Below are 115,343 nucleotides of genomic sequence, written 5' to 3'. Positions count from 1 at the left end.
CGCGGCAATGATCTTCGGCTCTCGCCCCAGGTCAGTACCGATATTGGTCAGCGATTCACTTAGCATGATGCTCAGATCGGTCAGGGTTGGATCACCGGCATGGAAGGCATCGGAAGCTGAGCCGTACAGTTCCTGGGAGATAAAACCCATATCCGGTGTACCGCGCGCTTCGAGCATGCGAATGACCATGCGGTATTCCTTGCACATGCGCCGCATGATCTGCCCGACCGGATTAAAGGTGCCTAGTTGGCGGGTGATATCCCGTTCTATTTCCTGAAATACCTGGCGCATCACGCCAGGGTCGAAACCCAGGGGACGCTGGGCGTAATAGTCAGGACCGACGTCTGGCAGGCTTTTGCAGCGCTTGCGAAAGAATTCTTCACGCAGGCTGTCGTCCCACTTGATCGCATCCAGAATTCGAATCGGCGACTGCGCCTCGACAATGCGGTCAGACAGACTGCGGATGACCAATTGGTACTGTTCGCTCTGTTTTACCGTCATATTTTTCCTGCTGCTGGTGGTATCGGTGAGGCTTTGCGCCTTGCTTCGACATTATTGTGATCTGTGCTGCAGTGCAACGCTTGGTGATCTTCGGTCTTGTGCAGCGCTTGGTTATCTACGATGCAGTGCAACGCTCGGCCGGGCAACCCCCAGGCTGGACACGCTACGAGCCGTCCATGGGGCTCATCAATGGCCATCCCTGGCCATTGACGGTCCAGCCTGGGGTTGCCCGGCACCGCGGTAGAGAATGAGCACTTCCGAACGAAAGTCAAAACCGGACTGTACGAACCGTTCCCTGTCCCGGTTCCACTTCCGCTTCCACTCCAGATTCGCCGGAAACCTGATCGACGCACCCTCTGCGAAAGGCGAGGTTGGCCAGCCCCGGTGTCGGTCCGTCGATGGCCAGGGATGGCCATCGCCGAGCCCCATGGACGGCTTGTAGCGTGTCCGTCACCGGGGCTGGCCAACCTCGCACTCACCCCAGAACAACCCGATCAGGTTTCCCTGCACATACCTAAAAACTAACCCTGAGCCTCAGGCCGCATATGCGGAAACAGAATCACATCCCGAATCGAAGGCGCATCCGTCAGCAGCATTACCAATCTATCAATACCAATACCCTCACCCGCCGTCGGCGGCATACCGTACTCCAGGGCGCGGACGAAATCGGCGTCATAGTGCATGGCCTCATCGTCGCCCGCATCCTTGTCCGCCACCTGGGCATGGAAGCGCTCGGCCTGGTCTTCGGCGTCGTTAAGCTCCGAATAGGCGTTGGCAATCTCGCGGCCGCCAATAAACAGCTCGAAGCGATCGGTCACGCTCGGGTCATCATCGCTGCGACGCGCCAGCGGGGATACCTCGAACGGATAGCGGGTGATAAAGGTCGGCTGCTCCAGCAGATGCTCAACCCGCTCTTCGAAGATCATGACCTGCAACTTGCCCAGCCCCTCGAAACCTTTCACATCGGCACCGGCTTTCTTGGCAATCGCGCGGGCTGCGTCCAGATCCTGCAGGTCCACAGCACTGACATCAGGGCAGAATTTGAGAATCGAATCGAATACCGACAAACGCGCAAAGGGTTCGCCGAAGTGGAAGACCTTGCCCTGGTAAGGCACATCGGTGCTGCCCAGCACATCCATGGCCAGCTCGCGGAACAGCTCCTCGGTCAGGTCCATGTTGTCTTCGTAATCAGCGTAGGCCTGGTAGAACTCGAGCATGGTGAACTCAGGGTTGTGCCGGGTTGAAACGCCTTCGTTACGGAAGTTGCGGTTGATCTCGAACACCCGTTCGAACCCGCCGACGACCAGGCGCTTGAGATACAGCTCCGGCGCGATCCGCAGAAACATCGGCAGATCCAGCGCGTTGTGGTGCGTCTCGAACGGCTTGGCCGCGGCGCCACCGGGAATGGTTTGCAGCATCGGTGTTTCCACTTCCAGGAAGTTGCGCTCGGCAAGAAACTTGCGGATATGCGCAATCACCCGCGAGCGCACCAGGAAGGTGTCGCGAGTGTCTTCGTTGACAATCAGATCGACATAACGCTGACGATAGCGCTGCTCGGTATCGGTCAGGCCGTGGTGCTTGTCCGGCAGCGGACGCAGGGATTTGGTCAGCAGTTGCACGGAGGTCATGCTGACATACAGATCGCCTTTGCCGGAACGCGCCATGACGCCTTCAGCAGCAATGATATCGCCCATATCCCAATGCTTGATCGCCTCCAGCGTCTCGGCCGGCAGCGTCTTGCGATCAACGTAGACCTGAATGCGCCCCGTCATGTCCTGGATCACCATGAAGGCGCCACGATTGAGCATGATACGCCCGGCGACTTTGACCGGAATCAACGTCTCGGCCAGCTCTTCCTTGGTCTTGTCGGCGTAGGTCTTCTGCAGATCACCAGCATAGCTGTCGCGACGGAAGCGGTTCGGGAAGGCGTTACCCTTGGCACGCTCGGCCGCGAGTTTTTCCTTGCGCAGGGAAATCAGGCGGTTTTCTTCCTCGGGGAGGGCTTGCTGGTCATTCTGCTGATCGGTCATGTCGGGTATTTCCAGGGGTTGCAATTCAATTCAAAGGAAGTTGATAAGCCAGGGACGCTGCGGCTGAAACGGGCCTTACAGGCCCTGTTTCAGACTCGCTTCGATAAACTCGTCCAGATCGCCATCCAGCACCGCGTTGCAGTTGCTGTTCTCGATATTGGTGCGCAAGTCCTTGATCCGCGATTGGTCTAGCACATAGGAGCGGATCTGATGGCCCCAGCCAATATCGGATTTGGTATCTTCCAGCGCCTGCGCTGCCGCGTTGCGCTTCATCATCTCCTGCTCATAGAGCTTGGCACGCAACATCTTCATCGCGGTATCACGGTTGCCATGCTGGGAACGCTGGCTCTGACAGCTGACCACGGTGTTGGTCGGTACGTGGGTGATACGCACGGCCGAGTCGGTGGTGTTGACGTGCTGACCACCAGCGCCCTGGGAGCGGTAGGTATCCACGCGCAGATCCGCCGGATTGATATCGATTTCGATATCGTCATCAATCTCTGGCGAAACGAATACAGCAGAGAATGAGGTATGCCGGCGATTGCCGGAATCGTAGGGGCTCTTGCGTACCAGGCGATGCACGCCGATTTCCGTGCGCAGCCAGCCAAAGGCGTACTCGCCTTTGATAAAGACCGTTGCGCTCTTGATGCCCGCCACTTCACCGGCAGAGAGCTCGACGATTTCGGTTTCGAAGCCGCGCTGGTCGCACCAACGCAGATACATGCGCAGCAGCATATTGGCCCAGTCCTGGGCTTCGGTGCCGCCGGAACCGGCCTGGATATCCAGGTAGCAGTTGTTCGGGTCCATCTCGCCGCTGAACATGCGGCGAAATTCGAGCTTTTCCAGGCTCGCCTGCAGGCGGGCGAGTTCGGTGACGATGTCCGCGACCGCAGATTCATCTTCCTCTTCGGCAGCCATTTCCAGCAGTTCACCGGCGTCTGCCAGGCCCGAGCTCATTTCATCCAGAGTCTCAACGATCTGCGCCAGTTGCGCGCGCTCCTTGCCCAGCGCCTGTGCGCGCTCGGGATCGTTCCATACGGAGGGGTCTTCGAGCTCGCGCTCAACTTCAGTCAGACGATCATGTTTGTGATCGTAGTCAAAGATACCCCCGAATGGTCTCGGAGCGGCCACGCAGGTCTTTGATGGTATTCAGAATCGGATTGATTTCCATGGTGACAAATCCCGTCAGGAAAAAGCCGCCATTGTAGCGGATTTACTGCCTTCGGTGCAGTACTACCGTACCGAAGACAGTGAACCCTGCGCACTACCTAGCGCGGTAACACGCGGATAAACACGATGGTACCTATGCCCCAGCAGGCGTTCAGAATGAAGCCAATCACGAAGCGGCCTGGCAACTGGGCCATATCAAAGCCCATGCCCTTGAGCGGGAACACCACCAACAGCGCCACCAGCGTCAGCACAATACCGCCAAACAAGGCGGCCTTGAGCCAGATCAGGCCGGTACCGATGCGATCCAGCAAAGCGATCATGACCAGCGCCCAAAGCCCGCCGAAAAACGCCCCGGAAATAACCGAGGGCACACCCAACGGTTTGGTAGCTGCCAGATTGAACGGCGCAAAAGGCACTACTCCGGCGGCATGGAGAAGCCCCAGAGCAACCTGATGAAAACAGAACACCGCGAGAAATCCCGCGACAAACACCCATATCCAACGCTGCATGCTCACACCTCGTTATTATTGTGATTTTGGCTATTCATTACCCCGACTGCTGGCAGGGAGCTTGGCTTATTTCCCTGCGCAACGTCTCAAATATAGCAGGGATCAGCGCGCTCGATGCTGGCTTACTGTTGCAAGGCTTGATGCAGATCACAGCGCCTCAGCAACCGGCTTCTATACTGGATCGAACCCGTTAACTACGAAGATGCCGGAGCCTTGACGTGAGCCAGCTACTACCCGACCAAAGCACCCTTGACGCTCACGCTGAGCAGTGCCCGGAGTTTGCCCGCTGGCGCGAAGACCTGGGCGTTATAACTCACGCGGCAATCACGCAAGCGTCGGTATACAGGCTTGCCCATCAGTTGGTTCAGAGCGGCCAGCAACCGGATGTGGCAGCGGTTTATCAACTGATGATCGCGCTGGACCAGATCACCAACGCCGGTATGTGGCTGGTGGTGCATATGACCTATGCCAAACGTTGCCATGTCGACGGCCGCAAACTGGCCGCAGAGGACTTCAAATCCCGTCCTGAAGGCCACACCGGCGGCGCACTGAATATGGTCCCCGCCTACGCCAGCTACCTGGCACTGAACAGCCTGACCGGGCACACGCGCAGCTGGTTGATGGGTCAAGGCCACTGTGTCGCGGCCATCGATGCGCTCAATGTGCTGGTCGGCAACCTGCTTCCGGAGCAAGCCCAGCGCTATGCAGGCGGTTCTGGACTGGATCAGTTGCTGAAAGATTTTTACAGCTACGCACAGCTTCCTGATGGCCGTCCCGCCGCTCCGCTCGGCAGTCACGTAAACCCCTACACCGCTGGCGGCATTATCGAGGGCGGTTACCTGGGTTTTGCCGAGCTGCAATATGCACATATGCCGCTGCCAGGTGAAACTCTGGTTGCCTTCCTGTCCGATGGTGCTGCCGAGGAACAGCGAGGCAGTGACTGGATACCCCGCTGGTGGCGGGCTGAAGATTGCGGCACGGCTTTGCCGGTGATGATCGCCAATGGCCGACGCATCGAACAACGCACTGAACTGGGTACGGAGAAAGGACTGGATGGCTTTGCCGCACACCTCAAGGCTTGCGGCTTTGATCCGATCCGTTTTGACGGCCGCGATCCGGCCGCTTTTGTCTGCACGCTGATGGAAATGGAGCGACGTCTGGAGCACAGGGTTGGCGAGTATCGCAGCGGCATTCTGCGTTACCCATTACCGATTCCCTATGCGATTGCCGAAACCACCAAGGGGTTCGGGTTCTACGGTGCCGGGTTAAACGCCGCGCATAACCTGCCGCTACCGAGCAATCCGCGGCATGATGCCACCTCGCGCGAATTGTTTAATCAGTGTGCAACTCAGCTGTGGATTGATCCGCAGAGCCTCAGCCATGCGCGCAAGCAGTTACACAATCATGCGCAGACTGCGCGGCCGTTGGAGCGCGATCACCCTCTGGCCACCCGAAATCCGCCGCATCCTGTGATTCCGCTGGTGGAGTGGAGCAACCAGACGCTGTCACCGATGCAGGCGGTGGATCGCTTTTTTGTTGCCTTGGTCGAGGCCAATCCCGACCTGCGCGCCAGGGTCGGCAACCCCGACGAGCTGGCGAGTAATCGTCTCGGCGGCGTGCTGGAGGCATTGAAGCATCGGGTCTGTGATCCGGAAAGTGCACTGGAGGCAGTTGACGGCCGGATCATTACCGCACTGAACGAAGAAGCCGTCGTCTCTGCCTGCCTGGGCAACAAGAGCGGCTTGAACCTGGTCGCCAGCTACGAAGCCTTTTGCGTAAAGATGCTCGGGGCCATACGTCAGGAGCTGATTTTTGCCCGGCATCAGCGCGCTGTAGGGCGCCCGGCAAAATGGCTCGGGTTTCCCGTGATCGCGACGTCGCATACCTGGGAGAACGGCAAGAACGAGCAATCCCACCAGGACACCACCTTCTGCGAAGCTCTACTCGGCGAGATGCATGACGGCATGCGCGTTCTTTTCCCCGCTGACTACAACAGCACGCTGGCATTGCTGCCCGGCGTGTACCAGGCTCGAGGCCAGATCAGCTGCATGGTGATTGCCAAGCGCGACTGCCCCGCCAGGATGGACCCGGCCCAGGCGCGTCTTCTGGCTGCGCAGGGCGCCATCATCTTGGCCGAGCACCGCGGGGCGACCGAGCCACTGTTGCTGATCGCCAACGGCGGCTATCAACTCGGGGAAATGCTCCGCGCCAGCCAGCGCCTGACTGCCCATAATCAAAGCTGGCGGCTGGTCTACCTGCAGGAGCCTGGCCGCTTCAGCGTGCAGCGCGACAGCCTGGAGGGCCAGTGGGCCGCGCCAGCAGAGCTACACGAACAGTTGTTTCCTGCGGCGCTAAAGCATCGCGTTCTACTCTCGCATATGCGTCCCGAGATACTGCGCGGGCATTTGCATAACCTGCTGCCGTCAGCTCCGCACAGCCGGGTTCTGGGCTATATCAATCAGGGCGGCACTCTGGATGAGGCCGGAATGCTGTTCGCCAATCGTTGCAGCTGGGCCCATGTACTGGTCGCCGCAGCTGACGTACTAGGCGCCAACCCGCAGGTGTGGATGGATGAACACGAATGGTCAGCGGTAAATGGCCAGGGTAATCCCGCATTGCTGCGCTAGAAGCTTAATGTAGCAGCGCCGGTGCAGCACTGTGGAGATCGAAATCCGGGTCCAGCATGCTGTCGAGCAGGGGTTTGGTTAAACCGGCTGGTTGCGGGCGGCCGAACCAGTAGCCCTGAACAAACTGACAGCCCTCGGTATGCAGAAACTCCATCTGCTCGGGGGTTTCGATACCTTCGGCAATGATATCCATACGCAGGCCACGCCCCAGGCCGATGATCGCCCGGCTGATAGCCTTGAGGCGTTCATCCCCGGCGGCTTTGGTGATAAAGCTTTTATCCACCTTGATGATATGCAGCGGGTACCGGTGCAAATAACCTAGCGACGAGAAACCCGTGCCGAAATCGTCCAGGGCAATGCGTACCCCGCTATTTTCCAGCTCGCGCAGCGTCGCCAGGGTTTCCGGACCGTCCTGCATCAACAGGCTCTCGGTGATTTCCAGCACCAGGCTGGTCGCCGGAAAACCTGTTTCAGCCAGCACCCGTGCGACCACATCGGCAAAACCGCTTTCCTGCAACTGGCGGCTGGAGAGATTGACCGAGCAGCGTAGTTTCTTGTGACCATTGGCATGCCAGAGCAACACCTGGCGGCAGGCTTCACGCAACACCCATTCACCCACTTCGACGATCGCCCCGGTTTCTTCCAGCACCGAAATAAATTCATCCGGCGGCACCAACCGATCACCCCGTCGCCAGCGCAGCAGCGCCTCGACGCCCACCACCCTGGAACGCGAAGCTGCCACTTCTACGATCGGCTGGTAATAAATTTCAAACTGGTTGCGGCTTAACGCATCGTTCAATGCATTTTCCATTTCCAGGCGATGGTGCGCATCGCGTTGCAGCGCATCACTGTACAGCGCCATCTGCGCCTTGCCGGATGCCTTCGCCAGGTCCAGCGCCAGATCCGCCTCACGCAAGGCATCCTGCTCCCGATCATGCCCCTTTAGCCCTGCGACGCCGATACTGGCGCTGAGTGTCAGGCGCCGATTGCTGACCATGATCGGTTGATGCAGCGCATTCATGATGTGTTTGGCGACCATCTCGGCATCGCTGGCCACAGCCATATCGTCCAACAGCACGACAAACTCATCACCGCCGAATCGGCACAGGTGATCGCCTGGTCGCAGGCAGCGCTCAATGCGATTGGCCACCTGGATCAGAACCAGATCGCCGGTGTGATGCCCCAGGCTGTCGTTGATCAGCTTAAACCTGTCCAGATCGATAAACAGCACCGCCGCATGCCGAGCTCCGGGCCTCGACTGACGCTGCGAGGCCTGTAGCAAAAGCTCGTTCATACTCTGCCGATTGGGCAGACCGGTGAGTGGGTCGTGCAGAGAAGAATGAACCAGCTCGCGCTCTGCCGCTTTGCGCTGACTGATATCGGTCTGTGAGCCGGCCAATAGGCGCTGGCCATGAGCATCAACGCACAACAGCCCGCGAATCAACACCCATACCAGTTCACCGTTACGCTTGCGCAACTGACATTCCAAATGTAAGTGAGGGTCATCACCGGACAAATGCCGTTGCACTGCAGTATTGAACGCATCGCGGTGGCTGAGCGGCATCAGCGCCAGCCAGTCGCCGAAACTGCACGGCGCGGCGTCAATATCCAACTCCAGCATGCATAGCCAGCGCTCGGAGACCTGCATGCGATCGTCGTCTACCTGCCACTCCCAAAGCCCGTCATTTGCTCCCAAGACCGCCCGGGCGTATCGGGCCTCACTGTCTTCCAGGGCCATCTGGCCGGCCGCCGCGTGGGTATCTACTGCCAGGCTCATATCGAAAAACACGGCTTTGAGCAGGCATCCGTATAATCGTTGAGCAATATCCGGCCGGGCCGCCCAATGATCGCTGAGCGCGGCGTGCATGTATTGGAGGTAGAAGTGATAAGCCGCCAGACAGGTTCTGGATTCCAGCTGGTCACGTTCGTGGCCGAGATTGGATAACACGCGCAGACGGATGTGCTGCATATCATAAGGTCCGCGCAACAATTGCCGACAATAGCGCAACCGCTGATACGGCAATGGGGTGAACAGACCCGGATACTCGGACGTAGAAGACAACTCGGAAAACTGACGAAGGTGCTGATGCAGTGCTTCGGCGCAAGCCAGATGCAGCTCTTCGATAACGGCAGCATGCCCGGACAGGTGCGCCAGGTGGTCGTCTTCAAGGGCAAGAATCTGCATCCGCTGCCGTATGCCGGCTGGATTGAGTCCCAGGTGCGTCTGCATTTCCTGCAACTGCTTTTTAAGATCCAGCAATACCCTGACTCCCCTCAGTCAAGCGCCGAATCGGCTCTGTCCCTGACCATCTTTCATCCAGAATGCGCGATGCCTCTCCATCAATAACGCCCATCCATCAATAGCGCTGCGCCCACTGCCGGTTTATACGAAGCTCACCCCTAAACGCAATGTGACGCAGTTAACGCTTTTGATCTGCTCAACATAAAACGCTATTTTATCCGGTTGCGTCAATCCCCCCTATGCGCGACGTATGCGTTTTTCCAGTTCCAGAATCAGCAACACCATTACCCCCGCCAGCGGCGCGATCATAAGTGCCGATGCGCTCAGTGATGCGGTCATAAACAGCCCCTGCATAAAGCTCGTATAGGTGAACAACCACTGCAGGAGCACTATGAGTACAATCACAATCCACACCGCGGGCGTACCCAAGATGCCGCGCAGCGTCAGAGAGGCGCTGTCCAGATAGCGTACGGAGAACAGATAAAAAACCTCCATGGCTACCAGCGTGTTAACCGCCAGCGTGCGAGCTGCGGCTTCGCCCAGCCCAGCCTGCAAGGCCCACTGGAAGCTGGCAAATATACCGCCGAGAAACAGCATTGAAACCAGTACTATGCGCCATACCAGAAAGGCATTCAGAAGGCTCTCGCCACTACGCCGGGGCGGTTTGTGCATCACGTCCGGTTCGGCCGGTTCGAACGCCAGGCCCATGGCCAGAACGACCGACCCAACCATATTGACCCAGAGGATCTGCAATGCGGTAATTGGCAGGGCCAGGCCCAGCAACAATGCGACGATCAGACTGGATGCCTCGCCGCCATTGATCGGCAACAGAAAGCTGATGGCTTTTTTAAGGTTGGTATAAACCGTGCGACCTTCGCTCACCGCAGCGGCCAGCGTGGCGAAGTTGTCATCCAGCAGAACGATGTCGGACGCCTCCCGAGCCGCGGCAGAACCTTTCCGGCCCATCGCGATGCCGACGTCAGCTCGTTTCAACGCTGGCGCATCATTGACCCCATCACCGGTCATGGCGACGACGCCGTGGGCCGACTGCAGTGCTTGGACCAGACGGAGCTTGTGCTCGGGACTGGTTCGCGCGAACACATCCACGCGCTGCGCCAGCGTCAGCAGTTGGTCGTCATCCAGTTTGTCGATATCCTGCCCAGTCGCGACCTCCCTGGTGTTGCGCAGACCCAGCCGTTCGGCGATTGCCCTAGCCGTGAGTGCATGATCGCCGGTAATCATCTTGACCTGAATGCCTGCCTGATGGCATTCGGCGATGGCTTCCATAGCCTCCTGTCTGGGTGGGTCCAGCAGGCCGACTACGCCTATCAGTTGCAGTTGGTCGCCCATCTGCTCCACGTTTAAAGTGCTGCTCGCCTCAGCCGGTGTGGCACCAGCCAGCGCCAACACGCGCAATCCCTGCGCTGCCAATAGATCAATGCATTGTTGCCAGCGCTCGCGATCCAGCGGCACGGAAGCGCCCTGGCTGTCGAGCACTGAGCCGCACAGCGCCATCACCTGTTCCGGCGCGCCCTTGAGCAGGATGCGTGCATGCCCATGGTGGTCGTGATTAAGCGTGGCCATGTAGCGCAGTGCAGCATCAAAGGGCACTTCATCTTGCCTTGGCCATTGCGCCAGGTAGCTGCTGGCCTCAAGGCCCGCCTTCGCGGCCAAAACCAGCAGCGCGCCTTCCATCGGATCGCCGAGCACCTTGGTATGCTCACTGCTATGGTCCAGACGTGCGTCATTGCACAAGAGCGCGGCCTGGGCGACATCCCGCAGCAGCGCGGCAGGTGGCTCGCCGGATGTGGCGTCGCCAATACGGCCTTCAGCCGCGTAGCCTTCGCCGCTGATCGGATAGATCTGAGCATCCAGTACCAACGCGGCGACCATCATTTCGTTGCGCGTCAGCGTGCCGGTCTTGTCCGAGCAGATCACCGATACCGCGCCCAGGGTTTCAATGACCGGCATGCGCCTGACCACCGCCTTGCGGTTGGCCATCCGCTGTACCCCGATGGCCAAAGTAATCGTCAGAATCGCCGGTAAACCCTCAGGTATCGCCGATACCGTCAGCGCCACGACAGCCATAAACAACTCAGGGATCGGACGGTCACCAAACTGCCAGCCGGCCAGGAATACTAGCGCCCCGGCCAGCACGATGATCAATGATAGGAAGCGGGCAAACCGGTTCATCTGCAACGTCAACGGTGTTTGCAACACAGTGACGGTTTCAAGTAGCCCCGATATACGCCCGATTTCACTACGCTCACCGGTAGCTACAACCACGCCCCGGCCAGTACCCGCACTCACCAGGGTGCCCGAATAGGCCAGGCAAAATCGGTCCCCCAGCGCCGCATCCGCCGCCTGCGGATCCAGACGTTTTTCTACCGGCACCGATTCACCGGTCAGCATCGATTCGTCGACCATCAGACCATGCAGCTGATCCAGCCGCACATCTGCTGCAATTCGGTCACCCGGCTCCAGCAGAAGAATATCGCCCGGCACCAGTTCGCTGGCATCGATATGTTTGCGCTCACCCTCACGCAGCACCATCGCCCTTGGCGCGAGCAAATGCCGAATCGCGACCAGTGCCTGCTCTGCTCGACCTTCCTGAACGAAGCCGATGACTCCCTGAAACAGGACGACGGCGAAAATGACACCTGAATCCAGCCAGTGTCCCAGCATCGCCGTGACCAGCACGGCCACCATCAACACATAGATCAGTACATTGTTGAACTGGGCCAGCAGCCTCACCCACATCGGTCGCGACTTGCTGCCGGTTAATACATTGGCCCCGTACTCTTTCAGGCGCAGGCTGACTTGTTCGGCATTCAGCCCATCCACCGGGACCTCCAGCGCCAGGCGCACCTGCTCGGCGGTCTGTGCATGCCAGTGTGCTGGCTGCGTCCGTTGCTCAGTCATGTTCAATCCTTGGTAATCGAAGAAATGCGTCAGAAGTACCGCGTTATGACTGGGCGATACGAGTGCCAGCCTGACCTTCAAGCATAGCCAGCGCGTCCTGCAAACGGCCAATAGCACTAAAGCCACCGGAGTCGGCGAAATCGCACGCCGCTTTTACCTTTGGCCCCATGGACCCCGCGGGCATGACCAGCTGTCGCGCCTGGATAACGCTGAGATGCGTTAGTGGCCTGGCGAAGGGTTTACCAAAATCGTCGTACACAGCATCGACATCGGTCAGCATCAGCAAGGCGTCAGCACCCAATTGAGCAGCCAGCAAGGCACTTGAGGCGTCCTTGTCGATCACCGCTTCCACCCCCATCAAGCTGCCGTTTTCCAGGCGCACTACCGGTATACCGCCACCGCCGGCGCAGATGATGACGACGCCGCGCTCCAACAGCAGTTTCAGTACCCGCAGATCAGGGATTTCCACCGGCCGGGGGGATGGCACCACGCGGCGCCAGTGCGGGCCATCTGCGGCAATATGCCAACCCGCCGCGGCGGCCCGGGCTTCAGCTTCAGCTCGGGTATACACCGGGCCGACAAATTTATCCGGTTTGAGAAAGGCCGGATCCGCAGGGTCGACCAATACCTGGGTCAGCAGGGTCGCGACCGGACGATCGTGCTCCAGCGCGTTTTCCAACTCCTGCTCGATGATGTAGCCGATCATCCCCTCGGTCTGCGCGCCCAGTACATCCAGCGGGAAGGATTCCTCGGCGTTGTAGGCAGCGCCTTGTAAAGCCAGCAAACCCACCTGAGGTCCATTGCCATGGGTGATCACCAGGCTGTGCCCGGCCCGTACCAGGGCTGCCAGCGACTGCGCAGCAATCTGCACATTGTTGCGCTGCGCTTCGGCCGTCAACGGCTGGCCACGCATCAACAGCGCATTGCCCCCTAAGGCCGCGACTACCAGCATCTCAGGCCCCCAGGGTGGCGACCAGCACCGCCTTGATGGTGTGCAAACGGTTCTCCGCCTGATCAAAAACGATAGAGGCAGGACTTTCAAATACTTCGTCGGTCACTTCCATCGCATCAATCCCGAACTGCGCCTGAATATCTTTGCCCACGACCGTCTCGGTATTATGAAATGCGGGCAAACAGTGCATAAACTTCACCCGCGGATTACCGGACTTCTCCATCAAAGCCGTATTGACCTGATAAGGCATCAATAACTCAATACGTTCGGCCCATTTTTCCTTGGGCTCACCCATCGACACCCATACATCTGTATAGATGAAATCAGCGCCCTTTACCGCCTCGTCGATCTGCTCGGTAATCACGATACGCGCGCCGGTTTCCTGGGCGATCGCGTGCGCCTCATCCTTGATCGCCTGCGCCGGCCAACAGGCGCGTGGCGCGCAGAGACGCACGTCCATGCCCATCTTGGCGCCACCGATCAGCAAGCTGTCGCCCATATTGTTTGCCGCATCGCCAATAAACACGAAGGCCACTTCATGCAGCGGCTTCTCTACATGCTCCTGCATGGTCAGAAAGTCCGCGAGTATCTGTGTTGGGTGAAATTCGTTGGTCAGGCCGTTATATACCGGCACGCCAGCATACTCAGCCAGCTCTTCGACAATGCTCTGGCCAAAGCCGCGATACTCAATGGCATCATAGATTCGGCCCAGAACCCGCGCCGTATCCTTGACCGACTCCTTGTGGCCGATATGCGTGCCGGTCGGCCCTAGATAGGTGACTCTGGCGCCCTGGTCATAAGCCGCGACCTCAAAGCCTACCCGGGTGCGGGTCGAGTCCTTTTCGAAAATCAGCGCAATATCCTTGCCGCGCAGCTGGGGCACTTCGGTACCGGCATATTTGGCGGTTTTCAGATCAGCAGAGAGCTTGAGCAAAAAGCTGATTTCCTGCGGTGTAAAGTCGCGCAGGGTGAGGAAGTGCCGGTTTTTCAGATTGAAAGCCATGGTCGTTGTCCTGTCAGATTAAACCGCGTCGCGAATGGTCGGGCAGCTCATGCAATGGCCGCCACCGCGGCCACGCCCCAGCTCGGCACCGGGTATTGCCAACACTTCGATGCCCGCCGCCTGTAGTGCAGCATTGGTATCATCATTGCGGTCATAGCCAATCACTACCCCCGGGCTCAAAGCCAGCACGTTATTGCCATCATTCCACTGCTCGCGCTCACGCTCGGCCGCGTTATTGCCCCCGGTCGGCACCAACACCAGTGACGAATAGCCCAGCACCTCGGCCACCACGTCGAACAACGGACGTGGATCCTGATGAAAGCTCAAATGCTTGCCACCCTGACCTGGACGCAAGTCGTAGCAGACCACTTCATCTGCGACTTCCTTGAAGGTGGTGACGATGTTGCCGCCACACAAAGTGAACACCGTATCCAGGTGCATCGCCGCACGGGACTTGGGAAGCTGGCAGGCAATTACTCGTTGCGCTACGCCCTGCGTGAACAACGCGTCCGCCAGTTGGCCGATGGCCTGGGGTGAAGAGCGCTCACCCATACCCACCAGCACCGTGCCGTTGCCCACCGGCATGATGTCGCCGCCTTCCAGCGTCGCCAGACCGTGCTCCCTGCTCGGGTCTCCCCAGAGCACCGACACCTTGCCAGCGAAGGCCGGATGAAACTGATACACCGCCGCCATCAGCAGTGTTTCTGGTCGCCGTGCTGGCCAGTACATGGGGTTCAGCGTGACCCCGCCGTAGATCCAGGCACTGTTATCGCGGGTAAACAACATGTTCGGCAGAGGCGGCAGAATAAAGCCGAAACGGCCCAGGTGACTGCCGAACAAGCCCACCGGGTCAAAGGGCAAGTCACCCACCTCAAGGCCGCCAATTAGATATTGCGCCAAGGTCGCGCCCGGCAATTCATCCATCCACTGACGTAGATCGGAGAGCATGCCCAGACCGATATCGTTGCGGGTGATGCGCAGATCCAGTAGCCACTTTCGGGCTGCGGGAATATCCATAGTCTCGGCCAGCAGATCGTTGACATCCAATACGTCTATGCCACGAGCGCGCATCAGACTGGTAAAAACATCATGATCCTTCTGCGCCTGCTTGACCCAGAATACGTCGTCGAACAGCAAGGCGTCGCAGTTGGATGGAGTCAGACGCCGGTGAGCCAGGCCCGGTCGGCATACGATGACCTGACGCAGAACACCGGTTTCGGAATGAACACCCAAGGTGGCGTTAGACATACATGATTCCTTTTATGCTGGGTGTGCGCGCCTTCAAAGGAACACGCCAATGCTGAGAATCAGGGAAACGAACAGGGTGAGGATCAACAGCAAGGGCCAGATGAATACCAGCCAGCGATCGTAGGAAACGCGACCTATCGCCAGCCCGCCAATGACTACGGCGAAGGTCGGGTTGATCAGATTGACGAGTCCGTTAGCTGCCTGGTAAGCGGTCACCACCAGATCACGTCCCACGCTGGCAAAGTCGCCCAGCGGTGCAAGGATCGGCATGGACAGCACCGCCAGACCTGAAGACGATGGCACGAACAGACTCATGCCCGCCTCGATCCAGAACATCACATGAATGAACGCCAGTTGCGGCAAGCCACCGAGGGAACTCTCCGCACTGTGCAAGATAGTGTCGGCAATCATGCCCTGCTCCATGATCACCACAATCCCGCGCGCCAGCCCGACTACCAACGCCACGCCGAGCAGATCGCGGGCGCCGTCGACAAAGCTGCCGGTCAACTGTTTTTCACCCAGCCTGGCGAGGATGCCGATGACAATTGCTGAACCAAGAAACAGCGCTCCCATGCTGGCCATCCACCAACCCTGGGAAGACACGCCCCAGATCATCACGATAAAAGTCAGAGCAAAGATCACCAGCGCCAGCATCTGGGTGCGGGTCAGGCGCGTATCCTTGAAATCGTCCTCATGGCCCTGCAAAAACACCTGCCGATGGGCTTCGCGCTGCTTGGCCACGACCGAACGGCTGGGGTCAGCCTGTACGCGTTTGGCATAGCGCATGACATAGGCCGCGCAGATGATCAGCCCCCCGACCAGCATCACCAAGCGCAGCATCAGGCCGTCGGTAAAAGGAATATCCGCCGCATTGGCGGCGATGACGGTAGCGAACGGGTTGATGGTCGAGCCAATCACGCCGATTCCGGCACCAATCAGGATGATCGCCACACCGGTGACGGCGTCATATCCGGCAGCGATCATCACCGGAATCAGAATCGCGTAAAACGCCAGCGTCTCCTCGGCCATCCCGTAAGTCGTGCCGCCCAGCGCAAACAGTGTCATCAGGATAGGTATCATCCAGATTTCATGACCCTTGAGGTGACGCATGGCGCTGCGGATGCCGGTATCGATCGCCCCGGTTGCATTCATAACGCCGAGAAAACCGCCGAGGAACAGCACGAACAGGGCAACGTCAATGGCATTGGCGGCGTAGCTGTCGGGATCGTAAAAGCCCGCAGTGGGCGCCAACATGACATCAACAAACCCCTGCGGGTTGGCTTCCACTTGCTGATAGGTGCCAGGCACCGCCACTTCGCGGCCGACGCTGTCGTTCATCACCCGCTCGTACTTGCCCGCAGGAATAACCCAGGTCAGCGCAGCGACGAAGATGATCAGCAAAAACAAAATGGTGTACGCCGTAGGAAAGCGGCTAGCCAGATCCTTGTGCTGATTCTTCAGAGACTTTTCCGGTGCATTCATTTTGCGCTTCTCATTGTTGTCGCAGGTAGGCGTTGACTGCGGCAATAAGCGATCTAAGCCCAGTCTCAGCCAGCAGCCTGCGCTATGTGGAGCGGGAAGCAGATGACATAGATCAAAGTTTGTTCAGTTGGGAGGGGTTTGATAGCTGGAGAGGCAAGTCGCGGGTCAGGTAATCAGGTGCAGACAAGGGTCAGGGCTGAGCCGCGGTGAGCAAGACCAGATTGCCAGGCAGCGCGGGAGCGACTGCCCCGGCTCTGGGAATAAAAGCCGCGCCGAGTTAATCGCTAGGGTATCAGCAAACTGGCGAGCTTTTCGGCAATCATCAGCGTAGGCGAGCAGGTATTGCCCGAGGTAATGCTCGGCATGATCGACGCATCCGCCACGCGAATACCGCTCAGACCGTGCACCCGCAGCTGCTCATCCACCACCGCGTCCGGTCCCTGCCCCATAGCGCAGGTACCGACCGGATGAAAGATGGTAGTGCCGATCTGCGCAGCAGCCTGGGCCAGATCCGCTTCGCTGGTGAGTGTTGCGCCGGGTAGATACTCCTCGGGCTGGTATTGCGCCAACGCCGGCGAAGCCGCTATGCGCCGGGTCAGCCGGATCGCATCCGCTGCTACGGCCAGATCCTCTGGATGACTCAGATAGTTCGGCTGGATCAATGGCGGCTGCTTGGGATCAGCGCTGGCGATCTGTACTCGGCCCCGGCTTTTGGGTCGCAGGTTGCACACCGATGCGGTAAACGCCGGAAAGGCGTGCAAGGGCTCACCGAAACGCTCCAATGACAGGGGCTGGACGTGGTACTCCAGGTTAGCAGAGGGCTGGTCAGGATCAGATTTGGCAAACGCGCCGAGTTGACTCGGTGCCATCGCCAGCGGGCCGGAACGGTCCAATGCATAACGCCAGGCCATGCGCGCTTTGCCCATCAGTGTGGAGGCCATCTGGTTCAGCGTTTCGACACCGCTGACCCGATAAATTAAGCGCAACTGCAGATGATCCTGCAGGTTCTCACCTACTCCCGGGAGCTCATGCCGCACCGGCACCCCATGGGATTCCAGCAGTTCACGCGGGCCGATGCCCGAGCGCTGCAGCAGTGCTGGCGAGCCTATGGCTCCGGCGCACAGAATCACCTCCCGGCGCGCGGCAATATCCATTACTTCGCCCTGGTAACGCAGACACACGCCAGTCACGCTGTGCTCCTGCAGATTCAACGTCAGTACCTCGGCACCGGTCAGGACGGTTAGATTGGGACGCTTGCGAATGGGTGCGAGGAAAGCTTTGGACGCATTCCAGCGCACACCGCGCTTCTGATTGACCTGAAAGTAGCTGCAGCCCTCGTTATCACCGGTATTGAAATCCTCGACCGTGGGGATGCCTGCCTGCGCCGCCGCCTGGCGAAAATCGTCCAGCAGCGGCCAATGCAGGCGCTGGCTTTCCACCCGCCATTCACCCTGATGACCGTGATACTCACTGGCACCACCATGGTGATTTTCCGATTTGATAAATAACGGCAGCACATCCTTCCAGGCCCAGCCGTGGTTGCCCGCTGCAGCCCAGGCATCGTAATCGCTGGCCTGGCCGCGCATATAGATCATGCCGTTGATCGAAGAACTGCCGCCCAGCACCTTGCCCCGCGGATAGCCCAGCGAGCGCCCATTGAGACCAGGTTCGGGTTCGGTTTTATAGCACCAGTCAGTGCGCGGGTTGCCAATACAGAACAGGTAGCCAACTGGAATATGAATCCACAGATGATTGTCGCGCCCGCCGGCTTCCAGCAGCAGCACGCTGACTGCTGGATCAGCCGATAACCGATTGGCCAGCAGGCAGCCAGCCGGACCAGCACCGACGATAATGTAGTCATATTCGGATAGCAGCTTGGGCATGCATCGTTTCTCTTGTTGTTTGAGTCGATGGTGCCATATCAATTGCCAGGACGACAGGCGATATGCGCGCTGGGCACGCGAACAGAAGGCTTATTGCGCTTGCAAATGCTTGACCATCAATTGCAGCGTCTGACGGCCGCGGAACTCGTTGATATCCAAGGTATAGGCAAGCAATACCCGCTCTACGGTCGGATTGGGCCAGACCTTTGGATCAATATTAAACGCAATGGCATCCAGCACATCCGGGCTACCGGGCAATTGCAGGACCATTTTCAGATGCCGCTCGCCGACCAGCCGCTGCTGGATCAGATGGAACTCGCCATGGAATCCTGGCTCGGGAAAATGCTGGCCCCAGGGCCCGGCTTCACGCAGTTGGCCGGCCAGCTCCAGATTGAATTCGGACTGCACCAACTCGCCATCCGAGAGCAAACGCCCGGTCAGATCATCAGCATTCAACTGGCGCCGGACTTCAGCATCGAAGGCCGCCTTGAAAGGCTCAAAATGCGTAGCGGGCAAAGACAGTCCTGCAGCCATGGCATGGCCACCGAACTTGCTGATCAAGCCCGGCTGCCGCGCCGCCACCGCGTCCAGCGCATCGCGTATATGCAGGCCCGCTACCGAGCGCGCGGAGCCTTTGATGTCACCATTGCCGGCATCGGCAAAGGCGATCACCGGGCGGTGGTATTTGTCCTTGAGACGCGAGGCAAGAATACCGATTACACCCTGGTGCCATTCGGCGTCGAACAGGCACAGGCCAAAGGGTAGATCGCCCTCCTGCATATCCATCGCCGCCAGGGTCGTTAATGCCTGCTGCTGCATGTCGCGCTCGATGGATTTACGGTCGCGATTGAGGCTGTCCAGCTCGCGCGCAATATCACGCGCCAGATCTTCGTTGTCGGTCAGCAGGCATTCGATGCCCAGACTCATGTCATCCAGGCGCCCGGCCGCATTCAACCGCGGCCCCACGATAAAGCCCAGGTCGGTCGACACCAGCCGCTGGGCCGGCCGACCAGCCACTTCCAGCAGGGCGCGAATGCCTGGGCGGCAGCGGCCCGCGCGAATGCGCGCCAGGCCCTGATGAACAAGAATACGATTATTGGCATCCAGCGGCACCACGTCAGCGACGGTACCCAGCGCGACCAGATCCAGTAACTCGCCGAGGTTGGGCTCTGGCCGCTGCGTGGTAAACCAACCTTTCTCGCGTAACGCCGCGCGCAGCGCCAACATCACGTAAAAAATCACCCCAACGCCCGCGACCGCCTTGCTCGGGAACTGGCAGCCAGGCTGGCTGGGATTGACGATGGCGTCGGCGGCGGGCAACTGGTCGGCGGGCAGATGGTGATCGGTCACCACCACCCTGAGGCCAGCGGCTTTGGCAGCGGCCACGCCTTCAATGCTGGAGATACCGTTATCCACGGTGACCAGGACCTGGGGAGCGCGTGTCAGCGCCACTTCGACAATTTCCGGAGTCAGGCCATAGCCATATTCGAATCGGTTGGGTACCAGATAATCCACGGCAGCGGCGCCCAAGGCGCGCAGCGCCAGCACCGCAACACTGCTGGCGGTAGCCCCATCGCAATCGAAATCACCCACGACCAGAATGGATTCGCGCTTTTCCAGGGCTTCAATCAATACGGCGACGGCTTCGGGCATGCCCTTGAACAGCTCAAACGGCAGCAGCGCCTGCAGCCGCTTGTCCAGCTCAGCCGCGGAGCTGACTCCGCGCGCGGCATACAGACGGGTCAACAGCGGCGGCACGTCGCCCAGCGCGGGTAATGTGGACGGGACGGGGCGGGATTCAATACGCATCAGCAGCTCAACGCTCGCCCATTAACCATTCCAGCGGCAACTCTTGCTGCACGTCGGCGTCGCTGACATAGATCACCCCATCGGTAATCATCACCCCCCAGTCGATACTGCGCGGCAATGCCTCGGCCAGCGCGTCCAGGGGTTCCTGTGGCAGGGCCGCGATATGCAGATTCTTCAACCCGGCGACCGCCGGCAACACCCGGCTAGCCCAGACCCGAGTATTGCCGTAGGCCAGTAACGAGACGCGTTCGGCGCGACGCGAACACCAGATCAGCCGGTCAGAATCTGGCTGGCCAACTTCGATCCAGTGCTCGATGCGGTCGTCCAGACTTTTGTGCCAAAGCGCAGGCTCGTCTACATCCGACAGGCCGCGACCAAAGGCCAGACGTTCCTGATACCACAGGGCGTAGGCCAGCACGCGGCTGATCATGCGTTGCCCGGTTTCCGAGGGATGGCGGGCGACGGTCATGCGCAGACTCTCATAGATACCGCGGTCGGTATCGGTGAGATTGAGATGCACCTTGTAGGGCGTTGCTTGCTGGGCCATGGGTATTGTCGTCCTGATACTGAGTGGCCGCAGTGTAACGCAAAAAGCCCTGGTTAACGGTCAGCTCTTGCTGCGCTTCTTGTCTCTTTCGAGCACTAGCGGCACCACATGTAAAATGAACAGAGAGAGAATTGTTGCCAACACGGCCGTCGCCTCGTGGCCTAATCCTACCGAAACGCCCATGGCCGCGGTGAGCCAGATACCAGCGGCTGTCGTCAGCCCCTTGACCTCGGTCAGGTTGTCGCTTTTGAGAATGGTACCCGCACAGAGAAAGCCTACGCCTGCCACTACGCCCTGAATCACCCGACTCATGGCATCGTCCATGGCACCGGCCTGATCCGGCGACATGACAAAAAGCGCCGCCCCCAACGAAACCAGCATATGGGTACGAATACCGGCTGCATGACCTTGGCTTTCGCGCTCATAGCCCAAAAGCCCGCCGAGAAATGCCGCGAGCACAAGCCGAAGCGTGACGCGGGTGGCTTGCTCTATATCGGACAAATCGGAGAATTCGCTAGTGAGGGTTGCGAGTATCACCTCCCATGTGGACATACCGCTGCTCCAGGTCGATTATTATTCTGTTTCGATCAACGGAGCATAAAAGGTTTTACGTACAGGTCAATGGCGAATAAAAAACACCCGTTGATCCGAAGATCAACGGGTGAAAGGGGAGAGAAACAAAGCATAAATAACCAGATCAGGCGGGAATAGCCTTGGCCTTTTCTTCTCGAGCCCATACGCGGTGATTGGCAATAGCGGCAAAGAAGTCGCCAATCACAGCGGCAGTATCTGCGCCCTTGAGCAAACCTTCATCCGGCTGCAACGAGAGCTTGTCTGCCAGATCGGCCGCTTTGCCACACAGGGCGATGGCCTTCAAGTGCTTATAGGCTTCGAGCAGATAATGCAGCGCTACGCCATTACCCTCAAACGCCTTGAGCATAGCTTCATCGCCTGGAACAAAAACGGCATCGAAGGCAATCGAAGGCAAACCTTCCATGGACCCATCGGGCTCCAGCATACTGCCTTCAGCGGTTTTTACTGGCGCTGCAGAAGGTGCAATCAATTTCGCCATGGCACCCTCCTTCTTGAGCGCTGCCATCATTGCATCGATATCAGCACCTTTGACCCCAGGCGCTATCAGAATCGCGACCTTGCGTGACTTGATATTGCCCGCGAGCAGATTCATCTGGCTCAACGCCGGTGACTGCTTGATGTTGGTTTTTGGCTTTTGGGATTTTCCGTCATTGGCTTTCACCGCCGGCATCGTTGGAGCAGAAGGTGGTTTAACGCCGATATTGGCCGCCACTTCTGTAGCCAGTTGCATATCGATATTGGCCAGGATCTCGTTGACCTCGCGCTCGCGAATGAACATACGGTCAACCTTGCCCAGCTCGAAACTGTAGGCAGCGATAATATGGGCCTTCTCTGGCGCACTCATGCTGTTCCAGAACAGGGTAGCCTGGGAGAAATGATCGCCAAAGGATTCGCTACGCTTACGAATCTTGGTCGCAGAGATCGCTTCTGGGTAGCTTTCAAAACCGCCACCGCTGGGTCCAGGAGGGGTTTCCTTGGGCCAGCCGCCGTCAATTGAATTGGGCTCGTAGGACGCTCGCCCCTTATTGATCGTCTGACGATGCAGCGCATCACGCTGATTGTTGTGGAACGGGCAAACCGGCCGATTGATCGGCAACTCGTTAAAGTTGGGGCCGCCCAGACGCAACAGCTGGGTATCGGTATAGGAAAACAAGCGGCCCTGCAGCAGCGGATCATTACTGAAATCGATGCCTGGCACGATATGCCCAATATGAAAGGCGGCCTGCTCGGTTTCGGCAAAATAGTTATCCGGGTTACGGTTCAGCGTCATCTTGCCGACGATCTTAACCGGCACCAGCTCTTCAGGAATGATCTTGGTCGGATCAAGCAGATCGAAATCAAACTTGTGCTCGTCTTCCTCAGGTACCACCTGCAAGCCCAGTTCCCATTCCGGATAATCGCCGTTCTCGATATCTTCCCAAAGATTCCTGCGGTTGAAATCCGGGTCTTTACCCGCCAGCTTTTGCGCCTCGTCCCATACCAGCGAAAAGACACCTGACACGGGGCGCCAATGGAACTTGACGAACACCGATTTCCCTTCAGCGTTGATCATGCGGAAGGTATGTACGCCGAAACCTTGCATCGCCCGGTATTGCACCGGAATTGCGCGGTCTGACATGGTCCATAGCACCATGTGCGCTGACTCTGGCGTCAGCGAGACGAAGTCCCAAAAGGTATCGTGAGCAGATTGGCCAGTAGGGATTTCGTTATGCGGCTCAGGTTTCACCGCATGCACGAAGTCTGGAAACTTGATCGCGTCCTGAATGAAGAACACCGGCATATTGTTACCTACCAGATCGAAGTTGCCTTCATCGGTATAAAGCTTGACCGCAAACCCGCGTACATCGCGAACGGTATCTGCTGAACCCCTGGGGCCCTGAACGGTGGAAAAGCGCACGAATACGGGCGTTTTCTTCGCCGGATCATTCAGAAAGTCAGCCTTGGTCAGATCACTGAGTGGCTCATACACCTGGAAATAGCCATGGGCTGCGGCGCCACGAGCGTGCACTACCCTCTCGGGAATCCGCTCATGGTCAAAATGCGTGATTTTCTCGCGCATGATGAAGTCTTCCAACAAAGACGGCCCGCGCTCGCCGGCTTTCAAGGTGTTTTGATTATCGGCAATCCGGGTGCCGGTGTTGGTCGTCAGCGCTTCGCCGGTAGCATCCTCACGGGCAACCTCTAGCTGCTCGATTTTCTTGCTGCTGTTCTGGCGATCTGACGCGTCGATGCCCGCCAGTTCGCTCTGCTTCTGCTTGCTTATCATTTTCATTTCCTCAGTAGGCCTGAATTATGTGAGCGATAGCCTGGGCAGATGGTTCTAACTATTTTTTTGTTTAACTATTTTTCAATCGAAGAATTACGCGCGAAAGCGCAGAAAAGAGCATAAAAAAGATGAACCAGCACAGATGAGATCAGTCTGAAAAAGGAGGCAATCCTGACAACGACAGGTAGGTGACTTATGCCACGTGGAAGCAAGGACAAATATACCGAGAAGCAGAAAGATAAAGCTGAGCAAATTGAGCGCAGCTATGAGCGCAAAGGTGTACCGGAAAACGAAGCTGAAGCGCGTGCGTGGGCTACGGTGAACAAGCAGTCCGGAGGCGGTAATCGTCAAGGCGGATCGGGGAAGAAAAAGTCGGCCGAGGCAAAGCAGGAATCACGCAGCAGTTCGGCCAAGCGCGCAGCGGCGAGTAGAAAGGGCGTACCACGAGCAGACTCTCTGGAGCGCGAAACCAAGGACGAGCTGATGAAAAAGGCCCGCTCACGCAATATTTCCGGGCGTTCGACGATGCGCAAACAGGAATTGATCGAGGCTCTTAAGAAGGCGTCGTGACCCATCACAAACAAGGTGAAACTATCATGCTCAAAGATTTGATGAATGTATCCAAGAACCATAATTTAACTACCCGTGACCAGCTAATGTCATTTGGTGGCGGGCTGATGTTATTACGCAAAGGCATCAGCCGACCGGGTGTCATCGGTGCAATTAGCCTCGTGCTGGGCGCGGCCGCCATTTATCGAGGCGCGAAAGCTTACCGTGCTCACAAGAATGCGCAGCGTTTCAACGAACCACCGATGCTGACTACTCGCGCTGCGCCATCGGCAACAGCTGGCAAACCAACCGAAAGTTCGGCAATTTTGAGCGAGCCGCGTCCAGCCAAGGACTACGTCGAATAACGCTTACAAGCCAGTTTCTCAGGCTTCTTGTACGCCCGTAGCGCCCACAGCGCTACCGGGCGGAGAGCCCAATAGAATAGACTGAGCGCACCATTTTTTGATGGAGTGCTCATGAGCAACAAACCCCTCTCTGGCCTTAAAGTCATCGAACTCGGCACGCTGATCGCCGGCCCGTTCGCTGCGCGAATCTGCGCCGAATTCGGCGCAGAGGTGATCAAGATCGAGTCTCCCGACGGCGGCGACCCGCTGCGCAAATGGCGCAAATTGTATGAAGGCACCTCTCTGTGGTGGTTTGTTCAAGCGCGCAACAAGCGCTCCCTGACGCTCAACCTCAAGCACACGGATGGCCTGAGAATTCTCAAGGAACTGCTCGCAGACGCTGACATCCTGATCGAGAACTTTCGCCCCGGGACCCTGGAAAAACTCGGGCTGGGCTGGGACGTTCTGCATGAACTCAATCCGAAACTGATCATGGTGCGCTTGTCCGGTTTTGGTCAAACCGGCCCGCTGAAGAATCAGCCAGGGTTTGGCGCAGTCGGTGAGTCTGTCGGCGGCTTGCGTTATATCACCGGCTTCGAGGACCGCCCGCCGGTGCGCACCGGTATCTCCATCGGTGATTCGATCGCCGCGCTATGGGGCGTGATTGGCGCCCTGATGGCGTTGCGGCACCGTGAAGTGGGGAATGGCCCAGGCCAGGTAGTCGACGTAGCGCTATATGAGGCCGTCTTCGCAATGATGGAAAGCATGGTGCCGGAGTTCGACGTGATGGGCTTCGTACGTGAACGTAGTGGCAATATCATGCCGGGGATTACGCCCTCCTCCATCCATACCTGCGCGGACGGCAAGGCTGTGCAGATTGGCGCCAATGGCGACGCCATCTTTCAACGGCTGATGCGCACCATGGGGCATGCAGAGCTGGCCGAAGACCCCGAACTGGCTGACAACGCGGGCCGTGATGCCCGGCGTGATGAAATTTATGCACTGATTGATGCCTGGACGGGAACAATAACTCAGGAGCAGGTGCTCGCCGCGCTCAGCCAGGCAGATGTACCTGCGAGCCGAATTTATTCGGTCGCCGACATGTTTACTGATCCGCAGTTTCTCGCAAGGGATATGTTTATCACCGGGCAATTACCCGATGGCAAGGAATTCAAGATGCCTGGCATCGTGCCCAAACTGTCTGCCTCACCCGGATCAACTGAATGGACGGGGCCTGCGTTGGGAGAGCATACCGATGAGCTGCTGACGCAATTGGGATATAACACTGAGGAGCTGACGCGCTTGCGGGCAGAGGGCGCGATCTGACAAGGGTGCCGAAGAATTGATTTGACACAAGTACGAGGGGCAATTAGAAGCACAGCTTACTTCAAAGGTAGGCTTGCATAGTTGCTGGAACGCTAAGCAGGTAACGTCGCGAAGCCACGACGTACCGCCCGTCTCATATGTCGCCGGGCGGGCAATGCCCGCCGAGACAATAGCTTACCGGAAGCCGAGAAACGAAAGAATGGCTAGAACGATAACAACGGCACCAACTATATAAACGATATTGTTCATCAGGTTTCCTCCTGTGGATGAAATCACCGCATTCCTGTTACAAATTGCGGCCTCAGTCGTAAGACAGCCTAATCTGCAAAAGATTAGATTTTATGTGTGAATTTATTAAAATAATCCGCACAAAAAAGTATATAGATCGCGCTATTAGCCAAAATCCTGCTTTTCCATCCACGGAATAATTCGCTCAAACGCCCTCTCGATATTCCCCAGCGAAGTGGAGTAGCTGAGGCGAATGGCATTGCTACAACTGTTGCCGAAGGTCTCCCCCGGAATGGTACACACGCCAGTTTCCTTGAGCAGGCGCAGCGCCACGTTAGTCCCATTCACACCTTCCGGCAGAGCGGGAAACAGATAGAAGGCCCCCTCCGGTTTATAACCGGTCAAATGCGGTGTCTGCTCGACCAACTCGACCAGCCGGTCGCGTCGCTTGGTGTATTCCACCAACATGTTCTGAATAAAATCGTTGCTGCCATGCAGCGCGGCCACCCCGGCCCACTGGCAAGGTGTATTGGCCACGGTAGTAGTGAACATGTGGTAACGCCGCAACCGCTTGATCGCCGCCTGACTGGCGATGATCCAGCCAATACGCATGCCGGCCATACTGTAGGTTTTGGAAAAGCTGCTGACGACCATCAGGTTATCCATATCCGTGCCGCAGGATAATGCAGAAGGATATTCCTTACCGTCATAAATGAGGTGGTCATAAACCTCATCGCTGATCACCTGAATACCGCGATAGGCAGCTTCCTGGAGTATCGCCTCGATGGTTTCCCGAGGGTACACCGTGCCCGTCGGATTACTTGGCGAGTTGAGCACAATGGCATGGGTATTGGGCTGGATGGCGTCGATCACTTCCTGCGGATCAAGCTGGTGATTTTTCTCCGCGCGGGTAGTGATCTCGGTGATCTCGCCGCCGTTCATGCGGATCATCGGCGCATACAGCATGAACGCCGGATCCGGCACAATAAAATGCCGCCCGGGCGCGGATACTGCAGTCAATGCCAGGTAGATCGCCTCGGTGGCTCCGGTGGTAATCATGATGTTGTCTGCGGTCAGTTTGCGCTGGGAGCGACCGCTGTAATACACCGCCAGCGATTCCAGCAGCTCAGGCAAACCGGCATCCATGGTGTAGCCGGTCTGGCCAGCGCGCAACGCTTCGATAGTGGCGTTGACCACATTGTCCGGGGCGGGCAGATCCGGCTGGCCGATGGACAGGTGAATCACATCCTGCATGCTCGCCGCCATGTTGACCATCTTGCGGATGCCCGGCACCGGTATGGCCATCATCGCCGGGTTCCAGATCGGATCTTCCGATTCGTACAGATCGATATCCAACGTGCTCAATGACATAAGTTACCTTCCTCAGGATGTGAACAGCGGTGGGCGGCGGTCTGTGAGCGGGGCGGCCTGCTGGTAGGCGTAGCCGGCCTGGAGAACCAGGGCGTCGTTGAAACGCGCACCAACCAGTTGCAGGCTGATGGGCAATCCGGCCTGATCAAAGCCGCAGGGAACCGATAGCCCTGGCTGACCGGTCATGTTGAAAGGGTAGGTAAAGGGCGTCCAGGTTGGCCAGCGCGTGCTGGGCCAATCCTCGGGGACCTCACGTCCGGTTTTGAATGCGGTAATCGGAATGCTCGGCGTCAGGAGCAGATCGTATTTCTGATGGAAGTTGGCCATGCGCTCGCGCAAAGCCATGGACTCATTCACTGCCCCCATATATTCAAGCATGCTCAGCCGTGCGGCTTTCTCCGAGACCTTGACCAGTTCGGGATCCATCAACGCACGCTTCTTCGGACCCAGATCGCGCATGGCATTCGCAGCGCCGCCGTAAAACAGATGACCAAACGCCGCCAGCGGATCACTAAAGCCTGGGTCTACGCGCACCACTTCAGCGCCCAGACTTTCGAACACTCTGGCCGCCTCGGCGACCGCCGCGTCCACTTCAGGATTGACGTCGACGTAACCCAGATTCGGGCTATAGGCGATCTTCAAGCCCTTAACGCCCTTCTTCAGATTGGCGAGATAATCAATGCCGCGCCGGGGTACGGCGTTGGTGTCGCGATGATCAGCTTCGGTCAGCACATTCATCATCAGCGCTGCATCTTCCACCGTCCAGGTCATGGGACCTGCGTGGGCCAGCGTGCCGAAGGGGCTGGCGGGCCAATGGGGAATTTCACCAAAGGACGGCTTGAGGCCGACGATGCCACAGAATGCAGCCGGAATGCGGATCGAACCACCCGCATCGGTGCCTAGCGCCAGCGGCGCCATGCCCAATGCGACGGCCACCCCGCTCCCACCGCTGGAACCACCGGCGGTCTTGTCCGGATTCCAGGGGTTGTTGGTGACGCCATCCACCGGATTGTCGGTAACACCCTTCCAGCCCAGCTCCGGGGTGGTGGTCTTGCCGATGGGCACATACCCGTGGCGGGCCAGGGCAGCGGTAGCCGGCGCCGATTTGTTCAGCGTAGTGGCTGGATCCACCGTGTGCGAGCCGCGCAGCGTTGGCCACATGGGCGTGAGAAAAACATCCTTGACCGCCACCGGCACGCCGTCGACCAGCCCGTGGGCTTCGCCGCGCTGATAGCGTTGCTCGGACTCCGCTGCGAGACTCAGCGTGGTATCACGATCAACCAGGCAGAACCCGTTAGTGTGGCTATCCACCCGCTCAATCTGATCGAGCATGGCGCTGGCCACCTCGACTGGCGACAGGTCCTTGTCACGATAATGCTCGAGCAGTTCAACAGCGGTCATCTTGAGGATGTCTTGGGACATGGCTTTCTCCTGTCTTGCTATTGATGCCGAGCACAAGCTCGACAATCCCGACGGTCGTCGAACACGACCGGCCAGCGACAAGGTGATGAAAAATTATTTCTTCACCTGATTGAATAGGGCCTGGCCTTGTTGCCAGCCCCTGAAGTTAGCGACGAACTGCTCGCCGAGCGCGGTTTGCCAGCCGATAAAGTCACCCGCCATATGCGCGGACATCATCACGTTGGGTTGCTCCCACAACGGATGATCTTCAGGCACAGGCTCCTGCTCAAATACATCCAATGCTGCGCCTGCCAGGTGTCCACTCTGCAACGACGCCAGCAAGGCCTCGGTCTGTACGATGGGGCCGCGGCCGACATTGATCAAACGTGCACCTGACTTCATCGCGGCAAAGGCGCGATCATCGAACAGACCCTGGGTGTCCTCGGTCAGCGGCGCGGTGATCACCACATAGTCAGCCACGCTGAGGCAGTCGAACAGGCAATCATTGCCCAACACCACATCAAAATTGACGTCTTCGCGGGCGCGCCGGGCAATACCGGTCACTTGCATGCCCACCGCCTTGAGCAAACGCGCCACCTCACCGCCAATCGATCCAGCGCCGACAATCAGTGCACGGCGCTGGTCGATCATTTCGGTGTCACGATGCTGCCAGCGATGCTCGCGCTGCAGCGCCAGATTACCCATGGTGTCCTTGGCAAACAGCAAGACTGCGCCGAGCACATACTCAGCAATACCTCGATCGAAGATGCCTTTGGCATTGGTGATCGGAATATCGCTTTCGGCCAACGCCGGAAACAGCAGTGCATCCACGCCAGCGCTGGTAGCGTGGACCCATTTAACTTTCGGCTCGGCTGGCCAGCAGCGTTCGAGCAGGCCGGTGCGAAAATCGGTTACCACCAGCACATCGGCGTGCGGCAGCGCTTCGCGCAGATCGGCCTCGGCACTGACGGTCTGCACTTCGACCTCGCCCGGCAGGCCGCCCAGCCCTGCGAGTTCGCTTTCGCCGGGCGCTACCAGCACCAAGACTCGTGTCATGCTGCCACCTTCTGCAACGCCCGACTCAAGCGGGACATGGCATCGTTGATCTCCGCTTCATTGACCACCAGCGGAGGGAGAAAGCGCACTGTCTGCCCATCGATACCGCACCGCAGCAGCAACAGGCCTTCGGCTTCACAGGCCGCAGTGATCTTCGCCGCCATGTCCGGCAGCGGCCGGGTAGGCGACTCGGCTATCTCCATGCCCAGCATCAAACCTTTCCCACGGATATCGGCAATCCACGGGTAATCGCGTTGCAGGGATAGCAGTTGACCTAGCATCTGCTGACCGCGGACAGCGGCGTTCTCAACCAGTTGCTCCTGCTCGATTACATCCAGGGTTGCCAGTGCCGCTGCACAGGCCACAGCATTGGCGCCGTAAGTGCCGCCCTGGGAACCCGGCATACCCTTGGCCATCAGCTCAGCCGAAGCGCCTATGGCCGACAGCGGAAAGCCGCTGGCCAGGCCCTTGGCGGTGACCACCACATCGGGTTGCACGCCAAAATGCTCCAGGCTCCAGAATTTACCGCTACGACCGTAGCCGGCCTGCACTTCATCGGCGATCAGCAGGATGCCATGCTTCTGGCAACGCTCGGCTAGCCCGCGCATGAAGGATGCATTGGCCGGATAGTAGCCATACTCACCCTGCACCGGCTCAATCAGCAGCGCAGCGGTATCGCTGGGTGCGGATTGGGTCTTGAGAATATGATCGAGTTCGTTAAGACAGAATTCGGTGGTCTGCTCTTCGCTCCAACCGTAACGCCAGGCATGGGGGAAAGGCGCCACCACGACGCCAGCCATCAATGGGTGAAAGCCGGTGCGTACTTTGGTGCCCGAGGTCGTCAGTGACGCTGCACCCAGGGTGCGACCATGAAAGCCTCCGTTGAAGACGACAATATTGGCACGACCGGTCGCGTGCCGAGCCAGACGCATGGCGGTCTCGACTGCTTCGGAGCCGGAGTTGCTGAATGCCACCGAGTCGATGCCTTCGGGCATCCGCCCGGCCAATCGATCACTCAGTTGCAACATAGGTTCGTGGCTGACGGTGGTGTACTGGGCGTGTATCACCTTGCCCGCTTGCTCCTGCGCTGCCGCAACCACACGCGGATGGCAGTGGCCCGTGCTGGTGACGCCGATGCCAGAGGTAAAATCCAGATAGGCCTTGCCCTCGACATCAAACAGCCAACTGCCTTTGCCATGATCCACACAGACACGGCTGGCTTGCTTCAAAAGCGGAGATAGATGGTGGCTCATACAAGCAACTCCCATACTGTTGGGCGGGCTCTGCGTCCCGCAGGTGACTCGGCTGGAGGCAAGCTCCAGCGCGCTTAAGGGATATTCCAGCTTCGCCAGACTAACAACCGGCCGGCGCCGCGGAACATACAACGTTAGTCCACAAGGACCCTTTCGTCGGGCTAGGCCCGCAAGTGCTCAACTATTCCCGCTGTCACTTCGCTGCAGGTTCTCACCTGCCCTTCACTGGCGACCAGGTCTGCGGCGACCGCAGCGCGGAGGCGCTCTGCCGATGCTGAATGACCCAGGTAAGTCAGCATCATCGCCGTGGTCAACAACATGGCTGCCGGATTGGCCTTGCCCTGGCCGGCAATATCCGGGGCGCTGCCATGGGTCGGCTCAAACAAAGCCGGCGCCTCACGACTGTCAGGGTTGATATTGCACGAAGGCGCCAGCCCCAGGCCGCCCGACAGCATCGCGGCCAAATCAGTCAGGATGTCTCCATGCAAGTTGCTCGCCACCACCACATCAAACTCCCAGGGGCACTGTACGAACTTCATGCAGGCGGCATCTACCAGCTCATGGCGCAGACCTATTTCGGGAAACTCCCTGGCCACCTCGGCAAATACCTCGGTGTAGAGTTCACCCCAGGCCGGCTGGGCATTGCGCTTGGTAATCAGGCATACCTGCGCCGCTGCCTGACCTTTCTCCGAGCAGTAGAACGAGCGCGCGTCGCCGTGCTCCCGAAGCCGCAGACGTGCTGCGCGGAAGGCATGCCGGATCAGCCGCTCGGTGCCCCGCCGGGTAAAGACTTCCAGTTGGGTTGCCACTTCATGGGGCGTGCCCTGACCCAGGCGGCCACCCTGGTTGACGTACTCGCCTTCGCTGTTCTCACGTATCACCAGCATGTCGATATCCGCGGCGCGCGGGTCTGCCAGGTAACGTGGCGCCCCTGGCAACAAACGCGCCGGGCGCTCGCAAGCCCAGAGATCCAAGCCCTTGCGAAAGCTCAACAATGGCGCCAGCGAGATGCCATCGGGCAAACAATATCGATCAGGATCACTTAGCGGACCGGGATCTCCCAGGGCGCCAAGCAAGAGCGCGTCATACTGGCGCACCTGATCCATCGCATCCTCCGGCATCATCCGGCCATGCTGCTGGTGCCAGGCCGTGCTGGGCCAGTCCAGCACCTCCCAACTCAGCGGCAGGTCATCCTGATCGCGCAGGAACCGCAACACCTTTTCTGCCTCGGCCATCACCTCAAGGCCAATCCCATCACCCGGCATCAGCGCAATAGTCGCCTGTTTGTTCGGCTCACCCATGGGTTATTCAGCTCCCATGCACAGATATTTCAGCTCGGTATATTCGTCCAGACCATGGCGCGAACCTTCCCGACCCAGGCCTGATGCCTTCACCCCGCCAAAGGGCGCAGTGGGATTGGAGACAGCACCTTCGTTGACGCCGATGATGCCGGCCTCCAGCGCATCTGCCACACGCCATACTCGGTGGATATCGCGGCTGTAAAAATACGCAGCCAGACCATAGGGAGTGTCGTTGGCGATCTTCAGCGCCTGTTCTTCAGTATCGAACTTGATCACGGCAGCCAGCGGACCGAATGTTTCATCCGCACAGACTTCCATATCTGCGGTGACATCGGTGATCAGCACCGGGTTCACGTAATTGCCCTGCTTACCGTCGGGGGCAGGGCCGGCCACGTGACGGGCGCCCTTGTCGATGGCATCCTCGTAGTGACGTTTGACCTTCTCAACCGCAGCATGATTGATCAGCGCCGATTGAGTGACGCCCTGTTCAAAGCCATCGCCGACCTTGAGTTTGCCCATCGCTTCGGCCAAGCGTGAAATGAACCTGTCGTGAATGCCCGACTGCACCAGAAACCGGTTGGCGCAGACACAGGTTTGGCCGGTGTTGCGAAACTTGCAGATCATCGCACCTTCAACCGCACGCTCCACGTCGGCGTCGTCAAATACAATGAAGGGCGCATTGCCACCCAACTCCAGAGATACCTTCTGGATGTGCTGGGCGCATTGGGCCATCAGCTTGCTGCCAACCTCGGTCGAGCCAGTAAAGCTCAGTTTGCGCACCACAGCGCTGCCAGTAAGCGTCTCGCCGATCATGCTCGACTTACCGGTGACCACATTGAATACGCCAGCGGGAATACCCGCCTCGTCAGCCAGTTCGGCCAGCGCCAGCGCCGTATAAGGCGTTGCGTTAGCGGGTTTGACGATCATCGAGCAGCCTGCCGCCAGCGCAGCGCCAGCCTTGCGGGTGATCATTGCCGCAGGGAAATTCCAGGGAGTAATCGCGGCAGTCACGCCAATCGGCTGACGGGTTACCACGATATGCTGCCCAGGCTTGGCGCCGGGAATCGTTTCGCCATAGACCCGGCGCGCCTCTTCGGCAAACCAGCGAATGAAGGAGGCGGCATAATCCACCTCGCCGCGGGATTCCACCAACGGTTTACCCTGCTCCAGGGTCATCAGCGTGGCTATATCTTCCTTGTGTTCCAGCATCAGGTCGTACCAGCGCATCAACAGGTCGGCGCGTTCCTGTGCCGTCTTCTTGCGCCAGACTTGAAAGCCTCGCTCCGCGGCGTCTATTGCGCCAAGAATTTCCTGCTCACTCAACGAGGGGACAGTGCCGAACACCTCGCCGTCCGCGGGATTATCAACGTCTACGGTACTGCCGTTGTCGGCGTCCACCCACTCGCCATTGACATAACATTGCTGACGAAACAGACGCTGGGTTTTCAATCGAGACAGGGACATTCGTCCTCCTATTCGTTTGCATGAGCGGAAATTCCCGTCATTTTCAAGGTAGGCGCCTTTGCCGTCCGATGCAAACAAGACTGAACAAGGCCCGATAGGTCGTGGAGATCTTGCGACCATTGCATAGAAACTGACCCGGTTTTCACTGCTGAGTTCGTAATTCCACTACACTGCTGAAAGGCTGGCGGTTAACTCTGGCCACCCCTCCCCCTTTCCAATGGAGCCTTCATGGCCAAACCCAATTACACCTTCGAAAAGCGTCAGCGCGAGCTGAAGAAAAGCAAGCAACAGGAAGAAAAACGCCAGGAAAAGCTTGCGCGCAAGGACTCTGGCGAACCCAGCGCACCAACAGATGAGGAAACCCCGTCATGAGTAAGGGAATGGATAGCAAGAAAGCCGCAAAGAAAAAGCCAGCTCTCAGCCTGCTGGAAAAGCGCGCGGTCAAGGCAGAGAAGGCCAAAGCGAAGAAATAGAACGTGGCTCTGTCCCGTTTCTGTGGGTAAAATCGGCGGCTTACGACAATACCTTCCGACAATTAATGGGACGGCAACATGGGTCGCGCGTATCAAAACCGCAAAGAATCAATGGCCAAAACGGCTGACGCAAAAACCAAGGTGTACAGCAAGTACGCCCGTGAGATATACGTTACCGCCAAGTCCGGCGGCGTTGACCCGACTGGTAACCTGGCGCTGCGGGGCCTGATCGAACGGGCCAAAAAGGACCAGGTTCCCGGGCATGTGATCGACAAGGCCATCGATAAAGCCAAGGGTGGTGGCGGCGAAGATTTTTCCGTTGCCCGCTACGAAGGCTTCGGCCCTGGCAATTGCATCGTTATTGTCGATTGCCTGACCGACAACCCGAATCGCACCATTTCCGATGTGCGCAATTGTTTTACCAAAACCAAATGCAAGATGGGCACGCCCGGCAGTGTCAGCCACATGTTCGACCATTGTGCGATTTTGGCGTTCAAGGCTGACGACGAAGAGGCTGTTCTGGAAGCCTTGATGATGGCCGATGTCGATGTTACCGACATCGAAAACGAAGACGGCCAGATCACTGTGTTTACCCCCAACAATGAATACTCCAAGGCCAAGCAAGCGCTGACTGACAGTTTTGGCGAGATCGATTTTATTGTTGACGAGATCCAGTTCCTGCCGCAAACCAGCACACCCATCGAAGGTGACGATGTAGCCCTGTTCGACAAGTTTATCGACATGCTTAACGAGCTGGATGACGTGCAGAATATTTATCACAACGCCGAGCTTTGAGCAGACGCGAACCGGGTTTCAGAAGGGGAATACATGATCTTTAGTGTGGTGCTCTTTGGCTTAAGCCTGCTCCTGCTGGCCGCCACCATACTGGGCAAGGTGCCGTTGCACGACTGGTGGGTACGGGCCTGCGAGTTTCCACGCGTTCAGATTCTCAGCCTTGCGCTGCTGTGTGCGGTGCTGACCTGGTTCAGCAATGGAACCTGGCAACTGCCTACCCTGCTGCTGTGCGTCGCAGTGGTTCTGGTGCAGGGCTGGCACATACTGCCGTGGACTCCTCTGTATCCCGTACAAATGCAAAAGGCGCAGCAGGGTGACGGTGATCACTGTATTACCCTGCTGATCTCCAATGTGCTGACCCCCAACCACCAGTCCGAGTCACTGATCAGCCAGATTCTGGAACATCAACCCGACGTGATACTGACGCTGGAGTCCGATGACTGGTGGCAGGAAAAGCTCGATGCGGCGCTGGAAACGGACTGGCCGAACACCGTCAAGATCCCGCAGGACAATCTCTACGGCATGCATCTTTATTCGCGCCTGCCGCTGCATGATGTCAAGGTCAAACGGCTAATCCAGGATGATATTCCGTCAATTCACGGACGCTTCGAATTGAAGAACGGCAAGAAGATCCGCTTCCACGCTGTTCATCCACGGCCGCCCGCGCCGAACGAGAGCGAGTCGACGCTATGGCGCGACGCTGAGCTGCTGCTGGTCTCCAGGCAGATAGCGGAACACGACGGCCCTACCCTGTTGTTTGGCGACCTGAATGACGTTGCCTGGTCGCGCACCACACGCATGTTCTGTCGGGTTAGCGGCATGCTCGATCTGCGGCGCGGCCGTGGCATGTACAGTACCTTCAATGCCGACCACTGGTTTTTACGCTGGCCGCTGGATCATATATTCACCAGTGAGCATTTCACCTTGGGCGGGATGCAGCGTCTCAAGCACATTGGCTCGGATCACTTCCCGATAATCGCTACCCTCTGTTACCGACCCTCCCGCGCGGACGAAAATGACCAACCCGAGCGTGAAGAGGGTGACAAGGAATACGCCCGGGATACCATCCAGGAAGCCAAGGCCAACCCCGAAGAACGGGATGACTAGCCGCGCAAGTCGTCCAGCCAGGTACCCACGCGAGCGGCATCCTGTTCGTGCGGGTCATCCCGCCAGGGTTCTCTCAATGCCGCGTCATACCACTCGCGCATCGGCTCCAGCATCAACAGACGTGCCACATATTCCATCGCCGTAACGGAAAGCTGCAGATTGTAGGTCTGCAGGCGAAAAGCCACCGGCGCGAAAAAAGCATCCACGGCGGTAAAGTTTTTACCCGCCAGAAAATGCCCACCAAAACGGCCTATGCCTTCGCACCAGAGCTCATCCAGGCGCGTTAGTTCGGCCTGCAACGCTGGCGCGACCTCATGCAGCTGAATGCGTAAACCGCAGTTCATCGTGCAGATATTGCGCAACTGAGTGAACCCCGAATGCATTTCCGCCGCCGCGCAGCGCGCCCAGGTGCGCGCTGTCAGCTCTTCCGGCCAGACGCCGGAACGGGTTTCAGCCAGATACTCGACAATCGCCAGCGAATCCCATACGCGGGCTTCGCCGTCCACCAGGCAGGGCACCTTGGCGCTGGGGGAAAAGGCGCGATATGACGCTGCGGTATCAGCTCCGGAAAAGGGCATCAGCCGCTCGGTGAAGGGTATCTCCAGTTGCCGCATCAATACCCAGGGGCGCAGCGACCAGGAGGAGTAATTCTTGTTGGCGATAAAGAGTTCAGTAGTCAATTGAATACACCTCGTTTGCAAGCGGCCCCGGATGGCGGATGAATAATATAACGCCAGATCACAGAATCTGTGCAAGCCACTGATTAGCCCCTCTTAAGCAAGCGTTAATACAACCCGCTTAATCTCTAGCCATCACCCAGCTATGTCTGCCGGGCACACGAGGCATCAAATACATGAAAACGCCAACTCGTTACCACGGCCTCAGCATCGCATTGCACTGGCTGATGCTGATCCTGATTGCAGCTGTCTTCGCTTGCATGGAGCTCAAAGGCAATTTTCCAAAGGGCAGCGGGATCCGCGAGGGCCTCAAGCTGTGGCACTTCGGATTGGGCATCAGCATCCTGATGCTGGTATGTGTTCGACTGCTTACCCGCATGCTGACAACGAGCCCCGCAGACCCCAACAACATGGCACCACAATGGCAAAAGCTGGCCGCTACCGGAATGCACTTGGCACTCTATGCATGGATGATCGCGATGCCGTTGCTGGGTTGGCTGATACTCAGTGCAGAGGGCAAACATGTAGCGCTTTTGGGATACCCCCTGCCCTGGCTGATGCAACCTAGTGAGACCTGGACCGAGAGATTTGAACAGGCGCATGAATGGGGTGCACTTGCCGGATATTGGATGATCGGTCTCCATGCCGTTGCCGGCGTGGCCCACCACTACCTGTGGCGTGACGGTACATTGCTGCGAATGCTTCCAAGGCGAAGCAACGCGCCACCGGTCTAACGGCAAAACCCAAAACCGCTGGCATCAAAATGAAAATGGTTTTCATGCGGCTGATTGTAGTCCGGCCCCAACACCGTACCGAAATAAGCGCAGGCAGAATCATGTACGGCCTTCAAGAAGGTACTTTTTTCCGGTGCCTGGGTATTGTCCCAATCGCGCAGCACACTAACCTGGCCCCCGTCCTTCAAGCGGAACGCAGCCACATCAAAGGCATTGGCCGAAGCATGCTGACTTCGGCGGGCATTTTCACGGTTGTAGATGTTGCGACAGGCGAAACTGCCGAAATGATCGACTCTGCTGACCTCGGATTCCAGATGCGCCAACGCCAGCGGCTGCAACTGCTGGCGCTCGAACATGACCCAGGCCACCAACATCGGACAGGTCACGGTAAAGGGCGAGTTGAAGTCGAGCCCGCTGCTTCGCACCCGCACAACATTGGTCAACGGGCAGCCTTGTACAGGGGTGTAGTCTTCCAGGTCGAGATAATCTACCCACCCCTCTGGTGCCGCCGCCAGGATCGCGACACAGCTTTCCGGCGCCTGCTGCAATTGAGAGAGCTTCCAACGGGTGATCTGGGTCATTTCATGGGTGATCGACAAGGGGGCCCAAGGATTCCACTCCGGCGGCAGATACGTCCATGGCTTATACACCACGGCCGCCACCCCAAGCAGGAGCACCAATACACACTTCAGAAACCCTGCTCTGGACAAATTCAATCAACCTCTACTTGACTAAGACAACCATGCAAGTTGGAGCGACCTGGTTCGGGTCGGTTCAGCAGCGAGCCCTATGGATATATTGCCAAATAATAACGTATCGTATTTACTGATATTAATTTCCGTATTTTTGCGCTATTCAATTTAATTATCAGGTCTATTATAACTCCATCAACACAACTCAACCTCTGGAGAATCAATATGAATAGCAGCTTCATCACCCGCGCTACCCACACAAACGCCGGTTTCGCCCCGCTAGCCCTGCGTATTCCCGCCGGTATCATTTTTATCGCCCATGGCGCTCAGAAGCTGTTTGGCTGGTTCGGCGGTTATGGCCTGGAAGGCACCGGTCAGTGGATGGAGTCGATAGGGTTGGCACCTGGGTATCTTATGGCCCTCGGCGCGGGCGGTGCCGAGTTTCTCGGCGGACTGGCGCTGCTGCTGGGTTTATTAGTGCGCCCTGCCGCTGCGGTGCTGGCGCTGACCATGCTGGTGGCCATCGTTACTGTACATCTGGCCAACGGCCTGTTCATGAGTAATAACGGCTACGAATTCGCGTTGGCGCTGCTGGCCATTTCAGTATCGCTGCTGATCAGCGGTGCAGGTCGGTTGTCCCTGGATCGCGTTATCAGCCTGCGCTGAATAACCTGCCCCGCCGCATCCGCGTCGGGGCAGGCCGAGGCGGGCCGGACTCAAAGCGTTTCAAACGTCTGCACCACATAACTGCGCAGGGCATCAATCAGCGGCCCACGGTTGCTGCCTTGCAACAGCATGATCTGATAGCTCCCCAATGAGGGCAGGTCGGCTTCAGCCTCAACCATTTTCAACGGCTTTTGCACCAGACCGCGAGGGAAAGGCGCTATCGCCAGGTCGGCCAGCATGGCCGCTCGCTGACCGGTGCAATGCTCACTGATGTAAGCGATGCGATAATCAATGCCAGCGCGATCAAGTGCCGCCAATGCAACCTCCCGCCACACGCAACCCGGTCCCGCCAGCGATAATGGCAAAGGTCGGCGAGCCGAAGCCCGACCGCCTGCACATTCCGCCCATACCAGTTGCTCCGTATACACCACCTCGCCGCGGGGCACGTGGCTCCCGGAGGTGACCAACGCCAGATCCAGCTCTGCGCTATCCACCTGCGCGAGCATATCGGTGCTGCGGCCTACCACCACGTCTACCTGCACGCCCGGATAAGCGCGAGCGAAGCTACTCAATACCGCTGGCAATATGCGCGTGCCAACATCGTCAGAGGTTCCCAACCGCACATAACCGGTCAGCGCCGGACTGTAGAAACGGCTCAGGGCTTCTTCGTTGAGGGCCAGCATGCGCCGGGCAAAGCCCAATAACATTTCGCCTTCCGTCGTTACGCTCGCGCGTTTCGGTTCGCGGAGCAACAGACTGTACCCGAGCATCTCTTCCAATCGCTTGATCTGCATGCTGATGGCTGAGGGAGTCCGATGCACCTGAACTGCCGCACGAGTAAAGCTGCCGGTCTCGGCTATGGCGATAAAGCTGCGCAATACATCCAGCTCGAGAAGAGGCAGTGCTGCTAGGGGGTTATTGGTATTGGTCATGACACCCTGTTCAATAAAATTGAACAGGCATGTTATTTTAATTCGCTGGATTGAACAACATCATCGCGCGAGTCTGGTCGCCTGTTCACTCAAGGAGACCGATGAGATGAAAGCCAAAACCGAAAACCAGACCAGAAAAAGTAAAATTCCTACCCAACCGCCCCTGCATGATTTTTACATGCCGGCGATGCCGCCCACAGACCTGATAATCGCATTGGCCAAATGGCTGCGCAAACAATACCGGCGCATCCGGCAGCGGGGTCGGAGCAGCTTTAGCTGAGCGACGTTTCAGTAGGCGCAGAGGCTTCTGTGGCGGGCTCGGGATGCGCGGCAAGAAAATCGTTATTCGCGAATACCTCTGTCAGAATCGTTTGCTCCATATAACCGCGCTGCCCGGCTTTGGTCGGAAAGCGAATGACCAGATGGATCTCGTCCGACACCGGTGTTTGAATGGTTACCCGAGGGTTGACCGACGGCGTTTCCAGGCCGCGATTACGACCAATGCGCGTCATGTACTGGCGCACCGCTTCGAGATAGGGGGCACAGTGGCGATTGGCCGACTCCAGAAACGCCGCCTGGGCTGCGCGCCAATCGTCCCTGCGTTTGAACGGCACGGTGAACACGTGGAAGTCATATTCGTGGGTAAAGCTTTCGTTGATGACCGGTTCGGAAACAAACAGGGCGTTGGGGATCACCACCACTCGGCCTGAGCGCTGGTGTACGTGCTTGCCGGGCCCGACTTCAAGGATGGTGGTGGTCAGCAGGCTCTGGTCTATCACATCACCGCGAAAGTCCTTCACCTGGATGCGATCACCCAGATTGAACGACCGCGAGCCGGTCTTGATGATCGAGCCGATAACGCAGAGGATCAGTTCCTTGGTCGCGACCACAAAGGCCACGGCAATCGCGACGATCGACAATGCCAGCGTGCGCAATTCCTCGCCCCAGATCATCACCAGGCCAAGCAGCATCAACAGCAGGAAGCCGTTCCGAGAATTGACCAACCACTTGCGGCGCAGCTCAACCGAGTTGACCTTCTGACGAATAAGCCGCGACACCAGCGCACGCAGTACCAGGGTCACGACCATCAGAATCGCCGTGCTCAACAGCAGGCGGACGACAGAGTCGGAAATCACAACGCTGGCAGGCAGGGTGTCCAGCCATTCGTACATAGGTCTTTTCCGTTATTCAGATGGCAGAGTGGCAAACGGTAACTGCAAAGACGTCCACTGGCCAGCTACACCAGGTTATAAACCACCACGCCCATCATCAGCCCGGTAAAAACCAGCGCGATCAAGGCCAGCAGACCATCACGCGCAATCAAGGCAAGGCCGAAAGCAGTAAGGGCAATGCCGGCAAGATTGGCACTGAAAGGCACAAACTCCATCACCGGCATTGCCAGGGAAATGCCCAGGCAGACGACCGCGATAACTCGCACCATGGGTCCGCTGGTCAGCCTCGACAACCTTGGCCGCAGCAACTTGTCGATAAAGCCCGCGGGCTTCTTCAGCCAGGTCAGAGCCTTGTGGAGTTTATCCTTGGATACCGAACGGTTGAGCATAAAGCCCGGCAACCAGAAATTATGCCGCCCGATCAGCAACTGCACCGCAATCAGCAGCACCACCATACCGATCAGGGTGGGTACGCCCGGCAGATCGCCAATGATCGGCGCCAGCACTGTCAGTCCGCCAAGTAATAATAGCGGACCAAAGGAGCGCCGCCCTACTTCATCCATAATCGCCGACCAGGATACCCGGCCATCTTCCTCCGCCGCCTGATCTATACAATCGAACAGTTGCTGGAGATTCTGTGGGTGATCTTCATCTTCGCTCATTGCAGTCCGCTGTCGGAGGAATTTCGCTCAGGTAAAAATACTTGCGCACTCAAGTCATCGCTATGACAACGAAATAACTGGAACGTCCCGATTCAGCGTTTTCTATCCGGCCGAGCCTGTCCGGCCGAGCCTGTCCGGCTGAACCTATCCGCTCGAACCTATCCGGCGGAACCAATCAACTCGCGGACTCGCTCATCGGCACCTGGCCCCGCTACCGGCAACACATCCCAGGGTTTAAGCGGCAAACCGGCAGCCGATAACACCTCTACCCCCTGCACGGGCAACCCTGTCGCCTTTTCGATCAACAGCAAGCGCTGGCCTTTCTCATTCGGCCGCCATTTCTCGCCCCACTGCATCAAAGCTACAAGCACCGGGTAAAGATCGTGCCCCGATGGCGTTAGACGGTACTCAAAAGAGCGCCCATCACCGGTTGCCGGGACCTTTTTCAGCACGCCGGCTTCGGTCATGGTTTTCAACCGACTGCTCAGCACGCTGGTGGAAATACCCAGCTGCTTCTGCAAAGCGTCAAACGTACGCATACCGTGAAACGCATTGCGCAGGATCAACAATGCCCACCAATCGCCGATGATATCCAGGGCTTTGGTGACACTGCAGTCGTCGTGGTGTGGCGTAGCGCGCAACATGGCAACCTCACAGCAAAACGGCTCTGCCCTTGGCAGGCAGAGCCGCGGTCATCAGAGCATGGCGTTGAGACGCTGACGAATCAGCTGGTCAGCTTCGCGCATGATCCGCTCGATCAAATCCTGGCAGGTGGGGATGTCGTTGATCAGGCCAGCGACCATACCGCAGGACCAGGCGCCAATTTCCATATCGCCTTCCTTCATGATGCGCGGATAAACCCCTGCCACCTCATCAACGATATCGGAGAACTGCAGATCCTTGCCCAGGCGCTGCTCTTTCTCCATGATCCGCTCAACGGCTGCGTTGTTCAGCACGCGTTCGGTATTGCGCAGCGGACGCATGACCAGGCGGGTGTCCAGCTCTGAGGCAGCAACGATTGCCTTCTTGACGTTCTCGTGGACTGGCGCTTCCTGGGTGGCAATAAACCGCGTACCCATATTCATGCCTTCTGCGCCCAAAGCCATTGCGGCCACCAGTGAACGAGCATCGGCCATACCACCGGAAGCGACGAACGGAATCTCCAGCTCATCGGCAGCACGCGGCAGCAGAATCATGTTGGGAATATCATCTTCGCCCGGGTGCCCACCACACTCGAATCCGTCAACGGATACCGCGTCACAACCGATGGACTGGGCCTTCAGCGAATGACGTACCGAGGTGCACTTGTGAATCACCTTGATACCTGCATCTTTCAGGTACGGCATGTATTGCTCTGGGCTACGACCAGCGGTTTCGACGATCTTGACCCCACCTTCGATGATGGCTTTGATGTAGCCTGGGTAATCAGGCGAACTGACGGTGGGCAGAAAAGTCAGGTTGACTGCGAAAGGCTTGTCGGTCATATCCCGGCATCGGGCGATTTCGTTAGCCAGGTCCGCTGCGGTTTTTTGCGTCAGACCGGTAATGGTCCCCAGCCCGCCCGCGTTGGATACCGCGGCTGCCAGCTCGGCAAAACCAACATAGTGCATGCCGCCCTGGATAATCGGGTGCTGAATGCCGAACAATTCTGTTATGCGCGTTTTCACAATCAATAGCCTCTTGTGGGTGTTGATGCCCGGTACAAGACTGGGCATTTAACTTCTGAATAAGAAGCTAAATTCGTTCAGCGCAGATTGCAAGTGTTTCTTCGGTTGCGGCGATAGGCCACAACCTGCTCAGGCGCATACCATACGTAAAAAACCCCCGATTCCTTTGCAGAAGACGGGGGCCTGGATTGTATTAATAATGGTGATGTTGAAAATTAGTTTGGGGCGGCGGGGTCCGGACGGCCTACCTCTTTTTCAAGCTGCTCTTTACAGGGATGCACGTTGGCATCAGGCAGGCGCTCAAAGGACTCGTAACCTAACTGCAGTGCTTCCTGGTAATCCGCCTCGGGTATCACGAACACGCCGATACTACCGTCGGGGGCACCACATACGGCGGTGCGGGCCAGGCCATCATCGCCGCACGACGCCATCTCTACATTTATTCCTTCGTCACGCATTTGCTGCGCCATATCCGGAACGCTGGCGCCGCCCCCTTCACACTGTACGGCGCCGGTGTTGGCATATACCTGAGTGTAGGTCAGCTGCGCTGGCCCAGGCTTGGTAGTTTCACAGGCTGCCAGCAACAACACCGCGGACGACAGACAAAAACACTGCAGTATGGATTTCATAAACATCTCTTGTTTTAACACGTTGTCGAGTTCGCACGGTTGGCGGCTTAGAGTTGCACTTACTCAGCGTCTGCTGCCGCCATCTGTACCGCCGCATCACGCTGGGATTGTAGCTGAGGCAGCGTGGCTTTTGCGTACTCGCTCAATTCACCATGATTCGAAGCTTGTGCGCTTTCGAAAAGGTCGGCCAACTCACGGGCAATACCTGCCAGGTTGTCGGCATACGCCTGGTCGAAAGATTCGCCGTCGCGCAGCTGTAATACCATTGTTCTACCCTGATCAATCAGGTTGGCGTCTTCGGCGATATCCAGCTCATCAGCCTCGGCCAGGGACCGCAGTTGCTGATTGATTACCCGCTGCTGGTCAATAACCCGCTGAGCAAATTGCTGCACTTCCGCCGTACCCTGCTCCAGCGCCGCTTCGCTCATTTCGATCAGCGCATAACTCTTCGCGGACGCTTCGTTGACAAAACGCTCGGCGGGTATACCCGTCACATGGCTGGGTTCAAGATTCTCACCGGTAGGGTCGGCGCTGCCGCCCTGCCCGGTAGTACCTGGGGTACCAGTGGGCCCGGTGGTCTGAGTTCTGTCCTCGCCCATGGAACCGGTTTCCTGCGCCAATACCGTTCCGGCAGCCAAGCTGCAAGCCAGCGCAAGACACGCCGGAATCAATGGAATTTTTCGCATGTAACTCTCCTTTTTACTGATGGAATGTCGGCAAGATTACCGACGCTCCCCTCTGAAATGCACAGTAAAATGGAGTAATTGAAGGCCCGATAGTTCCGTAGTGGGGCGGTGGCGGTCACGCCCGACGCAGCAAGCGCCCCCAATGTGAGTCCGCTGAAGCCTGCCACACCTGCCGGTGCAACCAAGCCAGCGAAGGCGCATCTTTAGCCAACAGACTGCGCTCGCTAACACTCAGGGATTGCGCGCCCTCGGCCCAGCACTGCTCAGCCAACACCTGCAAACGCTGACGCCGCAAGTCGCCAGCCAGGTGACGAGCTTGAGCTCTATGCAGCGCATTAAGACGAGGGTCAATAATCGCTGTTTCAAACGCCGAGAGCTTGCCATGCGGCCGATGCTGGATGGGATTATGATTGACGTCGTGCAGCAACTGCGATCCGTTGACCTCTTCCGGAATCGTCAGCAGGCCCCAGCGCCTGAGCCTCTGCCCAGCCTGAGTCCGGCTCAAGATGACGAATACCGGCGCAGCAAATATCAGCGGGATGGCGACCGGCAAAGACCAGAGAAAGAACATCGGATCGATCCAGTAGGCGAAGGCTATCCAGCTGAGCGCCAGCAGCGTGCCAAACGCCTGGTTGATGATCGCTTCCAACCAGCCGCTCTCACCACTGCGATTCTGCCCGGCCCATTTCAATTGCACATTAAATAACGCTTCCAGTACAAAACGGCTATGCGAAAGCATGCGGATAGGCGCAAGCAAGGCGGAAATCAGCATTTCCAAAAGCATGCTCACAGGCAAGCGCAGCAAGCCGCCGAAGGAGCGCGAGCGCTCATGAGAAATCGTATCGAAGACGGCAAGAAACTTGGGAATAAACAGCAGCGAAAAGGTCACCAGGATCAGCGCCAGCGCACGCAAGGGCTCCCACTCTGGCCATACCGGATGTAACTGGTAAGGATCTGGAAAATAGTCGATCGGCCAGATGACCATCCGCGCCGCGGCAATCGTCGCCAGTATTAAAAACGCCAGCCACAAGGGTGATGCTGCATACGACATGATGCCGTTGAGAAACGCCATGCGGTGCGCCAGCTTTAGTCGCCGGCTGCGCAGCATCAACCACAGGTGCTGCAGGTTACCTTTGGCCCAGCGTTTGTCTCGGGTCAGCTCTTCAACCAGCGTCGGGGGCGACTCTTCATAACTGTGCGGCAGTTCGGGCTCCAGCCAGACCTCATGACCGGCGCGGCCAATATAAGCCGCTTCAACGAAGTCGTGGCTAAGGATCGGCCCGCGGAAAAGCCCCCACCCGGGGAGCTTGCGCAGGCCGCAATAGCGCATGAACGGCTGGGTACGCAAAATGGCATTGTGCCCCCAGAACGCCGCCTCGCCGAGCTGAAACGCCGCCAACCCGGTGGTAAACAATGGTCCATATAACTGGTTGGAAAACTGCTGCACCCGGGCAAATACCGACTGACCGTTCAGCAGGCTCGGGCTACTTTGCAGAATGCCAACTCTGGGGTGGCGCTGCATCAGCTGAACCATCATGACCAGCGCGGTGCCACTCATCAAACTGTCGGCGTCCAGTACCACCATATAGGGGTAATCCTTGCCCCAGCGGCGCAGGAAATCACCCACATTGCCGCTCTTGTAATTCTGGTTGAGCGGCCGGCGCCGGTAATACAAGCGCCGCTCCGCGCCCAGCTCGCGCGCTAGCGATGCCCAGGCGGCCTGCTCGTCGAGCCAGATATCCGCTTCGCGCGTATCGGAGAGGATATAGAAATCAAAGTGCTCGAGCTGCCCGGTGGCCTGCAGGCTAAGGTAAACCGCCTTGAGCCGACCCAGGCATTCGCCTATCTGCTCATTGTAAATAGGCATGATAATCGCGGTGCGCGCCATGGGTGTGGCCGCCAGCGTTGCGGCATCCTGCTGACGCATCAGCGAGTGCGGATCGCCGCCGGTATGTCTGATCAGATAGCCAAACACGCCGATCCAGAACCCCACGGAAATCCAACAGAACAGGATGGCGAACAGCGCGGCCATCCCCACCTCAATCCAGTTGCCGCCGTTGTAAGGTAGAACCGAGAGCATGAAATAGGTGGCGGTTGCCGTCTGCAGCAACACAGCCAGCAACAACAGGGCGCGGCGTGCATACGCAGCGCGGCGCCATGCTATTTTCCCCGTATCAGCAAGGGCAGGAGGCAGGCTGGCCTGGACCCGATGAGCAGGCGTGGCCATCAGTAGGCACCATAGCCGAGGCTACCGCGGTGAATCTCCGGCGCCTGCAGCAGTGACTTGTATCCAGGCAGCAGGAAAACCTCGGGCAGGCGCCGCATGCACTCGGCCAACAGATCCTCAGGTGCGTGCTCCAGTGCCGCCGATACCAGGAGCAATGCGCGTTGCTCTACCTCTGGTGTCAGCTCTACCCCTGCCAATCGCAGGTAATCGAGAACACGCTGCAATGCCAGTTGGCTTTGTGGCGTGCGCATCATCACTTCTGCGGACTCAGGACGCCGGTGTCACTGGGCAATTGATAAGTCCAGGTTTCGGTCAGCGGCGTGTCTTCCAGTTGCAGATACCCACGCAGCGCGAGCGACTTGTCGGTGGCGGGCCGGACAAGTATGGACAATCTCCAGCGTTCGAGTGGCTCGATATATTCAACGTAATGGCCCAACACCTCGCCCTCCTCCAGTCCAGTGACCGAGGCCACCACTGGCGCATCGGCAGCCAGTTCATCCAGCGGCCCGCCGGCGAAATCGACAATCACCCTGACGGCCCCTTCCTGGTAGCCACCCCCCACGCGGTTACCATCGCCGACATAGGTGTCCATGCTGCGTGCCAACGGCTCTTTGGCGACATGCTGATCACCATAAATGGCGCTGTAGGAAAAGTACTGGGGTTCACCCGGCGTCACGGCGGCCTGGGGACGCCAGAAGGCAACTATGTTGTCGTTGGTCTCATTCGGCGTGGGCAACTGCACCAGAACCACATCACCTTTGCCCCAATCACCCTCGGGCTTGATCCAGGCACTTGGACGCGTATCGTAGCGCGCCTCCTTGTCCATATAATGCGTGAACTCGTTGTCCCGCTGGATCAGGCCAAAACCGCGGATATTCTCGGTGGCAAAATAGTCCATGGTCAGTGAAGTGGGATTAAGCAGCGGCCGCCACAGCCACTCTTCCGAGCCACCGTTGTGGATCAGCAGACCATCGGAATCATGTACTTCCGGACGCCACTCGCCATGCGGCTTGAAGGTGTTCTGGCCGAAGTAAAACATGCTGGTCAGGGGCGCCACGCCCATCAACTGAACCTCGCTGCGGGGAAACACCACTGACTCGACCTTGAGCTCGGTCTCGTCACCGGGCGTAACCGTGAAGCGATAGGCTCCGGTCATGCTACGGGTATCCAGTAGCGCATGAAAACTGAAACTCTTGTCACCCGGCTTGGGCGTCTCCAGCCAGTATTCGGTAAAGGCAGGAAATTCCTCACCTCCCGGCAGCCCGGTGTTGAGTGCCAGACCACGGCCGGATAGACCGAAATTCGTGTCTCGGCTGACCGCTCGATAATAACTGGCACCGGCGAACACCAGAAACTGATTCTGAATGTCTTCTCCAGCTAACGGAAAGGTCAGCTTGAAGCCGGCATAGCCCAGATCGGCGGGTACCTGCTGCTCCACTTCCGTAGTCGGGTAGGTAAAGTTGGATTTGCTGAACGCCAGCGGTTTGATCTTGTCGTTTTCAACGATATTGATCGCCACTGGATGCGTGTAAAAAAGGCCTGTCGGAACCAGCATCGCTTTGAAACCGGCTCCTGAGTCTTGCCACAGACTGTTCTCCGGCTTGAAACGAATACCCTGGTATTGGTCGTAGCTCAGGTCACGCATAAAGCGCGGAATCGCCGGCGGCGCTTTATAGGGTTTCTGTGCCAACGCCTCGGCCTTGGCAATAACCCGGTCGCGCACGGACTGCTCCTCGGCAATAACCCCACAAGAGAGCATAGAGAGCAAAAGAACGCCCAGTCCAGAGGTAATAACAAGCTTCATTCAGCATTTCCTTGCAATGTTGCGGACTGTCCAGAAGTAGGATGATCCAGTCATAAAAGGCCCAGCGGGACGCAGATTGCCCGCACACACAGTATCCAGCTCACTATTGGCGTTAGTCCGCACAACTCGCCCACAGTTCCTTGCTAACCGGCGGCGAGAGCCGCGTGATAGCGCGAATATACTCCTTATTTGCAGTTTCAGCGCGAGCTGACCAACCGCGCTCTGAAACAAAAGATTCAGGATTCTTGCTCGCAGGGTGAGAATCAAGCAGGACTGGCAAGCCTATAGTTTGCGCGCTAAATTACACGACATATTCTCGAATTCGGAGCGCACATGCCAAAGCAAACCAACTGCGCCGAACTGGAGCTGGATAACCAACTCTGTTTCGCGCTCTATTCCACTTCGCTGATGATGACCAAGATCTACAAACCACTGCTGGCGGAACTGGGCCTTACCTACCCTCAGTATCTGGCCATGCTGGTATTGTGGGAGAAAGACGGCATTACCGTTGGCGCCATCAGCACGCGGCTGTTGACCGATCCGGGTTCCCTGACCCCGCTACTCAAGCGTCTGGAAACCGAAGGCTTGCTTAAACGCGTGCGTAGCAGCCGTGATGAACGCGTAGTCGAACTGTTTCTTACCGCAAAAGGCCAGGCCCTGCGCGAACGGGCTCAGGATATTCCACGCTGCATCCTTGAAGCCACTGACCAGCCGGTTGAGGCCCTGGTCGAGTTGCGGGAAACCTTGGCTCAACTGCGTACCCGGCTGCAAAAAGCGCTCTGATCCCGCATCCCCGCTAGAATTACTGATGAATTGACCCGCCCGACCAACGGCGCGTTTTTATATTGCGCACTAACTACCTTTGCGCTAACCTTATTTCAAGCGAGCTAGATCGCCTGGAAATTTGCCCACACGCAACGTTCGCTACCCACCCTGACTACGTAAGGAGAGTTCCATGTCGATTGAAAAAGTACTGTATCGCGCCTCAGCTGAAGCTACCGGAGGCCGCGAAGGCCAAGCCATATCATCCGATGGCGTATTGGACGTCGCGCTGACAACGCCCAAGGAGCTGGGCGGTAATGGCGCCAAGGGCACCAATCCTGAGCAGCTGTTCGCCGCGGGCTATTCAGCCTGTTTTCTCGGCGCTCTGAAACATGTGTCCGGTGCAGAAAAGGTCAAGCTGCCCACCGATAGCTCGATTGAAGGTATCGTTGGTATCGGTCCCCTGCCCACGGGTTTCGGCATCGAAGTCGAGCTCAAGATAAGCTTGCCTGGACTTGACCCAGCGGTCGCTCAAGACCTGGTAGACAAGGCCCATATCGTTTGCCCCTACTCCAATGCCACCCGCGGCAACATCGATGTGACCCTGACCCTGGTGTAAGACTAAGCGCATCACCCAACCCCGATAACGTTAGCGCGTTATCGGGGTTTTATTTTGTGTTCAAACTATTTTACATCCCGTCTTTTGACGTAAATTTCTGCATCAACGTTATAATCTATAGCTAGACTGATTAGCCGCGCCCTACCTATCCATGTATGATAGTTACACATATAAGCGATACAGTTCTTCCTTACCCAGCGTAGAGAAGGGCTGTAATCTCCCTTTCAACCGCTCTCCTGGAGGCTACACATGAAGAAAGATCCCACTAAAGGTTTTATCGCACTACTCGGCTGGGCACCCAATGCCGTCGAAGCAGCCGCTACCTTTGATCGCCGTTATGTGGTCGTTGCCCCCGAATGGGCGGAAGAATATTGCAAGACCCACGATATCCCCTTCGTACCCTGGAATTTCGAGCGCCTGAACGACCGGTCACTGGAAATCGCTCAGACTCTGAAAGACATGGGTGTGGATGTTGCCATCCCGCTGTTTGAAGAAACGGTTGAGTGGGCCGGCGCTATCAATTCGGTGTTGCTGGACAATCCGCGCCTGTTCGGCCAGGCCATGCTCATGCGTGACAAGTCGCTGATGAAGCGTCGTGCTCAGCTGGGTGGTATTCGCGTCGGCATATTTGAAGAAGCGCACGACCGTGAAGACGTGATCCGCTTCCTCAAGCGAGTCAACCAGACGCTGCTCAAGCTGGATGGCGATCCGAACGACCCTATTCATTTCAAGGCCTTCGACAAGGCCGGCTGCCTGGGTCACCGGGTGATACGCACGCCGGACGACGTGGACGCCATTCCGGATGACGAGTTTCCGTCATTGATGGAATCACATCTGGACGGCTGGGAATTTGCGGTTGAAGCCTGGGTCCACAACGGCAAGATCCGCTTCCTGAACATCTCTGAATATGTCCGTCTGGGCTACTCGGTGCATGTGCCTGCCTCACCCGATCTGGAGGCCTATCGCCCGCAGATCGTCAAGCAGATCGAGAAGCTGATCAAGACCTTCGATATTGAATTCGGGATGATCCATCCTGAGTACTTTGTTACCAGTGACGGAGAAATGTACTTTGGCGAAGTCGCCTACCGGCCGCCGGGCTTCAAGGTGTTCGAGCTGCTGGAGCGCGTGTACAAGGGCTTTAATGCCTATCACGCCTCGATGCTGGTATTTGATCCGAAGTCCACCGAGGAAGAAGTCAAAGCCTACTTCCCGCGCGAAGTCGAGGATGCAACCGGCTATGCCGGCTGCTTTGGGGTTTACCCGCGCCGCCGCGTGGTCAGCAAGCTGGAGATGCCCGCCGAGACCGAAGATCATCCGTACTTCGAGTCGCACGAGCTGACTACTCCGATGGAAGAAATGGTCACCAAGCGCACCGCATTTGGCACGCACTGGGGACTGCTGTACTTTGTTGGCGAAGATTCCAAAGTCATGCACGACTTGCTCAAGCGTCAGGAAGAGCTCGACTTCTACGTGTAGCACATAGGTTTCCGGACCCCTATCATGGGTCGCAACAATTTAGGGTAAGGGGAAGTGTGTGGCTAGCAGCGATGCCGAGCAACAGGTTGATGACAGCAAGTTAGTGTTGCTGCTGTCGCGGTTTGATGATGCCCTCCAGGCGCTGAACAATGCGCCCGATTTTGCCAAAATTGGCAAGCTCGACCGGGTATTCGATACAGCTCGGCGGGTTCTGTTGCATGACGGCGGCTGTGTCGGATTGGCCGCCCGTGCACAGGCTCTGGAAAGCGCCGGTGTATTCATGGGCTCGGACTGGGACAGCCCGCAAACGTTGATCCCGGCACTGACCGGTAATACCTTGCGCAGCCCGGACGCCAACACACTGGTCATTGAAGCGTTAAGCCAGTTGCGGTTATTGGCGATATCACGCGGCGATTATGTGCACCCGTCCATGAGTGCAGAGCAAGCGCATCATTTTCTTACCCAGGTACTGGCCAACAACCTCGTCCTGCTGTTCACTCCGCCCAGCGAAGCCGAACGGGAAACCCAGGGCAGGTTGGCCGCTCTTCCCCGTAACCTGCTTGAACACCTGGCCAGCTGTATCGGCTACGAATTCATCATTGATCAATTGATTGATGAGATCTGGCGCATCCAGCAGCAGCGACCGATTCAGGTCAGCTCAGTGCGTCGCATGATCACCCAGATAGCGATTTGCCAAGCCAACCCCGAGATCGATCTGGGCACCAGCGGTCAGGGTGCCGACCGACTTGTCAGCAGCCTGTTCGGACCAACGCACGCGTGCCGTGAAGATCCCGGGATCGAGATCTATCAAGAACGTCTCGAATACATGGACAACACCGCCTTGCAGAGCGAAGCCACCGGCTTTGCGCGGGCGATGCATGATACTGGCCTGGTCTCGGCTTACCACACGGTTCTGGTACGGCACTTGCTGAACGAAGGCGAACACCTGCTATCGGAAGCGCTGGGCTTGTCATCGACAGGTCGCGATTGCCTGATGTGCTACCGCGAACTAGCGCTCAGCCTGATTGACGCCAGCGTCTTCCCTGCTACACCGCAGGCTATTTACGGCCTGTCGTTGATGCTGGAGCGCGGCATCCTCTATCAATTGCCCGTGGCCCCTGCGATGTGGCGACAGCTGGGTCTACCGCTGAGCACCTACACCCGGGAACGCCTGGCTATGGCCTTTGGTGATCAGGCCACGCCCGAAGCGTTCCTGCTTGAAGGCGTGCTCTGCATGCTGGGTCTGCCGCTGGGTGTGGGTCAGGGGAACAACCCGACCTGCCAGTCGGCGCGGGCGATGTCCATGTGGGCCTACAATGATCCGGACTACCTGTTGCAGATGGTGACCTGGGCTGCCCGCGATGACGAAATCATCATGCACTTCGAGGGCCAGGCGATTTCCTCACAGGAAAGCCTGTCCGGGGTGGCCACCAGCCTGCCAATCGATCTGGACCCGGTATCGTTGATTGTTGTACCGCATCTGGATCGCATCTATGCGGAGATGGGTCGGCGCTGTATCGGCCGCGAAGGAGATCCGCACCGCTGGGTCAATCCGGAGTTTCATGGCTGGTGGGCCGGCCGCGGCTTCCGCTTGAATGTGGATGTGCCGACCGGCAAGCTGGTCGACCTGGACGGCTTTCTGCGGCACTTCTATGCCGCTTACCATCCGTTCCATAACGGTAATCAGCCCTTGATCCACCCCCAGCCCGCGGGCATCGCGGTCACCGACAGCGCAGCGCGTTTTATCGGCTGGCATGCCATCACCATCCTGCGCGTGACTCTGGATCCCAAGGATGTGATGCGCGTGTACTTCTTCAACCCGAACAACGACAGCGGTCAAAACTGGGGCGACGGCGTGACTGTCAGCACCGCTGGCCATGGCGAGCGGTTTGGTGAAGCCTCACTGCCCTTTGAGCAGTTTCTGTCGCGTCTGTATATTTTCCATTACGACCCGCTGGAGCATGGCGAAATGGCCACCGTGACCCGCGGCGAACTGGATGAAGTGATTGGCTATATCCAGCGTAGCTGGGGTGCTGACCGGTTGCCTGCGGGCGACCTGCAGGGCGAGAGCGGCCAGCAGCCAGTGTGATCAGCCGTCGGGGCTGATCCTGCGCTGCATCTGCTGGTACCAGCGGTAGCCGACCCAGCACGAAGCGACCAGATAAGGGAAGGCGCCCAGCACCCACATGATCAGTCCGGCCAGTTGCTGGTCCTCCAGCGGCCGATCTGCTCCGTACAGCGACGATTGTGCGAACGTCAGCATCGCCCCCAAAAAACCCGTATGCATCAAGGTAAACAGCAACGCGAATAGTGCCCAGTGCACATTGCGCGAGGCGCTCTTCAGTACTGCCCACCAGAACAACCCCGCCGTTACCAGAAAGAAGGCGTGTTCGATCACATGCCACCAGGGATTATCCAGCGCCAGTACGTAGAAGTAAGGGGTATGCCAGAACCAGATGACCATGCCATGCACATAGGCGGTGAGCATCGGATGCCGCGTAAAACGCAGCATCGGTTCCCAGACTAGCGCTCCCGCACGTCCACCCCCGGCAGATATCTGCGGCAGCGGACGCGACAGCACAAACAGCGGCGCGATGACCACCATGAACAACATGTGCTGGACCATGTGCCAGGCCGTGCTGGTTTCCGCCCATTCATCCAACGGACCCAGTACAGCATAAAAGCTCAGAATCATGGTTGTATGAAACGCGGCGGATTGCCAGAGCGCCGGGCGCACGCGCCAGGCACCCGTCAGATAGAGCAACCAGAATCCGGCCATGACCAGCGCGCTCAATAATGCCGCGAGCTGCTCCTGCCCGCCGCCTTCAAGCGGGCTATGCGCCCATGTGGACGATACGGGCGCCCACACCCCCGCGAGCACGGCTAAAATCGCACGCCTTAAATGCATGGGGGCAAAATCACGCCGGGAAGAGCCAGCCCAACTGCCGCCAGCCCCGAGATCAGATACACAGCAGCGGCGATCCGCGCCACAAACCGACCGGTAGCGGCGCCTTCATCGGCATTCGGCGCAGCCCGCCAACAGCGCCTGGCAGACCAGAGCAGAAAAGTGCTGACCAGCGCTGCGAGCAGCAACATGGAAGCGTTAACCCAGGTCAAGGCCCCGCGCTCCTGATCAGGCGGCGCGAACTCGCAGGCCAGCGACAAGCCACCGTACAGCGCAACAAACCACAGGCTCCAGATAACCAGTCCAAGAAATAGATGCAATGGGTGCAGCGGTGACCACGGCGACATCAGACACCTCCCCAGGCCATCGGCAACAGCACAAAGGCGGCAAAGCTCATCCAGAACACGCCCAGCGTATACATCCAGAATGGCTGCACCACCACCGGCTCGTAGGGCAGGCGCAAGGCCACGTAGCCTATGCGCACTCGTACCGCTTGCAGCACGGTGAAAATAGTCGCCAGGCCGCCATGAAACAGCAGGTAATAGAGCATTACGGTCAGCACCGCGTCATGCGCCAGCTCGCCCGGCGTCAGAGGCGCGGTCACCAGCACCCAGACCAGGCTGAGAAAATGCAGCAGCCCCAATCCGGCGGCCAGCCACAGCAAGCTTTGTAGACGCGCGTCAGTACCCTGACGCAACTGGCTTACTGCCCGGCGAAACACCAACACAGCGAGGCTCAGCAACACGCCACTGGCAAACAATGGCAACAGTGCAATGGGGCCATCTTCCGGCGCCGTCCATTGCGGCGCGGCGGTCCATAGGTAAAACCAGCCGAACAACAGCGACACGTACAAGGTGCCGTTGGCCATCAGGCTGATGACCATACCCCACAGGCCCGGTCCATCGAAGGTTCTTGAATGCAGCGGCGGATCTACCGGGTCATCGTCACGCCAGGGCGAAGCCACTGGATGAGCGCCATTGTGCCAACTCCAGCGTAGTGCAAAGAACAGCACGCCAAAGCTGGCTGCCAACGCTAGCGGATAGGCTTTTATCAACAGGCTGATACACACCACGGCGATCACCGCGGCGGTCTGCATTGGCAACCAGGAATTGGAGGGTAGATGCACAATCTCGCGAACCTTGCCGGTAATCGCATCCGAGCCAAAAATGTCCCGACGCTGATTCAGCACCTCCGGCAACCCGTGCTTGCCCGCCGCGATGGTATCCGGCAGATCAGGCTGATCCCACATGGGATGCCGCGTTGTGATATCCGGCAGGCTGGCAAAGTTGTACGCGCTGACCGGCATCGGTGTAGCCCATTCCAGCGTGTCGGCATTCCACGGATTGCGCTCGGCCTTGCGGCCGAAACGGAAATGCAGCGCGATATCGAGGATCACCACCGCCACACCGATCGCCATGACAAAGCCGCCCACCGATGACAGCAGATTCAGCCAGCCCCAACCCATTTCCGCGTCATAGGTATAAACCCGGCGCGGCATACCCAGCAGACCTGTCAGGTGCATCAGCAGGAAGGTCATGTTGAAGCCGCCAAAGAACAGCCAGAAGCCCCAGCGCCCCAGTGTGTCCGACGGCATGCGCCCGGAAATATGCGGCAGCCAATAATAAAAGCCCGCCACCAATGGAAACAGCATCCCGCCGACCAGCACGTAATGCATATGCGCGACGACGAAGTGGGTGTCATGCACCTGCCAATTGAACGGTACCAGCGCCAGCATCACCCCGGTCAGACCGCCACAGACAAACACAATCAGAAACCCCAGAATCCACAGCATGGGCAAACGGAACAGGACCTTGCCGCTCCATAATGTCGCCAGCCAGGAAAATATCTGAATCGCCGTGGGTATCGCCACCAGCATGCTGGCTACCGAAAAGAACGCCAGCGCCAGTTGCGGGATGCCCACAGTGAACATGTGATGCACCCACAGGCCGAAACTGATAAAGCCCATGACGATGATCGCCAGCACAATCCAGCGATACCCCACCAGTGGCCGCTGAGCGAACACCGGAATCAGCGTGGAGACGATCCCCGCCGCCGGCAGGAAAATGATGTACACCTCAGGGTGACCGAACAGCCAGAACAGATGCTGCCAGAGCAGCGGATCGCCGCCACCGGCTACCTCGAAGAATACCCAGCCCGCGGCGCGCTCCAGTTCCAGCAGGATGCTGCCGAGAATCAACGGCGGAAAGCCGAAAATGATCATCAGCGCCATCGCCAGAATGTACCAGCAGAAAATCGGCATCTTGTTCAGTGCTATGCCATTGGCCCGGGTACGCAGTATCGAGACCACCAGCTCGACACCGGCGGAGATAGCCGAGATCTCGACGAAGGTGATGCCTAATAGCCAGAAGTCGGACCCGGGACCCGGGGAGTAGGTAGAACTGCTGAGCGGCGTGTACATGAACCAGCCTGCGTCCGGCGCAATCTGCAGCACCAGGCTGGACATGATGATCAGGCCGCCGAACAGATAGCAGTAATAGCCAAGCGCACTGAGCCGCGGAAACACCAGATCACGGGTACCGATCATCTTCGGGATCAGGTACATGGCCGCGCCTTCCAGCACCGGAATCGCAAACAGGAACATCATCACCGTGCCGTGCATGGTGAATATCTGGTTGTACAGATCCGGGCCGATGATGTCCTGTTCCGGCAACGCTAGTTGGGTGCGTACCAGCATCGCCAGCACGCCGCCGACCAGGAAAAAAGCCAGGCCGGTAATCAGAAAACGCAGGCCTACGGTCGTGTGATTGACCGCAGACGCCGACCGCCAGCCGGGTTCGTTGCCCCATACGCGCTCAAGCTCCTCGTGGCGCGCTTGATCGGGTTGGTTTCTATGTTCAGTCATCGGCTTGCATCTCCGTCAGCCATGCCTGGTAACCATCCGGTTCGTGGGCCTCTACGGTAAATTGCATGTGCGCGTGACCGCGGCCGCAAAATTCACTGCAACTGCCGTGATAAACACCGGGGTGATCTGCTTCCAACCGCAGAATATTGGTTCTGCCCGGAAACATATCCATCTTGCCGCCCAGTCGCGGCACCCAGAACGCGTGGATAACATCGTTGCTGGTCAGGCGCAGATCCACCGGCACGCCGGCAGGGATATGCAACTGGTCCTTCAGCACAATGCCGGTATCCGGATAACTGACTTCCCACCACCACTGGTGAGCAGTGACGTCAATGCGCACCACCTCACCGTCGGCTGGCGGCAATGGCAGCATTCGCTGACCCAAGGGGATACCCACCGCCAGGATCACGACAATACTCAGAGTGGGTAGAATCAATCCGCCGCCGATCACCCAGCGATTTTGCTCACGTTGCGCCTCCCGGTCGCTGACTTCGCCGGGATCACGGCGCATGGCATGCAGCCACAGCACTATCACTGCCACCAGTACCAGGGTAAAGAACCCGAACATCCCCCACCACATCCACGCGCCCGCCTGAGCGCTTGGGCCTCCCGGCTGCAACGAGGACATCGGGCCGCTACAACCGCCGAGCAGCAAGGACGTGCCAAGCAGCGCTGCGGCTGCTAATCTTTTGCTCACACCACAACTTGCCCGACGGGCAGGCACACGGGCATAACGTCGAGGATCAAGATGGCTTCCGCTTCCATTATCAGCAAAATGTCGATTCACGGGCATCCGATACATCCGATGGTCATTCACTTTCCGGTGGCTGCCCTGCTGGGTTTGATCGGGACTGACATCGCCTATCTGCTGAGTGGCGATTTTTTCTGGGCCCGAGCCGGATTGTGGCTGGCGGGCGTGGGCGTCGTGGGCGGATGGATATCCGGCACCATCGGCTTGCTCGACCTGATTATTGTTGAGCAGATACGCCGCCTTATAACGGCCTGGTGCCATGCCATTCTGGCGGTCATGCTGCTGTCTGTCGCCACGCTCAATTGGCTCAGCCGGCTTGGCAGCCCGGATGCCCTGATCATGCCTTGGGGCCTGTATATGTCGCTGCTGGGCGGCTTGTTGATCGCCCTGGCCAGTTTTCTCGGCGGACAACTGGTTTATGACCATGCGGTGGGCGTCGCGCCGGAGAAAACCGCGAAGCGGGTAGCGCGCAATATGAAAATCCAACAGTACGATGAGCCCTGAGACGTTCATGGCCAAACCTCCAACACAGGTTTGGCCAGCACCAGCCAGATAATTCCCGCCATCAGCGCGCAGGCAGTCAACCCCAACACCAGGCACCACACCCGCAACGGCTTGCCGTTATTGGCTTCCAGGCGCAGCACCAGCATACCTAGCAAGGTATGGACGAACACCAGCCCCACCACCATCGTCAGCTTGGCAATCAGCCAAACCGTTACCGTATGGTTAACCAGAAAAACCAGACTGCCTGCCAGAATCGCCAACAAAGCGGCAGGCGTAGCTATGCGGGTGAATACAAAGCGTGCAATGGAGTCGAACGGGTTCGGTGGCTCCTTGATCGCGGAACCATTGATGGCCGGATTATTGATCTCGGCATTATCCCAGGAGGCGCCGGCAATCAGCGCCGGCAGATAGAGCAGACACGCTCCCCAGAACAACAGGGCAGCTATGTGTAAAACCAGAAACCAGAGCATCGCGTCGGCAACTCCTTGTATGCATGATCGAAGCCAGGCGAGCCAGGGCTACAGCAATTTAATGATCGCCAAACTACCCGCCGCCCCGATAAAAGATACTGCAATAAGGACCAGCAGGCCGTCGCGCGCTACCAACGCCAGACCAAGAATGGCCAACGCCAGACCTACGATTGACGAAGAAAAGGGCACCAGTTCGAGAAACGGCAACGCAGCACCCACCATGACGCAAAGCCCGGCTATCAGGTAAGTAGATGAGGGATGCAGCATAAAGTTCAGGCGCGGTTTGATCATCCGATCGACGCGGCGAGCGGTCGGCTTCAGCCAGTCCAGGGCCTTGGTCAGCTTGCTCTGCGCAACAGAACGATTGAGGATGAACCCCGGCAACCAGAAATGCTTACGCCCGACCAACATCTGCAGGGCAATAAGCAAAACGAACAGGCCGGCAAAGATCGCCATCCCCGGCACGCCGCTAAGCGGGGAAAACAGCGTCAAGCCCATAATCAGGAGTAGCGGACCGAACGAGCGGTCACCGACCGACTCGACCACCTGGGCCATGGAGACCTGCTGTTCGTCCTTGGCCAGCACGGCAATATGTTCGAGCAGTTGCTCCAGATTATGTAAAGACGTCGACAACGGCGCTCCTCCTGCGCAAATCCGGCCGGGCCGATCCGGGGTCCTGATTGGCGCCCTTAGCCGGGCACCCGGCTAGGGAGCCCCGTTAGATCAGAGAGGCTTGCCGCGGTTCCCGTGTTCAGCAACAAAAGACTGAACCGCCTTGAGCTCATTGGCCAGCACGGTAAAGCGCTCCTGGCGTTCGAACAGATCACTCAGATGCGCAGGCAGATGCGGCGCTTCGCCGACATCAGCCTTGAGGACTGCATCAGGGAACTTGACCGGATGCGCCGTGCCCAGCGTGATCATCGGCAATGACATCGAACGGCGGCACTCACGCGCTGCGCGCACGCCTATGGCCGTGTGCGGATCCAGTAGTTCGCCGCACTCATTAAAGACTTCGGCGATGGTCGCACAGGTCGCCTCGTCATCCACTGCCAGCGAATCGAACAGCTTGCGCGTGTCGGTCCAACGCTCCTGCTCGACCTTGAGCTTGCCGGTCGACTTGAAGGTCGCCATCAGCTCGGCAATGCGCAAGCCATTACGGCCATGCATATCGAACAGCAAGCGCTCGAAGTTCGAGGAGACCATGATGTCCATCGACGGCGACAGGGAGGCGTGCAGCGTATCCTTGTCATACTGATTGCCGCCCATGAAGCGATGGAGGATGTCATTGCGATTGGTCGCGACAATCAACTGGCTGATCGGCAGACCCATGTTACGTGCCAGATAGCCGGCAAAAATATCGCCAAAATTGCCGGTCGGTACCGAGAAAGCCATGGACCGAGCCGGGCCACCCAACTGCAGCGCAGCGTGGAAGTAATAGACGATCTGCGCCATGATCCGCGCCCAGTTGATCGAGTTGACCGCGACCAGACGAGTACCCTTGAGAAAGCCCTGATCGGCGAAGCTGTCCTTGACCATTTCCTGGCAATCGTCGAAGTTGCCGTCGATGGCGATGTTGTGAATATTGTCGCCCATGATGGTGGTCATCTGCCGGCGCTGCACTTCCGAGACCCGGTTGTGCGGGTGCAGAATGAAGATATCCACATTCTCGCAGTGCTTGCAGCCTTCGATCGCGGCAGACCCGGTATCACCCGAGGTCGCGCCCATGATCACCACGCGCTCGCCTCGCTTGATCAGGAAGTGATCAAGCAAGCGCCCGAGCAGTTGCAGGGCAAAGTCCTTGAACGCCAGCGTCGGGCCGTGAAACAGTTCCAGCACCCATTCGTTGGCACCCAGCTGACGCAGCGGCGCTACCGCCTGGTGCTCGAATACCGCATAGGTTTCTTCCAGAATGCGGCGGAAATCCGCATCGCTGATGCTGCCCGCCACAAACGGGCGCATCACATTGAACGCCAGCTCGTGGTACGGCAGCCCGACCCAGGAGGCAATTTCTTCCTGGGTAAAGCGCGGCAAATTTTCCGGCACATACAGACCGCCATCGGTAGCCAGACCGGCCAGCAATACGTCTTCAAAATTCAGGGCCGGTGCCTGGCCGCGGGTGCTTATATAGCGCATCGTTGCAAACCTTCGGTTTGAGCTTCAAGCCTCAAGCCTCAAGCCTCAAGCCACCGGTCATCTTCCGGCTTGCTTGCCACTTGCAGCTTGCGGCTTGCCGCTATCAGTTCAGTTGTTCAACCCGGATCCGCATCAGCGGGCCGGCGATATCGTCCAGCGCTTCAAGCGCATCGATGGCGTCATTCATTTTCTGCTCGTGAACGCGGTGGGTCATGATGATGATCGGCACCAGACCGTCCTGCTCTTCGGCTTCTTTCTGCAGAATCGATTCGATATTGATCCCGCGCTCGGAGAGGATGCTCGCCACCTTGGCCAGCACGCCTGGGCGGTCCTTGGCCTGGATCCGCAGGTAATAGGCGGTTTCCACCTCACCCATCGGCAAAACCGGCAAGTCAGACAGCGAATGCGCCTGAAATGCCAGGTGCGGCACGCGATTGTTCGGGTCAGTGGTCAGGGTACGTACCACATCGATGATGTCGGCAACGATTGACGAAGCCGTGGCTTCCGCGCCAGCGCCGGCACCGTAATACAGCGTCGAGCCTACTGCGTCGCCGTTGACCATGACCGCGTTCATTACGCCATTGACGTTGGCAATCAAACGATCGGCAGGAATCAGTGTCGGGTGTACGCGCAGCTCGACGCCATCAGCAGTCCGCCGGGCAATGCCCAGATGCTTGATCCGGTAGCCAAATGCTTCGGCGTAGCGAACGTCGGCCGTGGTCAGCTTGCTGATGCCCTCGGTGTACGCCTTGTCGAACTGCAACGGAATACCAAAGGCAATGGAAGCCAGAATCGTCAGCTTGTGCGCAGCATCGATCCCTTCCACGTCGAAGGTCGGATCGGCTTCGGCATAACCAAGCGCCTGGGCTTCGGCCAGCACGTCGTCAAAGGTACGACCCTTGTCGCGCATCTCGGTCAGAATGAAGTTGCCGGTACCGTTGATGATGCCTGCCACCCAATCGATCTGGTTGGCGGCCAGGCCTTCACGTACCGCCTTGATGATCGGGATGCCGCCGGCTACGGAAGCCTCGAACGCGACCATCACGCCCTTCTCGCTGGCTGCGGCAAAAATCTCGTTGCCGTGCACGGCGATCAGCGCTTTGTTTGCGGTCACTACGTGCTTGCCGTTGGCGATGGCCTGCAGGACTACTTCCCGCGCTACGCCATAACCACCGATCAGCTCGATAACAATATCGATTTCGGGATTATTCACGACCTCGAAGACATCATCTGTCACCGGGGTGGCGCCCAGGCTGCAAGCCGGGTTCAGATGCCGGGCAGCAATTTGCGCGACCTCGATATCCCGACCGGCGCGCCGGGCAATTTCCACCGCATTACGCTGCAGGACGTTGAATGTGCCGCCACCGACGGTGCCCAGACCACAGATTCCCACTTTAACCGGTTTCAAACTAAGGCCCCCATTGGATCAGATGTAATAAAAAGTAGATTTGCCCTGGCGGTTTTTACTGATTGGCCAGGGCTTGTTCGGCAAGTTCTGCGGCCGGCTTGTAGCCCGGCAGCAACACACCATTGGCCATGAAGATCGCTGGTGTACCTTGCACACCGACCTGTTGACCCAGGGCAAATTGCTTATTCACCGGGTTGTCACAGGTCAGAGTCTCGATTTTGTTGCCCAGCTTGGCTTCGGTCATGGCTTCCTGCCGATCTTCGGCGCACCAGATGGATTCCATGATTTTCGCCGACGGCTGGCCTGGCCCGCTACGCGGAAACGCCGCATAGCGAACTTCAATGCCCAGATCGTTCAGTTTGCCCACTTCGCTGTGTAATAGTCGGCAATAGCCACAATCGACATCCGTGAACACCGTCACATGAGTCTTGGGCTTGTCCGGCGCGAATATAACCAGCTGGTCTTGTGGCAATCCATTGACCACCTCACCGATACCGGCCGCTTCAGCTGCGCTGGTCAGGTTTCGCGGCTGCGCGGCACTCAGATCATAAAGTGCGCCCTGGATCAGAAACTGCCCATCACCGCTTGCATACAGAATGCGACCGCTATCCAGCTGCACCTGATACACACCACTGATCGGCGACTCGGAAATCGTCTTGATGGCTACAGGCAGGTTCAGTTTGCTCAGGCTGGCACGGATGTCGTCAGCTGGTTCAGCAAGCACAGCTGTGGCGCATAGCGCTGACAACGATGCCATTAGCAATTTCAGTCGCATATCAGGTCCTCTTTACGGCCGACAAGCTTAGCATGAAAGATCTCGCTCACCCACGGGGATGATGGCTTGCATGCAGATCACGCAGGCGCTGGCGGGCAACATGGGTATAGATCTGGGTAGTCGATAGATCACTGTGCCCGAGCAGCATCTGCACCACGCGCAAATCCGCGCCGTGATTGAGCAAATGCGTGGCAAAAGCGTGGCGTAGCGTGTGCGGTGACAACGGCGTGCGGATACCCGCCTGACTAGCATGCAGCTTGATGCGATGCCAGAAGGTCTGCCGGGTCATCTCCCGGCCCTGGCGGCTGGGAAACAGCACATCGCTTGGCTGACCACCCAGCAGTGGCGCGCGACCGGCCTGCAAATAGCGTTGCAACCAGACGATTGCCTCTTCACCCAGAGGCACCAGCCGTTCCTTGCTACCTTTGCCGGTGACACGCACCACACCCTGACGCAGATTCAGCTGATCCAGACGCAACCCGGTCAGTTCACTGACGCGCAACCCGCACGCATAGAGCACTTCCAGCATGCAGCGGTCACGCAAACCAAGGCTGTCTTCAGGATCTGGCGCAGCGAGAAGCGCTTCCACGTCCGCCTCACTGAGCGACTTGGGCAGCGGACGACCGAGCTTGGGCAGCGCGATGTCCAGCGTCGGATCTTCGCTGATCAGGTTCTGACGCAATGCATGGCGATAAAATCCGCGCACGCAGGACAGCAACCTTGCGGTAGACCGGGCCTGGTAACCCTGGCCAATGCGCCAACCCAGATGCTCCATCAGCTCGGCCCGGCTGGCTGTAATCAGCCCACTACCGCGCGACGCAAGCCAACTGGCCAGATGCTCCAGATCAGTGCGGTAGGCTTCCAGCGTCGGTCGCGCCAGCCCACGCTCGAGCCACAGGCTGTCAACGTACCCGGCAACAACGCGCTGCTCCAGGTCACTGATGCTGGCTTTAGGCATGGGGTGCTGCATGGGTCATAATCCTGCGCTGCAAAACGGCCGGTTGGAATTTTGGACAATAAAAAAGCAGCCCGAAGGCTGCCTTTTCTTGTACCAGAAAGCGAGCTGATCAGCCCAGCTTTTCCTTGATACGTGCAGCGCGACCAGACAGGGCACGCAAGTAGTACAGCTTGGCTTTACGTACATCACCACGACGCTTGACGGTCAGGCTGTCGATCAGCGGCGAGTAGCTCTGGAAAGTACGCTCAACGCCTACACCGCTGGAGATCTTGCGTACGGTGAAAGCGGAGTTCAGACCGCGGTTACGCTTACCGATAACCACGCCTTCAAAGGCCTGCAGACGCGAACGATCGCCTTCCTTCACTTTAACCTGAACGATCACTGTGTCACCCGGAGCGAACTCGGGTAACTTCTTGCTCATCTGCTCAGCTTCGATCTGGGCAATAATGTTGGACATTTAAAACTCCTGCACAAGCCGTCGGACTTGACTCAATGGTTATCGGTTTCCCGTTCGCGGATAAATTCCGCCAACAGCTGCTGCTGTTCTTTGCTCAGCGTTAGATCCTTGAGCAACGCTGGCCGACGTTGCCAGGTTCTGCCCAGGGACTGCTTGAGTCGCCAGCGCCGGATCAGTTCATGATTACCACTGAGCAGCACCTCCGGTACGCGCCGCTCTTCAAACTCTTCCGGCCGGGTGTAATGCGGACAATCCAGCCACCCTTCCGTAAACGAATCTTCTACCGCTGAATCCGCATGCCCTAGCACGCCGGGGATCAGCCGGGTTACTGCATCCAGGACGACCATGGCGCCCAGCTCACCGCCGGACAGCACATAATCCCCAATGGAGATTTCTTCATCGACGCACATCTCGATGATGCGTTCGTCGATGCCTTCGTAACGCCCGCATAACAGCACCAGGCTGTCCATCTCGGCCAGCTCCTGCGCCCTTTGCTGGGTCAGCGGCTGGCCCTGGGGTGACAGGTAGATCACCCTGGGCGGTGAAGGCGCCTTCTGCCGGATCGCCTCAATGGCTTCCAGCAGCGGTTCAACCTTCATCAGCATGCCCGGACCACCACCAAAGGGCCGGTCATCCACCGTCCTGTGACGGTCGTGAGCATGCTCTCGCGGGTTACTGAACTCGACGCTCAACTGCCCCCGTTTAACGGCGCGACCGGTAACACCGTACTCGGTCAACGCGGCAAACATCTCGGGGAACAGTGTCACTACACCGGCCCACACCGGTCAGAACTCCGGGTCCCAATCCACCTGCATCAGACCTGCCTGCAGATCGATCGACTTCACGTACATATCCGGCAGGTAGGGCAGCAAACGTTCGCGCTGATCCAGGCTGCCTTCGCAGGGTTTGACTACCATCACATCATTGGAACCGGTTTCCAGCAGGTGATCGATCCGACCCAGTAACTGCCCTTCGACGGTTACGACCTGCAAACCTTCCAGCTGATGCCAGTAGAACTCGCCCTGTTCAAGATCCGGCAAGGCTTCACGCGCCACACAGATCTCGTAATCTACCAGCGCCAGAGCCTGATCTCGGTCGTTAATCCCCTTGAGGTTAACCACCAGCACCCGGTTCTGCACCCGGCCTTCCAGCACGGTCATGGTGCGCTGTTCTGCACCGCGTCTGAGTATCCATTCGGGATAGTTCAGAACGTTATCCAGCGGGTCCGTTTCGGAATACACCTTCACCGAACCGCGAATGCCGTGAACCGAAACAATCTTACCGAGGACCACCAAGGGTGATCCGCTCGACTCCGACAGACTGGTCATATCAGGCAGCGGCCTGATTTTCCTTCAGCAGAGCAGCAACGCGCTCAGAGGGCTGTGCACCCTGGCTCAGCCAGTAGCTAACGCGCTCCTGGTTTACTGACAGGCGGATTTCAGCACCGTTGGCAACGGGGTTGAAAAAGCCTACGCGCTCAACGAAACGGCCATCACGGGCGTTGCGGCTGTTGGCGACAGTCAGATGATAGAAGGGGCGCTTCTTGGAGCCACCACGAGCTAGACGAATGGTTACCATGTGGACATTGTTTCCTGTATTTGAGTAACGCTCATTGATTCATTACGGGCGGTGAGACCATGCGGCGCAGGCGCAGCAAAGACCCTTATACCCGAAAGGTCGCGTATTCTACGGAATATCGCGGCCATTGAAAACTGTTTTTTGATCACCTGCTGTACAGCAGGCTCTCAGAATTTGGGCATACCGCCGCCGGGTGGCAGCATACCGCCACCGCCGCCCGCACCGCCCATGCCACCCATACCGCGCATCAGCTTGGCCATACCACCCTTGCCGCTGACTTTCTTCATCATCTTCTGCATCTGTTTATGCTGTTTGATGACGCGGCCGATATCCTGAATCTGCGACCCGGAGCCCGCAGCGATGCGGCGCTTGCGTGAACCGCTGATGATATCCGGGTTACGCCGTTCCTGCGGGGTCATGGAGTTGATGATCGCTTCCATGACCTTGAACTGCTTCTCGGCCTGGGTCTGGGCGTTTTCCATCTGCGATGGATTGATCTTGCCCATCATCGGCAGCTTGTCCATCATCGAGCCCAGACCACCCATGCCACGCATCTGCTGCAGCTGGTCACGGAAGTCTTCAAGGTCGAAGCCCTTGCCCTTCTTGAGCTTCTTGGCCAGCTTCTCGGCCTTGTCCTTGTCGAGCTTGTGTTCGGCCTGTTCGATCAGGCTGAGCACGTCGCCCATGCCGAGGATCCGCGAGGCGATACGGTCAGGGTGGAAAGGCTCCAGCGCATCGGTCTTCTCGCCCATGCCCAGGAACTTGATCGGCTTGCCGGTAATGTGTCGTACCGACAGCGCCGCACCACCGCGCGCATCACCGTCGACCTTGGTCAGAATCACACCGGTCAGCGGCAGCGCTTCATTGAACGCCTGCGCGGTGATGGCTGCGTCCTGACCGGTCATGGCATCGACCACGAACAGGGTTTCAGACGGCTTGGCGGCCGCATGCACCTGGCGGATTTCTTCCATCATGTCGGCATCGATGGCCAGACGACCGGCGGTATCGATGATCAGCACATCCATGAAACGGCTGCGTGCTTCACGCATGGCCGCTTCAACAATGGCTACCGGCTTCTGCCCGGCGTCGGACGGGAAGAAGGTAACGTCCACTTCCTTGGCCAGGGTCTCCAACTGCTTGATGGCCGCCGGACGATAGACGTCGGCACTGACCACCATGACTTTCTTCTTCTGCCGCTCACGCAGGTGCTTGGCCAGCTTGGCGACGGACGTGGTCTTACCCGCGCCCTGCAGACCTGCCATCAGGATCACCGCGGGCGGCGTGACGGCCAGGTTCAGACCCACCGCCTCGCCCATCACCGCTTCCAGCTCGGCCTTGATGATCTTGACGAACACCTGGCCCGGCGACAGGCTGCGGGATACTTCCTGACCCACAGCACGGTCGCGCACCTGATCAACAAAGGCCTTGACCACGGGCAATGCCACGTCGGCCTCAAGCAACGCCATACGCACTTCGCGCAGGGTGTCCTTGATGTTGTCTTCGGTGAGTTTGGCGCGCCCGGTCACACCTTGCAGGCTGTGCGTGAGGCGTTCGGTAAGATTGTCGAACATCGGTCGGTCTCCTAGGCTTCCTGTAACCCCTGATTGGCGGGGTGAAGCGATCAAGCGCCGCAGTATACCCTGAGCACCCTACGGATGACAGGGAAGCGCTTTAACAGCAGCCCGGCTTGTGCCACACTTCGGCTTACTGATTCTCACCCGCAGGGACGTATGACAGCCCTTACTTCCAGTCTGCTGGCCGCTCTTCTCTATTTAGGCGGCAGCTTTTATCAGTTGCGTTGCCTGGGCAAGCGCCTGGCCGTCAATGTCAATTTGCTCCGGGCGATCGGTGTGATCGCTCTGATCGCGCACGCGGGCAGCCTTTATATTCAGCTGTTTACCGATGAAGGTCTGTCGTTAGGCCTGTTCAATACCGCCTCGCTGGTCGCCTGGCTGGTGATCGCCATTACCCTGCTCTCCAGCCTCAAGGCGCCGGTAGCCAGTTTGCTGCTGGGCCTGTTCCCGCTGGCCTTTATAACCGGGTTGCTCGCCTGGCTGTTCCCCAGCCACGGCACCACGCTGGTGCCGGCCGGCGGTATGCTGGTGGTGCACGTACTCTTGTCGATACTGGCTTACGGCATTCTGACCATTGCGGCTTTTCAGGCCAGCCTGTTGGCGATCCAGAACTACCAGCTCAAACATAAGCGGCCCACTCGCTTTATTCGTACCTTCCCGCCGCTGCAGACCATGGAACGCCTGCTGTTCCAGTTTCTGTTGTGTGGCGAGATTCTGCTGACCCTGGCGCTGATTTCCGGCTTCCTGTTCCTGGACAACATGTTTGCCCAGAACGTAGCGCACAAGACCTTCCTGTCCTGCGTAGCCTGGGTGGTCTTCGGCATCCTGCTGTGGGGCCGGCATTTCCGCGGCTGGCGCGGCAGCAATGCGATCCGCTGGACCCTGGCCGGCTTCCTGCTGCTGGCACTGGCGTACTTTGGCAGTAAGCTGGTCCGTGAATTCCTGCTGCCCTATTAATGAAGCCCGGCAATGCAGCCCAGTGGTTTAGCCGCTAATGAAAACCCTTTCCCCAGCTCCTGAGGTAGCCCCTTGAACGACGCCCATACCAGTTTTCTGTTGATGATACTGGCCCTCTTGATCGTCCTCTCGGCGTTCTTCTCCAGTTCCGAAACCAGCATGATGAGCCTCAACCGCTATCGGCTGAAGCACCTGACCAAAGAGGGCCACAAAGCGGCGAAGCGTGCCTCGAAGCTGCTGGAGCGGCCAGACCGCCTGCTCGGGACTATTCTGGTCGGCAACAACATCGTCAATATTCTCGCCGCTTCTATCGCGACGGTCATCGCTACGCAGATCTGGGGCGAAGCCGGCATCGCCATCGCCACCATAGGCCTGACAATTGTCATTCTCATTTTCGGCGAGATCACTCCGAAAACCCTCGCGGCACTGCGTCCAGAACTGATTGCGTTCCCTGTCAGTATCATTCTGAAATTTCTGCAGATAATCCTCTATCCCGTGGTTTGGATCTGCGGTGCCATCAGCAATATGCTGCTCAAGTTAATTGGCGTGAACACATCCGACCCCAACGGCGACCAACTGAGCACCGAAGAACTGCGCACCGTAGTACGCGAAGCCGGATTAGGCATGACCCGCAGCCGGCAAAATATGCTGCTGGGTATCCTCGATCTGGAGAAAATGAACGTCAACGACATCATGGTGCCGCGCAACGAGGCTGTGGGTATTGATCTGGAGGACGACCTGTCCGTCATCAATAACCAGTTACGTACCTGCCATCACACGCGCTTGCCGGTGTTCACCAACGACATCAACAATGTCACCGGCATCGTGCACATGCGCTCCATCGCTCGCTTGCTCAGTCGCGGCGAACTGACCAAGGAAGCACTGATACACGCCTGCAAGGAGCCCTATTTCGTACCGGAAAGCACTCCGCTGCATACACAGCTGTTCAATTTCCAGAAGCAGAAACGCCGTATTGCGATTGTGGTGGATGAATACGGTGACGTGATTGGCCTGGTCACCCTGGAGGACATTCTTGAGGAGATCGTTGGCGAATTTACTACCGACATGATGCTTCCCAGCCAGGATATTCACCCCCAGGAAGATGGCACAGTAGTGATCGAGGGCAGCAGCGCGATCCGCGCCATCAACCGCCAGCTGAAATGGAAGCTACCGGCAGACGGACCCAAAACGCTGAATGGTCTGATTACCGAGCAACTGGAAAGCATTCCGGAAACCAGTGTGTGCCTGACCATTGGCCGCTACCGGATGGAAATTCTGCAGACCAAGGACAACATGGTCAAAAGCGTGCGCATCTGGGATCGGGCGCTGGACCGTCACCCGGAGGACGAACCAGAGGCCGTAGCCGAAGGCGACAAGCACGACGACTGAGTCAGGCAGCGCAGGATGCCAGCAGCCCAAAGCGCATACCCGGCTTGCGAGGGATGATAGCCGTCGCGCGCCAGGTAATGCCTTTCGAAGATCCCGGCCATCGGCACATGCAGCGCCCGGCCCATCGCGCAACAACGCTGCGCATCCAGGTCGAGCAATCCCGCGCGCAGCCCGAACCAGCCCCGCAGAGGCTGCGGTAATGCATGAAACCTGCCTAGGGGCGGCACCGCAGTAACCAGCACCTGAGCCGCCCGTGCGTTGAAATGAGCCAGCAACCGCCTCAGCTCGCTCCGCCAACGCCAGCGCGGGGTCAGATGCGTTGTGTCATTGACCCCCAGGACGATCACCACCAGATCCCACCGCTCCGGCTCGAGCGTTGGCAGCAACTCCTGCCGACAGATAGCGGCGGTCGCACCGTTGCGCCCGCAAGCCTGCCAAATAACCGGCCGCGATCGAGCATCAGCCAACTGCTGAGCTAGCTGTCCGCACAGGGCCTGTTGTTGGGTGTCTACGCCGACTCCAGCCACGGTGGACTCGCCAATAACCAGTAGACGCAAAGAGGAGGAAGTTAAGTCAGAACTAGCGGGGATGCAGACGCCCTGCCAGGGCAGGGCTGCATCCGGCAGGCGCAAAGCGGTCTTTTTTACCCACAACGCCTGGGGCAGCAGTAACGGCAGCGCGGGCGCTGCCAGATACCACCAATGGCTCAGAGCGTGATCTCCACGCTAGTGGCAACCCGCAGGGCTTTTTCACGCGCCGCTTCAATACTTTCATCGCGAGCCAGCGCCACGCCCATGCGTCGCTGCCCTTCCACTTCGGGCTTGCCGAACAGCCGCAGCTGGGTGTCCGGCTCAGTCAGGGACTGGTGCAGATTGCCGTAACTCACCGCGACGGACTCGCCTTGCACCATGATCACCGCAGAAGCCGAAGGCCCCAACTGGCGAATGGCTGGAATCGGCAGCCCAAGAATCGCCCTTGCATGCAGCGCGAACTCGGACAGATCCTGGGAAATCAGCGTGACCATGCCGGTATCATGCGGGCGCGGTGATACTTCGCTGAACCACACATCGTCCCCTTTGATAAACAACTCGACGCCGAACAAACCGCGACCGCCCAGTGCATCGGTCACCGCCAGGGCAATGCGCTGAGATTCAGCCAGCGCCGCCTCAGTCATCACCTGCGGCTGCCAGGACTCCTGATAATCACCGCCCTCCTGGCGATGGCCAATGGGCTCACAGAAGCTGGTGCCATCAATATGCCGAACCGTCAGCAGCGTGATTTCGTAATCAAAATCGACAAAACCTTCGACAATCACCCGTCCTTCGCCGGCACGGCCGCCGGACTGGGCATAATCCCAGGCCGCCTGCAGTTCTTCCTGACGCCGCAGCAGGGACTGGCCCTTGCCGGATGAGCTCATGACCGGCTTGATCACGCACGGCAGCCCCACGGTTTCCACCGCAGCTGCATATTCTTCAAAGGTGTCGGCAAAACGAAAAGGCGAAGTGGGCAGATTCAGTTCTTCAGCAGCCAGCCGGCGGATGCCCTCACGGTCCATCGTCAGCCAGGCTGCGCGCGCCGTGGGGATGACCATGTAGCCTTCGCTTTCCATCTCGACCAGCGTGGTGGTCGCGATAGCTTCGATTTCAGGGACGATGTAGTCCGGCTGCTCGGCCTCAATGACCTCGCGCAACTGCTTGCCATCCAGCATGTTGATCACATGCCGGCGATGGGCGACCTGCATGGCCGGGGCGTGCTCGTAGCGATCCACGGCGATGGTTTCGCACCCCAGTCGCTGCAGTTCGATCACCAGCTCCTTGCCCAGCTCGCCGGCCCCCAGCAGCATCACCCGGGTAGCATTCTCGGCGTTGGGAGTTCCTATCTTGGCCATGCGATACGTCCTTAGCTGGTTTGTACGCTGAACCATAAGCCCTGGGCTCTGGCTCGGGACTCACAGAGTAACAGCACCTCACGGCGCTGGGCATCACTCATGCGCCCCCACAGGGTGATTTCCTCACCACTGCGCTGGCAACCGGTACACAGATTCTGCTCATCCAACGCGCAGACGCCGATGCACGGAGACTTCACCGCAGGCTGCTGCATCAGTCTTCCTGCACCTGCAGGTCGCGACGATAGCGCTGGGCGTTATGCACGTAATGCGCGGCGCTGGCCTCAAGCATCTTCTTCTGCGGTTCGGTCAGTTCTCGTACCACCTTGCACGGCGAGCCGACCACCAGCGAGCCATCGGGGATTTCCTTGCCCTCGGGCACCAGCGCATTGGCGCCGATGATGCAGTGCTTGCCAATCTTCGCGCCGTTCAATACCACCGCGTTGATGCCGATCAGGCTGTAATCGCCCACGGTACAGCCGTGCAACATGGCGTTATGGCCGACGGTTACGCCCTTGCCCAGCGTCAGCGGGAAACCGGAGTCGGTGTGCATTACCGCGCCATCCTGCACGTTGCTGTGCTCGCCGATCAGGATCAGCTCCATGTCGCCGCGCAGCACCGCGCCAAACCAGACATTTGCGCCCTGCTCCAGGCGTACCTTGCCGATCACCGCTGCCGTATCGGCAATCCAGGCTTCATCGGCCATTTCCACACGGTCATTACCCAGGCTGTACTTCATCTGCGCTCCTGTTTGCGATCTTCGTCATAAGGGGTGTGCAAGGGAATGTCGGCATCGAAGGCGACATTCATGAACTCGACCAGCATCAGGGCTGTCAGCCCCCAGATCTTGTGGCCTTCATAGCGATAGCTGGGGACATACCAACTGCGGCCTTCATAATCGATACGGTGGGTCATCTCGCGGCGGTCTTCCATAAAGAATGCCACCGGCACCCGGAACACCGCGTCTATCTCCGCGCTGCTGGGCACGATGTCGAACACATCCGGAACGATGCCAACGTAGGGCGTGACCTTGATGCCGTAGCGGGAAACCAGCGAGCCCATCGGGCCAATCACTTCCACCCGGTCCGGCTCCAGGCCGATTTCCTCGTGCGTTTCGCGCAGGGCGGTGTAGCGCAGGTCGACATCACCAGGATCGCGACGGCCGCCGGGGAAAGCGACCTCGCCGGAATGAGTGGTCATGCGCTGCGAGCGCAGCGTCAGAATAATCTCTGGGCGGTCATGCACACAGGTTACCGGAATCAACACGCCCGCCTCCGGCATACCCAGGGTTTCGATCTGCCGCGGACGGTATTCCCCAACCCGCATGCGCATTTTATCCAGCATGCAGAGTACCTCTTGGTCTTTTAAGCATGATGTCATGATCACTTACCCAGAACCAGTTGCCCAACCGGCAAATGCGCCGCAAGATAGGACAAAACAGGTTTCCGAATGAGACGTTATAAATCATGAAGTTTTGCAGCCAGTGCGGTAATACGATCAGCGAACAGATCCCCAGCGGCGACAACCGCACCCGCTACGTCTGCACCCATTGCGACATCATCCACTATCAGAATCCGCGTATTGTGGCCGGCTGCCTGGTGGTCCATGAGCAACAGGTGCTGCTGTGCCGCCGCGCCATCGAACCGCGCCGCGGCTTCTGGACGCTGCCTGCCGGCTACATGGAGAACGGCGAAACCACCGAGGAAGCAGCGTTGCGCGAAACCTGGGAAGAAGCCCAGGCCAAGGTCCGCGATCAGCAGCTGTATATGCTCTTCAACCTGCCGCATATCAATCAGGTGTACATGTTCTTCCGCGGCGAGCTGGTCGACCAGGCCTACGGCGTCGGCGAAGAAAGCCTCGAAGTGCGGCTGTTCAACGAAGCGGAAATCCCCTGGGATGAGCTGGCCTTCCCCACCGTTGGCAAGACGCTGAAACAGTATTTCAGCGACCGCCAGGAACAGCACTTCCCGATTCGCGTGCGCGACATCCGCTACAACCCGGCGCTGGCCCGCCAGCTGCGCTGATGTGGTATTTGCGATATGTCCTGGGGTTGGCGATGCTGCTGGCCGTGCTCCCCACCCAGGCGGCTCCGCCGATCGACAAAGTGCTGGTGCACAAGGCCGAGAGGCGCCTGGAAGTCATCAGTGACGGGCAGGTGATTGAGCAATATCGGGTGTCTCTGGGCCGTCAGCCGCTCGGACACAAGCAGCAGCAAGGCGACCAGCGCACACCCGAAGGCATCTACAGTATCGACTGGCGCCACGAAAGCCCGCAGTTCAATCTCAGCCTGCACCTGGATTACCCCAATCTGAAAGACCGTACTGCGGCTTATGAACAGGGCGTGGATCCTGGCGGCATGATCATGATCCATGGCACCCCGATCGACGAGGAATATCCCGAATGGTTCTTCAAAGGGCTGGACTGGACCGACGGCTGCATCGCGCTGAACAATGCCGACATGCGCGCGCTCTGGGAGCTGGTCCCGGATGGCACCCTGGTAGAGATCATCCCTTGATCTGAGTCAACGCCCTCCTTGAGTCACTGCGGCACACTGCGGTTAAAGCCAGTTTGCCATTCAGCGACACAAGGAAATGACCATGAACAAGCAACTGCTATGCCTCCTGTTGGCTGGCGGCCTCTGCGCCCCGCTGCAAGCCGAACGCCTTACCAGCGAGCCGATTCAGCCGATTGAACCCGCCAGTTTTGACGAGCCGGAAAAGATCGAGCTGGGCAAGCAGCTGTTCTTCGACCCCCGCCTGTCGCGCTCGGGCTTTATTTCCTGCAACTCCTGTCACAACCTGAGCATGGGCGGCAGTGACAACCTGTCTACCTCCATCGGTCACAACTGGCAGGAAGGGCCGATCAACTCGCCCACCGTATTGAACTCGAGCATGAACGTCGCGCAATTCTGGGACGGCCGCGCCGCCACCCTGCAGGAACAAGCTGCCGGCCCGATCAACAACCCCAAGGAAATGGCCTCGACCCACGTGCTGGCGCTGGACGTGCTGCGCTCCATCCCCGAGTACCGTAAAGAGTTTGCCGAGATCTACGGCAGCGACGAGATCGATATTGACCGGGTGACCGACGCCATCGCCGCCTTTGAAGAAACCCTGGTCACACCCAACTCGCGCTTTGATCAGTGGCTCAAGGGCGACGACCAGGCGCTGACTCAAGCGGAGCTGGACGGCTACAAGACCTTCAAGGACATCGGCTGCACCGCGTGCCACAACGGTCCGGCCGCAGGTGGTTCATCCTTTCAGCGTATGGGGGTAGTCGAGCCCTACATTACCGATAACCCGGCGGAAGGCCGCGTGGCCGTCACCGGCAAGGATGCGGATCGCTTCTCCTTCAAGGTACCCACGTTGCGCAACGTCGAGCTGACCTACCCCTACTTCCACGATGGCGCGCACTGGCAGCTGGAAGACGCCGTGGATCTGATGGCACGCCTGCAACTGGGGCGGGAACTGGAAAAGCAGGATATCGCCAACATGACCGCCTTCCTCAAGACTCTGACTGGCGATCAGCCCGATTTCGCCATTCCACAATTGCCGCCATCAAATAATGCCACGCCCATACCGGTGCCCTTTGCCAAGAAATGATTTGCCTGACGTTAATGACCTACCGCAGCATGCCGAGAACGGCCAGCATCCTGCACCAGCGTCAAACAGCCCCAAGCCGTCATTCCCGCGAAGGCGGGAATCCAAGCGGACTGGGTACTAACCGAATTACCTGGCCTTACCCTCGGCTGTTCCGGCCACTCATCCTCGCGAAAGCGGGGATCCATTCGGAAGTTGCTTATCACCAGCTCTGGGTCAAATCGAAAGGCCAAATGGTTTCCCGCCTTCGCGGGAATGACGGGGTGGGGGCGGGAATGACGGTGGGGGGCAGGGATGTCGGGGTGGGGCAGGAATGACGTTGTGTGCGGAAATGGCGGGCGAAATGTTCGGCAATGACGGGGCGGAATGTTCGGCAATGACGGGGAGACGCGGGAATGAAGAAAGAGGCGCCCGGAATAGTGACGGGGGCGGCAATGCTGAGCGGGAGCGGAATTAACGAGGCGTAGCAAAGATGAGGATCAAAACTCCGCCAACAACCAACAATCAAAAGCCGGCTCTTCATAGGGATGCGCAAGCCGAAATGCCGCGATCACGGCGCGGATCCGGTCATCGGCGCAAACCATTTCGACCCTATATTCTTCAACTGTCTCCAGAGCACCCTGATCGCCGATAAACGGCTCGCTACCGGGTAGAGGGCGGAACTGACCCTGACCCTTGGTCTGCCAGCAGCACTGGTCGTAATCACCGATCTGCCCAGCGCCCGCACTGAACACCGCGGTTTTGGTCTTTTCCAGATGCGACTTAGGAACATAGAAACACAATTTATACATCTTCCATCTCCCAGCAGAATTCGCTACCAGCGCCAGATTGAAGGTTAGTGTAAAAACAACACAAGCGAAGCAGAAATAGTCAAAAACTATCAAAACAGTACGAAAAAGGGTTTAAACCATCAGATCTCTTCTGATGTACTTTATCAATCGAACCAACTGTTCCAATCACAAAAAACAAACGGATACCGATATGGACGCATTAGATATCAATGAAAGCGAAGCCACGGAAAACGCTGGCAAATGCCCCTTTATGCACGGCAGTGCTACCAGCAGACTGCACGGCGGCACCTCCACCCAGGACTGGTGGCCCAACCAGTTGAACCTGAAGATTCTGCACCAGAATGCTCCTCTGTCCAGCCCCATGCGTGCGGGCTTCAAATACGCTGACGCGTTCAAGCAGTTGGACCTGGCGGCCGTCAAACGTGACCTGACCGCACTGATGACCGATTCCCAGGAATGGTGGCCTGCCGATTACGGCCACTACGGCCCGTTCATGATTCGCATGGCCTGGCACTCGGCCGGCACCTACCGCACCGCTGACGGCCGCGGCGGCGCCTCTACCGGCAACCAGCGCTTTGCTCCGCTGAACAGCTGGCCGGATAACGGTAACCTCGACAAGGCCCGCCGCCTGCTGTGGCCAATCAAGAAAAAGTACGGCAACCGTCTGTCCTGGGCAGACCTGTATGTGCTTGCCGGTAACGTCGCCATCGAGTCCATGGGTCTCAAGCCTTTTGGTTATGGCGGTGGCCGTGAAGATATCTGGGCACCCGAGGAAGATATCTACTGGGGCGCCGAAGACGAATGGCTGGCCACCAGCGACAAACCCAAAAGCCGTTACACCGGCGACCGGGACCTGGAAAACCCACTCGCTGCAGTACAGATGGGTCTGATCTACGTTAACCCGGAAGGCCCGGACGGTCACCCGGACCCGCTGGCGTCCGCCCGCGATATTCGCGAGACTTTCGCGCGTATGGCCATGAACGACTACGAAACTGTGGCTCTGACCGCTGGAGGCCACACTTTTGGCAAAACTCACGGTGCCGGCGACGCGGCTCATGTTGGCCCAGAACCTGAAGCCGCACCGCTGGAAGAGATGGGTTTTGGCTGGATCAGCAGCTTTGGCAGTGGCAAGGGCAGTGACACCATCACCAGCGGCCTTGAAGGCGCATGGACACCCAACCCCACACAATGGGATATGGGCTACCTTGACGTGCTCTTCGGTTACGAGTGGGAGCTGACCCGCAGCCCGGCCGGCGCGCACCAGTGGCAAGCCGTAGGCCTGGCAGAAAATGACCATGCCCCCGATGCAGAAAATGCCGCCAAGCGTGTGGGCATCATGATGACCACCGCCGACATGGCCATGCGTACTGATCCCGAGTACCGCCGGATCGCCGAGCACTTCCACAAGAATCCGGAAGAGTTTGCCGATGCCTTCGCCCGCGCCTGGTTCAAGCTGACCCACCGCGATATGGGTCCGAAAGTGCGCTACCTCGGCCCGGATGTACCCGGTGAAGACCTGATCTGGCAGGATCCGGTGCCCGCTGTCGATCACGAACTGGTCAACAGCCAGGATATCGCCGACCTGAAAGCCAAGCTGCTGGCCTCTGGGTTATCGGTCTCTGAGCTGGTATTCACCGCCTGGTCATCGGCGTCGACCTACCGCGATTCCGACAAGCGCGGTGGCGCCAACGGTGCACGCATCCGCCTGGCTCCGCAGAAAGATTGGGCCGCGAACCAGCCGGAGCAATTGGCAAAGGTGCTACAGGTACTGGAAGGCATTCAGGCTGACTTCAATGCTGCACAGTCCGGCAACAAGCGCGTATCGCTGGCGGATTTGATCGTGTTGGGCGGCTCCGCTGCGGTAGAAAAAGCTGCGAAGGATGCTGGCTATTCGGTGGAAGTGCCCTTTGCCGCCGGCCGCACCGACGCCAGCCAGGAACAGACGGATGCAGAATCCTTCGAGCCGATGGAACCGCTGGCCGATGGCTTCCGCAACTACCTCAAAACCCAGTACACCGTAACGGCGGAAGAGATGTTGCTGGACCGCGCACAACTGCTGAAGTTGACCGCGCCGGAGATGACTGTGCTGGTAGGTGGCATGCGCGCATTGAATGCCAATACTGACCAATCCCCGCACGGCGTGTTCACTCAACGCCCCGGCGTGTTGACCAACGAGTTTTTCGTCAACATCACCGACACCAGCACCAAATGGTCCCCGACCTCTCAGGTGCAGGATGTGTTCGAGGGACGTGACCGCAGCACCGGTCAGGTGAAGTGGACTGGCACCCGCGTAGACCTGATCTTTGGCTCCAACTCGCAACTGCGAGCGCTGGCCGAGGCCTATGCCTGTGATGATGCACAAGAAGCCTTTGTGCAGGACTTCGTCGCAGCCTGGACCAAGGTGATGAACGCGGATCGTTTCGACGTCGCTTAACCCGCAGTACAACCTCAGGCATGGTCATTACTGGCCACGCCTGAGCGTTTCTGTCTGTGCCCTTCTGATCAGCGCTTGCTTATACCGTCCGCGTTAACCGCCAGGCTCTCACCTGCAGCACACCGAGGGCAAAGGCATGCTGTATCGCCCACCTCTGCCGGCACTCGCGCCAGCGCTTGTGCATCTATTGCCGTTGTCATACACCAACAGGCCACGTCAAAACTTCCAGCCTGCGCAGGCTGGCATTTATTCGCTCCGCCGCATAAGGGGCACAGCGTATTGGCTAGCGGTTTCATGATCGGCAACGTTCTCGTTAATCAGGTGAGCCACGGTTAGAACCGCTGGCGATCTCCTGCATATCCGTGCGTATGCGCACAAAGCGGGCAAAACGCGGCAGGCCAGTGGAGGTGTAGCCATTGTAGCGGTAGGTGACCCAACTGCCGATAGCCGGGGGTGCCGTTCTTTCATCATCACTCAAGCCGCTGCCGAGCCGAAAGCGTCTGCCATCTTCGCGCTCAACCACCAGCGCACCTACCAGACCGGCGTACTTGCCCTTGCCTTCGGTGTAACCCACTACCCGCGCCTCGGCATCGTCATAGAGCTTGTATTTCAATAAATCCTGGCTGCGCCCAGAACGATACAAGGCATCCTGATGATGCAGCATCAAGCCTTCGCTGCCCGCAGCAACCAATGCTTCCAGACGCGCTTCCAGCGCCGCCGCATCGGCTACGCGAAACTGGGGGATGGGCTGCAACCACGCAATGTCGAAGGCGGATATCTGTTCCATCGCCTGCACTCGTTCACCGAAGGGTCCGCCATGCTCGGGTAGATCGAACACCATGAACTTCAACCGCCGCCAGTCCTTATCATCGGCCTGGGTACTACGGACAATGCCGCTGGCTGTATCGAACAGCTGACGCGCAATCCACAGCTCCCCATCCATCGCCATGTCCGGCCAACCCTGGGTGAACCAGTCGGGCGCAGCGATTGGATAACCGCCGCGACTCCAAAGTGTCTCCCCGTCCCAGTGCCCACGGACACCATCAAGTTTTTCACTGACCCAGTATTCCTCAACTGCCGTTTCACCGGAGTAAACGCTCGCCAGCATCGCTTGATGCTGGGATCCTTGGGCAGATGCCCATGGCGATGCAATCAGCAGCAGGGCGGACAAACAAATGAGACAAATATGACGCATGGCGATCTCCTTATCGCTTGGTGATGGGTGCTAAGTTTCTTAGCGCAAGCCTTCTTCTGAGGCGTTTTTACTGCAGTATCTGAATAGTGGAAAGGTTAATCCCGGCGGGTCAGGACTTTTTTCCTGGCGTGTAAGCCGCGGGAAATTTTGGTAGCTCGTCATTGATCTGGAACCAATTCGCCCTGGAGCCGAAATAGAAGTGCCCGATCGGCCTGGTTTCCAGCTCGCCGTCCAGCGTGCCGGCCCTGAGGCGCAGCGCCTGCGGTAAATCACTGCGCTTGCTGTAGATCGGCGAGCCACAGGTTTTGCAAAACACACGGTACTTGCCGGGGGACGACTCGAATGAGCTCAGCATGCCCTCCCCTTGCAGCAGTCTGAACGCCGAAGTCGAGACCGGAATATTGGTTACAAAGGCGCTGCCCTGAGCCTTGCGGCATTGAGAACAATGGCACACCTGAATCGGCTCAAGCTCACCATCAACCTCGTACATTACGCCACCACATAAGCAACTACCGGTATACATGCGTGCTCCTCTCTCAAATCAATTTAGCCAATCTGGCTCGGCGTATTTAATCCTGTGAGATATAACTCAAGGTTATCCAGGCATCCATTCCAACCACCTACATGCTTACCACGCACCTCATCCGTCGGGAACTGCGTGTGGGTCAAGGTCAGCTCTGTACGGTTGGGTGACAGCTGTTTGAAATCCAGCTCCACCAGACTGTCCTGAACAATATGCGAATTCCAGGTGAAGGCGATATGGTGGTATCGATGAATCGCTCGATAGTCACCGTGGTGCAGGTAGTCTCCGGTTTCCAGGTGCATGATCACTTCGAAGCGGCCGCCCACAGTGAAGCTGTTGTGGACGGTACTCGACGAGTTGAGCTTTTGCGATGCGAAGAACCACTTCATCATCAGCGAAGGTTTCGACCAGGCGTCGAACAGCTGCCGCTTGCCGCACGGCAGCACACGTTTTATCACCACCGGATCCATCACGTCTCTCTCGCACTCTTGAGATGCATGGCGAGCTCATCTAGCCTGCCCGACCAGAATTTTGTGTGCATCGCCACATAGCCGGCCACTTCGCGCCACACGTCATAATTGAGATGGCAGAGCACCTCGCGCCCTTGCCGGGTTTTGATCACCAGCTCGCCTGCTTCCAATACAGCTATATGTTTAGAGGCCGCGCTGATCTTCATGCCGGCAACCGCCGCAAGTTGATTGACCGATCTGGGGCCAGCCGCGAGTTCTTCGAGCAGCAGGCGTCGGCGGCTATCGGAGAGCGCATAGAAAACCGCATCAAGCTTTTCTTCGTTTTCCATATCAGGAAACTAACGGCTGGGTCTCGTTAACCATTGGACATTTTTTATATAAAAATCAGCAATTTAATCTAAATGAAAAAAGGTATTGGCGTTATTTCAATCACCTCTCCGATGTTTAGCATAGTCAATGGATGAGCATTCCGGCACATCACTTATGCAAGGAGACAGACCATGCCTAACATCTGCTTGACCTTCGGAACCAAAACGCCAGCGTCAGATATTTGCGCAGCCCTGACCACGCTGGAAGGCCTGGCATCCTGGTGGACCAGCGGCACCGCGGGCGACCCTAACCAGGATGGGACACTGACCTTCACTTTCGGCAGTAACGGCGGCTTCGATATGCGTGTAATCAAGGTTGGCCCGCGGCAGGTGCACTGGGAGTGCATCAAGGGGCCAGAGGACTGGATCGGCACCCGCATCGAGTTTGAAATCCAGGAAGAAGGCAGCCACAACCAATTGATGTTTCGCCACGCCGGATGGAAAAGTGAGAACCCATTCTTCCATCACTGCTCGACCAAATGGGCGACCTTTCTGTTGAGCCTGCGTGATCAGTTGGAAAAGGGTGAGGGACGGCCCTTCCCCGACGACATCAAAATCGAAGCCTCTGGCATGTAGTAGTCAATTATCAGGGCTCCCCCCTGGCGAGGAGCCTTTCCATGAAATTGCCTTAACCACGCTCCTCTTCACGGAGCGTAAGTACCTCATAACCATCCGATGTGACCGCAATGGTGTGCTCCCATTGGGCAGACAGTTTCTTGTCGCTGGTGACAACCGTCCACCCATCCTTCTTGGTTTTAACTTTGGCCTTGCCCTGATTGATCATCGGCTCAATGGTGAAGGTCATGCCTTCCTCCAGCACCAGGCCTTTGCCAGGTCGCCCGAAGTGCAATACGGCAGGCTCTTCGTGCATCTCGCGGCCAATGCCGTGGCCACAGTAATCACGCACAATCGAGTAGCCCTGTTTCTCGGCATAATGCTGAATCGCATGGCCGACATCGCCCAGAGTGGCCCCGGGTTTGACCATGCGGATACCCTGCCACATGGCCTCGTAGGTTTTATCCACCAGTCGCCTGGCCAGCGGGGTGACTTCACCAATCATGTACATCTTGCTGGAATCGGCAATAAAACCACCCTTTTCCAAAGTGATATCAACATTGACGATGTCACCAGGTTTGAGCGTCTGATTTTCCGCAGGTACGCCGTGACAGACCACATGATTGACTGACGAATTGAGTACATACTGATAACCGTATTGGCCCTTGCTCGCCGGCCGAGCGCCCAGGTCGCCAACGATATACCGCTCGGCAAGGTCGTTGATGGCCATGGTCGACATACCGACCCTGACCTCGCCATCCAGATACTTGAATACCAGAGCAAGAAGCCGCCCCGCTTCTCGCATCAAAGCCAGTTCTTCCGCGTTCTTCAGCGCTACCTTAGCCAAGGGCAAGCCTCCTGGGCACCACATCGGCATGCTTCATCTGTTCACTGATGATCTGCGAAAAGGACATGTCCGGGTTGGCCTCAGCCAGCATGCCGATCTTTATCCAGAACTCGGCCTGCGCATTGATGGAACGGACCATTACCGAGCTGGCCTTGCGGATGTCTTCATGCAACTGATCGTCGATTTTAACGATACCCATAGCGGATCCTGAATATACGAAACGTATACGGATCATATTCTCTGAAATAGTAAACTGCAAGGATGAGAGCTGCTTGAGCGTTGCTTGAGGATCGGTGATCGAAAAGGACACCTGGTTACTGCGCAGAGTCTGTTGGTGCCCTCAGGTGAAGGAAATATGTGCTAGCGAATGACTTCAATTTTGACGTCAATCAAACCCGATCTGGTATTGCCAATACTGCTAAATGCTGACTTTGAAAGATCAATAATTCGGCCCCTCACGAATGGCCCTCTGTCATTGATCTTTACCACAACACTTTTACCATTCTGGATATTGGTCACCCTCACGCTAGAGCCAAATGCCAGCGTTCTATGCGCCGCTGTTTTTAGCCCATGCTGGTAAAGCTCACCGCTCGCAGTTTTTCTATTCTGATGCAAATCCGCATAGAAGGAGGCCTTGCCTGATTCAGTGAAACCAACCCTGCTGCCGCCCGCGCCTGGTTGGGTCGTCGAGCAAGCGGCTAACAGACTGCAGAAAATATATATTAGTAATCTATGGGAAAGGAATTTCATTCTCTGGTCTCCATGCATCAGCACGAACGTCTGCATGCCGTAGCTTACTACGGACGCTGACTCAAACCGAACTAACTCCGATACGCCAGATAGGCCCTCACCAGCTCAAGCAACCTTTGCCTGCCAAAGCTAGGATCGTGACCCGCGTGCACGACATTCACGGGAAGGCTTTGCAGGCGTTGCATGGTCCTGACGTAGGCCGTGATGTCGGCATCCGGCAACGTGTCCAGTAGCGGACCATCATAAACCGCATCGCCAGAGAATAACGTCCCGGAGCCCTTTTCCCAAAGCCCGATGCTGCCAGGCGAGTGCCCGGGCAGATGCAGAACCTCAAATACGCGATCACCAAGGTCAATCATCTGCCCCTCATCCACAACCTGGGTAGCCGTGCACGCCGGGGTACGGAAGGCTTCAGGGTCAAAGCCCTCATAGGGGTAAGCATCGATCAGCACGTCAGGTACGTCGTAGCCCTGCTCTTCGATAAGGGCGCGCATATTTCCCGGCCAGTGATTGCTGCACAGCACCGGGAACTCATCTGGATGCTGCAGCTGCGATGCTTCGATCGGGTGAACCAGCCGCTGCGTGAACTCGTGCAGGCTCCCGGCATGGTCCATGTGCGTGTGAGTGGCAATCGCGATGACTGGTTTATCGACCAGTTCGGCAATGGCCTCATGCAACGAGCTGATGCCCATCCCAGCATCCACTAGCAAGTCCGAATCCCTGCCACGCACATGCCAGATATTGCATTGGAACAGCCGAGCGACATGGGGCTCCCAAATTCGGGTTATCCCATCGCCAATGGATTCACTGGCAAACCACCGATCGGCCACCTTCATGCTTTATCCCCTCTGCCAAAGCTCAATTAGCTCATCCTGCTTTGCCACAGCACCAAAGATGCCACCCTCGTTCATCATCATCATCAACGATGCCTCGTGCAGCTCTGCACTTCCCGCGCCACAACAATCTTCAACCAATAGACAGTCGTAGCCCAGGTCATTAGCTTCACGTAGCGTGGAGTGCACACACACGTCAGTGGTCACGCCGCATAACAGCAAGTGGCGGATGCCTTGCGCACGCAGCACCTGATCCAGATCTGTGGCATGGAAAGCGCCATTACCTGGCTTGTCGATGATCAGTTCCCCGCTCTGCGGCGTCAACTGCTCCACGATGTCACACCCCGCCTCACCCCGAACCAGAAAGCGTCCCAAAGGCCCGGCGCCACCGATAGGCGCGCCCATGGCTTGCGCTCGGGCGCGCTTGGTAGGGCTCAGGTCCATGAGATCGGGCCGATGCGACTCGCGGGTGTAGATAACCAGCATGCCCTCTTCACGCGCGCCAGCGAGCAGACTCCGAGTGGGTTCAATAGCGGCTTGGGTGGAAGCCAAGCTATAGCCCATCTGCGCGAAGTAGCCGTCCGGGCTGAGAAAATCCTGCTGCATGTCGATAATCAGCAGGGCTGTGTCCTGCGCGGACCATTGGCCACTCAACGGCCAATGGTAGGGACGCGAGCTGGGTAAAGGTGCCCAACTCATTGCGCTAGCTCCGCGGAGTAAGTGGTCGGGAAACGCAGCTTGATATTGTCGGCATTGCCGAGCACACGCTCCTCAGCAAATTGCACGCCGACGTAGTCAGGGCCAGACGCGCCCTCGCCCAGCAGGCCGTTGTCCCAAGCGAACTCGGTGATATTACCCATGGTGTCAGCGAACTCCGGATCTTCAATAAGCGCCACAGCTTGTGACGGCGTAAAGAAGTTGATGGTCGCTGTTTGTTCGGCGAACCCCTGGGCATCAGTGGCCAAGGCTTCTGCCATATAGCTCACTGCTTTCTCATGCTCCGGGTGCTCAGGCGAAAGCATGGCGATTACCTCGTACCAGGCTCCGGCCAAGGCCTTGCCCAGTCCCGGTGTTTGCTCAAGCAGTTCAGTACGGACGACCAGAATATCGGTAATTTCATTGGGGATATCCGAGCTGTCAAACAGCATGGTGGTATCTGGATTTTGCGCCAGAATCTCGCTTAGCTGCGGCTTCCAGGTGACCACCGCCTGGCTGTCAGCAGATTGAAAGGCAGCAATAATGTCCGCATCGGAGGTATTCACCACGGTCAGGTCGCGCTCGCTCATGCCATGTTCGGCAAGAGCCCGGGCCAGCAGGTAGTGAGACCCGGACAGCTCCACCAGATTGACCCGGGCATCCTTGAGGTCCGCTACGGTTTTACCGGTGCCCTTCATGACCAGCGCATCGCTGCCGTTGGAGGCACTCAGCAGCAAGGCTGCCGAGGAATCAACGCCGCCCGCCGCGGGGATGGTCAGCGCGTCCAAAGTGATGGCAATCACACCATCGAACTGGCCGGCGGTGTATTGGTTCTGCGCTTCGATATAGTCATTCATCTGCACGGCTTTGAGGTCAATACCGTAGCGGTCGCCCCACTTGGCAAGGATGCCGCTGTCCTCGGCATAGCCCAGGGGCATGCTGCCGGCATAGATGGTCCAGGCAATGCTGAAAGAGGGTTGATCTTCGGCTTGCGCTGGCGAGATGCCAGCGACCAAAGCAAGTGCCAGGGCAAGGCCAGTAAAAATGCGCATAGGTAACTCCCATTGAGGATTCGGTGACAGGATCAGTGTCTCTCAAGGGAAATCAGGCATAAATGACCGGGTCTGCAGGTTTACCTGTCGGTGGATGCAGGCATACCAAACACCTCAAGAACCGCCGCCAGATCATCGCGAAAGGCGTCCACTGCAGGCGTCTGACTGTCACGGCTGCGCCTGGCAGCGGCCTCAATCAAGGAGCTGCGCCGGAAATGGTCGGGGCGCACGGCAACCATCTGGCCACTTTCCAGCCATACCCGCGCATAGTGATTAGGCAAAAACCCCACATGACTACCCGCCAAAATCAGCAGGGCCGCCGCCTCTACATTTGAAACCCAAGCGGTGACGTGCTTCGGGTCGCCGCCCAACGGGGTCGTATCCTGTGAACCAAGAAAATGTCTGGCGACCTTGGCGCTGATCTGCAGCTCCTCTTTCACATCCGCCAACGAATCTGCGCCGGCCAACGGATGCGAGGGCGCGCACACCAGCCAATCGGTTTCCTGATAGAGCGGCTGGTAATCCAGTTCTTCCAGGTGGGCTGGAAAGATGCCTATGCCAACATCCGCAGCATGATTCAACAGCGCCTGCTCAATCTGAAAAGGCGCCATCACTTCCATATGCAGGTGAACCTCATTTGCGCTGCGCGCGCCGTAACGCTGCAACACATTGCGCAAGGGGCAGTTGGGATCGGAAATGAGGTTGTCGATCATCGCCAGGCGCAACTTGCCGGAGAGGTGACCTTTCAATGTTTCCGCACCATCTTCAAAGCGGCGCAGTGCCAGTGTCAGGTCGATTGTATTGCGGTAAATCTGCTCCCCTGCGCTGGTCAGCGCAAATCCACCGCGCCCCCTTTCGCAAAGGCGTAGCCCAATACGTTCTTCGAGCTGGCCCAATTGCCTACTTATGGTAGAGGCATCACGATTAAGCAGCGCCTGGGCATTGGCAATACCCTGAGCTTCCACAACAGCGATAAAGACTTCAAGCGAACGCAGGTCTATGTCTGAAAGACGCATAGGACAACTTCCGGATTACAGTAAACCATCACTCCTTGAAAACGGACTGCCCCTAAAAAATCAGTACCACGCCCCCGGTGACCACCGCAAACAGCACCGACAAGCCGATCACCATACGCCAGTTAAAAGGCGGTGGCGGCGGCTCTACTGCGAGCTCTTTCTCAAGGTAGGTTTTCAGCAGCCGGGTGTTGCGCGTATTGGCTTTGTAAACAGCGTCAAACGCGTCCCCAAATACCGGCAACAACCCGCCCAGAAAATCGATGCCGACATTGCGCAGCATCCGCCGCTTGACCTCCTTGCTGGCGCCAGCTCGCTGCGCCTCAAGCAGCACATAGCCAGACATCGCCAAGCCGATCACGTCACCCACCACCGGCACCAGGCCGACAATGGCTTCGACACCAATCTTGAACCGGGTAAATGGTAGGCCGATACTGCTATCCGTGAAGCGGCTGAACTTGTCCAGGCGCTCGAGAATTGCCCGTTGTTTGGCTTCAGTGGGTTGTGGCGCCATGGTGTCTCCGCGGATGGCAAAGCTCCGGCATGGAGCGTTGTAGTCATGTATGGAGAGTATCAGGTGAGGCAGGAAGTTCAGAAACTGGTCGACAGCAGGTGTTGGGCGCGACTGAGGCGCGTTACATCAGAGCGGATGCCCAGCGCTGAAAGAAGAAACGCGACGGCTAGTCAGGTATCGCACCATACCAGCCCGGTGTACGGCGTATCCCTGAGTTTAGCCAAGCGGGTTTCCAATGTACCGCAATGCAGCTCAAGCCGATGGCCGTTAGGGTCAAGAATATAAATTGAATCGCCCTCACTGGTGTTTTGCTTCCATTCCTCGATACCCGCCTGTTGCAGCCTGTTGCGCAACGCAGAAAGCTGACTATCGCTGACGTTGAACGCCACATGCGTATAGTCTGTGGATGGCTCAGTCGTTCCCACACTTAGACATAACAAGGTATCGCCCGCCGTCAGGTACGCGCCGGAATCCCAGACAACATGGAGCTTCATTTCCAGAAGGTCACGGTAGAACCAGATTGAAGAACTCAGATCCGCTACCGAAAACGTGATGTGATTGATACCTGTGACCATGCGTTTGATCCTCAAGAAAGTCACTGGGAGCAAAGTCCTTAAAAGGGCATTAGGCGGCCTTTGGCGCACGCGGCTGCAGCGGCTTAAACAGAAGTCTCTTCTGGGATCTGAGCCAGGAGGTCGGTAACGCCGATATCCACGCCCGCCTGTGATAGCAAAGTAGAGACTTGCCCGCGATGATGAGTCTGATGATTAAAGAAATGCAGCACCAGGCTCGAATATCGCTTGTTGGCAGAAACCCCTTTGATGTTGTGATAGCTGAGCACAAAATCCAGATCGGCTTCGGATAGCTGCGCCGTCCAGTTGATGATCTGGCGATCCAGCCAGAATCGCTGCGCAGATAAGCCATCAAGATCATCAAAGAGCATCTGATCCAGACTCGCCGGATTTTGCAGCTCAGCGACCTCCCGCAACGAAGTCAAGCAAGACGGATGGGTAGCAAAGCGTTTGAGCCAGATGGTATCCCCAGCGAGGATGTGGTTCAGCGTTCCCAGGATGGAACCAAAAAAGGCCCCTTGGTCTCTCGCTAAATCTGCCGCAGATAGCTGACCTGCAGCCTGATAAATCTTCGAGTTCATCCACTGATTGTAGGTGGCTAGCAATTCAAAGTGATATTTCAGGCTCATAAGATTTCCATTCCATGTTTAACGCCTAGCTGAAAGAAGCAGCGTCAGCTGCATCCAACACGCGCTGGAGGTGCAAACCAACCAGAGCAAGCGCCATGACAGCAATATTGGTGGTCACCGGGTTGAATGCAGCGCCCACTAAAACCGGCTGGAACATAACTACAAATCCTAACAGGCCGACCATCGCCGCTATGGTGAAAAGAAGAGGCCAGCGTTGGCGCCAAAACGCTAGAACAGCAATAGCGAAAGCTATCTCAAGCATTCCGCCTATAGTCGCCGCTTTCTCCGCACCGGCCCGAGACAACCCGATAGCCATGCTCATGGCCAGCTCATCTTCATGCGGATAGAGCAGCTTGGGAACCAGGCCATGATAGAACCAGATAAAGGCAATAGTGCCCCTGCAAACGGCATAACTTAAGAATGCGCTATTCACCCAGGAACCTGGATTCATGGTCTTTGTTCGGAATAACACAGGTGTCGTAGCGCCCGAATAGCCTGTAACGATTCAACGCCACACGATCGTAAAGCCAATCGCGAAAAATCGAAGGTACCACCCAGCCGACGCACATGATTGGCCAAGGCCACGGCAATCGCCCCATCACTCTAAAAAATGCTGACGATTTCGTATAAATATTTTCCCCTTCCACCAGCAGCATGGTCTCGTAGTGATCGGTTGGAAAGCCATGCCACTGCAGAATAGCCTGCCCTTCCGGTGACTGAACGGTTGCCAACTTGAACTGGCGCTTCCTATCAAACCTTATAAGAAAACGTGCCCAAACCGAACACAGCCGGCAGACCCCATCAAAAAGGACGACCCGATCACCGGCTGCCATGCCTGGTGCGATTTGCGACTCTTGATTCATAAGTTAACTAACGTCCATATGCAGTGAGTCTGGCGCCCGCAGGCCGTGATAGGCCGCTGTTATGTAAAGCCGCACATATCTCAGCCGCGAAACGCAGCCTCGATCACAGCAATGTCGATCTTCCTCATCGTCATCATCGCGTCGAACGCACGCTTGGCGGCTGCTCGGTCGGGACTGGTGTATGCCTTCGTCAGCGCGACCGGCGTAATCTGCCAGGAGATGCCCCATTTATCCTTGCACCACCCGCACTCGCTCTCCTGACCGCCGTTGCCAACGATCGCATTCCAGTAGCGATCCGTCTCATCCTGGTCTTCCGTCGCAATCTGAAACGAGAACGCTTCATTGTGCTTGAAGACAGGGCCACCGTTAAGACCGAGGCACGCAACACCGAGCACAGTGAACTCGACCGTTAATACGCTCCCCTCTTTCCCTGATGGATAATCACCGGGCGCTCGGTGCACGGCGTCGAGTGATGAAGCAGGGAATGTCTCTGCATAAAATCGCGCGGCTTCCTCGGCGGCGTCATCGTACCAAAGGCAGATTGTGTTCTTTGCAATGCGGGTCATGATCAGCTCTCCTGTCCGGTAATTGCCGTGAGTGGCAATCTATAGTCGAACCGAACTGCCTGAATTCGACAGCGTTGCTGAAGTCTAGCGCGGAGTTTCACGGTAGTTTTTCAGCCGCGTTTCGGTCTGCTGCAGTCAGCGCCACCCATGCTAGAGCATTGATCTTGAGCGCCTGAGCAAGGCGTTAGCCACGTGCGTGGCACCTGGATGTAATGAGCGCAAGAACGCGCGAAAAAATAGCCTTGTCATAACGCCAATGCTTGTTTGCAGTTATTCAGCGCGCGAGCCTACAATGCTGTGAGATCGAGCCAGCAACATCATCCCCCAGAGGAAATCCCATGTCGTTTTTGATTTATATGATCGGCCTTGTTTTGACCGTCGGCGGCATTGCGTGGGGGGGTAATCCCCCCATTATTAGCGGAGCTCAGAAGTAGAGTCAGGCCACCATGGCCAACTTCTGTCGGGGCGTGATACCACCCAAGGCCATGTTTGGCCGTTCATTATTGTAGGTCCATAGCCACCGAGTTGCATATTCCTGAACCTCCTCAATGGAGTCGAACAGGTATTGGGCCAGCCAGTCGTAGCGCACGGTGCGATTGTAGCGCTCGATGTACGCATTCTGCTGCGGGTTGCCGGGCTGGATAAAGGCCAGTGCAATGCCCTGCTTCTCAGCCCAGGCAGCCAGCGTAGCACTGATGTATTCCGGTCCATTGTCACAGCGGATCTGGACGGGCTTTCCTCGCCATTCAATGATCTGATCCAGAGCCCGTATGACGCGCTCAGAAGGCAGCGACAGGTCTACTTCAATGCCAAGACCTTCCCGGTTGTAATCGTCAATCACATTGAACAGCCGGTAGCTGCGACCATCTTCTAACTGGTCGTGCATGAAGTCCATAGACCAGCTGGCATTGATTACCGTGGGCACCGCGAGTGGCTCGGGTTTCTCGCGTACCAAGCGTTTACGGGGCTTGATGCGCAGGTTCAGTTCCAGTTCCCGATAAATTCGATAAACACGTTTATGGTTCCAGAGGTATCCCTTTACGTTGCGCAGATACAGAAAACACAATCCAAAACCCCAGTTGCGCTGGTTATGGGTCAACCGAACCAGAAGGTCCGCGATCTCGGAATTCTCACTGTTGAGCCTGGCCTGGTAGCGATAGCAGGACTCACTGACACTGAAGGCTACACAGGCCAGGCGAATACTACAGCGACCAGCTGCAACAGTTTTTTGCGCCATCTCGCGGCGAAGAGATGGCTTTACCACTTTCCCTCAAGAGCCTCCTTGCGTAACTCGGATTTGAGGCGCTCTTCGGCGTACATTTTTTTCAGCCGCCGGTTCTCATCTTCTAGCTCTTTCATGCGCTTGATCATGGACGTATCCATGCCGCCGAATTTCGCTCGCCACTTGTAAAAACTGGCACTGCTCATACCGTGTTCGCGGCAGAGCTCCGGCACCGGTATGCCGCTCTCGGCTTGTTTCAGAATCGCCATGATCTGGCTGTCGGTAAAACGTGATGTCTTCATGCAGAATCTCCCTCCAAATAGCTTACGGAAAATTCTACTTCTAATCACCGCTGTTTTTTGGGGGGATTACCGGGGCTAGTAACCGCAGGCGTGGATACGCTATACATCGGCATCGCTTGCCTGATCGTTTTCGGCATAGGAATGATGATGGCGGTCTCACGGACCCGCTCCAAGGATTCGCCGAGTTAATCTCTGCACTCAGCCGGAGTGACAGGCCGTAACTGCCGGGCTTGCGTCGTACTCATCGTGACGCCGCACCCAATCCATGATTTCCTTCTCGTTGCGGCCTTTGGGCGTGATGTCGAGATAAACGAAGGCGCCAATCACCTCCTCATTGCCGCGGGCGTAGCTAGAGTAAGTGTGGAACACTGCGCCGCTGTCGTCCTTGTAAAAAACGCTGAGGCCGGGCAATTCTTCGCTGAAGTATTTCGGATCTTCGATATTTTCGTAATTGTAGTAGAGCCGCCCAGCCTCCAAGTCCTCCCGCACGAAAGAGACCTGAAAGTCAAAGTTGAAATCGGAGCCCTGGGAGGACACCCATCGGGCAGTCCAGCCCATGCGCCTTTGGTAGGCTACCAACTTTTCTAGCGGGGCGCGGGATGGGTTCTACCCCGTTACTGCGGACACTTTTGAAAAAAGGCACAATGTGCCAAAGGAGTGTTCATGTCCAAACGCAGAAGATACAGCCCCGAATTCAAGCGCGAAGCCATCGCGCTATCTCGCCAGCCAGGTGCCAATTGCCGCCAGGTGGCCTTAGAGATTGGAATTAATCCCAACCTGTTGTCCCGGTGGGCGCGTGAAGCCGAAGAATTGCCAAGCAAGGCCTTCAAGGGCTCGGGAACGCCGCGTGACGAAGAGCTTGCCCACTTGAAGCGGGAACTGGCACGGGTAAAAAAGGAACGTGATTTTTTGCGCGAAGCGGCAGTGTTCTTTGCAAAGGAGTCGTCCTGAGGTATCAGACGATTCAACACTGTCGCAGTCTTTTCCCGATACGTCTTATGTGTCGTTGCCTGAAGGTATCGGCCAGCGGCTATTACGCTTGGGCATCTCGTCCGCAGTCCAGCAGGGCAAGAGCGAACGACCGTCTGCTGTCGCGTATCAGAGAGATTCACGATGACAGTGGCGGAATGCTTGGGTCGCCCCGAATGCACGAAGACTTGGCTGCCGAAGGCGTTGCAGCCAGCCTGAATCGTGTTGCAAGGCTAATGGCCAAGCACGGCATTCAGGGGTGGCCCCGTAGGAAGCGAGGACGCCTCGGACGCGCATCAAATCGGCCACAAGGTATTCAAAATCACCTTGAACGGGATTTCTCCGCACTGGAACCTGATACCAAATGGGTCACTGACATTACGGAGATCTCCACCCAGGAAGGAAAACTATTTCTCTGCGTGGTTCTGGATTTATTCAGCAAGCTGATCGTTGGCTGGTCTATGCACCACCGGCAGGATCGGCAGATGGTAATCAGAGCTGTTCAAATGGCTGTCTGGCAACGTCAGGGCGAAACCCCAGTAATACTGCATTCAGACCGAGGCAGTCAGTTTACCAGCGGTGATTACCAGCGATATCTAGGCAGTAACGATTTGGTCAGCAGCATGAGCGCGGTTGGCCATTGCGGAGACAACGCAGCCTGTGAGGGGTTCTTCGGCATGCTAAAACGAGAGCGAGTACACCATCGGCGTTACCGTACGCAGGACGAGGCAAGAGCTGATCTGTTTGAATACATCGAGCGGTTCCATAACCCCAGGATGCGACGTAGAGTTGCTGTTCAGGATCGGAAGCTCACAGCCGTTTTATAACCGTCCGTGGAAACGGGGTAGAACCCGAAGCAGCGGAAAATCGGTCGCCGTGCAGCCGATTGTCAAGCCAATCGATTAGTTCAAGAAGTACAATGCCCTACTCATCAGCGAGGTTTCATTTTCCTTCGACTCTTCGTAATCAATACAGATATCTGTCTTTGCACCATTCGGAACGTATACCGTACAAACGCCTTCATGTGCTCCGTCATTGTATTTTCCCAAAAGGTATACTTCATTCACGCTAAAAAACGCCATGTAAATGGTGAACGTATATGAAGCCATTGTTGCACACGCGACTTTCAACCTGCGCTCCTTAACTCCACGCAGATAATTCGAGTGCGCATTTATTAAACCAACTAATGTTTTAATAGCTGAAATAAAAGCAATAACAACACCCAGCATCAGTAAAGAGAAGACAAACTCACCAACGTCAAGCTTCAAACCATTAAAAAACAAAATCTTATAGACCACTACTGCGAAACTGAGGGGAAGAACGAGGATGCCGACTGTTAACAGGATATTGGCAATCTTGTGCGCTTTTTTGCTAACCACAATTTCTGATGCCTTTGGCGTATGTTTTACCAAAAACTGATTCTTAATAGATTTAAATAATGGCATCAGTGTTCTACATCTTCTATGTGAAATTCGTTGAACCAGAAACGGCTTAACGTTTGGGCTCAGGCGCGGCCCGTCAGGGACGTCGGCCTGCAGCGAATGGTTGGGCCGCGCCGCGGGAATGCTTATGCCCGCTCAAAGTACTTGATTGCTAGGGATCTGAGCCAACATCAAGCTCACCGGAATGATCGCCAGTAAAGTAGGTTGATTCTGCAATGTCAGTTATCTGGATAAATCGATTGTTCGCATCGTCTTTAGACCTTGTAACAAGACCTCGATCCTCCAGCCGAACCGCTCGCTTCCCAACGAGTTGATATGAACAGTCCAGCTCGGCTGCAATGTACGCCGGACGTTGGGCATCCCCTTCCGTATGAAGAGCCTGCAGAATACCAAGCTCTGTTTTAGGCAAAAGCAACTCAGACTGCACGTTCATGAGGACGGACTCATATTTTTTCGAGAGGTTTACAACCTCACATACGCCCACTTGACACGTCGGACACTTCATCCCAAATAGCTTCAGAGCCTCGAGCTTATCAAGTCCGTGTTTTTCACCGCAATTCGAGCACACTATTTCCTGATTCTTAGCTATAAAGGCGGAGACAATAGAGCTGTAATCAAAGACTCGTTCTACAAAGTAGAGCCGGAACTCCCTCTCACCGGAGGGCCGACCGAACGATATGGTGTATCGCTGACAAAGCCCGTAGTTCAATGCATACACCGAAACCTTCTTCCCATCTCTGTCGCTCATTTCAAAGTATTTAGTGAGGAAGAAATTAAGCTCTAGCGTTGATAGAAGACCATCGAAACTGGGCACCACATGAAAGTGGCTCGTTGGCGGGCGCCCCGAGATCTTCTCGAAAACAGCAGATTTATGTGTTCTTAGTTCTTTTGATCTAACAACCAAAGTTTCTAGGAGTTCCTTTAGGGAAAAAATCGAGCACCGCTCAGAGAACGCCTCATGCAGAAACCTACCAACCGAAAAATACGATGCAATTTTCTCTTCGTAGTATTTGAGTGAAGCATCTTGAATGCTTTGAACACCGATTTTCTTTCCATGTATTAATTGGTTCTGGTACGCGAAATGAAGTACGTATCCAAGAGTTCTAGGGTTGGCCATGCTCGCGTAGAAAAGAACTCGCCAAACTTCTTCGTTTTTGGTATCAAAAAATATCGACGAATCATGTTTAGTGAAGTACTCCAAACGGCTCTCAACAAGACGCCGGGTAAATGCAGCTGCGTTAGCCTCCATTGTTGAGACATCACTAGTCCCAAATAGGCTATAAAGATCAAGATGAATTTCATCGATCTTGGTCTTATCTATTGCCCCGTAGTAGATCCGTCCTGGATATGCGGCAATCTTGAACTTAACGAATTCATCGCTCCAGTTGTTGAGGGGAGCGATTAGAGCATCAACAACTACTCGCATTGCTTCTTCAGGGAGCTCTGAAAAATCATCGACCAATATATAAAGATGCCTTACTCCAATTTTTGAAAGGAGATTTTTCAGGCGATCAAGAAACTCCCTAATGTTGAATGCGCGTATTAGAACATCACCATACACAGACACTCGCTCATCACTTGTGGTACGCGCCGATTTTTCTGTTGCGGAAACCGCAATTTTGGGCGTTGCGGAGAAACTGCCCGATATGCCCAACTCCTTCTCGAAGGAACCCCCGCTTGCCGCCGTATCTTTTAACTGCGTTTCAAGAATACCAAGAACACTTACAAAATTATCTTCGGATGCAGAGTCAAGCAACGAATCAAGCTCGTCAAAGAGTTCCGCATACGTTTGAGTGAATGACTCCTTAATCCTTTCCCAAATAGAAGACTTTATTCTCCTTTTCAGTTCTTCTTGAACTTGCGTCACCGTCGCCTTAAGAAACTCTCGATATAGCGCCAGCTTTTCTATTGCCTCCTGAGGAAGCGCATCTTTTCTTGATTCCAATCGGCTGATTAGCGCTTGATCCGGCTGGGAGGATTCGAAGATTGTCTTAATGTCAAGATATGCGGATGTACTACTGCCGCCTTTTCTTAGTTCATGCTGGAGACGCTGGAATATTGTTGATTTCCCAGTCCCTTTACGACCGATAACAAAAGTGGTGTGCGGCCTAATTGCGGTTCTGAAGACGTCCTCATGAGGAAGCGGATCCACATAGAGTTCTTCGATCAATGGAGAACCCTGATCCGGATCATGGAGATCTGCGCGACGGTACAACTTAAGTGACTCAACCGCCGACCTAAAGCCCCTCATCTGCGCTTCACTGATTCCCTGATCGCTCATAGACCCTCGTCCTTTGTTGAAAAAAGTTGATGGATATCGAACACAAAATAGCGGCCCACGCCCGGCTCACACGCCGGTTTGGAGCTGCTAAGCGGCGTAAAATCGGTCGTTGTGCAGCCGTTTGTTAGCACTATTATCTGGTTATCCAATTTGCGACAAAATCTGGATTTATCAATAAGTAAGCCGCACCTAATAAAAAACCCACAAATATGAACCAGAGCTTACCTGAGAAAAAAGAGGTATATCTTGTTAAGAAAAACCAAAATCTTTGCATCGCTCCAGGCGAACGCTGATTCATCAGAGCCAGATAATGGATTGATGAAAACGCTATAAAAATAATCGCTAATGCAAGGAGTGCAACACCTGACACATGAGCAAACATAAAATTTCGTCCGTACTCACTTAACCAATCTGTATAAAAGGTCCAAAAGGTGTTGTTTAGCGCACCTTGCTGAATATTCGGGTCGAAATTTATCTTCGCTAAATTAAGTATGTAGACAGAAACACAAAGCAGTATCATTGGGCCAGTCGTGTAAAACCACCAATCATCCGATGTATAGTGCCCCTTAGCCAAAGATATAATAATTGTCGTAACTGAAAAGCTCAGGACTGATAATATTGCGGTTGCCAAATAATACTGAACTGCATCGAAATATATAGCATATTTCCAAAGTATAAAAACTAGGGAAAATACACCTATTATTAACAATGCCATTCCATCATCTGATCCACTTGACGACCGGTTTCGCTCGACAACCTTAGTCACATAAATGGTTCTTGTTTGAGTAACCGTTGCTGGAGCTTGCGTCCCTGGAGACTTCGTCAAGCCTGAAAATAAAGCGGCAAAAACCACTCCCATTAAAGGGCCAAGCAGTAGGCTTTGCGCCAAGGGATTGTGTATAAACTCCAAAACTACTTCCATTTCTAAAGATTTCTCCTAAACGGTCGGTGCTAACATTTATAATATGAGTCACACCGGCCAATATATCGGTGATCGTTCTGCTTTCATTAACCCTGCTCCTAGTACTCTACAACCCCCACAACCCGGTCCTCTCCGCCTATCCATCAATTTCCACATAACCGACAAAACGATCCCCAAGCCTTATATCATTATTTTCCAGGTTTCTGCTAACCAACTGATTTTCAATCCAAAAACTGACCATCTGTGGCCAACGCCCATATGTCGGTCACCGTGATCATTTTTCCTGTAAACCGGGCAGTTCCATGGCCCACTCGAGGACCAAAGGCTTTTCCAGGCACGCTACCGCCCTATCCTCTTAACGGACAAGTCGGGGAGTTGCTTTAACCAGTATTGGGAGGGAATGCAGGCTGTCCTTGCCTGGAGGCGGGATGTGACTGGCATTCCTTTGCTCGGTTCGAGGGTAATGCAGTGAGCGGTGATTTGTCCAAGCCGTTTTGCTCTAAGCAGCATGGGCCCAGAAAGCACAATCCCGGCATGGGCCGGGATTGTGGGGTGGTGCAGGTGAAAGCGGGCTTTACTTAGCCAACCCATACCCGCGCATTGCGGAACATGCGCATCCAGGCGCCGTCTTCGCTCCAGTCACGAGGGTGCCAGGAGTTCTGTGAGGCGCGGAACACGCGTTCGGGGTGCGGCATCATGATGGTGACGCGGCCGTCGCGGGTGGTCAGGCCGGTGATGCCACGCGGCGAGCCGTTGGGGTTGCCGGGGTAGCGTTCGGTCATGCGGCCACGGTTGTCGACAAAGCGCAGTACCACGCTGTTGCTGGCTTCGCAGGCATCGACTGCGGTGCTGTCGGCAAACTCGGCGTGCCCTTCGCCGTGGGCGATGGCGATGGGCATGCGTGAGCCGACCATGCCGTTGAGGAAGATCGACGGTGACGCCTGCACTTCTACCATGGCTACGCGCGCTTCAAACTGCTCGGACTTGTTGCGCACAAAGTGCGGCCAGTGCTCGCTGCCGGGGATCAGTTCGCGCAGGTTGGAGAGCATCTGGCAGCCGTTGCACACGCCCAGGGTAAAGGTATCCGGGCGGGCAAAGAAGGCGCTGAAGGCTTCGCGGGCTTCGGCGTTGAACAGGATGGATTTGGCCCAGCCTTCGCCGGCGCCGAGTACGTCGCCGTAGGAGAAACCGCCACAGGCGACCAGCCCGCGGAAGTCTTCCAGCTCTACGCGACCGCTGAGAATATCGCTCATGTGTACGTCGATCGGGTTGAAGCCGGCGCGGTTGAAAGCGGCGGCCATCTCGACCTGACCGTTTACACCCTGCTCACGCAGAATCGCGACCTGCGGACGCTTGCCGGTGTTGATCAGCGGCGCGGCGACATCTTCATTGATGTCGAAGCTGAGCATGGCTTCCAGGCCGGGGTTGGCGTCGTCGGCGATGTTCTCGAATTCCTGATCGGCGCACTCGACGTTGTCACGCAGGCGCTGGATCTGCCAGCTGGTTTCGCTCCAGGCTTGCTGCCAGGCGGCGCGGGTGCCGCTGACTACGGTTTTGTCAGCAAACGTGAAGTGCAGATCCTGATTCTGGCTTGGCTGGCCAACCACCGCGCTGCAGTCGCCCAGGCCGGCTGCGGACAGCTGGCTGAGGACCGCTTCGGTATCGCTCTGGCGCACCTGAATCACCGCGCCGAGTTCTTCGTTGAACAGCGCACCGCCCAGTTCACTTTCCTGGTCAGCCAGTACGTCCAGCTGAATTTGCAGACCGCAACGGCCGGCAAAGGCCATCTCCGCCAGGGTGGTCAACAGGCCACCGTCGGAACGGTCGTGGTAGGCCAGCAGTTGTTCTTCCTGGTTCAGACCCTGGATCACGGCGAAGAAGGCCTTGAGGTCTTCTGCGTCGTCCAGATCCGGAGCGGTCTTGCCGATCTGGTTATACACCTGCGCCAGCGCAGAGCCGCCCAGGCGGTTCTGGCCACGGCCGAGGTCGATCAGGATCAGATCGGTATCGCCCTGGTCCAGCTGCAGCTGTGGCGTCAGGGTCAGGCGCACATCCTGTACTGGGGCAAAGCCGGTGACGATCAGCGACATGGGTGAGGTAACGGACTTGTCTTCACCGGAATCGGACCAGCGAGTCTTCATCGACATGGAGTCCTTGCCGACCGGGATGGTGATGCCCAGCTCGGGGCACAGTTCCATACCTACGGCGCGCACGGTGTCGAACAGGCGTGCATCTTCACCGGGGTGGCCAGCGGCGGCCATCCAGTTGGCAGACAGGCGAATATCGGAAATGGCGTCAATGCGTGCAGCCGCCAGGTTGGTGACGGCTTCAGCAACGGCCATGCGGCCAGAGGCTGGGGCATCGAGTAGCGCCAGCGGCGTGCGCTCGCCCAGAGCCATGGCTTCACCGGTATGCACGTCGAAGCTGCTGTTGGTCACCGCGCAGTCGGCGACCGGCACCTGCCAGGGGCCAACCATCTGATCGCGGGCGACCAGGCCGGTAATGCTGCGGTCACCAATGGTGATCAGGAAGTTCTTGCTGGCGACCGACGGCAGGCGCAATACGCGCTGCACGGCTTCGTCCAGCGCCAGACCGGTGCCATCGAAGTCATCCGAGGGCTCGGCTTCGCGCTCGACGCTGCGGTGCATGCGCGGCGGCTTGCCGAGCAGTACAGACAGCGGCATGTCTACCGGCTGGTTATCGAAATGCGTGTCGTTGAGTACCAACAGTTGTTCTTCGGTGGCTTCGCCGACGACAGCAAAGGGGCAGCGCTCGCGTTCGCAGATCGCCTGGAAGCGGTCGTAGTCGGCGTTATCCACCGCCATCACGTAGCGTTCCTGGGATTCGTTGGACCAGATTTCCAACGGGCTCATGCCCGGCTCGTCATTCGGCACGTTGCGCAGTTCAAAGCGGCCGCCGCGGCCGCCGTCGTTGACCAGCTCGGGGAAGGCATTGGACAGGCCGCCCGCGCCCACGTCATGAATAAAGCGGATGGGGTTCTTGTCGCCCATCTGCCAGCAGCGGTCGATGACTTCCTGGCAGCGGCGTTCCATCTCGGGGTTTTCCCGCTGTACGGAGGCAAAATCCAGGTCTTCGGCACTGCTGCCGGTGGCCATGGACGAGGCAGCGCCGCCGCCCAGACCGATCAGCATGGCTGGGCCGCCGAGTACGATGAGCTTGGCGCCGACCGGAATTTCAGCTTTCTCTACGTGGCCTGCACGGATGTTACCCATGCCGCCGGCAATCATGATCGGCTTGTGATAGCCGCGAATCTCCGGGCCGCGTGGCGAGCTGACGGTCTGCTCGAAGGTGCGGAAATAACCGGTGAGGTTCGGACGACCAAATTCGTTGTTGAACGCAGCGCCGCCCAGCGGGCCTTCAATCATGATCTGCAAAGGTGTAACGATGCGCGAGGGCTTGCCGTTGTCTTCTTCCCAGGGCTGAACAAAACCGGGAATACGCAGGTTGGATACGGTAAAGCCGGCCAGACCAGCCTTGGGCTTGCCGCCACGACCGGTGGCGCCTTCATCACGGATCTCGCCACCGGAGCCGGTGGAAGCACCGGGGAACGGAGCAATCGCGGTCGGGTGGTTGTGGGTTTCCACCTTCATCAGGATGTGCACGGGCTCTTCATGGGTGCGGTATTCGCAGGTACCCGGCACCGGGAAGAAACGCCCGGCGACAAAGCCTTCAATCACGGCGGCGTTGTCTTTATAGGCGGACAGCACGCCTTCGCTGCGCATCTGGTAGGTGTTCTTGATCATGCCGAACAGGCTCTTCTCTTCCGCCTGGCCGTCGATATCCCAGGTGGCGTTGAAGATCTTGTGCCGGCAATGTTCGGAGTTGGCCTGGGCGAACATCATCAATTCGACGTCACTAGGATTGCGCTTGAGTTCCTTGAAGCTGCTGACCAGATAATCGATCTCGTCATCGGCCAGGGCCAGACCCAATGTGGTGTTGGCCTGCTCCAGCGCCTCGCGGCCGCCTTCGAGGATGTCCACACGTTGAAAGGGTTGTGGCTCGGTGTGGCGGAAAAGATTGGCGGCTGCGTCCAGATCATCCAGCGCCAGCTCGGTCATGCGGTCATGCAGCAGTGCAGCCAGTTGCGGGCGCTGTTCGGCGCTGATATCACCGGCGACATGGTAGACAATGCCGCGCTCGAGGCGAGCGACATTCTGCAGGCCGCAATTGTGGGCGATATCGGTAGCCTTGCTCGACCAGGGCGAGATGGTGCCGAAGCGCGGCACGATCAGAAACAGACTGCCCTGGGGCTCTTCCACCGACACAGACGGGCCGTACTTGAGCAGGCGCGCCAGCACTTCATTCTGCTGTTCATCCAGCTCGCTGTGCAGCTCGGCGAAATGCATGAACTCGGCATAAACGCCAGTGACGGCCGGCACGGCGGCTTTGAGCCGGGCAAGCAGTTTTTGACGGCGAAATTCGGAAAGGGCTGGGGCGCCACGCAGGGTATGCATGCTGTATACGGCCTCGGGAAGCTGGATAAAGGGAAATACGGCGTATCGGTAAACGTACCGAAAAACAAGGCGGACAGGATACCTTAAACTGCGCCCATGGGCCATGCCGAGCGGGCCTGCAGCACAGCAAACGCATTCCTTAACAGCATGCGGCTATTGCCCTCTGCCGCTTTTGAATATACTGCCCGCATGAGCGAAAAATCATCCCGTTCGATCAAGCTACCGGTCCTGACGACTCTTCTCTGCGCGCTGCTGCTGAGCGCCTGCGAACAGCCGCAACCGCCGCGGCTGGAGCAGATCAAGGAAGACGGCACGCTCAGGGTGGTAACCCGCAACTCGCCGACCACCTACTACCAGGATCGCCACGGCAGCACCGGCCTGGAGTATGAGCTGAGCCGACGCTTTGCCGACAGTCTGGATCTGGAACTGGAAGTTGAAACCATCAGCACGCTGGATGAGCTGTATGCGCAGCTGGCCAGTGAAGGCGGCCCGCATATCGGGGCTGCCGGTATCACGGTGAATCCGGCGCGCGAAGGTCAGGTGCGCTTCGCCGACTCCTACCTGGACGTTACCCCGCAGGTGGTGTTTCGCCGCGGCGATCGCCAGCCCACCGCGATTGAAGATCTGTATGACAAGCGCATCATGGTGCTCAAAGGCAGCAGCCTGGCAGACCAGTTACGCGACCTGCAAACCGAGCACCCACAGTTGATTTTCGAGGAATCGGATAACGTTGAAGTTGTCGATCTGCTGCGGCTGGTCAACGATAACGAGATCGACTATGCGGTGGTTTACTCGAATGAGCTGATCGTTAATCAGGCGTTCTATCCTGCAGTGCGCGTGGGCTTTGACCTGTCTGACGAGCGCCCGATGGCCTGGGCGTTGCCCAACGACCCGGACAACACCCTGCTGGATGCGGTAAATACATTCTTCACCGACATCCGCGCCGACGGCACTCTAGATCAATTGATCGAGCGCTTTTATGGCCACTCCGATGTGCTCGACTATGTCGGTGCGCGTGGCTTTGCCCAACACACGCAACAGCGCTTGCCGCGCTATGAAACGCTGTTTCGCCAGGCCGGCGACCAGTACGGGCTCGACTGGCGGCTACTGGCGGCAATGGGTTATCAGGAATCGCTGTGGGATGCGGACGCCAAGTCCTTTACCGGGGTGCGCGGGCTGATGATGCTGACCCTGCCGACGGCGAAGTTTGTGGGTGTGACCAATCGCGTGGATCCCAAGCAGAGTATTTTTGGTGGTGCGCGTTATCTGATCTGGGTGCGTGATCAGTTGTCGACGGACATCCCCGAGCCGGATCGTACCTGGTTCGCGATGGCTGCCTATAACGTCGGTATTGGCCATTTGGATGACGCGCGCAAGTTGACTAGCAGCAACGGCCGCGACCCGAATCGCTGGGTGGATGTGAAGGATCACCTGCCGCTGTTGTCGAAAAAGGAGTGGTACAGCAAGACCCGCTACGGTTACGCCCGCGGTGCGGAGCCGGTGCATTACGTGCAGAACATCCGGCGCTACCACGAGATTCTGCAGTGGGTGACTCAGCCGCAGTCGGAAATGGCCCAGGCGGCGGCGGAGAAATATCATACGCCGGGGATATTGGAGCAGATTCCGCAGGGGTTTTGAGCCTGGCGTCTTCCCTGAAGGTCAGCATGGATTCCCGCCTTCGCGGGAATGACGGTGGGGGGCGGGAATGACGGTGAGGGGCGAAAAAGGGTTACTGACTTTGCTCGCGTTTAGCCCGAAAAAAATCCTTCAGCACTGCTCCACACTCCTCTGCCAGTACACCACCCTCCACTTCCACATGGTGATTCAGCCAAGGCTGAGCCAAGACCTGTGCGCGGCTGATGACGGCGCCGGAGCGGGGTTCGGGGGCGCCGTAGACCAGGCGGGTGATGCGGCTGTGGACCAGCAGACCAGCGCACATGGTGCAGGGTTCGAGGGTGACGTAGAGCGTGGTGTCCGGCAGGCGATAGTTGCCTTCGCTTAAGGACGCCTGGCGCAGCGCGACCATTTCAGCGTGGGCGCTGGGGTCGTTGCTGCTGATGGGTTGGTTGAAACCGCGGCCAATCACCTGACCATTGCGCACCAGCACGGCGCCCACGGGCACTTCGCCCAGGGCCGCCGCCTGTAGTGCTTCGGCCAGCGCCAAGCGCATGAAGTCGATATCGGCTGGCTTCATGGGTTGGGCGTCAAATCAGCTTGCGGCTTCTGAGCAGCTCAATCACCTGGTTGACGCAGGACTCCAGATTCAACTCGGCGGTTTTGAGTACCAGGTCCGCATCGGTCGGCGCTTCGTAGGGATAAGAAACGCCCGGCACGGTATTTTCCTCGTTGGCTGCATACAGGCCTGAGGGATCACGTTCCTGGCACACCGACAGCGGCGCATCCAGATGCACCAGCAGGCAACGCTCACCGAGAATGTAACGTGCCTTGGCGCGGCTTTCTTCGGTGGGTGCCATAAAGGCGCCAATCGCGATCAGACCCGCTTCGTTCATCTGCCGGGCAATGCGCGCACCTTTGTGCAGGTTCTCGCCACGGCCCTGCGCGTCCTGCGGTAGGCCCTTGCTCAGATCCTGACGCAGCGCCTTGCCATCCAGCACGTAGCAGGCGCGGCCACTGTCGAACAGTTTGCGTTCAACCGCGTAAGCAATGGTGCTCTTGCCGGAACCGGACAGGCCAGTCAGCAGCAGGGTTACCGGCTCCTGGCCAAAGCGCTGGGCACGCTCGCTGGCCGTCACGTGCGCATAACCGCCATGGCGGCTGCCAGTGGTGTTTTGCCCCAGCAGGCCCTTGGCGACAATCATGCCGGCGCCGACGGTGCCATTGGTCATACGGTCGATAACGATAAAGGAACCGCTGGTGCGGTTGGCGCGGTAATCGTCATAGGCGATGGGCCGCTCAAGCGACAGCTCAACCCGGCCAATCTCGTTCAGGCCCAATTGCGGCGCAGGCTGCTCTTCCAGCGTATTCACATCAATGCGGTGCACGATCCGGGTAAAAGAGCCCGGGCTATTGCTGGTGGCGCGCTTGATGTCGTACTTGCGGCCCGGCTGCATGGGCTGGTCGTCCATCCATACCAGGTTGGCTTCGAACAGATCGCCGATCAGCGGGCGGTTATCCACGTGGGCCAGTACGTCGCCACGGGAAATATCGATCTCGTCTTCCAGCGTCAGGGTTACCGCCTGGCCTGGGCCAGCGCTTTCCAGTTCGCCATCGAAGGTAACAATGGATTTGACCCGGCTGGTCTTGCCCGAGGGCAATACCACCAGCTCATCACCCTTGTGCACTACCCCGGAAGCCAGGGTACCGGCGAAGCCGCGGAAGTTCAGGTTAGGACGTGTGACCAGTTGAACCGGAAAGCGCAGGTCCTTGAGGTTACGGTCCGCCGCGACTTCCACGGTTTCCAGAATTTCCATCAGCGTTTGGCCGCTATACCAGGGGCTGCGTTCGCTGCGGTTAACCACGTTGTCGCCCTTGAGCGCTGACATCGGCACGAAGTGCACGCTGTTGCCATCGAGCATTTCCAGGCCGCTGGCGAACTGGCGGTAGTCGTCGCAGATCTGGTTGAACACGCCTTCGTCGAAGTCTTTCAGGTCCATCTTGTTAATGGCGACGACGATATGCTTGATGCCCAGCAAGGAGGCGATAAAGCTGTGACGCTTGGTTTGCGTCTGTACGCCGTAACGGGCATCGATCAGAATGATTGCCAGGTCGCAGGTCGAGGCGCCGGTGGCCATGTTGCGGGTGTACTGCTCGTGACCGGGGGTGTCGGCAATAATGAATTTGCGCTTGGCGGTGGAGAAATAACGGTAGGCCACATCAATGGTGATGCCCTGCTCACGCTCGGCCTGCAGACCATCGACCAGCAGCGCCAGGTCCACTTCTTCGCCGGTGGTGCCGGATTTTTTCGAATCACGGGTGATGGCTTCCATATGATCTTCGTAGATCATCTTGGAATCATGCAGCAAACGCCCGATCAGCGTGCTCTTGCCATCATCAACGTTACCGCAGGTCAAAAACCGCAGTAGCTCCTTGCGCTCATGCTGGCCAAGGTAGGCCAGGATATCTTCGCTGATCAAATCTGATTGGTGACTCATGTATCTCTCCGGGCTAAGCGCCCCGCTTAGCTGAAGTTAGAAATAGCCCTGACGTTTTTTCTCTTCCATCGAGCCTGCCTGATCGTGATCGATCACGCGGCCCTGACGTTCGGAAGTACGGGTCAGCAGCATTTCCTGAATAATTTCCGGCAAGGTAGCGGCGGTGGATTCGACGGCGCCGGTCAGCGGGTAGCAACCGAGTGTACGGAAGCGGACCATCTTCATTTCCGGGGTCTCGCCTTCGTCCAACGGCATGCGATCGTCGTCGACCATGATCAGTGAGCCATTACGCTCGACTACCGGACGCTCGGCGGCAAAGTACAGCGGCACGATCGGGATGCTTTCCAGATAGATGTATTGCCAGATATCCAGCTCGGTCCAGTTCGACAGCGGGAATACACGGATGCTTTCGCCCTTGTGCACCTTGCCGTTGTAGACATTCCACAGCTCCGGGCGCTGATTCTTTGGGTCCCAACGGTGATGCTTGTCACGGAAGGAGTAGACGCGCTCCTTGGCCCGCGACTTTTCCTCGTCCCGGCGAGCGCCACCGAAGGCAGCGTCGAAGCCGTACTTGTCCAGCGCCTGCTTCAGGCCCTGGGTTTTCATGATGTCGGTATGCACTGCGCTGCCGTGGGTAAAGGGACCTACGCCCTGAGCCACGCCTTCTGGATTCTTGTGAACCAGCAGATCCAGGTCCATTTCCTCGACGATTTTCTCGCGGAAGCTGTACATCTCGCGGAATTTCCAGCCGGTGTCCACGTGTAGCACGGGGAACGGCAGGCGGCCTGGGTAGAAGGCCTTGCGCGCCAGATGCAGCATCACGGCGGAGTCTTTGCCGATGGAGTAAAGCATCACTGGGTTCTGGAACTCGGCCGCCACTTCACGAATGATGTGAATGCTTTCGGCTTCCAGTTGCTTGAGGTGGGTCAATTTTTCCAGCATGGCGTACTCACGATAATGAGGGGGACGCCGGGCATCCCGAGGTCAGGTGGCAGGCATTGTAACAAACGCAAGGCAATCTAATAAGAAGCCTGTTGATACCTTTAAGTTATATGGATATAGCTGCTTTTAAACCGGATTATCGATATCGATAAACTGGTGCTCGATGCCGAAGCGCTCTGCCAGATGCTCGCCCAGTGCCTTGACGCCGTAGCGCTCGGTGGCATGATGCCCGGCAGAGAAGAAGTGGATGCCGTTTTCCCGCGCCGCGTGCACTGTGGGCTCGGATATTTCACCGGTGACAAAGGCGTCCACACCCAAAGCAATGGCCTTGTCGATGTAGCCCTGGGCAGCACCCGTGCACCAGGCAATGCGCTTAATCGGCCGGTCGTTACCGGCGATGTGCAAGGGTTCGCGGTTCAATACGCGGGCCAGATGCGCTGCTACTTCGCTGCCACTCATCGGCGTCGGCAGCTCGCCCTGCAAACCCACAGAGCGCGGATTTTCCGGCTCAAGCCCAGCGGTGACCGACCAGCCCATCAGGCGCGCCAGTTGCGTGTTATTGCCCAGCTCGGCATGCACATCCAGCGGCAGATGATAAGCCAGCAGATTCACATCGTTGCCGAGCAAGGCCTTGAGCCGGCGCTGCTTGATACCGGTGATCGGCGCAGACTCGCCCTTCCAGAAATAGCCATGATGAACCAGGAGCATATCGGCCCCGGCGGCTACCGCCGCATCCACCATCGCCTGGCTGGCGGTCACCCCAGTCACCAACATGCGGATCTGCTCGCGGCCTTCAACCTGCAGACCATTGGGGCAATAGTCCTGAAAGGCGGCGCTATCCAGCAGTGTGTTGCAGTACTCCACTAACGTGGCGCGATCAATCATGGTGGGCCTCCTTTAACTCGTTGCTGCCATTGTCCCGCCTGCCCTCGACTTTGGCCAGTCATGCGCAGCATTCTTGTTCACGGGCTCGGCAGGATAGCCGCTAAGCTTTATACTGTTACGTAATGCTAGTCTGCCGACAGCTGGGGAATCTGGGAATAAAGAATGAACGCTCTATTGCGCAATTGGATCTGGCCTGCCCTGTGTGGAGTGCTGCTGGCGCTGCTAATACTGCAGTACTACCCGCACTGGCTGGGTATGCCAGAGCGCACCGCTGCTTCTGCTCCAGTGGTTTCCGCCGAAGATATCGTGCGCGAACAACCCGCGACCCAGGGGCCCTATTCCTACAGCGATGCCGTGCAGCGGGCTGCCCCAGCAGTAGCCAACATTTATACCAGTAAAGCCGCCGATAGCGAGACACCTCAAGCCTTCCCTGCCCCGCCGCTACGCGATTATTCGGAAACCTTACCCGTACCCAACCGCCAACAAAGCAGCCTGGGTTCTGCGGTCATTCTCAATGCCGAAGGCTACTTGCTGACCAATAACCACGTGGTCGCTGACGCGGATGAAATTCTGGTGTTGTTACGCGATGGCCGCGAAGCCTTGGCCGAGCTGATCGGAACGGACCCGGAAACCGACCTGGCGGTACTCAAGATCAATCTGCCCGATCTGCCAGTAGTGACCATCAGCCCTAACCAGCAGCGCATTGGCGATGTAGTGATGGCCATCGGCAACCCGTTCGGCCTGGGCCAGACAGTCACCATGGGCATCGTCAGCGCTACCGGACGCAATCAATTGGGGCTGAATACTTATGAAGACTTTATTCAGACTGACGCAGCCATCAACCAGGGCAACTCCGGCGGGGCTTTGATTGACGCCAATGGCAACCTGATCGGCATCAATACCGCGATCTTTTCCCAATCCGGTGGCTCTCAGGGCATTGGTTTTGCGATCCCAGCGAACCTGGCGGTGGAAGTGATGCAGGCGATCATCAGCCAGGGACGGGTAATCCGCGGCTGGCTGGGGGTCGAAGTCCAACCGCTGACAAATGAACTGGCCGAGTCGTTCGGGCTGGAGAGCCGTGAGGGAATAGTGGTCTCGGGACTTTACCGGGAAGGCCCAGCCTGGAATGCCGGCTTGATGCCAGGCGATGTGATCTTGCACATCGACCAGGAACCAGTCAGCAATGGCCGGCAGGCGATGAATCAGGTAGCCAGGGCCCATCCCGGACAGAAGGTGCGACTGAGCATCCTGCGCGACGGTCAAGCGATGCAGTTCGAAGCCGAGGTGGGCGTCAGGCCGAGCTTCCGCGGCTAGTCCGCGCCCACTAGGACATCCTTGCGGCGACTATCAGAGCAAGGTTTGCAATGCGTCGATCAGCTTGGCGTTCTGTTCTGGCGTACCTATGGTAATACGCAAAAACTGCTCGATCCGTGGTTTGGCGAAATGCCGCACAATAACGCGCTGCTCGCGTAAACCTTGAGCCAATTGCGCCGCATCCTTCTGCGCATGCCGAACGAACAGGAAGTTGGCCGCAGACGGCAACACCTCAAAGCCCAGCGCCTCAAGCTTGGCCGCCATCTCGTCGCGGCTCTGGATCACCGCATTGCGCGTGCTGTCGAAATACGCCTGATCGCGGAACGCCGCCTCCGCCCCAGCCAACGCCAGGCGATCCAGCGGATAGGAATTGAAGCTGTTCTTGATTCGCTCCAGCGCCTCGATCAGGTCAGCATGACCTACCGCCAGACCTACCCGCAGCCCGGCCAGCGAGCGAGATTTCGACAGGCTCTGGGTCACCAGCAGATTCGGGTAACGATCGACCAGGCTGATGGCAGTGTCTGCGCCGAAATCGACATAGGCCTCATCCACCACTACCACGGAATCCGGGCTGGCCTGGACGATCTGCTCTATCTGCGCCAGCGTTAACGCAATGCCGGTGGGTGCATTCGGATTCGGGAAAATAATCCCGCCGTTGGGCTGGGCGTAGTCGGCAATCTTGATGGTGAAATCGTCAGCCAGTGGCAGGGTCTTCGGCTCTATGCCGTAAAGACCGCAATACACCGGGTAGAAGCTGTAGCTGATATCCGGAAACAGCAACGGCTTGCCATGCTGAAACAGGCCATGAAACACATGCGCCAACACCTCGTCAGAGCCGTTACCGACAAATACCTGGGCAGGCTGCACCGAGTAATACTCGGCGATGGTGCCTTTCAGGCTGTCCGCGTTGGGCGCCGGATACAGGCGCAAGGAGGCGTCGGTCACCGCAGCAATAGCCTCAAGCACCTTGGGTGAAGGGCCAAAAGGATTTTCGTTAGTGTTCAGTTTGACCAGATTGTCCAATTTCGGCTGCTCACCAGGCACATAGGGCACCAGGTCTTTGACGAACGGACTCCAAAATCTGCTCACAATCAATCCTCAAAAAAGCTTCAAGCTTCAAGCTTCATGCGGCAAGAGCCCTAAAAAGACTGTGCACATCGCACCGTCACTTTGTTCGCTTGCCGCTTGCCGCTTGCCGCTAGGGTTTTATACGGTATTCCGCACTGCGTGCGTGGGCGGTGAGACTCTCCCCACGGGCCAGGACGGACGCGGTCTTGGCCAGTTCCGACGCGCCTTCGGGCGAGCAGAAGATCACCGAAGAGCGCTTCTGGAAATCATACACGCCCAGAGGCGACGAGAAGCGCGCGGTGCCGGAGGTCGGCAGTACGTGATTCGGGCCAGCACAGTAATCGCCCAGCGCCTCAGGGGTAAAGCGACCCATGAAGATCGCGCCAGCGTGACGAATAGCCGGCAGTAACGCGTCCGGGTCAGCCACTGACAACTCCAGGTGCTCGGGAGCAATACGGTTGGATATCTCGCAGGCATGTTCAAGACTGTCGACCTTGATCAGCGCGCCGCGATTTTCCAGCGAGATGCGCACCATATCGGCCCGCTCCAAACTGTCCAGCAGCTTGTTCAAGCTGGCTTCCACGGCATCCAGGAACGCCGCATCCGGCGACAGCAGGATCGACTGCGCGTCTTCGTCGTGCTCAGCCTGGGAAAACAGGTCCATGGCGATCCAGTCCGGGTCGGTCTGACCGTCGCAGATCACCAGAATTTCCGATGGGCCAGCGATCATATCAATGCCGACCTGACCAAATACCGCGCGCTTGGCGGTGGCCACATAGATATTGCCGGGGCCCACGATCTTGTCTACACGCGGCACGCTTTCAGTGCCATAAGCCAGGGCGGCCACAGCCTGAGCACCACCAATGGTAAACACCCGGTCCACGCCGGCGAGGCAGGCCGCAGCCAGCACCAGCTCATTGATTTCACCACGTGGCGTAGGCACCACCATGACCACTTCCGGAACACCCGCGACCTTGGCCGGCACCGCGTTCATGATCACCGATGAGGGGTAGGAAGCCTTGCCGCCCGGTACATACAAGCCGGCGCGGTCCAGCGGGGTGATCTGCTGGCCGAGTACGGTGCCGTCTGCTTCGGTGTAGCGCCATGAGGGCTGGGTCTGGTGTTCGTGGTAGATACGCACCCGCTCTGCAGCGACTTCCAGTGCGGTGCGCTGCTCCGGCGTGATGCGTTCCAGTGCCAACTCCAGACGCGCGCGGTCCAGAATCAGATCGGCCATGCTGTTCACTTGCAGGCCGTCAAAACGTGCGGTGTATTCCACCAGTGCTGCATCACCACGCTCGCGCACCGCGGCAATAATTTCTTCCACGCGCTCGTTGACGCTCTTGTCCGACACCCCTTCCCACGCCAGCAGCGCATCCAGATGCTGCTTGAAATCCACCTGATTGGCATCCAGACGGGTGATTTTCAGCGGCGTACTCATGGCGGTTACCTATGTTGAAAATGAGAAAGCAAATATTCAGGCAGCGCGCTGCTCAACGGCGGCGGCCAGCAGGTCGATCAGCGCCTTGATGCGCGCATGTTTCATCTTCATCGCCGCCTTGTTGACGATCAGCCGTGAGCTGATGGTGGCGATCAGTTCCTGCGGCTCCAGGCCATTGGCGCGCAGCGTATTGCCGGTATCCACTACGTCGATGATCTTGTCGGCCAAGCCAACCAGCGGCGCCAGCTCCATCGAGCCGTACAGCTTGATGACTTCTACCTGGCGACCCTGCTCGGCGTAATACCGGCGGGCAACATTGACGAACTTGGTCGCCACACGCAGACGGCCACGCGGCTCGGGCGTGTTGACCGGGCCTGCCGTCATCAACCGGCAGTTGGCGATCTTCAGATCCAGCGGCTCATACAGGCCCTGACTGCCGTATTCCATCAGCACGTCCTTGCCGGCTACGCCCAGATCGGCGGCGCCGAGTTCGACATAGGTCGGTACGTCAGTGGCGCGGACGATCAACAGGCGCACGCTCGGATCGGTGGTATCAAATATCAGCTTACGGCTTTTTTCCAGATCTTCCAGCGGCTCGATGCCGGCTTGCTTCAGCAGCGGCAGAGTGTCATCCAGAATGCGGCCCTTGGACAGCGCGATGGTCAGAGTCTCGGTCATGCGGAAGTCCTTGTCTGGTTCAGGCTGGCACGCGGCGAATGATCGCGCCGAGCATCTGCAATTTCTCTTCAATACATTCGTAACCACGGTCGATGTGGTAAATGCGATCAACCAGGGTATCGCCATCAGCGACCAAACCCGCGATAACCAGACTGGCCGAGGCGCGCAGGTCGGTCGCCATCACCGGTGCCCCTTTAAGGCGCTCTACCCCGGTAACAATCGCAGTGTTGCCTTCCACCAGAATATGCGAACCCATGCGGTTCATTTCCTGCACGTGCATAAAGCGATTTTCAAATACGGTCTCGATCACCGTACCGGTGCCTTCGGCGACCGCATTCATCGCGATAAACTGCGCCTGCATGTCGGTTGGAAACGCAGGGTAAGGCGCTGTGCGCAGATTGATCGCCTTGGGCCGATTGCCCTTCATATCCAGACTGATCCAGTTCTTGCCGGTCTCGATCTGCGCACCGGCCTCTTCCAGCTTGAGCAGCACAGCCTCAAGGATCGAAGCGTCGGTATCCTTGAGCTTGACGCGGCCGCGGGTAGCTGCGGCGGCAACCAGATAGGTGCCGGTCTCGATACGGTCGGGCATCACTGAATAGCGCGCAGCGTGCAGACGCTCAACGCCGTCGATGGTGATGGTGTCGGTGCCGTGGCCTTTGATATTGGCACCCATGGCGATCAGACACTCGGCCAGATCCACGACTTCCGGTTCACGCGCGGCGTTTTCCAGCACGGTCCGGCCCTTGGCCAGGGTCGCGGCCATGAGAATGTTTTCAGTACCGGTCACGGTGACGGTATCAAAGAAGAAGTGCGCGCCACGCAGGCCGCCTTCCGGCGCACGCGCCTTGATATAGCCATCTTCCACGGTGATTTCCGCACCCATGGCTTCCAGACCACGAATGTGCAGGTCCACCGGCCGCGAGCCGATCGCACAGCCGCCGGGCAATGCCACTTCGGCATAACCGAAATGCGCAACCATCGGGCCTAGCACCAGAATCGAAGCGCGCATGGTTTTAACCAGCTCGTATGGAGCGACAAGCGTGGTGATGCGGGTGGGATCAACCTCGACATTCATACGCTCATCCAGCACCGGCTCCACACCCATGCGCCCAAACAGCTCGATCATGGTAGTGATGTCATGCAGGTGCGGCAGATTGCACACGGTCACCGGTCCGTCGGCCAGGAGGGTTGCGGCCAGAATCGGCAGCGCAGAATTCTTGGCACCGGAAATGCGGATTTCGCCGTCCAGGCGGTTGCCGCCGGTGATAATGAGTTTGTCCATGTGCAGATCGTCTCTAATAGGGCTTGATGCAGGTGATTGAAATTACGCGAGCCGCAACAGCTCTCAGGGACGGCTGTCCCAAGCCTCGCGGGTAAAGAACTTCATGCTCACCGCGTGGATACTGCCATCGGCAATCTGCTCATTGAGCAGTGCATAGATCTGCTGCTGACGCTTGACTGGCGACAACGCTGCCAGGCTATCGCTGATAACCAGCAACTGGAAGTTGCAGCCCTCGCCGTCCACCTCTACCTGGGTGTCCGCCAACTGAGCTTCGATCAGTTTTTTTACTTCAACAGCCTGCATAATGATTCCAGTATTCGATAGTGTTAACTAATTGCGCGGCCTGGCCACGGCTCAGTGGCTCGCGAGATCAGGCAGCCAGCGTGGTCAGCCAGTCATCCAGTTCGCAGACGCGGGCAATGCTTTCCAGCCCCGCGGGCATGGATACCACCCGCAATTGATCGCCGCGCTCAGAGACGATGCGTGCCACCAACAGAATCAGCGCCAAACCGACGCTGTTGGAGTGCTCTACGCCAGACAGATCCAGGGTGATATCGCCCTGGGTGTCGGCCAGATTCTGCTGCAGCTGTTTGCGCACGTCCATGGCGCTGTCAAAATTCAGCTGCCCTGCCAGGGCGATCACGCCCTGCTCGCCGCGTGTGACTTGCGCGCTCAATTCTCGACCTCTTTTTCCACCTGTTCAACTGACTTGGCTACTACGTTGCCCCAGCCGTTGATCACGGCGTCCAGATCATTGCGATTGGCCTGCATGGCCTGGGCAAACTGGTCGCGGAACAGTAGACCAATGTTGATGCCTTCGACGATAACGTTGCGTACCTTCCACTGGCCGTCCACATTGACCATGGTGTAAGTGACCGGGTAGACATTACCGCCAGAGGAGCGGATTTCCATATCAACGCTGGTGCGATCTGGTGACTGCTGGCCACGGCCGTCGCTTTCCAGGACCTTGATCTGCCCACTGTCAAAATCCAGCAGCGCGTTGCCATAGAATTCAACCATGCTGCGCTTGAAGGTATCGATGAAACGCTGCATCTGTTCATCTGTCGCTTCGCGGCTGTAGCGAACGGTCATCACACTGCGGGCGATACCCTGGAAATCGACCACAGGCTCCAATACTTCATTGAGGCCTTCAACGAAGGCGTCGGTGTCTTGCTTGTAGGTTTCGCGATTGGCGTCCAGCACCGTCATCACGCGAGTGGAGGTGTCTTCCACCACTTCCTGCGGGGAAGCGGTATTTGCACTGGCTGCGAAC

Annotated in this window: 113 protein-coding genes and 1 pseudogene (2 of these 114 running past the window's edge); 25 read left to right on the top strand and 89 right to left on the bottom strand. The window is 57.6% G+C overall.

Annotated features, from left to right (window positions below; genetic code table 11):
- The 4 genes from EAO82_RS06250 to EAO82_RS06235 form a co-directional block, all read right to left on the bottom strand.
- On the bottom strand, positions 1-501 hold the start of the coding sequence (locus EAO82_RS06250) for a flavohemoglobin expression-modulating QEGLA motif protein (protein ID WP_096346532.1). 783 nt of this gene lie to the left of the window's left edge; 501 of the gene's 1,284 nt are visible here — the first part of the coding sequence; its start codon is at positions 499-501; its stop codon lies beyond the left edge, outside the window.
- 521 nt (positions 502-1,022) lie between these two features.
- Positions 1,023-2,531, bottom strand: a complete 1,509-nt coding sequence (lysS, locus tag EAO82_RS06245) for a lysine--tRNA ligase (RefSeq protein ID WP_096348067.1) — start codon at positions 2,529-2,531, stop codon at positions 1,023-1,025.
- A gap of 75 nt (positions 2,532-2,606) precedes the next feature.
- A protein-coding gene (prfB, locus tag EAO82_RS06240) for a peptide chain release factor 2 (protein ID WP_096348066.1) occupies positions 2,607-3,702 on the bottom strand; the annotation gives its coding sequence in 2 pieces (ribosomal slippage) (positions 2,607-3,629 and positions 3,631-3,702; 1,095 coding nt in all).
- A 97-nt stretch (positions 3,703-3,799) separates the two neighbouring features.
- The gene (locus EAO82_RS06235) at positions 3,800-4,210 is read right to left on the bottom strand and encodes a hypothetical protein (RefSeq protein WP_096348065.1); all 411 of its coding nucleotides are present in this window, start codon (positions 4,208-4,210) and stop codon (positions 3,800-3,802) included.
- 218 nt (positions 4,211-4,428) lie between these two features.
- Between EAO82_RS06235 and EAO82_RS06230 the strand changes: the two genes are divergently transcribed.
- On the top strand, positions 4,429-6,837 hold the full coding sequence (locus EAO82_RS06230) for a xylulose 5-phosphate 3-epimerase (protein ID WP_096348064.1): 2,409 nt from the start codon (positions 4,429-4,431) through the stop codon (positions 6,835-6,837).
- A gap of 4 nt (positions 6,838-6,841) precedes the next feature.
- On the opposite strand, the gene EAO82_RS06225 is transcribed toward EAO82_RS06230, so the two are convergent.
- The 11 genes from EAO82_RS06225 to katE all read right to left on the bottom strand — a co-directional run bounded on the left by EAO82_RS06225 (position 6,842) and on the right by katE (position 23,785).
- Positions 6,842-9,097 carry a putative bifunctional diguanylate cyclase/phosphodiesterase gene (locus EAO82_RS06225; RefSeq protein WP_231703298.1) on the bottom strand — a complete coding sequence of 752 codons (2,256 nt, stop codon included), beginning with the start codon at positions 9,095-9,097 and terminating at the stop codon, positions 6,842-6,844.
- Positions 9,098-9,316: 219 nt separating this feature from the next.
- Positions 9,317-12,001 carry a cation-translocating P-type ATPase gene (locus tag EAO82_RS06220; protein ID WP_096348063.1) on the bottom strand — a complete coding sequence of 895 codons (2,685 nt, stop codon included), beginning with the start codon at positions 11,999-12,001 and terminating at the stop codon, positions 9,317-9,319.
- 43 nt (positions 12,002-12,044) lie between these two features.
- Entirely contained in the window at positions 12,045-12,953 is a 909-nt protein-coding gene (arcC, locus tag EAO82_RS06215; RefSeq protein ID WP_096348062.1) for a carbamate kinase, read from the bottom strand.
- A gap of 1 nt (position 12,954) precedes the next feature.
- The gene (locus EAO82_RS06210) at positions 12,955-13,956 is read right to left on the bottom strand and encodes an ornithine carbamoyltransferase (RefSeq protein WP_096348061.1); all 1,002 of its coding nucleotides are present in this window, start codon (positions 13,954-13,956) and stop codon (positions 12,955-12,957) included.
- An 18-nt stretch (positions 13,957-13,974) separates the two neighbouring features.
- Entirely contained in the window at positions 13,975-15,204 is a 1,230-nt protein-coding gene (locus tag EAO82_RS06205; protein WP_096348060.1) for an arginine deiminase, read from the bottom strand.
- 33 nt (positions 15,205-15,237) lie between these two features.
- On the bottom strand, positions 15,238-16,686 hold the full coding sequence (locus tag EAO82_RS06200; protein WP_096348059.1) for a YfcC family protein: 1,449 nt from the start codon (positions 16,684-16,686) through the stop codon (positions 15,238-15,240).
- A gap of 284 nt (positions 16,687-16,970) precedes the next feature.
- On the bottom strand, positions 16,971-18,569 hold the full coding sequence (locus tag EAO82_RS06195; protein ID WP_096348058.1) for a GMC family oxidoreductase: 1,599 nt from the start codon (positions 18,567-18,569) through the stop codon (positions 16,971-16,973).
- Between the two features lie 90 nt (positions 18,570-18,659).
- Positions 18,660-20,378: a single-stranded-DNA-specific exonuclease RecJ gene (gene recJ, locus EAO82_RS06190; protein ID WP_096348057.1), complete on the bottom strand. Its 1,719-nt coding sequence runs from the start codon at positions 20,376-20,378 to the stop codon at positions 18,660-18,662.
- A 7-nt stretch (positions 20,379-20,385) separates the two neighbouring features.
- Positions 20,386-20,925, bottom strand: a complete 540-nt coding sequence (locus EAO82_RS06185; protein WP_096348056.1) for a YaeQ family protein — start codon at positions 20,923-20,925, stop codon at positions 20,386-20,388.
- Positions 20,926-20,985: 60 nt separating this feature from the next.
- A complete protein-coding gene (locus EAO82_RS06180) occupies positions 20,986-21,477 on the bottom strand; it encodes an MgtC/SapB family protein (protein ID WP_096348055.1) in 492 nt (163 codons plus the stop codon).
- A 145-nt stretch (positions 21,478-21,622) separates the two neighbouring features.
- A complete protein-coding gene (gene katE / locus EAO82_RS06175) occupies positions 21,623-23,785 on the bottom strand; it encodes a catalase HPII (protein WP_096347940.1) in 2,163 nt (720 codons plus the stop codon).
- 195 nt (positions 23,786-23,980) lie between these two features.
- Between katE and EAO82_RS06170 the strand changes: the two genes are divergently transcribed.
- From EAO82_RS06170 to EAO82_RS06160, 3 genes are all read left to right on the top strand, one after another.
- Positions 23,981-24,355 carry a Rho termination factor N-terminal domain-containing protein gene (locus EAO82_RS06170; protein ID WP_096347941.1) on the top strand — a complete coding sequence of 125 codons (375 nt, stop codon included), beginning with the start codon at positions 23,981-23,983 and terminating at the stop codon, positions 24,353-24,355.
- A 26-nt stretch (positions 24,356-24,381) separates the two neighbouring features.
- Entirely contained in the window at positions 24,382-24,699 is a 318-nt protein-coding gene (locus EAO82_RS06165; protein WP_143520378.1) for a hypothetical protein, read from the top strand.
- Positions 24,700-24,810: 111 nt separating this feature from the next.
- A complete protein-coding gene (locus EAO82_RS06160) occupies positions 24,811-26,004 on the top strand; it encodes a CaiB/BaiF CoA transferase family protein (RefSeq protein WP_096347943.1) in 1,194 nt (397 codons plus the stop codon).
- A gap of 393 nt (positions 26,005-26,397) precedes the next feature.
- On the opposite strand, the gene EAO82_RS06155 is transcribed toward EAO82_RS06160, so the two are convergent.
- The 6 genes from EAO82_RS06155 to EAO82_RS06130 all read right to left on the bottom strand — a co-directional run bounded on the left by EAO82_RS06155 (position 26,398) and on the right by EAO82_RS06130 (position 34,078).
- A complete protein-coding gene (locus EAO82_RS06155; RefSeq protein ID WP_096347944.1) occupies positions 26,398-27,603 on the bottom strand; it encodes a pyridoxal phosphate-dependent aminotransferase in 1,206 nt (401 codons plus the stop codon).
- 12 nt (positions 27,604-27,615) lie between these two features.
- Positions 27,616-29,025 (bottom strand): amidase, encoded by a 1,410-nt coding sequence (locus EAO82_RS06150; RefSeq protein WP_096347945.1) that lies wholly within the window; start codon positions 29,023-29,025, stop codon positions 27,616-27,618.
- A gap of 93 nt (positions 29,026-29,118) precedes the next feature.
- The gene (locus EAO82_RS06145; protein ID WP_096347946.1) at positions 29,119-30,060 is read right to left on the bottom strand and encodes a D-2-hydroxyacid dehydrogenase; all 942 of its coding nucleotides are present in this window, start codon (positions 30,058-30,060) and stop codon (positions 29,119-29,121) included.
- Complete coding sequence (locus EAO82_RS06140; RefSeq protein WP_096347947.1) at positions 30,057-31,313, bottom strand: aspartate aminotransferase family protein; 1,257 nt, start codon at positions 31,311-31,313, stop codon at positions 30,057-30,059. The genes EAO82_RS06145 and EAO82_RS06140 overlap by 4 nt, the downstream gene beginning before the upstream one ends.
- 161 nt (positions 31,314-31,474) lie before the next feature.
- Positions 31,475-32,614, bottom strand: a complete 1,140-nt coding sequence (locus EAO82_RS06135) for an isocitrate/isopropylmalate dehydrogenase family protein (RefSeq protein ID WP_096347948.1) — start codon at positions 32,612-32,614, stop codon at positions 31,475-31,477.
- A 3-nt stretch (positions 32,615-32,617) separates the two neighbouring features.
- Positions 32,618-34,078 carry an NAD-dependent succinate-semialdehyde dehydrogenase gene (locus tag EAO82_RS06130; protein WP_096347949.1) on the bottom strand — a complete coding sequence of 487 codons (1,461 nt, stop codon included), beginning with the start codon at positions 34,076-34,078 and terminating at the stop codon, positions 32,618-32,620.
- Between the two features lie 228 nt (positions 34,079-34,306).
- On the opposite strand from EAO82_RS06130, the gene EAO82_RS20790 reads away from it, so the two are divergent.
- The 3 genes from EAO82_RS20790 to EAO82_RS06120 all read left to right on the top strand — a co-directional run bounded on the left by EAO82_RS20790 (position 34,307) and on the right by EAO82_RS06120 (position 36,453).
- On the top strand, positions 34,307-34,450 hold the full coding sequence (locus tag EAO82_RS20790; protein WP_174958744.1) for a hypothetical protein: 144 nt from the start codon (positions 34,307-34,309) through the stop codon (positions 34,448-34,450).
- A gap of 179 nt (positions 34,451-34,629) precedes the next feature.
- Positions 34,630-35,346, top strand: a complete 717-nt coding sequence (locus EAO82_RS06125; RefSeq protein WP_096347951.1) for a YebC/PmpR family DNA-binding transcriptional regulator — start codon at positions 34,630-34,632, stop codon at positions 35,344-35,346.
- Between the two features lie 33 nt (positions 35,347-35,379).
- The gene (locus tag EAO82_RS06120) at positions 35,380-36,453 is read left to right on the top strand and encodes an endonuclease/exonuclease/phosphatase family protein (protein WP_218838671.1); all 1,074 of its coding nucleotides are present in this window, start codon (positions 35,380-35,382) and stop codon (positions 36,451-36,453) included.
- Here EAO82_RS06120 and EAO82_RS06115 read toward each other — a convergent pair.
- Positions 36,450-37,133 (bottom strand): glutathione S-transferase family protein, encoded by a 684-nt coding sequence (locus EAO82_RS06115; protein WP_231703296.1) that lies wholly within the window; start codon positions 37,131-37,133, stop codon positions 36,450-36,452. The genes EAO82_RS06120 and EAO82_RS06115 overlap by 4 nt on opposite strands.
- Positions 37,134-37,297: 164 nt before the next feature.
- Between EAO82_RS06115 and EAO82_RS06110 the strand changes: the two genes are divergently transcribed.
- Entirely contained in the window at positions 37,298-37,864 is a 567-nt protein-coding gene (locus tag EAO82_RS06110; protein WP_096347952.1) for a cytochrome b, read from the top strand.
- On the opposite strand, the gene EAO82_RS06105 is transcribed toward EAO82_RS06110, so the two are convergent.
- On the bottom strand, positions 37,861-38,526 hold the full coding sequence (locus tag EAO82_RS06105; RefSeq protein ID WP_231703294.1) for an extensin family protein: 666 nt from the start codon (positions 38,524-38,526) through the stop codon (positions 37,861-37,863). The two genes, EAO82_RS06110 and EAO82_RS06105, sit on opposite strands and share 4 nt — an antisense overlap.
- 255 nt (positions 38,527-38,781) lie before the next feature.
- On the opposite strand from EAO82_RS06105, the gene EAO82_RS06100 reads away from it, so the two are divergent.
- Positions 38,782-39,222: a DoxX family protein gene (locus EAO82_RS06100; protein ID WP_096347953.1), complete on the top strand. Its 441-nt coding sequence runs from the start codon at positions 38,782-38,784 to the stop codon at positions 39,220-39,222.
- Between the two features lie 50 nt (positions 39,223-39,272).
- On the opposite strand, the gene EAO82_RS06095 is transcribed toward EAO82_RS06100, so the two are convergent.
- Positions 39,273-40,154, bottom strand: coding sequence for a LysR substrate-binding domain-containing protein (locus EAO82_RS06095; protein WP_096347954.1), 882 nt, complete (start codon positions 40,152-40,154; stop codon positions 39,273-39,275).
- 106 nt (positions 40,155-40,260) lie between these two features.
- On the opposite strand from EAO82_RS06095, the gene EAO82_RS06090 reads away from it, so the two are divergent.
- Complete coding sequence (locus EAO82_RS06090; protein WP_153274271.1) at positions 40,261-40,434, top strand: hypothetical protein; 174 nt, start codon at positions 40,261-40,263, stop codon at positions 40,432-40,434.
- Here EAO82_RS06090 and EAO82_RS06085 read toward each other — a convergent pair.
- The 9 genes from EAO82_RS06085 to EAO82_RS06045 form a co-directional block, all read right to left on the bottom strand.
- Entirely contained in the window at positions 40,427-41,326 is a 900-nt protein-coding gene (locus EAO82_RS06085) for a mechanosensitive ion channel domain-containing protein (RefSeq protein WP_096347955.1), read from the bottom strand. The genes EAO82_RS06090 and EAO82_RS06085 overlap by 8 nt on opposite strands.
- A gap of 65 nt (positions 41,327-41,391) precedes the next feature.
- The gene (locus EAO82_RS06080) at positions 41,392-41,988 is read right to left on the bottom strand and encodes an exopolysaccharide biosynthesis protein (RefSeq protein ID WP_096347956.1); all 597 of its coding nucleotides are present in this window, start codon (positions 41,986-41,988) and stop codon (positions 41,392-41,394) included.
- A 158-nt stretch (positions 41,989-42,146) separates the two neighbouring features.
- The gene (locus EAO82_RS06075; protein ID WP_096347957.1) at positions 42,147-42,632 is read right to left on the bottom strand and encodes a winged helix-turn-helix transcriptional regulator; all 486 of its coding nucleotides are present in this window, start codon (positions 42,630-42,632) and stop codon (positions 42,147-42,149) included.
- 51 nt (positions 42,633-42,683) lie between these two features.
- Positions 42,684-43,655, bottom strand: coding sequence for an NAD(P)H-dependent flavin oxidoreductase (locus EAO82_RS06070; RefSeq protein ID WP_096347992.1), 972 nt, complete (start codon positions 43,653-43,655; stop codon positions 42,684-42,686).
- A 215-nt stretch (positions 43,656-43,870) separates the two neighbouring features.
- Complete coding sequence (locus tag EAO82_RS06065) at positions 43,871-44,284, bottom strand: hypothetical protein (RefSeq protein ID WP_096347958.1); 414 nt, start codon at positions 44,282-44,284, stop codon at positions 43,871-43,873.
- Positions 44,285-44,343: 59 nt separating this feature from the next.
- On the bottom strand, positions 44,344-44,970 hold the full coding sequence (locus EAO82_RS06060; protein ID WP_096347959.1) for a DUF4142 domain-containing protein: 627 nt from the start codon (positions 44,968-44,970) through the stop codon (positions 44,344-44,346).
- Between the two features lie 115 nt (positions 44,971-45,085).
- Positions 45,086-47,197, bottom strand: coding sequence for a glucans biosynthesis glucosyltransferase MdoH (gene mdoH / locus EAO82_RS06055; protein WP_096347960.1), 2,112 nt, complete (start codon positions 47,195-47,197; stop codon positions 45,086-45,088).
- On the bottom strand, positions 47,197-47,448 hold the full coding sequence (locus tag EAO82_RS06050) for a hypothetical protein (protein WP_143520379.1): 252 nt from the start codon (positions 47,446-47,448) through the stop codon (positions 47,197-47,199). The genes mdoH and EAO82_RS06050 overlap by 1 nt, the downstream gene beginning before the upstream one ends.
- 2 nt (positions 47,449-47,450) lie before the next feature.
- Positions 47,451-49,001, bottom strand: coding sequence for a glucan biosynthesis protein (locus EAO82_RS06045; protein ID WP_096347962.1), 1,551 nt, complete (start codon positions 48,999-49,001; stop codon positions 47,451-47,453).
- Positions 49,002-49,334: 333 nt separating this feature from the next.
- Between EAO82_RS06045 and EAO82_RS06040 the strand changes: the two genes are divergently transcribed.
- The 4 genes from EAO82_RS06040 to EAO82_RS06025 all read left to right on the top strand — a co-directional run bounded on the left by EAO82_RS06040 (position 49,335) and on the right by EAO82_RS06025 (position 53,947).
- Positions 49,335-49,784: a MarR family winged helix-turn-helix transcriptional regulator gene (locus EAO82_RS06040; protein WP_096347963.1), complete on the top strand. Its 450-nt coding sequence runs from the start codon at positions 49,335-49,337 to the stop codon at positions 49,782-49,784.
- A gap of 172 nt (positions 49,785-49,956) precedes the next feature.
- A complete protein-coding gene (locus tag EAO82_RS06035; protein ID WP_096347964.1) occupies positions 49,957-50,382 on the top strand; it encodes an organic hydroperoxide resistance protein in 426 nt (141 codons plus the stop codon).
- A gap of 249 nt (positions 50,383-50,631) precedes the next feature.
- Positions 50,632-51,858: an acetyl-CoA carboxylase biotin carboxylase subunit family protein gene (locus EAO82_RS06030; RefSeq protein ID WP_096347965.1), complete on the top strand. Its 1,227-nt coding sequence runs from the start codon at positions 50,632-50,634 to the stop codon at positions 51,856-51,858.
- Between the two features lie 58 nt (positions 51,859-51,916).
- Positions 51,917-53,947, top strand: coding sequence for a hypothetical protein (locus EAO82_RS06025; protein ID WP_096347966.1), 2,031 nt, complete (start codon positions 51,917-51,919; stop codon positions 53,945-53,947).
- Here EAO82_RS06025 and EAO82_RS06020 read toward each other — a convergent pair whose 3' ends face one another.
- The 4 genes from EAO82_RS06020 to coxB are packed head-to-tail and all read right to left on the bottom strand — an operon-like array spanning position 53,948 to position 58,323.
- The gene (locus EAO82_RS06020; protein WP_096347967.1) at positions 53,948-54,766 is read right to left on the bottom strand and encodes a cytochrome c oxidase assembly protein; all 819 of its coding nucleotides are present in this window, start codon (positions 54,764-54,766) and stop codon (positions 53,948-53,950) included. It lies immediately after the preceding gene.
- Positions 54,757-55,110 (bottom strand): hypothetical protein, encoded by a 354-nt coding sequence (locus EAO82_RS06015; RefSeq protein ID WP_096347968.1) that lies wholly within the window; start codon positions 55,108-55,110, stop codon positions 54,757-54,759. Before EAO82_RS06015 ends, EAO82_RS06020 begins: the two co-directional genes overlap by 10 nt.
- Complete coding sequence (gene ctaD / locus EAO82_RS06010) at positions 55,110-57,626, bottom strand: cytochrome c oxidase subunit I (RefSeq protein ID WP_096347969.1); 2,517 nt, start codon at positions 57,624-57,626, stop codon at positions 55,110-55,112. Before ctaD ends, EAO82_RS06015 begins: the two co-directional genes overlap by 1 nt.
- Positions 57,619-58,323: a cytochrome c oxidase subunit II gene (coxB, locus tag EAO82_RS06005; protein ID WP_231703292.1), complete on the bottom strand. Its 705-nt coding sequence runs from the start codon at positions 58,321-58,323 to the stop codon at positions 57,619-57,621. Before coxB ends, ctaD begins: the two co-directional genes overlap by 8 nt.
- A gap of 51 nt (positions 58,324-58,374) precedes the next feature.
- Here coxB and EAO82_RS06000 point away from each other — a divergent pair, with 51 nt between their 5' ends.
- Positions 58,375-58,881: a DUF2231 domain-containing protein gene (locus EAO82_RS06000; protein WP_096347971.1), complete on the top strand. Its 507-nt coding sequence runs from the start codon at positions 58,375-58,377 to the stop codon at positions 58,879-58,881.
- A gap of 5 nt (positions 58,882-58,886) precedes the next feature.
- On the opposite strand, the gene EAO82_RS05995 is transcribed toward EAO82_RS06000, so the two are convergent.
- The 11 genes from EAO82_RS05995 to ffh form a co-directional block, all read right to left on the bottom strand.
- Positions 58,887-59,351 carry a CopD family protein gene (locus EAO82_RS05995; RefSeq protein WP_096347972.1) on the bottom strand — a complete coding sequence of 155 codons (465 nt, stop codon included), beginning with the start codon at positions 59,349-59,351 and terminating at the stop codon, positions 58,887-58,889.
- Positions 59,352-59,399: 48 nt separating this feature from the next.
- Entirely contained in the window at positions 59,400-59,984 is a 585-nt protein-coding gene (locus EAO82_RS05990) for an exopolysaccharide biosynthesis protein (RefSeq protein ID WP_096347973.1), read from the bottom strand.
- 90 nt (positions 59,985-60,074) lie between these two features.
- On the bottom strand, positions 60,075-61,484 hold the full coding sequence (gene thrC / locus EAO82_RS05985; protein WP_096347974.1) for a threonine synthase: 1,410 nt from the start codon (positions 61,482-61,484) through the stop codon (positions 60,075-60,077).
- Between the two features lie 103 nt (positions 61,485-61,587).
- Positions 61,588-62,892 carry a homoserine dehydrogenase gene (locus EAO82_RS05980; protein WP_096347975.1) on the bottom strand — a complete coding sequence of 435 codons (1,305 nt, stop codon included), beginning with the start codon at positions 62,890-62,892 and terminating at the stop codon, positions 61,588-61,590.
- Positions 62,893-62,947: 55 nt separating this feature from the next.
- Positions 62,948-63,667, bottom strand: a complete 720-nt coding sequence (locus tag EAO82_RS05975) for a thioredoxin fold domain-containing protein (protein WP_096347976.1) — start codon at positions 63,665-63,667, stop codon at positions 62,948-62,950.
- 46 nt (positions 63,668-63,713) lie between these two features.
- Positions 63,714-64,610, bottom strand: coding sequence for a site-specific tyrosine recombinase XerD (gene xerD / locus EAO82_RS05970; protein ID WP_231703335.1), 897 nt, complete (start codon positions 64,608-64,610; stop codon positions 63,714-63,716).
- A gap of 124 nt (positions 64,611-64,734) precedes the next feature.
- The gene (gene rplS, locus EAO82_RS05965) at positions 64,735-65,082 is read right to left on the bottom strand and encodes a 50S ribosomal protein L19 (protein WP_022961062.1); all 348 of its coding nucleotides are present in this window, start codon (positions 65,080-65,082) and stop codon (positions 64,735-64,737) included.
- A gap of 32 nt (positions 65,083-65,114) precedes the next feature.
- Complete coding sequence (gene trmD / locus EAO82_RS05960; RefSeq protein WP_096347977.1) at positions 65,115-65,864, bottom strand: tRNA (guanosine(37)-N1)-methyltransferase TrmD; 750 nt, start codon at positions 65,862-65,864, stop codon at positions 65,115-65,117.
- Between the two features lie 3 nt (positions 65,865-65,867).
- The gene (gene rimM / locus EAO82_RS05955) at positions 65,868-66,410 is read right to left on the bottom strand and encodes a ribosome maturation factor RimM (protein ID WP_096347978.1); all 543 of its coding nucleotides are present in this window, start codon (positions 66,408-66,410) and stop codon (positions 65,868-65,870) included.
- Between the two features lies 1 nt (position 66,411).
- Complete coding sequence (gene rpsP, locus EAO82_RS05950) at positions 66,412-66,660, bottom strand: 30S ribosomal protein S16 (RefSeq protein WP_022961065.1); 249 nt, start codon at positions 66,658-66,660, stop codon at positions 66,412-66,414.
- A 167-nt stretch (positions 66,661-66,827) separates the two neighbouring features.
- Complete coding sequence (gene ffh, locus EAO82_RS05945) at positions 66,828-68,231, bottom strand: signal recognition particle protein (protein ID WP_096347979.1); 1,404 nt, start codon at positions 68,229-68,231, stop codon at positions 66,828-66,830.
- Positions 68,232-68,390: 159 nt separating this feature from the next.
- On the opposite strand from ffh, the gene EAO82_RS05940 reads away from it, so the two are divergent.
- Together EAO82_RS05940 and EAO82_RS05935 are read left to right on the top strand one after the other, a co-directional pair.
- On the top strand, positions 68,391-69,191 hold the full coding sequence (locus tag EAO82_RS05940; RefSeq protein ID WP_096347980.1) for an inner membrane protein YpjD: 801 nt from the start codon (positions 68,391-68,393) through the stop codon (positions 69,189-69,191).
- A 72-nt stretch (positions 69,192-69,263) separates the two neighbouring features.
- Positions 69,264-70,580: an HlyC/CorC family transporter gene (locus EAO82_RS05935; protein ID WP_143520381.1), complete on the top strand. Its 1,317-nt coding sequence runs from the start codon at positions 69,264-69,266 to the stop codon at positions 70,578-70,580.
- Here EAO82_RS05935 and EAO82_RS05930 read toward each other — a convergent pair.
- From EAO82_RS05930 to EAO82_RS05910, 5 genes are all read right to left on the bottom strand, one after another.
- Complete coding sequence (locus EAO82_RS05930; protein ID WP_231703291.1) at positions 70,526-71,212, bottom strand: SGNH/GDSL hydrolase family protein; 687 nt, start codon at positions 71,210-71,212, stop codon at positions 70,526-70,528. The two genes, EAO82_RS05935 and EAO82_RS05930, sit on opposite strands and share 55 nt — an antisense overlap.
- Positions 71,213-71,286: 74 nt before the next feature.
- Complete coding sequence (purT, locus tag EAO82_RS05925) at positions 71,287-72,468, bottom strand: formate-dependent phosphoribosylglycinamide formyltransferase (RefSeq protein ID WP_096347982.1); 1,182 nt, start codon at positions 72,466-72,468, stop codon at positions 71,287-71,289.
- Between the two features lie 11 nt (positions 72,469-72,479).
- Positions 72,480-72,680, bottom strand: coding sequence for a DUF1289 domain-containing protein (locus EAO82_RS05920; protein WP_096347983.1), 201 nt, complete (start codon positions 72,678-72,680; stop codon positions 72,480-72,482).
- The gene (locus EAO82_RS05915; protein ID WP_096347984.1) at positions 72,680-73,204 is read right to left on the bottom strand and encodes a gamma carbonic anhydrase family protein; all 525 of its coding nucleotides are present in this window, start codon (positions 73,202-73,204) and stop codon (positions 72,680-72,682) included. The genes EAO82_RS05920 and EAO82_RS05915 overlap by 1 nt, the downstream gene beginning before the upstream one ends.
- Positions 73,201-73,809: an NUDIX hydrolase gene (locus EAO82_RS05910; protein WP_096347985.1), complete on the bottom strand. Its 609-nt coding sequence runs from the start codon at positions 73,807-73,809 to the stop codon at positions 73,201-73,203. The genes EAO82_RS05915 and EAO82_RS05910 overlap by 4 nt, the downstream gene beginning before the upstream one ends.
- Before the next feature lie 122 nt (positions 73,810-73,931).
- Between EAO82_RS05910 and EAO82_RS05905 the strand changes: the two genes are divergently transcribed.
- The 3 genes from EAO82_RS05905 to EAO82_RS05895 all read left to right on the top strand — a co-directional run bounded on the left by EAO82_RS05905 (position 73,932) and on the right by EAO82_RS05895 (position 76,064).
- A complete protein-coding gene (locus tag EAO82_RS05905; RefSeq protein ID WP_096347986.1) occupies positions 73,932-74,489 on the top strand; it encodes an NUDIX hydrolase in 558 nt (185 codons plus the stop codon).
- A gap of 8 nt (positions 74,490-74,497) precedes the next feature.
- Complete coding sequence (locus EAO82_RS05900) at positions 74,498-74,980, top strand: murein L,D-transpeptidase family protein (protein WP_410402953.1); 483 nt, start codon at positions 74,498-74,500, stop codon at positions 74,978-74,980.
- An 82-nt stretch (positions 74,981-75,062) separates the two neighbouring features.
- Entirely contained in the window at positions 75,063-76,064 is a 1,002-nt protein-coding gene (locus EAO82_RS05895; RefSeq protein ID WP_218838672.1) for a cytochrome-c peroxidase, read from the top strand.
- Positions 76,065-76,540: 476 nt separating this feature from the next.
- Here the strand turns inward: EAO82_RS05895 and EAO82_RS05890 are convergent, their stop codons facing one another.
- A complete protein-coding gene (locus EAO82_RS05890) occupies positions 76,541-76,852 on the bottom strand; it encodes a YqfO family protein (RefSeq protein ID WP_096346009.1) in 312 nt (103 codons plus the stop codon).
- Positions 76,853-77,042: 190 nt separating this feature from the next.
- Between EAO82_RS05890 and katG the strand changes: the two genes are divergently transcribed.
- Complete coding sequence (gene katG / locus EAO82_RS05885; protein ID WP_096346028.1) at positions 77,043-79,286, top strand: catalase/peroxidase HPI; 2,244 nt, start codon at positions 77,043-77,045, stop codon at positions 79,284-79,286.
- Positions 79,287-79,354: 68 nt separating this feature from the next.
- On the opposite strand, the gene EAO82_RS05880 is transcribed toward katG, so the two are convergent.
- The 5 genes from EAO82_RS05880 to EAO82_RS05860 form a co-directional block, all read right to left on the bottom strand.
- Positions 79,355-79,582 (bottom strand): cysteine-rich CWC family protein, encoded by a 228-nt coding sequence (locus EAO82_RS05880; protein ID WP_096346010.1) that lies wholly within the window; start codon positions 79,580-79,582, stop codon positions 79,355-79,357.
- Between the two features lie 17 nt (positions 79,583-79,599).
- Positions 79,600-80,481, bottom strand: coding sequence for a DNA ligase (locus tag EAO82_RS05875; RefSeq protein ID WP_096346011.1), 882 nt, complete (start codon positions 80,479-80,481; stop codon positions 79,600-79,602).
- Between the two features lie 109 nt (positions 80,482-80,590).
- Positions 80,591-80,971, bottom strand: a complete 381-nt coding sequence (locus tag EAO82_RS05870; protein ID WP_231703290.1) for a GFA family protein — start codon at positions 80,969-80,971, stop codon at positions 80,591-80,593.
- A gap of 56 nt (positions 80,972-81,027) precedes the next feature.
- Complete coding sequence (locus EAO82_RS05865; RefSeq protein WP_174958737.1) at positions 81,028-81,462, bottom strand: SRPBCC domain-containing protein; 435 nt, start codon at positions 81,460-81,462, stop codon at positions 81,028-81,030.
- Positions 81,463-81,473: 11 nt separating this feature from the next.
- Positions 81,474-81,803 (bottom strand): ArsR/SmtB family transcription factor, encoded by a 330-nt coding sequence (locus tag EAO82_RS05860; RefSeq protein ID WP_096346014.1) that lies wholly within the window; start codon positions 81,801-81,803, stop codon positions 81,474-81,476.
- Between the two features lie 171 nt (positions 81,804-81,974).
- Here EAO82_RS05860 and EAO82_RS05855 point away from each other — a divergent pair, with 171 nt between their 5' ends.
- Entirely contained in the window at positions 81,975-82,418 is a 444-nt protein-coding gene (locus EAO82_RS05855; RefSeq protein WP_096346015.1) for an SRPBCC family protein, read from the top strand.
- A gap of 52 nt (positions 82,419-82,470) precedes the next feature.
- On the opposite strand, the gene map is transcribed toward EAO82_RS05855, so the two are convergent.
- From map to EAO82_RS05780, 15 genes and pseudogenes are all read right to left on the bottom strand, one after another.
- Positions 82,471-83,244 carry a type I methionyl aminopeptidase gene (map, locus tag EAO82_RS05850; RefSeq protein ID WP_096346016.1) on the bottom strand — a complete coding sequence of 258 codons (774 nt, stop codon included), beginning with the start codon at positions 83,242-83,244 and terminating at the stop codon, positions 82,471-82,473.
- Complete coding sequence (locus tag EAO82_RS05845; protein WP_096346017.1) at positions 83,237-83,443, bottom strand: ParD-like family protein; 207 nt, start codon at positions 83,441-83,443, stop codon at positions 83,237-83,239. Before EAO82_RS05845 ends, map begins: the two co-directional genes overlap by 8 nt.
- A 161-nt stretch (positions 83,444-83,604) precedes the next feature.
- The gene (locus tag EAO82_RS05840) at positions 83,605-83,994 is read right to left on the bottom strand and encodes a septal ring lytic transglycosylase RlpA family protein (RefSeq protein ID WP_096346018.1); all 390 of its coding nucleotides are present in this window, start codon (positions 83,992-83,994) and stop codon (positions 83,605-83,607) included.
- Between the two features lie 71 nt (positions 83,995-84,065).
- The gene (locus EAO82_RS05835) at positions 84,066-84,830 is read right to left on the bottom strand and encodes an MBL fold metallo-hydrolase (RefSeq protein WP_096346019.1); all 765 of its coding nucleotides are present in this window, start codon (positions 84,828-84,830) and stop codon (positions 84,066-84,068) included.
- Between the two features lie 3 nt (positions 84,831-84,833).
- Positions 84,834-85,526 (bottom strand): cysteine hydrolase family protein, encoded by a 693-nt coding sequence (locus EAO82_RS05830; protein ID WP_096346020.1) that lies wholly within the window; start codon positions 85,524-85,526, stop codon positions 84,834-84,836.
- A complete protein-coding gene (locus EAO82_RS05825) occupies positions 85,523-86,575 on the bottom strand; it encodes a putative urea ABC transporter substrate-binding protein (protein ID WP_096346021.1) in 1,053 nt (350 codons plus the stop codon). Before EAO82_RS05825 ends, EAO82_RS05830 begins: the two co-directional genes overlap by 4 nt.
- A gap of 80 nt (positions 86,576-86,655) precedes the next feature.
- Positions 86,656-87,591, bottom strand: coding sequence for a LysR family transcriptional regulator (locus EAO82_RS05820; protein WP_096346022.1), 936 nt, complete (start codon positions 87,589-87,591; stop codon positions 86,656-86,658).
- A 52-nt stretch (positions 87,592-87,643) separates the two neighbouring features.
- Positions 87,644-88,102: a DUF4112 domain-containing protein gene (locus EAO82_RS05815; protein ID WP_096346023.1), complete on the bottom strand. Its 459-nt coding sequence runs from the start codon at positions 88,100-88,102 to the stop codon at positions 87,644-87,646.
- A gap of 170 nt (positions 88,103-88,272) precedes the next feature.
- Positions 88,273-88,677 carry a fosfomycin resistance glutathione transferase gene (fos, locus tag EAO82_RS05810; protein WP_096346024.1) on the bottom strand — a complete coding sequence of 135 codons (405 nt, stop codon included), beginning with the start codon at positions 88,675-88,677 and terminating at the stop codon, positions 88,273-88,275.
- 83 nt (positions 88,678-88,760) lie between these two features.
- On the bottom strand, positions 88,761-89,303 hold the full coding sequence (locus EAO82_RS05805) for a DinB family protein (RefSeq protein WP_096346025.1): 543 nt from the start codon (positions 89,301-89,303) through the stop codon (positions 88,761-88,763).
- A gap of 25 nt (positions 89,304-89,328) precedes the next feature.
- A complete protein-coding gene (locus EAO82_RS05800) occupies positions 89,329-89,736 on the bottom strand; it encodes a DoxX-like family protein (RefSeq protein ID WP_231703289.1) in 408 nt (135 codons plus the stop codon).
- Positions 89,729-90,166, bottom strand: a complete 438-nt coding sequence (locus EAO82_RS05795; protein WP_218838583.1) for a thiol-disulfide oxidoreductase DCC family protein — start codon at positions 90,164-90,166, stop codon at positions 89,729-89,731. Before EAO82_RS05795 ends, EAO82_RS05800 begins: the two co-directional genes overlap by 8 nt.
- 80 nt (positions 90,167-90,246) lie before the next feature.
- Complete coding sequence (locus EAO82_RS05790; protein WP_096346027.1) at positions 90,247-90,732, bottom strand: VOC family protein; 486 nt, start codon at positions 90,730-90,732, stop codon at positions 90,247-90,249.
- A 436-nt stretch (positions 90,733-91,168) separates the two neighbouring features.
- A protein-coding gene (locus EAO82_RS05785; RefSeq protein ID WP_096348146.1) for an IS3 family transposase occupies positions 91,169-92,256 on the bottom strand; the annotation gives its coding sequence in 2 pieces (ribosomal slippage) (positions 91,169-92,001 and positions 92,001-92,256; 1,089 coding nt in all).
- 198 nt (positions 92,257-92,454) lie between these two features.
- Positions 92,455-92,844, bottom strand: a pseudogene (locus EAO82_RS05780) (DUF899 family protein); the annotation flags it as partial.
- Positions 92,845-92,919: 75 nt separating this feature from the next.
- Between EAO82_RS05780 and EAO82_RS05775 the strand changes: the two are divergent.
- Positions 92,920-94,052, top strand: a protein-coding gene (locus EAO82_RS05775) for an IS3 family transposase (RefSeq protein WP_153274270.1) whose coding sequence is annotated in 2 segments (ribosomal slippage) — positions 92,920-93,160 and positions 93,160-94,052 — 1,134 coding nt in all. Because the reading frame shifts where the segments join, the coding sequence is not laid out codon by codon here.
- Positions 94,053-94,127: 75 nt separating this feature from the next.
- Here EAO82_RS05775 and EAO82_RS05770 read toward each other — a convergent pair.
- From EAO82_RS05770 to purL, 4 genes are all read right to left on the bottom strand, one after another.
- Entirely contained in the window at positions 94,128-94,670 is a 543-nt protein-coding gene (locus EAO82_RS05770; protein WP_096346309.1) for a hypothetical protein, read from the bottom strand.
- A 148-nt stretch (positions 94,671-94,818) separates the two neighbouring features.
- Positions 94,819-96,948 carry a MarR family transcriptional regulator gene (locus EAO82_RS05765; protein WP_096346308.1) on the bottom strand — a complete coding sequence of 710 codons (2,130 nt, stop codon included), beginning with the start codon at positions 96,946-96,948 and terminating at the stop codon, positions 94,819-94,821.
- 133 nt (positions 96,949-97,081) lie between these two features.
- Positions 97,082-97,870 (bottom strand): hypothetical protein, encoded by a 789-nt coding sequence (locus EAO82_RS05760; protein ID WP_096346307.1) that lies wholly within the window; start codon positions 97,868-97,870, stop codon positions 97,082-97,084.
- Positions 97,871-98,448: 578 nt separating this feature from the next.
- Positions 98,449-102,345: a phosphoribosylformylglycinamidine synthase gene (gene purL, locus EAO82_RS05755; protein WP_096346306.1), complete on the bottom strand. Its 3,897-nt coding sequence runs from the start codon at positions 102,343-102,345 to the stop codon at positions 98,449-98,451.
- A gap of 189 nt (positions 102,346-102,534) precedes the next feature.
- Here purL and mltF point away from each other — a divergent pair, with 189 nt between their 5' ends.
- Entirely contained in the window at positions 102,535-103,983 is a 1,449-nt protein-coding gene (gene mltF, locus EAO82_RS05750) for a membrane-bound lytic murein transglycosylase MltF (protein ID WP_096346310.1), read from the top strand.
- Positions 103,984-104,074: 91 nt separating this feature from the next.
- On the opposite strand, the gene tadA is transcribed toward mltF, so the two are convergent.
- The 4 genes from tadA to EAO82_RS05730 form a co-directional block, all read right to left on the bottom strand.
- A complete protein-coding gene (tadA, locus tag EAO82_RS05745) occupies positions 104,075-104,539 on the bottom strand; it encodes a tRNA adenosine(34) deaminase TadA (protein ID WP_096346830.1) in 465 nt (154 codons plus the stop codon).
- Positions 104,540-104,549: 10 nt separating this feature from the next.
- Entirely contained in the window at positions 104,550-106,457 is a 1,908-nt protein-coding gene (cysN, locus tag EAO82_RS05740) for a sulfate adenylyltransferase subunit CysN (RefSeq protein WP_096346829.1), read from the bottom strand.
- Between the two features lie 36 nt (positions 106,458-106,493).
- The gene (gene cysD / locus EAO82_RS05735; RefSeq protein ID WP_096346828.1) at positions 106,494-107,399 is read right to left on the bottom strand and encodes a sulfate adenylyltransferase subunit CysD; all 906 of its coding nucleotides are present in this window, start codon (positions 107,397-107,399) and stop codon (positions 106,494-106,496) included.
- A 126-nt stretch (positions 107,400-107,525) separates the two neighbouring features.
- A complete protein-coding gene (locus EAO82_RS05730; RefSeq protein WP_096346827.1) occupies positions 107,526-108,284 on the bottom strand; it encodes a Nif3-like dinuclear metal center hexameric protein in 759 nt (252 codons plus the stop codon).
- A gap of 162 nt (positions 108,285-108,446) precedes the next feature.
- Between EAO82_RS05730 and EAO82_RS05725 the strand changes: the two genes are divergently transcribed.
- On the top strand, positions 108,447-109,598 hold the full coding sequence (locus tag EAO82_RS05725) for a S1C family serine protease (protein WP_096346826.1): 1,152 nt from the start codon (positions 108,447-108,449) through the stop codon (positions 109,596-109,598).
- Positions 109,599-109,631: 33 nt separating this feature from the next.
- Here the strand turns inward: EAO82_RS05725 and hisC are convergent, their stop codons facing one another.
- The 7 genes from hisC to EAO82_RS05690 all read right to left on the bottom strand — a co-directional run.
- Positions 109,632-110,687 carry a histidinol-phosphate transaminase gene (gene hisC / locus EAO82_RS05720; protein WP_096346825.1) on the bottom strand — a complete coding sequence of 352 codons (1,056 nt, stop codon included), beginning with the start codon at positions 110,685-110,687 and terminating at the stop codon, positions 109,632-109,634.
- Between the two features lie 109 nt (positions 110,688-110,796).
- Positions 110,797-112,107 (bottom strand): histidinol dehydrogenase, encoded by a 1,311-nt coding sequence (gene hisD, locus EAO82_RS05715; protein WP_096346824.1) that lies wholly within the window; start codon positions 112,105-112,107, stop codon positions 110,797-110,799.
- A 36-nt stretch (positions 112,108-112,143) separates the two neighbouring features.
- A complete protein-coding gene (hisG, locus tag EAO82_RS05710; protein WP_096346823.1) occupies positions 112,144-112,785 on the bottom strand; it encodes an ATP phosphoribosyltransferase in 642 nt (213 codons plus the stop codon).
- 19 nt (positions 112,786-112,804) lie between these two features.
- A complete protein-coding gene (murA, locus tag EAO82_RS05705) occupies positions 112,805-114,070 on the bottom strand; it encodes a UDP-N-acetylglucosamine 1-carboxyvinyltransferase (protein WP_096346822.1) in 1,266 nt (421 codons plus the stop codon).
- 63 nt (positions 114,071-114,133) lie between these two features.
- A complete protein-coding gene (locus tag EAO82_RS05700) occupies positions 114,134-114,373 on the bottom strand; it encodes a BolA family protein (protein WP_096346821.1) in 240 nt (79 codons plus the stop codon).
- 67 nt (positions 114,374-114,440) lie between these two features.
- On the bottom strand, positions 114,441-114,746 hold the full coding sequence (locus EAO82_RS05695) for a lipid asymmetry maintenance protein MlaB (RefSeq protein WP_096346820.1): 306 nt from the start codon (positions 114,744-114,746) through the stop codon (positions 114,441-114,443).
- Positions 114,743-115,343: the 3' portion of a phospholipid-binding protein MlaC gene (locus EAO82_RS05690; protein ID WP_096346819.1), read on the bottom strand. Its footprint extends 47 nt past the window's final position; the window shows 601 of its 648 coding nt (coding positions 48-648); its start codon lies off the right edge, out of view; the stop codon is at positions 114,743-114,745. The genes EAO82_RS05695 and EAO82_RS05690 overlap by 4 nt, the downstream gene beginning before the upstream one ends.

This window comes from Halopseudomonas pelagia (assembly GCF_009497895.1).
GTDB lineage: Bacteria > Pseudomonadota > Gammaproteobacteria > Pseudomonadales > Pseudomonadaceae > Halopseudomonas > Halopseudomonas pelagia_A.
The sequence above is the reverse complement of the archived record's forward strand: the minus strand, read 5'-3'. Positions and strand labels throughout refer to the sequence as shown.

What these genes read in the sequence shown, in the direction of transcription:
- lysS (WP_096348067.1), bottom strand. Translation starts at nt 2,531, where the DNA reads ATGACCGATCAGCAGAATGACCAGCAAGCCCTCCCCGAGGAAGAAAAC.
- EAO82_RS06235 (WP_096348065.1), bottom strand. Translation starts at nt 4,210, where the DNA reads ATGCAGCGTTGGATATGGGTGTTTGTCGCGGGATTTCTCGCGGTGTTC.
- EAO82_RS06220 (WP_096348063.1), bottom strand. Translation starts at nt 12,001, where the DNA reads ATGACTGAGCAACGGACGCAGCCAGCACACTGGCATGCACAGACCGCC.
- arcC (WP_096348062.1), bottom strand. Translation starts at nt 12,953, where the DNA reads ATGCTGGTAGTCGCGGCCTTAGGGGGCAATGCGCTGTTGATGCGTGGC.
- EAO82_RS06210 (WP_096348061.1), bottom strand. Translation starts at nt 13,956, where the DNA reads ATGGCTTTCAATCTGAAAAACCGGCACTTCCTCACCCTGCGCGACTTT.
- EAO82_RS06205 (WP_096348060.1), bottom strand. Translation starts at nt 15,204, where the DNA reads ATGTCTAACGCCACCTTGGGTGTTCATTCCGAAACCGGTGTTCTGCGT.
- EAO82_RS06200 (WP_096348059.1), bottom strand. Translation starts at nt 16,686, where the DNA reads ATGAATGCACCGGAAAAGTCTCTGAAGAATCAGCACAAGGATCTGGCT.
- EAO82_RS06195 (WP_096348058.1), bottom strand. Translation starts at nt 18,569, where the DNA reads ATGCCCAAGCTGCTATCCGAATATGACTACATTATCGTCGGTGCTGGT.
- recJ (WP_096348057.1), bottom strand. Translation starts at nt 20,378, where the DNA reads ATGCGTATTGAATCCCGCCCCGTCCCGTCCACATTACCCGCGCTGGGC.
- EAO82_RS06185 (WP_096348056.1), bottom strand. Translation starts at nt 20,925, where the DNA reads ATGGCCCAGCAAGCAACGCCCTACAAGGTGCATCTCAATCTCACCGAT.
- EAO82_RS06180 (WP_096348055.1), bottom strand. Translation starts at nt 21,477, where the DNA reads ATGTCCACATGGGAGGTGATACTCGCAACCCTCACTAGCGAATTCTCC.
- katE (WP_096347940.1), bottom strand. Translation starts at nt 23,785, where the DNA reads ATGATAAGCAAGCAGAAGCAGAGCGAACTGGCGGGCATCGACGCGTCA.
- EAO82_RS06170 (WP_096347941.1), top strand. Translation starts at nt 23,981, where the DNA reads ATGCCACGTGGAAGCAAGGACAAATATACCGAGAAGCAGAAAGATAAA.
- EAO82_RS06165 (WP_143520378.1), top strand. Translation starts at nt 24,382, where the DNA reads ATGCTCAAAGATTTGATGAATGTATCCAAGAACCATAATTTAACTACC.
- EAO82_RS06160 (WP_096347943.1), top strand. Translation starts at nt 24,811, where the DNA reads ATGAGCAACAAACCCCTCTCTGGCCTTAAAGTCATCGAACTCGGCACG.
- EAO82_RS06155 (WP_096347944.1), bottom strand. Translation starts at nt 27,603, where the DNA reads ATGTCATTGAGCACGTTGGATATCGATCTGTACGAATCGGAAGATCCG.
- EAO82_RS06150 (WP_096347945.1), bottom strand. Translation starts at nt 29,025, where the DNA reads ATGTCCCAAGACATCCTCAAGATGACCGCTGTTGAACTGCTCGAGCAT.
- EAO82_RS06145 (WP_096347946.1), bottom strand. Translation starts at nt 30,060, where the DNA reads ATGACACGAGTCTTGGTGCTGGTAGCGCCCGGCGAAAGCGAACTCGCA.
- EAO82_RS06140 (WP_096347947.1), bottom strand. Translation starts at nt 31,313, where the DNA reads ATGAGCCACCATCTATCTCCGCTTTTGAAGCAAGCCAGCCGTGTCTGT.
- EAO82_RS06135 (WP_096347948.1), bottom strand. Translation starts at nt 32,614, where the DNA reads ATGGGTGAGCCGAACAAACAGGCGACTATTGCGCTGATGCCGGGTGAT.
- EAO82_RS06130 (WP_096347949.1), bottom strand. Translation starts at nt 34,078, where the DNA reads ATGTCCCTGTCTCGATTGAAAACCCAGCGTCTGTTTCGTCAGCAATGT.
- EAO82_RS20790 (WP_174958744.1), top strand. Translation starts at nt 34,307, where the DNA reads ATGGCCAAACCCAATTACACCTTCGAAAAGCGTCAGCGCGAGCTGAAG.
- EAO82_RS06125 (WP_096347951.1), top strand. Translation starts at nt 34,630, where the DNA reads ATGGGTCGCGCGTATCAAAACCGCAAAGAATCAATGGCCAAAACGGCT.
- EAO82_RS06120 (WP_218838671.1), top strand. Translation starts at nt 35,380, where the DNA reads ATGATCTTTAGTGTGGTGCTCTTTGGCTTAAGCCTGCTCCTGCTGGCC.
- EAO82_RS06100 (WP_096347953.1), top strand. Translation starts at nt 38,782, where the DNA reads ATGAATAGCAGCTTCATCACCCGCGCTACCCACACAAACGCCGGTTTC.
- EAO82_RS06095 (WP_096347954.1), bottom strand. Translation starts at nt 40,154, where the DNA reads ATGACCAATACCAATAACCCCCTAGCAGCACTGCCTCTTCTCGAGCTG.
- EAO82_RS06090 (WP_153274271.1), top strand. Translation starts at nt 40,261, where the DNA reads ATGAAAGCCAAAACCGAAAACCAGACCAGAAAAAGTAAAATTCCTACC.
- EAO82_RS06085 (WP_096347955.1), bottom strand. Translation starts at nt 41,326, where the DNA reads ATGTACGAATGGCTGGACACCCTGCCTGCCAGCGTTGTGATTTCCGAC.
- EAO82_RS06080 (WP_096347956.1), bottom strand. Translation starts at nt 41,988, where the DNA reads ATGAGCGAAGATGAAGATCACCCACAGAATCTCCAGCAACTGTTCGAT.
- EAO82_RS06075 (WP_096347957.1), bottom strand. Translation starts at nt 42,632, where the DNA reads ATGTTGCGCGCTACGCCACACCACGACGACTGCAGTGTCACCAAAGCC.
- EAO82_RS06065 (WP_096347958.1), bottom strand. Translation starts at nt 44,284, where the DNA reads ATGAAATCCATACTGCAGTGTTTTTGTCTGTCGTCCGCGGTGTTGTTG.
- EAO82_RS06060 (WP_096347959.1), bottom strand. Translation starts at nt 44,970, where the DNA reads ATGCGAAAAATTCCATTGATTCCGGCGTGTCTTGCGCTGGCTTGCAGC.
- mdoH (WP_096347960.1), bottom strand. Translation starts at nt 47,197, where the DNA reads ATGGCCACGCCTGCTCATCGGGTCCAGGCCAGCCTGCCTCCTGCCCTT.
- EAO82_RS06050 (WP_143520379.1), bottom strand. Translation starts at nt 47,448, where the DNA reads ATGCGCACGCCACAAAGCCAACTGGCATTGCAGCGTGTTCTCGATTAC.
- EAO82_RS06045 (WP_096347962.1), bottom strand. Translation starts at nt 49,001, where the DNA reads ATGAAGCTTGTTATTACCTCTGGACTGGGCGTTCTTTTGCTCTCTATG.
- EAO82_RS06040 (WP_096347963.1), top strand. Translation starts at nt 49,335, where the DNA reads ATGCCAAAGCAAACCAACTGCGCCGAACTGGAGCTGGATAACCAACTC.
- EAO82_RS06035 (WP_096347964.1), top strand. Translation starts at nt 49,957, where the DNA reads ATGTCGATTGAAAAAGTACTGTATCGCGCCTCAGCTGAAGCTACCGGA.
- EAO82_RS06030 (WP_096347965.1), top strand. Translation starts at nt 50,632, where the DNA reads ATGAAGAAAGATCCCACTAAAGGTTTTATCGCACTACTCGGCTGGGCA.
- EAO82_RS06020 (WP_096347967.1), bottom strand. Translation starts at nt 54,766, where the DNA reads ATGCATTTAAGGCGTGCGATTTTAGCCGTGCTCGCGGGGGTGTGGGCG.
- EAO82_RS06015 (WP_096347968.1), bottom strand. Translation starts at nt 55,110, where the DNA reads ATGTCGCCGTGGTCACCGCTGCACCCATTGCATCTATTTCTTGGACTG.
- ctaD (WP_096347969.1), bottom strand. Translation starts at nt 57,626, where the DNA reads ATGACTGAACATAGAAACCAACCCGATCAAGCGCGCCACGAGGAGCTT.
- EAO82_RS06000 (WP_096347971.1), top strand. Translation starts at nt 58,375, where the DNA reads ATGGCTTCCGCTTCCATTATCAGCAAAATGTCGATTCACGGGCATCCG.
- EAO82_RS05995 (WP_096347972.1), bottom strand. Translation starts at nt 59,351, where the DNA reads ATGCTCTGGTTTCTGGTTTTACACATAGCTGCCCTGTTGTTCTGGGGA.
- thrC (WP_096347974.1), bottom strand. Translation starts at nt 61,484, where the DNA reads ATGCGCTATATAAGCACCCGCGGCCAGGCACCGGCCCTGAATTTTGAA.
- EAO82_RS05975 (WP_096347976.1), bottom strand. Translation starts at nt 63,667, where the DNA reads ATGCGACTGAAATTGCTAATGGCATCGTTGTCAGCGCTATGCGCCACA.
- rplS (WP_022961062.1), bottom strand. Translation starts at nt 65,082, where the DNA reads ATGTCCAACATTATTGCCCAGATCGAAGCTGAGCAGATGAGCAAGAAG.
- rimM (WP_096347978.1), bottom strand. Translation starts at nt 66,410, where the DNA reads ATGACCAGTCTGTCGGAGTCGAGCGGATCACCCTTGGTGGTCCTCGGT.
- rpsP (WP_022961065.1), bottom strand. Translation starts at nt 66,660, where the DNA reads ATGGTAACCATTCGTCTAGCTCGTGGTGGCTCCAAGAAGCGCCCCTTC.
- ffh (WP_096347979.1), bottom strand. Translation starts at nt 68,231, where the DNA reads ATGTTCGACAATCTTACCGAACGCCTCACGCACAGCCTGCAAGGTGTG.
- EAO82_RS05940 (WP_096347980.1), top strand. Translation starts at nt 68,391, where the DNA reads ATGACAGCCCTTACTTCCAGTCTGCTGGCCGCTCTTCTCTATTTAGGC.
- purT (WP_096347982.1), bottom strand. Translation starts at nt 72,468, where the DNA reads ATGGCCAAGATAGGAACTCCCAACGCCGAGAATGCTACCCGGGTGATG.
- EAO82_RS05920 (WP_096347983.1), bottom strand. Translation starts at nt 72,680, where the DNA reads ATGCAGCAGCCTGCGGTGAAGTCTCCGTGCATCGGCGTCTGCGCGTTG.
- EAO82_RS05915 (WP_096347984.1), bottom strand. Translation starts at nt 73,204, where the DNA reads ATGAAGTACAGCCTGGGTAATGACCGTGTGGAAATGGCCGATGAAGCC.
- EAO82_RS05910 (WP_096347985.1), bottom strand. Translation starts at nt 73,809, where the DNA reads ATGCTGGATAAAATGCGCATGCGGGTTGGGGAATACCGTCCGCGGCAG.
- EAO82_RS05905 (WP_096347986.1), top strand. Translation starts at nt 73,932, where the DNA reads ATGAAGTTTTGCAGCCAGTGCGGTAATACGATCAGCGAACAGATCCCC.
- EAO82_RS05895 (WP_218838672.1), top strand. Translation starts at nt 75,063, where the DNA reads ATGAACAAGCAACTGCTATGCCTCCTGTTGGCTGGCGGCCTCTGCGCC.
- EAO82_RS05890 (WP_096346009.1), bottom strand. Translation starts at nt 76,852, where the DNA reads ATGTATAAATTGTGTTTCTATGTTCCTAAGTCGCATCTGGAAAAGACC.
- katG (WP_096346028.1), top strand. Translation starts at nt 77,043, where the DNA reads ATGGACGCATTAGATATCAATGAAAGCGAAGCCACGGAAAACGCTGGC.
- EAO82_RS05880 (WP_096346010.1), bottom strand. Translation starts at nt 79,582, where the DNA reads ATGAAACCGCTAGCCAATACGCTGTGCCCCTTATGCGGCGGAGCGAAT.
- EAO82_RS05875 (WP_096346011.1), bottom strand. Translation starts at nt 80,481, where the DNA reads ATGCGTCATATTTGTCTCATTTGTTTGTCCGCCCTGCTGCTGATTGCA.
- EAO82_RS05870 (WP_231703290.1), bottom strand. Translation starts at nt 80,971, where the DNA reads ATGTACGAGGTTGATGGTGAGCTTGAGCCGATTCAGGTGTGCCATTGT.
- EAO82_RS05860 (WP_096346014.1), bottom strand. Translation starts at nt 81,803, where the DNA reads ATGGAAAACGAAGAAAAGCTTGATGCGGTTTTCTATGCGCTCTCCGAT.
- EAO82_RS05855 (WP_096346015.1), top strand. Translation starts at nt 81,975, where the DNA reads ATGCCTAACATCTGCTTGACCTTCGGAACCAAAACGCCAGCGTCAGAT.
- EAO82_RS05845 (WP_096346017.1), bottom strand. Translation starts at nt 83,443, where the DNA reads ATGGGTATCGTTAAAATCGACGATCAGTTGCATGAAGACATCCGCAAG.
- EAO82_RS05840 (WP_096346018.1), bottom strand. Translation starts at nt 83,994, where the DNA reads ATGAAATTCCTTTCCCATAGATTACTAATATATATTTTCTGCAGTCTG.
- EAO82_RS05835 (WP_096346019.1), bottom strand. Translation starts at nt 84,830, where the DNA reads ATGAAGGTGGCCGATCGGTGGTTTGCCAGTGAATCCATTGGCGATGGG.
- EAO82_RS05830 (WP_096346020.1), bottom strand. Translation starts at nt 85,526, where the DNA reads ATGAGTTGGGCACCTTTACCCAGCTCGCGTCCCTACCATTGGCCGTTG.
- EAO82_RS05825 (WP_096346021.1), bottom strand. Translation starts at nt 86,575, where the DNA reads ATGCGCATTTTTACTGGCCTTGCCCTGGCACTTGCTTTGGTCGCTGGC.
- EAO82_RS05820 (WP_096346022.1), bottom strand. Translation starts at nt 87,591, where the DNA reads ATGCGTCTTTCAGACATAGACCTGCGTTCGCTTGAAGTCTTTATCGCT.
- EAO82_RS05815 (WP_096346023.1), bottom strand. Translation starts at nt 88,102, where the DNA reads ATGGCGCCACAACCCACTGAAGCCAAACAACGGGCAATTCTCGAGCGC.
- fos (WP_096346024.1), bottom strand. Translation starts at nt 88,677, where the DNA reads ATGGTCACAGGTATCAATCACATCACGTTTTCGGTAGCGGATCTGAGT.
- EAO82_RS05805 (WP_096346025.1), bottom strand. Translation starts at nt 89,303, where the DNA reads ATGAGCCTGAAATATCACTTTGAATTGCTAGCCACCTACAATCAGTGG.
- EAO82_RS05795 (WP_218838583.1), bottom strand. Translation starts at nt 90,166, where the DNA reads ATGAATCAAGAGTCGCAAATCGCACCAGGCATGGCAGCCGGTGATCGG.
- EAO82_RS05790 (WP_096346027.1), bottom strand. Translation starts at nt 90,732, where the DNA reads ATGACCCGCATTGCAAAGAACACAATCTGCCTTTGGTACGATGACGCC.
- EAO82_RS05770 (WP_096346309.1), bottom strand. Translation starts at nt 94,670, where the DNA reads ATGCCATTATTTAAATCTATTAAGAATCAGTTTTTGGTAAAACATACG.
- EAO82_RS05765 (WP_096346308.1), bottom strand. Translation starts at nt 96,948, where the DNA reads ATGAGCGATCAGGGAATCAGTGAAGCGCAGATGAGGGGCTTTAGGTCG.
- EAO82_RS05760 (WP_096346307.1), bottom strand. Translation starts at nt 97,870, where the DNA reads ATGGAAGTAGTTTTGGAGTTTATACACAATCCCTTGGCGCAAAGCCTA.
- purL (WP_096346306.1), bottom strand. Translation starts at nt 102,345, where the DNA reads ATGCATACCCTGCGTGGCGCCCCAGCCCTTTCCGAATTTCGCCGTCAA.
- mltF (WP_096346310.1), top strand. Translation starts at nt 102,535, where the DNA reads ATGAGCGAAAAATCATCCCGTTCGATCAAGCTACCGGTCCTGACGACT.
- tadA (WP_096346830.1), bottom strand. Translation starts at nt 104,539, where the DNA reads ATGAAGCCAGCCGATATCGACTTCATGCGCTTGGCGCTGGCCGAAGCA.
- cysN (WP_096346829.1), bottom strand. Translation starts at nt 106,457, where the DNA reads ATGAGTCACCAATCAGATTTGATCAGCGAAGATATCCTGGCCTACCTT.
- cysD (WP_096346828.1), bottom strand. Translation starts at nt 107,399, where the DNA reads ATGCTGGAAAAATTGACCCACCTCAAGCAACTGGAAGCCGAAAGCATT.
- EAO82_RS05730 (WP_096346827.1), bottom strand. Translation starts at nt 108,284, where the DNA reads ATGATTGATCGCGCCACGTTAGTGGAGTACTGCAACACACTGCTGGAT.
- EAO82_RS05725 (WP_096346826.1), top strand. Translation starts at nt 108,447, where the DNA reads ATGAACGCTCTATTGCGCAATTGGATCTGGCCTGCCCTGTGTGGAGTG.
- hisD (WP_096346824.1), bottom strand. Translation starts at nt 112,107, where the DNA reads ATGAGTACGCCGCTGAAAATCACCCGTCTGGATGCCAATCAGGTGGAT.
- hisG (WP_096346823.1), bottom strand. Translation starts at nt 112,785, where the DNA reads ATGACCGAGACTCTGACCATCGCGCTGTCCAAGGGCCGCATTCTGGAT.
- murA (WP_096346822.1), bottom strand. Translation starts at nt 114,070, where the DNA reads ATGGACAAACTCATTATCACCGGCGGCAACCGCCTGGACGGCGAAATC.
- EAO82_RS05700 (WP_096346821.1), bottom strand. Translation starts at nt 114,373, where the DNA reads ATGCAGGCTGTTGAAGTAAAAAAACTGATCGAAGCTCAGTTGGCGGAC.